Source organism: Streptomyces sp. KL116D (genome assembly GCF_030766975.1).
GTDB classification, from domain to species: Bacteria; Actinomycetota; Actinomycetes; order Streptomycetales; family Streptomycetaceae; genus Streptomyces; species Streptomyces longispororuber_A.
The window spans coordinates 1-114,473 of sequence record NZ_JASERH010000068.1 but is presented as its reverse complement, the minus strand read 5'-3'; the positions used below and the strand labels follow the sequence as shown (position 1 = coordinate 114,473).

Sequence of the window (114,473 nt, the reverse complement as noted above, 5' to 3'; positions counted from 1 at the left end):
TCCGGCGTCGCAAGCTGCTCCTGGGGGCGGTCGCCCTGGTCTGCGTCGGCACGGGGGTCGCGGTGCCCGCCGCGCTGCGGGGCGGGGAGCCGGGGTCGCCGGGGCCCGCGCCGTCCGTGCGGCCCGTGGACCAGCCGACGTTCCGGATCGCGGTCGTCGGCCCGCCCCGCGGCCAGGACGGCCGGGGCAGCAAGGGCGACAAGAGTGGCCGCGTCGACACCGGCGCCGTACGGCGGGCCCTGGAGGACTACGCGGGACTGCTGCCGCTGGAGGTGGTCGGCGTGCCCGGCGACGAGCAGCTGACCAGCGGCCAGTTCGCCGCGCGGTACCCGAACGTCGTCGCCGTCGTCGGCCCCGCACCGGACCCGGTGGACCTGCCCGCCGGCATGCCCGTCCTGTCCACCTGCCAGTCGGGCCGGCCGGGGGCCGACGACGGCGCGTCCGGTGACGCGGACGGCGGCCACGCCGACCAGTTCGGCTCCTACCTGGAGAAGGAGCTGGGGACACGGAGCCTGCTTGCCATGGGGGTGCCCGTGCGGACCCCCGACGCGGTGAGCCCCTCCCCGGCCGCCGCCGACCAGCTGCGGCTCGCCGACCGGTTCGACACGGCGCGGCGCGGCTCCCCGTACGCGTACGACGTCCGGGAGGACTCCCCAGCACTGCTGCCCGCCGGGCAACTGCGGACGCTCATCGGCGAGACCCGCCCCGACACCGTGTACCTGGGCGACGAGGGCCACCCGCAGGACAGCGTCCGGGCCCTGCGCGCGGCCGGGTTCCGCGGGAAGGTCGTGCTCGCGCCCGACCGGTTCTACGACTGCGCGATCGCGGGCGGGGCGCTGCGCGAGGAGCCCGTGGACGACGGCGTGTACCGGTTCCGGGTCGTGTCGAAGGGGCCGGTGGCCGGGTCCGAGTGCCTCCAGGACGCGGAGTGGTGCGACCGGGTGCGGCCGCTGATGACGCGGGCCGGGGCCCTGGAGGAGTACGAGGCGGCGCAGGCGGTCGTCACGGCGTTCCGGGCCCGGGCGGTCAACGACGTGACGGCGGCCACCGCCCGCAAGCACGTCGGGGCGGTGGTGAACCGGGTCCGGATCAACGGGCTCCAGGGCGACTACACCCTCGGCTCCCGCGACGACACCGGTACCGGCGCCGGCGCCGCCCGGCCCGTCTGGGTCGAGCACCGGGAGGCGGGCGCCTGGAAAATGCTCGGCACGGTGGCGGCCCTGACCCGCGACTGAGCACGGTCTGCCACGACAATCACGGTATGAGCCCCACCGACGAGCCCGACCTCCTCGCCCTCCTGAAGTCCCTGCGCGTGTGGGACACGGAGCTGCCCGCCTTCGACCCCGGCTCCGCGCCCGCCGAACCCCTCCCCCTGTTCGTGGAGTGGTTCGCGGCGGCGGTGGCCGCCGGGCAGCCCGAGCCGCACACGCCCTCGCTCGCCACCACGGACGAGGCGGGGCGGCCCGACGTCCGGACGGTGATGCTGCACGGCGCCGACGCCGCGGGATTCCACTTCGCCTCGCACGCGGGCAGCGCCAAGGGCCGGCAGCTCGCCGCGCGCCCGTACGCCGCGCTCGGCTTCTACTGGCCCGTGCAAGGTCGCCAGGTGCGGGTGCGTGGGGCTGTCCGGACGGCCTCCGCGGAGGTCGCGTACGCCGATCTGCACGCTCGGTCGACCGGGGCGCTGGCCTCCGCCCTGGTCGGGCACCAGAGCGAACCCCTGTCCTCCGTGGAGGAGTTGGTGCGGGCGTCGGATGCTGCCTGGGAGCGGGCCCAGCGTGAACCTGGCGCCGACGCGCCGACCTGGACCGCCTACGAACTCGTCCCGGACGAGGTCGAGTTCTTCCAGGGCGACGCCCACCGCCGCCACATCCGCCTGAGCTACCACCTCACGCCCCCCACCTGGACCAAACAACTCCTGTGGCCCTGACGGTCCTCCACCGCAACTCTCGTCGAACAGCCGGCTACGCGCCGCGGCCACGACTGCTTGTTCGCCGGGTGCGGCTCTCGCCGTGGCTTCTCGCGCAGTTCCCCGCGCCCCTGAACAGCCGGCTACGCGCCGCGACCACCACTGCTTGTTCGCCGGGTGCGGGTGCGCCGTGGTTGCTCGCGCAGTTCCCCGCGCCCCTGAACAGCCGGCTACGCGCCGCGGCCACGACTGCTTGTTCGCCGGGTGCGGGTGCGCCGTGGTTGCTCGCGCAGTTCCCCGCGCCCCTGAACAGCCGGCTACGCGCCGCGGCCACCACTGCTTGTTCGCCGGGTGCGGGTGCGCCGTGGTTGCTCGCGCTGTTCCCCGCGCCCCTGAGATGCGCACTTCGTGCGCCATCTCAGGGGGCGCGCCTCTGGGGGCTGCGGCGAAGCCGCATGCCCTCCAGGGGCGCGGGGAACTGCGCGAGAAGCCCCACCGGGCCGCAGGCGAAGTCGGCTTTCAGGGGCGCGGGGAACTGCGCGAGGAGCCCCACCGGGCCGCAGGCGAAGTCGGCTTTCAGGGGCGCGGGGAACTGCGCGAGGAGCCCCGCCGGGTCGCAGGCGCAGTCGTGTTCACGCCCCGCCGGGGGCGTACTCGTGCGGTGCCGGGCGGAACACCGGTACCGACGAGCCGGGCCCGCCGGGGCGGAAGGTGACCGTTACCTCCATGCCCACCCGTAGGCGGGCCTCCTCACACTCCACGACCTCCGTCATCATCCGCGGCCCCTCCGCAAGATCGACGACCGCGGCGACGTACGGAACCCGCTCCCCGAACGGCGGAAGGTCGTTGCGGTGCACGACGGACCACGTGTAGAGCGAGGCCCGCCCACTCGCCACCCGCCACTGCCCCGCATCACTCCAGCAGTACGGACAGAACTCCCGCGGATAGTGGTGGAACCGCTCGCACGCCGCACAGTGCCGCAGCAACAACCGCCCCTCCGCGGCCGCGTCCCAGTAGGGCCGGGTGAAGACGTCCGGCTCGGGCACGTCGAAGCGGACGTCGGGGCTCGCGGGCATCAGAACAGTCCGATCGCGTGGTCGAGGGACCAGGTCTGCCAGGACATGGCGAACAGGGCGACGAGCGAGACGAGGCCCATCATCGCGTTCTGCCCCTGCTCGGCCCAGTCGTGGATCATGAGGGTGAAGTAGAGGAGGTTCAGGAGCAGCCCGCCGACGAGCGCGACGGGCGTCAGGAATCCGACCACCAGGCCGAGTCCCAGGGCGAGTTCGGCGTACACGACGACGTACGCCATGGTCTTCGGGCGTGGCTTGACGACGACGTCGAATCCGCTGCGCACCGCGTTCCACCGGTGCTTCCCGGCGACGTCGGCGGCCCACGCGATGCCGGTGCCGCGCTCGAACCAGCCCTTCTTGTCCTTGTGCCGCCAGCTCTCCAGCCACCACAGACCGAGCCCGATCCGCAGCACGGCGAGCCACTCGGCACCACTGAGCCCTATCGCGTCCATGTCGCCCCATCCATGCGCCGCAGCCGCCCTCCCGCTCGGTTTCTGACGGTACGTCAGTTCAGCGCATCGGGCGCCGACTCCGCAAGGGTCCCGACAGCGGTCCCGGCACCCATCCGCCCCGTGATCAATTCGCAACCGATTTCGGTCTTGACCGAGACCCATCAAGAAAAGGCGGGATTACGCTCCCGCACATGACCGCCCCGAACCCTTCACCGACCACCCGTAGCCACGACCGCCCGCCCGTGTACGTCGTCGGCGGCGGACCGGGCGGTCTCGCCACGGCCGCGAGCCTGAAGGCACACGGTGTCCGGGCCGTCGTCCTGGAGCGGTCCGACCGCGTCGGGACCTCCTGGCGCGGCCACTACGACCGGCTCCACCTGCACACCACCCGTCGCCTCTCCGGCCTGCCGGGACTGCCGATCCCGCGCCGCTTCGGCCGCTGGGTCGCCCGCGACGACGTCATCCGCTACCTGGAGAAGTACGCCGAGTACCACGACCTGGAAGTGGTCACGGGTGTCGAGGTCACCCGCATCGACCGCGCCGCCGACGACCGGGGCTGGGTGCTGCGGGCCACCGGCGGCCGGGAGCTGACGGCCGCCGCCGTGGTGGTCGCCACCGGTTACAACCACACCCCGCGGCTGCCGGACTGGCCGGGCCGCGGCACGTTCACCGGCCGGCTGCTGCACGCGAGCGAGTACCGCAACCCCGCCCCGTACGCCGGGCAGGACGTCCTCGTCGTCGGCGTCGGCAACACCGGTGCGGAGATCGCCGTCGACCTGGTCGCGGGCGGCGCCGCCCGCGTCCGCCTCGCCGTCCGCACGCCCCCGCACATCGTGCGCCGCTCCACCATGGGCTGGCCCGCCCAGCTCACCGGCATCCTCTGCCGCCGCCTCCCGGTGTCCCTGGTGGACCGGCTGGCCGTCCCGCTCGGCAAGCTGAGCGTCCCCGACCTCGCGCCGCAGGGCCTGCCGCGTCCCGACACGGGCCTGTACTCCCGGGTCCGGGAGGGCTCGATCCCCGTCCAGGACGTGGGGCTCATCGACGCGGTGCGGACGGGCAAGGTCGAGCCGGTGGCGGCGGTCGCCTCCTTCGAGGACGACGCGGTGCTCCTCGCCGACGGCACCCGCATCACGCCGCGGACGGTCATCGCGGCGACGGGTTACCGCCAGGGCCTGGAGCACCTGGTGGGCCACCTCGACGTCCTGGACCCGGCCACGGGCCGCCCGCGCCCGCACGGCTCCCGCACCCTCCCGACGGCCCGGGGCCTCTACTTCACCGGCTACACCAACCCCATCAGCGGCATGCTCCGCGAACTGGCCAGGGACGCGGACCAGATCGCACGGACGCTGTCCAAGCGCCCTTGAGGGGCGCGGGGAACCGCGCGCGCAACCACGACGCACCCGTACCCGACAGCACACAGCAGGGGCCCGGAGGCAGAGCCCCCGGTTCGGGACGGGAAGGGGCGGACGGGGCGATCCGAGAAGAAGCCCGGCCGCCCACCCACCACGAGCGAGACGGAGTACGACGCATGCCCAGCGAAAGACACCCGCTCAACCCGCTCACCCTCACCCGCCGCCGAGCCCTCCTCGGCGGCGGCGCCGCGGCCGCCACCACTCTCCTGGCCACGGCCGGGACGACCGGCACCGCCCAGGCCGCGGAAGCAGAACCACCAGCAGAAGCCGACGTCGACGTGGCGATCGTCGGCGGGGGCCTCGCGGGCCTCACCGCCGCCCGCGACCTCACGGCGGCCGGCAAGAAGGTCCTCGTCCTGGAGGCCAGGGACCGCGTCGGCGGCCGCGTCGTCAACCTCCCGCTCCCGGGCGGCGGCGCCACGGAGGGCGGCGGCGAGTTCATCGGCCCCACCCAGGACCGCATCAGGGCGCTCGCGGACTCCCTCGGGGTGGCGACCTTCGCGACGTACAACACGGGCAAGAACGTCCTGCACAAGGACGGCAGGCGCAGCACGTACGCCACCGACGGCCTGCTCGGCTCCGTCCCGCCCATCGACCCGGCGGGCCTCGCCAACGCCGCCGCCGTCCAGGCCCTCCTCGACGACATGGCGAAGAAGGTGCCCGTCGACGCGCCGTGGACCGCCGCGAAGGCCGAGGAGTGGGACCGCCAGACCTTCGAGACGTGGCTGCGCGCCAACGCCGTGATCCCCTCGGCCCGCTTCCTCTTCGACGTCGCGTGCACCTCGGTCTTCTCGGCCGAGCCGCGCGAACTCTCCCTGCTCTACGTGCTGTTCTACATCGCCTCGGCCGGGAACGAGTCGACGCCCGGCACCTTCGAACGCCTCACGGAGACGGCGGACGGCGCGCAGGCGACCCGGTTCGTCGGCGGCTCGGCGCAGGTCCCGCTGAAGCTCGCCGCGAGCCTCGGGGACCGCGTCAGGCTCGGCGCGCCGGTGCGGCGGATCGCCCGCGACGCCGGCACCGGCCGCTACACCGTCACCGCCGACGGCGTCACGGTCACCGCGACCCGGGTGGTCATCGCCGTACCGCCGCCGCTGGCCGCCCGGATCGACGTCGACCCGCTGCTGCCGGCCGCCCGCGACCAGCTGGCCCAGCGGCTCCCGATGGGGTCGATCGGCAAGGCGATCGCCGTGTACGCCACCCCGTTCTGGCGGGCCGACGGGCTCAACGGCCAGGTGGTCAGCGACTCCGGCACGGTCCGCTCGACCTTCGACAACTCGCCGCCCGACGCGTCGTACGGCGCGCTGATGGGCTTCATCGAGGCGGACGAGATGCGGGCGCACGACGCCGCGTCCGAGGCCGACGTGCGGGCGGCGGTGCTGAAGGACTACGTCAGGTACTTCGGCGAGCAGGCCGCGAGCCCCACCGCGTTCGTCCTCCAGCGCTGGGACAACGAGGGCTTCACGCGCGGCGGGCCCGTCGCGTACGCGCCGCCCGGCGTCCTCACGCAGTACGGCGCCGCGCTGCGCGAGCCGGTGGGCGGGATCCACTGGGCGGGCACGGAGACCTCGTCGTACTGGTGCGGCTACATGGACGGGGCCGTGCGCTCCGGGGAGCGGGTGGCGCGGGAGGTGGCGGCGGCCCTGTAGCGCGCGGCGGGGAGCCGGTCCGAGTATTTGTCTGCAGCCCTGTAGCTGACGGAGCGTCAGTTCAGTAATCTGACTGTGCGTCAGCTATTGCACAGGCACGAGTTGTTGCTGTCACACAGGAGCGGGCGGACCGATGCTTGGATCGACTTACGGCACCCTGACCACCGACTCCCGCCGGGCCCGCGTGATCGCCTGCGGCGAGCAGCCCGGTCCTGCCGTGCACGGCAGGACCGGGGCCGACGAACTGGACGTGAGCGGACGCCCGTTGCACTCCGACGTGCCCGACCTGGACCGGTTCTTCCGGCCGGAGTCCGTCGCCGTCGTGGGCGCGTCCGACGCCGAGGGCCGCCCCAACACCGGCATCACCCGCCAGCTGATGGGCTGGGCGGAGCGGGTCGGCGCCCGCCTGTACCCGGTGCACCCCACCCGCGAGACGGTCTTCGGGCTGACCTGCTCCCCCACCGTGGCCGACCTCCCCGAACAGGTCGACCTGGCCGTGCTCCTGGTCGCCGACCCGCTCCCCGTCATCGAGCAGCTCGCGGACACGAAGGTGAAGTTCGCGGTCGCCTTCGCCTCCGGCTTCGCCGAGACCGGCGACGCGGGCGCCGCCGCCCAGGAGCGGCTCGCGGCGGCCGTGGACCGCTCGGGCCTGCGCCTGCTCGGCCCGAACACCAACCTGAACGCCTTCGAGCGGTTCCGCGACGACCTCGAAGGCCCGGCGATCGCCCTGATCACCCAGTCGGGCCACCAGGGCCGCCCGGTCTTCGCCCTCCAGGAACTCGGCATCCGGCTCTCCCACTGGGCCCCGACCGGCAACGAGGCCGACCTGGAGACGTCCGACTTCATCTCGTACTTCTCCCAGCAGCCCGACGTCGGCGCCATCGCCGCTTACGTGGAGGGCCTCAAGGACGGCCGCGCCTTCCTGCTCGCCGCGGACCGGGCCGCGCAGGCCGGTGTCCCGGTCGTCGCCGTGAAGGTCGGCCGCACCGAGACCGGCGCCCGTACCGCCGCCTCGCACACCGGGAAGCTCACCGGCGCCGACACCGTCGTCGACGCGGCGATGCGCCAGTTCGGCGTCATCCGCGTCGACGGACTCGACGAACTCCAGGACACCGCGGCCCTGTTGGCGCGGGCGAAGCGCCCGCAGGCGGACGGGGTCGTCGTCTACTCGATCTCCGGCGGCACCGGCGCCCACTTCTCCGACCTGGCGACGGACGCGGGCCTGACGCTGCCCACCCTCTCCGACGCCAAGCAGACCGAACTCCACCAGTGGATACCGGAGTACCTGAACGTGGCGAACCCCGTCGACAACGGCGGGCACCCGGTCGGCGACTGGCGCGGCCGGAAGATCATCGACGCGATCCTCGCCGACCCGTCCGTGGGCGTGCTGATCTGTCCCATCACCGGACCGTTCCCGCCGATGAGCGACAAGCTGGCGCAGGACCTGGTGGACGCGGCCGAACAGACGGACAAGCTGGTCTGCGTCGTGTGGGGCTCGCCCGTCGGGACGGAGGAGGCGTACCGCACGACGCTGCTCGGCTCGTCCAAGGTCGCCACCTTCCGCACCTTCTCCAACTGCATCACGGCGGTCCGCGCCTACCTCGGCCACCACCGCTTCACCACCGGCTACCGCTCGCCCTTCGAGGAGGCGCCGCGCACCCCGTCGCCGTCCTTCCGCAAGGCACAGGCCCTGATGCGCCCCGGCAAGCAGCTCAGCGAGCACGCGGCGAAGCAGCTGCTGCGCGCGTACGGCATCCGCGTGCCGCGCGAACAGCTCGTGACCAGCGCGGCCGCCGCCGTGCGGGCCGCGTCGCAGGTCGGCTACCCGGTCGTCATGAAGGCCTCGGCGCCGCAGCTCGCCCACAAGTCCGAACTCGGCCTGGTGAAGGTCGGACTGACCTCCGCGAGCCAGGTGCGGGACGCCTACCGCGACCTCACCGACATCGCCCGCTACGAGGGCATCGACCTCGACGGCGTCCTGGTCTGCCAGATGGTGGAGCGCGGCGTCGAGATGGTCGTCGGCATCACCCAGGACGAGCTGTTCGGCCCCACCGTGACGGTCGGGCTCGGCGGCGTCCTGGTCGAGGTGCTGCGCGACACGGCGGTCGGCGTGCCGCCCTTCACCGAGGACCAGGCCCGCGCCCTGCTGGACGAGCTGCGCGGCCGGGCCCTCCTCGACGGGGTGCGGGGCGCACCGCCCGCGGACCTCGACGCGCTCGTCGAGGTGGTGCTGCGCGTCCAGCGCATGGCGCTCGAACTCCACGACGAACTGGCCGAGCTGGACATCAATCCGCTGATGGTGCTGCCGCGCGGGCAGGGGGCCGTGGCCCTGGACGCGCTCGCCGTCTGCCGCTGACACCCGATCGACCGATCGCCGGATCGACAGACCGCCGGACCGCCGGACCGACGAATACGGAGCCGCTCATGGAACCCCTCGACCAGCAGGTGCTGCACTCGACCGAGAACGGCGTCTCCTGGATCACGCTGAACCGTCCGGAGGCGATGAACGCCGTCACCTGGGACCAGCGCGAACGCGTCATGGCGCTGCTCGCGGCGGCCTCCGCCGACCCGGACGTCCGCGCCGTCGTCCTCACCGCCACCGGCAAGGGCTTCTGCGCGGGCGCCGACCTCAGGGGCGCCCCCACCGGCGGGGAGCGGGTCGCCGGGGACGTCTCGCGCACCATCCGGCTCGGCGCCCAGCGGCTGATCGCGGCGGTCCTGGACTGCGAGAAGCCGGTGATCGCGGCGGTCAACGGGACGGCGGCCGGCATCGGCGCGCACCTCGCGTTCGCCTGCGACCTGGTCCTGGCGGCGGAGTCGGCCCGGTTCATCGAGGTCTTCGTCCGCCGCGGCCTCGTCCCCGACGGCGGCGGCGCGTACCTCCTGCCCCGGCTGATCGGCCCGCAGCGCGCGAAGGAGCTGATGTTCTTCGGCGACGCGCTCCCGGCCGCCGACGCGGAACGGCTCGGACTCGTCAACAGGGTCGTACCGGAGGGTGAGTTGGCGAAGACGGCACGCGAGTGGTCGGAACGCCTGGCCACCGGCCCCACCCGCGCCCTCGCCCTCACCAAGCAGCTGGTGAACGCGTCCCTGGAGAGCGACCGGTCGACGGCGTTCGCGGCGGAGGCCACGGCCCAGGAACTCAACATGACCACGCACGACGCGAACGAGGGCGTCACCAGCTTCGTCGAACGCCGACAGCCGCGATACCGGGGCCGCTGACCCTGCGTCTGTTTGTGCGCCGCGTGCGGGCCGGTGGGGGCTGGTCGCGCAGTTCCCCGCGCCCCTGAGATGCGCACCTGCGGTGCGACATCTCCCCACCGGGGGAAGGCTGCGCGAAGCGCATGCCTTCCAGGGGCGCGGGGCTGTGTCGATCAGCGGCTCCGCCGCGGGGCGCGAGAAGCCCCGCCGGCCCGCGCCCGGCACACAAACAGACGCGACCACGGCGCGAAGCCGTCCCTCAAGGGGCGCGGGGCTGTGTCGATCAGCGGCTCCGCCGCGGGGCGCGATCAGCCCCCACCGGCCCGCACCCGGCAGCCGTACCCCTTCCAATCTGACGCACCGTCAACTTCAATGGGAGCCATGATGGGACACGCAGGAATGGCCGCCACGGCCGTCCGCTACCTCAGGTCGGTCGGCGCCCCGACAGCCGCACTCCCCGCGGTCGAACCACTCCCCCGCCCCGACCTCCGCGCCGTCGGCGACGACGAGCGCCTCCCCGTCGACCCCGCCGAGTTCCGCCGCGTACTCGGCACCTTCGCCTCCGGCGTCACCGTCATCACGGCCCCACCCACAGACCCCGGCGAGGGCCCCGCAGGGTTCGCCTGCCAGTCCTTCGCCTCGCTCTCCCTCGACCCGCCCCTGATCGCCTTCATGGTGGCCCGCACCTCCACGACCTGGCCCCGGATCGCCCGCGCCGGCGTCTTCTGCGTGAACGTGCTCGCCGCCGACCAGGGCGACCTGTGCCGCGGCTTCGCGGTGAGCGGGGCGGACAAGTTCGCGGGCGTGCGCCACGACGCGGCCCCCGTCTCCGGCTCGCCCCGGCTGGCCGGCTCCGCCGCGTGGATCGACTGCGCCGTCCACGCCGTCCACACGGGCGGCGACCACCTCATCGTGGTGGGCCAGGTGACGGCCCTGGGCGCCGACGACGGCGACCGGGGGCCGCTGCTCTTCCACCGGGGTCAGTTCGCGAGCCTCGGCTCCTGACCCGCCCCGGCGCCGCTGCGCCGGATCACCAGCGCCATCAGCGCCGCCACCGCGCACAGCGCGCCCGACGCGATCCAGACCATGTCGTACGAGCCGAACGCGTCCCGCGCCACCCCGCCGAGGAACGCCACGACCGCCGCGCCCACCTGGTGCGAGGCGAGGACCCAGCCGAAGACGATCGCGCTGTCCTCGCCGTAGTGCTCCCGGCACAGGGCGATCGTCGGCGGCACCGTCGCCACCCAGTCGAGACCGTAGAAGACGATGAAGAACAGCATCGGCGGGCGGACCGACGGCGCGAGCAGGAGCGGCAGGAAGAGCAGCGAGATGCCGCGCAGCGCGTAGTAGACGGCCAGCAGGCGGCGCGCCTCGAAGCGGTCCGTGAACCAGCCCGACGCGATCGTCCCGACCACGTCGAAGACACCGATGACCGCGAGGAGCGAGGCCGCCGCCGTCACCGGCATGTGGTGATCGTGCGCGGCCGGTACGAAGTGCGTCTTGACCAGGCCGTTCGTGGACGCGCCACAGATCGCGAAGGTGCCCGCGAGCAGCCAGAACGGCCCCGTCCGCGCCGCCTTGCCCAGCACCGTGACGGCCCGCCGCGCGGCCCCCGGCAGGGGCGCCGGCTTGGGCACGAACTCCGTCGCCCCGTACGGCTTCTCGCCGATGTCGGCCGGGTGGTCGCGCAGCAGCAGCCAGACGAACGGGACGACGGCGAACGCGGCGAGGGCGACCGTCACCGCGGCCGGCCGCCAGTCGTGCCGGTCCACGATCCACGACAGCAGCGGCAGGAACACCAGCTGCCCCGAGGCCCCGGCCGCGGTGAGGATGCCGGTGACGAGTCCGCGCCTGGCCACGAACCACCGGTTCGTGACGGTCGCCGCGAACGCGAGCGCCATCGAACCGCTGCCCAGGCCGACCAGCACGCCCCAGTAGAGGATGAGCTGCCAGGCCGCCGTCATCCACACGGTGAGCAGCGAGCCCACCCCGATGATCGTGAGCGCGACCGCGACGACCCGGCGGATCCCGAACCGGTCCATCAGGGCGGCCGCGAACGGCGCGGTGATCCCGTACAGCGCCAGGTTCACCGACACCGCGAAGCCGATGGTGCCGCGCGACCAGCCGAACCCGGTGTCGGGGTCGTGCAGCGGCTCGATGAGCAGGCCGGGCAGCGAGGCGAAAGCGGCCGCGCCGATGATCGTCACGAAGGTGACCGCGGCCACGGACCAGGCGCGGTGCGGGCGTCTGCGGCGGGCGGCGGGGCCGGGCGCGGTGGCGGAGGGTGTCTGCGTCGTCGTCACGTCCTAGAGCTTCGGGGAAGCCGCCACCCCGAACGAGTGGCCCGAATGCCATCCTTCGTTAGGATCGGGCCATACGATGGACTCATGGCCGCTCCGACCCCCGCTTCCGCCCCCGCCTCCCCCCGTCCGCACCGCGTCGCCGTGCTCGTCCTCGACGGCGTCATCCCGTTCGAGCTGGGCATCCCGCAGCGGATCTTCGGGCGGGCCAGGGACGCGGCGGGGCTCCCCCTGTACGAGGTGGTGACCTGCGCCGTCCGCGAGCCCGGGCCGGTCCGCAGCGACGCCGACTTCTCGATCCTCGTCGAACGCGGCCCGGAGACGCTGGCCACCGCCGACACGGTGATCGTCCCGGCCTCGTACGAACTCGGACCCGTCTACGAGGAGGGCCGGCTGACGGACGAGCTCGCCGCGGCCCTCTCCCACGTCGCGCCCGGCACCCGCATGGTCTCGATCTGCACCGGCAGCTGGGTGCTCGCCGCCGCGGGGTACCTGGACGGGCGGCCCGCGACGACGCACTGGGCGGACGCCGCGACGTTCCAGGCGATGTTCCCCTCGGTCCGGGTCGACGCCGACGTCCTCTTCATCGACGACGGCGACGTCCTCACGTCGGCCGGGGTCGCCGCCGGCATCGACCTGTGCCTGCACATCGTGCGGCGTGACCACGGGGCGGCCGTCGCCAACGACGTGGCGCGGCGCACGGTCGTGCCGCCGCACCGGGACGGCGGGCAGGCCCAGTTCATCCAACGCCCGGTTCCTGAACCGCAGGTGGCGACGACGACGTCGGCGCGGGCCTGGGCCCTGGCCCACCTGCACGAGCCGATCCAGCTCCGCGACATGGCCGAGCAGGAGTCCATGTCCGTCCGCACGTTCACGCGCCGCTTCCGGGAGGAGGTCGGGGTGAGTCCCGGCCAGTGGCTCACCCAGCAGCGGGTCGAGCGCGCCCGGCACCTCCTGGAGTCCTCGGCCCTCTCCATGGACCAGGTCGCCCACGACGCGGGCTTCGGTACGGCCCAGTCCCTCCGCCAACACGTCACCGCTGCGCTCGGCGTTCCCCCGACCACGTATCGCCGGATGTTCCGCGCGGCAGGCTGAACGGCTCCGCCGGGGCGCGGGGGCGTACGCGCAGCCGGCACCGCCGCCAAGCCCACGGGGCTCCGCCCCGGACCCCGCTGCTCAATCGCCGCAGGGGCTTGATCTGCCCAGCCGACCGCAGGAAGCAACCCCGCGCCCCTGAACTGCCGACCGAAGGCCGCATTTCAGGGGCGCGAGGAACCGCGCGACAAGCCCCACCGACCCCCAGTCGAAAACCCACCGCCACCCGACACACGCTCAGAGGCCCGAGGAACCGCGCGACCAGCCCCCACCGACCCCCAGTCGAAAACCCACCGCCACCCGGCACACGCTCAGGGGCGCGGGGAACTGCGCGAGAAGCCCCCACTCACCCGCACCCGGCCGTCCACCCCAACCGGCCGAGCCGCCCTCCGCTCGCCCGTCCACCCCACCACCGCCAACACCACCGTCACCCCCACCCCACACACCACGGCCCCCTGCGCGGACATCACCCCCAGCAACACCCCCGCCAAGGACCCGCACACCGCGTACCCGGCCCCCACCGCCGCGTACAGCACGGAGTACCCCGCCGCCAACGCCCCGTCCGGCAGGACTTCCCGCAGCGTCAGGTTCCGCGTGAGCATCGCACCGGCCTGAAGGACCCCCGCCGCCACCAGGCCCACCGCCATCGCCCACGCCCACGGCACCGACGCCACCCCGACCACGCACACCGAGACGCCCAGCACCAGCACGAAGCTCTGCAACGGCAGTCGTCCGGGCCACGACCGCAGCCCGTACACGAACGCCCCGGCCGCCGAGCCGACCGAGAAACCGGCGAGCAGCGGGCCCGCGAGGCCGACGCCGAAGCCGCGCTGCTCCAGGAGTGCGGGGAGGATCAGTTCGGCCATCGCGAGCAGCGACAGACTCGCGGCCCCGGTGACGTAGACCGGCCAGGCCCGCATCAACACCCGTAGGCCGACGCCGACTTCACCCCGGCCGGCGGACGCCGCACCCGCGCTCCGTTCCGGCGACAGCCAGCCCACCGGCAGCAGCCACAGCCCCGCCACCGACGCCGCCATCAGCCCGCCCGCGACCACCAGCGGCACCCAGGGCGCCACCGACAGCGCGAGCCCCGCCGTCGCCGCGGGCGCCACCGCCCACACCCCGAACGTCAGCATCGACTCGAACGACAGCGCCTGCGCCACCGCCCGCTCCGGCACCAGACTCGTCAGCAGCGCCCGCAGCGCACCGGGCGCCGCCCCGGGCGCGGCCCCCGCCACGAACGCGCACACCGCTAGCCCCCAGGACGGCACGTCCGGCCACGCCCCGAGGCCGCCGAGCCCGGTGAACCCGGCCGCCCCGACGGCGAGCCCCACGGCCAGCTGCGGACGTGCCCGCTCGCCGCGCATCCGCATGCCGAGCACCGGCGCCCCGACGATCTCGCCGAGCACGTACACGGCGGCGAGCACCGCGCCCAGCGTGTAGCCGCCGGGGCGTTCCCGTACGAGGAAGACGGCCGCGAGCGGCGCCATGGCCACCGGCAGCCGGGCTCCTACGGCCACAACTGCCCACGACAGTACGGATGTACGGGCGAGTGCGCGGTAGCTCATGCCCCGACGGTAGGCGACGTCGCCGCGCGGGCGGCAGGCCGTCAGAACGTGAGCACGCCCCGGGCCACCCGGCCCGCCTCCGCGTCCGCCACGGCCTTCCCGAACTCCTCGACCGGGTACGTCCGCGTCACCAGCTCGTCGAGCAGCAGCCGGCCCTGCCCGTACAGGTCGGCGTACAGACGCAGATCGCGCTGCGGCCGCGAGGACCCGTAGCGGCAGCCGAGGACGGACTTGTCGAGGAACAGCTGGGCGGGCACGAACGACGCCTCCGCGTCGGCGGCGGGCATCCCGAGGAGCACGGCCTGGCCGTGCCGGTCGAGGAGGTCGATCGCGGCGCGGATCAGCTCCACCCGGCCCACGCACTCGAAGACGTGGTCGGCGCCGTCCGGCAGCACCTCGCGCACCGCTGCCACGTCGGCCAGGAACTCGGTCGCGCCGAACTGCCGGGCCACCGCCTCCTTCGCCGGGTTGTTGTCGACGGCGACGATCCGCGAGGCTCCGGCGATCCGGGCGCCCTGGAGGACGTTGAGACCGACGCCGCCGGTGCCGATCACGACGACGGACTCGCCCCGGTCGACCCGGGCCCGGTTCAGTACGGCGCCGACGCCCGTGAGCACGCCGCAGCCCATCAGCGCGGCCGACGTCAGCGGGATCTCCTTCGGGATCTTCACGGCCTGCACGGCCTTCACCACGGTCCGCTCGGCGAACGCCGAGTTCGAGGCGAACTGGTACAGCGGCTCTCCCTTGCGGCTGAACGGCTGCCCCGGCATCCCGATCGCCTTGCGGCACATGGTCGGCCGGCCCCGGTCGCACTCGGCGCACGCCCCACAGTTGGCGAGCGTGGACAGGGCGACGTGGTCGCCGGGCGCGACGTGGCCGACGCCCGCGCCCACCGCCTCCACCACCCCGGCGCCCTCGTGGCCGAGCACCACCGGGCGCGGGAACGGGATGGTGCCGTCGATCACGGACAGGTCGCTGTGGCACAGTCCGGCGGCGGCCACCCCGACGAGCACCTCCCCGGGGCCCGGGTCACGTATCTCCAAGTCGTCCACCACAGCGGCCTGTTGGCCGTCGAACACGACACCCCTCACGACAACGCCTCCTTGGGCAGCCCGAGCACGCGCTCGGCGATGATGGTGCGCTGGATCTCGTCCGAGCCGCCGTAGACGGTGTCGGCCCGGCTGAACAGGAACAGCCGCTGCTGTTCGTCGAGTTCGTACGGCGCGTCGGGCGTCCAGTCGGCCGGTCCGACCGCCGCCCCGGCCCCCCGCACCCGCAGCGCCAGCGCCCCGAGCCGCTGGTGCCAGCCGCCCCACAGCAGCTTGGCGACGCTCGGCGCCCCGGCGGCCCCGTCCCCGGCGGCGCCGCCGAGGGTGCGCAGCGCGTTCCACCGCATGGTCCGCAGCTCGGCCCAGAGGCGGACGACCTGGTCGGCGACGACCGGGTCGCGCAGCGCGCCGGTGGCGTCGGCGGTCCGCACGACGGCCCGCAGCTCCTCCTGGAACCCGATCTGCTGGGTGAGGGTGGAGACTCCGCGCTCGAAGGCGAGCAGGCCCATGGCGACCCGCCAGCCGTTGCCCTCGCCGCCGACGACGTCCTCGGCGACCGCGCCGTCGAAGAACACCTCGTTGAACTCGCTGGTGCCGGTCAGCTGGCGGATCGGCCGGACCTCGACGCGGCCCGGCTGGTCCATCGGCACCAGCAGGAACGACAGGCCGTGGTGCCGCCGCGACCCGGCCTGCGTGCGCGCGAGGACGAAGCACCAGTCCGCCTCGTGGGCGAGCGACGTCCACACCTTCTGCCCGGTGACCCGCCACCGCCCGTCGCCGTCCCGGGCGGCCGCCGTGCGCAGGGAGGCCAGGTCGGAGCCGGCGCCGGGCTCGCTGTAGCCCTGGCACCACAGTTCCTCGCCGCGGGCGACCGGCGGCAGGAAGCGGCCGCGCTGCTCGTCGCTGCCGTACGCGAGGAGGGTGGGGGCGAGCAGGTTCTCGCCGATGTGGCCGTAGCGGCCCGGCGCCCGGACCCGCGCGTACTCCTCGGCCCAGACGACCTGCTGGGTGAGCGTGGCGACGCGGTTGCCGTACCCGTCCCGGTCCCAGCCCAGGCCGATCCAGCCGCCAAACCCCAACTCCCGCTCCCACGCGCGCCGTTCAGGCGCGCCCTCGTGCTCGCTGCCGGGGCCGCCGCGTCCCGCCGCGGCGGCGAACCGGCCGACGAGGTGCTCCTCCAGCCACTGCCGTGCCTCCCGCCGGAACGCCTCGTCCGCGTCCCCGAAGCCGAACTCCACGTCACACCACCCGCCGTCGCCGGTCCGTCGTCACTGGTTGGGGCGCTCCTTGGCGGCGGCCGCCCGCGCCATCTCCTCCAGCTTCGCCAGCATCGGCATCGGATCGGTGCCGACCGTGCCCGGCAGGAAGTCGGCGATCCGCTCGGGCGTCCACGGCCCGTCCGCGTACCCGGCGCGCAGCTCGCGCGGCTGCGCCCACACGGCGATCTTCGGCCCGGCCACCGTGTACACCTGCCCGGTGATCTTCTCCTCGCGGGCCCGGTCGCTCAGCAGGTAGACCACGAGCGCGGCGACGTCCTCCGGCTCGCCGATCTCCTTGAGCTCCATGGGCACGTTGGCCGACATCCGGGTGCGGGCCACGGGCGCCACGGCGTTGGCGGTCACGCCGTACTTGTGCAGTCCGAGCGCGGCGCTGCGCACCAGGGAGATGATGCCGCCCTTGGCCGCGCTGTAGTTGGCCTGGGCGACGGAGCCCTGGTGGTTGCCGCTGGTGAATCCGATGAGCGTGCCCGTCCCCTGCTTGCGCATCACGGCGGACGCGGCGCGGAAGACGGTGAAGGTGCCCTTGAGGTGGGTGGCGACGACGGGGTCCCACTCCTCCTCGGACATGTTGAAGAGCATCCGCTCGCGCAGGATCCCGGCGACGCACACCACCCCGTCGATCCGGCCGAACTCCCGCACGGCGGTGTCCACGATGCGCTGTCCGCCGGCCATGGTCGACACGTCGTCGGCGACGGCGACGGCGGAGCCGCCCGCCGCCTCGATCTCCTTCACGACGCCGAGCGCGACGTCCGAGGCGGGTTCGCCGCCCTCGATGGACACCCCGTAGTCGTTGACGACGACCTTGGCGCCCTCGGCGGCGCACGCGAGGGCCACCGCCCGTCCGATGCCCCGTCCCGCCCCCGTCACGGCGACGACCTTGCCAGCCAAGAAGTTCCCCACGCCCGGCCCCTTCCCGCGGTTTCTGACGACCCGTTAGATTTCCCTCGAGTCGGATTCTACGACCCGTCAGATACCGGAACACAAGACCCGGGAGGACCCGATGCCCCTGCCCGCCGAGTTCCACGACATCGCCAAACGCGTGAACAACTGGGGGCGTTGGGGGGAGGCCGACGAGATCGGCACCCTGAACCTGATCACCGACGAGGTGGTCCGCGCCGCCGCAGGCGAGATCCGCACCGGCCGCCGCGTCCCGCTCGCGCTGCCCCTCAAGGAGGACGGCGTCCAGTCGGGCATGATCCCGGGCCGGATCAACCCACTGCACACCATGGTCCAGATCAACCAGCAGATCTTCGGCCCGGACACGGTGGCCTGCAGCGACGACGCCGTGACGATGGGCCTGCAGGCCGCCACCCACTGGGACGCCCTCACCCACGTCTCGCACTCGGGCCGGCTCTACAACGGCCGTCCGGCGGACACCGTCACCGCGCACGGCGGCGCCGAGTTCAGCGGCATCGACAAGGTCCCGTACCTCGTCTCGCGCGGCGTCCTGCTGGACGTGGCGGCGGCCAAGGGCGTGGACCGTCTCCCCGGCGACCACGCGGTGACGCCCCAAGACCTCGACGAGGCAGCCGAGTTCGGCCGGGTGGAGGTCAGGGCCGGCGACATCGTGCTGGTCCGCACGGGCCAGATCCAGGTGTACCTGGCGGGCGACAAGCACGCGTACGGGTATCCGTCACCCGGCCTGTCGGTCCACACGCCCGAGTGGTTCCACGCGCACGACGTGGCGGCCGTCGCCAACGACACCCTGACCTTCGAGATCTTCCCGCCGGAGATCGAGGACCTGTGGCTGCCGGTGCACGCGCTCGACCTCGTCGAGATGGGCATGCTCCAGGGCCAGAACTGGAATCTGGAATCCCTGTCCACAGCCTGTGGAGAAGAACGCCGGCACAGCTTCCTGCTGTCGGCGATGCCGGAACCCTTCAGGGGCGCGACGGGCACACCGGTGGCACCGGTCGCGATCTTGTGACGCCACGTCGCCGAGGGCCCCCGTCACAAGGGCCCTCGACGTCCCCTCGCGGTCCATCTCCACCCACAAGCGTGACCAAACGGACACTCCACGTCAACACCCATACGGCTATTTGCCGTTAATGCGTAGAACGCCCCGAAGACTCACACGCCCCGGGCGACCCGGCCCGCGCGGGTGCCTCAGACGGCCTCGAAGGCCACACCGTCGTACGCGGCGACCCCGTCCGTGGCGGCGGCCGCGCAGCGGTCGATCTCGCACCAGATCGCCTTGCCCGCCCCTTCGGGACGCCAGCCCCAGCGGTCGGCGAGGCCGTCGACGAGTTCGAGCCCGCGGCCGTTCGTCTCCTCGCCGGCCGCGTGCCGGGGCGCCGGGGGCCGGGCGCAGGAGTCGGCGACCTCCACGCGCACGGTGCCGGGACACGCCTCCTGGACGCCGGGCAGCACCATCCGCAGCACGGCCGGGCGCCCGGTGTGGACCACGGCGTTGGTGACCAGTTCGGAGACGAGGAGGATCAGCGTCTCGGCCATGGGTTCGTCGGGCTCTATCCCCGAACCGGCAAGACGCGAGCGCGCCCACCTCCGGGCCCGCCCCACCTCCGCGGGGTCGGCCCCGACCTCCAGCTGAACCTGAAGCACCTGCACCGCTCACACCATCCGAACCGGCGGACACGTCGCCTCGCGCCACTGACCACACTGGCCACTGAGGAGGATCACGGAACGTGATCCCCTTGCAGCACAGCATGGTTGACGTACAGTCACCCCAACAAGCGCTTCGGGCATATTCCAGCGCGAAGGAGTACGCGTACGGCATACTGTGCGACGCGTCTCGCGGGGGGTCGAACAGGCGGGCGTGACGCCCCGCCCTGCGCTGCGAACGGCGCCCGCGCGGCGGAGCCGCAGGTCGATACAGCCCGGGTTCCGGAGCCGCCTCGGAGGCGACACCGCGACCGTCGCACGGGTTCTCACTCGCATCTGCCACAAGGTACCGGAGCCCGGCGCCGACTCCGCGCCGTGACGAGCCCCGGGAAGGACACAACCCGATAACCACGCACGGTGACTGTCCGTGCATCCTTCCTCAGAGCACCCGGAGCGTCCGCGGGCGCCGCGCTACAGCGAAGCCGCCAGCGTCTCCTCCGCGTCCCGTGCGCTGCCGCCCAACTCGGCCCGCACCCACGCCCTCTTCAGATGCAGATGGACATCGGCCTCCCAGGTGAAGCCCATGCCACCGTGCACCTGGAGGCAGTCCCGCGCGCCCTGCACGGCGGCCTCGTCGGCGAGGAGTTCGGCCGCCGCGACCTCGACCGGGTCCCCGGTGACGGCGGCGGCGTACACGGCGGCGCGGGCCACCTCGACCCGTACGAGCATCTCCGCGCACAGGTGCTTGACGGCCTGGAAGCCGCCGACGGGCTGTCCGAACTGCTCGCGGTCCCGGGCGTGTTGGACGGCCGTCTCCAGGGTGCGGCCGGCCGAGCCGAGCTGTTCGGCCGCGTACAGGAGGGTCGCCCGCCAGGGCGTGGGTGCGGCGCCGGGGAGCCGGTGCAGGGGGGTGAGCGGGTCGACGGAGGCGAGCGGCTCGGCGCCGGACACGTCGCCGCGCACCACGTCCGCCGCGTCCCGCCAGGGCAGCAGCCCGCCGTACGGCGCGGTCACCACCGCGTCGCCCGACGCGGCGCCCGGCACCTCGCCCGCCGCGAGGAACGTCGCCACCAGCGGCCCCGGCACCAGCGCCCGCCCCACCTCCTCGAACACCACCACCGCTTCCGGCAGCCCGAGCCCGACCCCGCCCGCCGCCTCCGGCAGACACAGCGAGAACAGCCCGGCCGAACCGAGCTCGCGCCACAGCGCCCGGTCGAGCCGCGGCGCGTCCACGGCGGCGCGCAGCGCGTCCCGCCCGAACCGGCCGGCCAGCAGCTCCCGGGTGCCGTCGCGCAACGCCCGCTGTTCCTCGGTCAGTTGGAAGTGCACGCCTACTTGCCCCCCTTGGGCAGTCCGAGGATGCGCTCGGCGACGATGTTGCGCTGGATCTGCGACGTACCGGCGGCGATCGTGTACGACAGCGAGGAGAGCCGGTCGAGCGTCCACTCCTGGCCGGTGTCGAGGGCGCCCGCGCCGCCGAGGACCCGGGCCGCCACGTCGTACAGCCGCTGCCGGGCGTGCGAGTAGCGCAGCTTGAAGACCGAGCCGCCCACGCCGGGCACCCCGCCGCTCGCCTGCGCCTCGCTCACGTTCCACTGCGTGAGCCGCCACAGGGCGCTGAACTCGGCTGTCAGCAGGGCGAGTTCGCGGCGCAGTACGGCGTCGTCCCAGCGGCCGCTCTTGCGGGCGTGGGCGGCGAGTTCGCCGAGCACCCGGCGGCAGGCGACGACCTCGCCGACGAAGGCGGTGCCGCGCTCGAACGACAGGGTCACCATGGTCACGCGCCAGCCGTCGTTCTCGGCCCCGACCCGGTTGCCGACCGGGACCCGCACCTCGTCGAGGAACATCTCGGCGAACTCGGTCGACCCGGCGAGCGTGCGCAGCGGCCGCACCGTGATGCCGGGCGCGTCCATCGGCATGGCGAGCCAGGAGATGCCGCGGTGCTTGGGGGCGGCGTCGCTGACGGGGGTGGTGCGCACCAGCAGTTCGCACCAGTCGGCGACCTCGGCGTGCGAGGTCCAGATCTTCGAGCCGCTGATCACGTACGCGTCGCCGTCGCGCCGGGCCCGCGTGCGCAGGGCGGCCAGGTCGGACCCGGCCTCCGGCTCGCTGAACCCCTGGCACCACACCTCGTCCCCGCTGAGGATCGGCGTCAGCCAGCGCGCGCGCTGCTCCGCCGTGCCCTCGGCGGCGATGGTGGGCCCCGCGTGCAGCAGTCCGACGAAGTTCGCGCCGACGTAGGGGGCGCCCGCCTTCTCGGTCTCCTCCAGGAAGATCAGCCGGGTGGTCGGCGAGGCGCCCCAGTGCACGTCCCCGTACCCGGCGTCGTACAGCCTGCGCTGCCACCCGGTGTCGTAGGCGCGCCGCCCCGGCCAGTCGCCGGGTGACGGCTTCGGCCCCAGCGCGGGCAGCACGCCCCCGAGCCACTCGCGCAGCCGCGCCCGGAACTCCTCTTCCTCGTCCGTGTACGTGAGGTCCACCGGCTCCGCCTACCTGCCGTGCCGGTCGAGGTCCAGGCCGAGCATGCGGATCGCGTTGCCGCGCATCAGCTTGTAGACCGTCTCGTCGTCGAGGCCCTTGACGTGGTCGAGGGCGACCTCCTTGGTGTTCGGGAAGGTCGAGTCGACGTGCGGGTAGTCGGTCTCGAAGGTCGCGTTGTCGCGTCCGACGACGTCGAGCGAGGCGACGCCGTGCTTGTCGCGGAAGAAGCAGCAGAACATCTGCCGGTAGTAGTACGTGGACGGCGGCTCGGGGATCAGGTCCCGCACCCCGCCCCACGCGCGGTGCTCCTCCCAGACGTCGTCGGCGCGCTCCAGGGCGTACGGGATCCAGCCCATCTGGCCCTCGCTGTACGCGAGTTTGAGCGTCGGGAACTTCACCAGGACGCCGCTGAAGAGGAAGTCCATCATCGAGGCCATCGCGTTGTTGAAGCTGAGCGAGGCCTGCACGGCGGGCGGCGCGTCGGGGGACGCGGCGGGCATCTGCGAGGACGACCCGATGTGCATGTTGACCACCGTGCCGGTCTCCTGGCACACCGCGAAGAACGGGTCCCAGTAGCCGGAGTGGATGGACGGGAGCCCGAGGTAGGTCGGGATCTCGGAGAAGGTGACGGCGCGCACGCCCCGCGCCGCGTTCCGCCGGATCTCGGCGACGGCCAGTTCGACGTCCCACAGCGGGATGATGCACAGCGGGATGAGCCGGCCGCCGCTGTCGCCGCACCACTCGTCGACCATCCAGTCGTTGTAGGCGCGCACGCAGGCGAGCGCGACCTCCTTGTCGTGGGCCTCGGCGAACGTCTGGCCGCAGAAGCGCGGGAAGGTCGGGAAGCAGAGCGACGCCTCGACGTGGTTGAGGTCCATGTCCGCGAGCCGGGCCTTGGGGTCCCAGCAGCCGCGCCGCATCTCCTCCCTGGTGATGCCCTCCAGGGTCATGTCGTCGCGGTCGAAGCCGACGGCGGCGATGTTGCGCTTGTACGGGAACTTCAGGTCCTCGTAGATCCACCAGTCCGTGGGCGGCCCGTCCGGGTCCATGGTGATCTGGTACTTCCCGGCGACGTAGGCGAGTTCGCCGATCCCGGCGGTGAGCGGCTTGGGCCCCTTGTCCCGGTACTTCGCCGGCAGCCAGGTCTCGAAGAGATGGGCCGGTTCGATCACATGGTCGTCGACGCTGACGATGCGCGGCAGTTCCGTCATGATGCTGAGCCCCTCCGCCGTACTGCGAGTATCTGATGACCCGTCAGATGCAGGCTAGCCCCGCACCCCTGGACCGACAAGAAGCACGGACTTACGCTCTCATCTGATTCTGACGATCCGTCAGGTACGGCGGACGCGCGGACGGAACTCTTGGGGGTCACGGCAATGACGCAGAGCACCGCACACGCCCTGGGCGCGTCCCGCACGCTCTGGGAACTGGTCGAGCGCCGGGCCGCGCTCACCCCCGGACAGCCCGTCCTGCTGCAGGGCGAACGGTCCCTGACCTTCGGCGAGTTGCGCGACCGCGCCGAACGGGTCGCGGCCGGCCTGCACGAACGCGGGGTGCGCCCCGGCACGGTCGTCGCCTGGCAGCTGCCCACCCGGATCGAGACGGCCCTGCTCACCTTCGCGCTCGCCCGCATCGGCGCCGTCCAGACGCCGGTCATCCCGTTCTACCGGGACCGCGAGGTCGGCTTCGCGCTCCGGGAGTCCAAGGCCGAGTTCTTCGCGACGCCCGGCGTGTGGCGCGGCTTCGACCACGGCGACATGGCGCGGCGGCTCGGCGCGCGCGGCGTCTTCGAGGCGTACGAGGACCTGCCGGAGGGCGATCCGGCCGTCCTGCCGCCCCCGCCCTCCGACGGCACGTCGGTCCGCTGGATCTACTGGACGTCCGGCACGACCTCCGACCCCAAGGGCGTCCTGCACACCGACCGCTCCCTCATCGCGGGCGGCTCGTGCCTGGCCCACGCCCTGCACCTGTCCTCCTCCGACGTCGGCTCGATGGCCTTCCCGTACGCGCACATCGCAGGACCCGACTACACCGTGATGCTGCTCCTGTACGGGTTCCCGGCCGTGCTGCTGGAGCACTTCGCGCTGCCCGACTCGCTGGACGAGTACCGGCGCCACGGCGTGACGGTGGCCGGCGGCTCGACGGCCTTCTACTCGATGTTCCTCAAGGAACAGCGCAAGGACCCGGCACAGAAGCTGATCCCCACGCTGCGCCTCCTCGCGGGCGGCGGCGCGCCGAAGCCGCCGGAGGTCTACCACTCCGTGGTCCGCGAGATGGGCGTCCAGCTCACCCACGGCTACGGCATGTCGGAGGTCCCGATGATCACCATGGGGGCGCCGGACGACACGGCGGAGATGCTCGCGACGACGGAGGGGCGGCCGCCCGAGGGCATGGAGATCAGGATCGTCGACGGGGACGGCAAGCAGGTCCCGGCCGGGGTCGACGGCGAGGTGCGGCTGCGCGGGGAGGCGGTCTGCCAGGGCTATCTGGACCCGCGGCAGTCGGCGGAGGCCTTCGACGAGGACGGCTTCCTGATCACCGGCGACCTCGGCCACGTCCTGCCCAGCGGCCATCTGGTCCTCACCGGCCGCGCGAAGGACATCATCATCCGCAAGGGCGAGAACATCTCAGCGAAGGAGATCGAGGACCTGCTGCACGCCCACCCCTGCGTCCAGGAGGCGGCGGTCGTCGGACTGCCGGACGCGGAGCGCGGCGAGCGGGTCTGCGCGGTCCTCGAACTCCGGTCGGGGGCATCCGGGTTGACGCTCCCCGACCTCACGTCCTATCTGCGCGCCGAGGGCCTGTCGACCTTCAAACTGCCGGAACAGCTGGAGATCCTCGACGCGCTCCCCCGCAACGAGACGCTGCGCAAGGTACTCAAGTACAAGCTGCGGGACCGCTTCTCGGAATGACCCGCGGGCTCGGACGCGCCCCGCTCACTCCGCCCCACTCACTCCGCCCCACTCACTCCGGCACGGTGAAGTACAGCGCGAACGCCCGGACGACCTCGTCCTCCGAGATCCGCCCGTCGCCGTCCGCGTCCAGCGCGGCGGCGGCCGTCGCGGCGACCTCGGGCTCGACCCCCACGACGCGCATGATCCGCTCCGCCGCGGCCGTGCTGAGTCCCGCGCCCTCCGGGTCGGCGACGGCGATCGCGCCGCGCAGGAACGGCCGGGCGATCTCCGCGAACCGGTCGGGGCTGTCCCGCAGCCGCTTCACGGCCCCGGTCACGAACTCCCCCCGGGTCACCCGCTGGTCCCCGTCCACGTCCGCGATCCCGGCCATCCCCTGCCAGAACGCCTCGGCCCCCGCGTACAGCGCCTGCCCCCGGTCGCAGCGGGCCGTGGTGCCGAACTCGGCGAGCAGGGCCTTGGCCGCGACGTAGAAGTCCTCGCGGTCGATGTAACCGTTCCCGTCCTGGTCGAATCCGGCGAACCGGGCCGCGATCCTCCGCTCGTCCATGGTCATGGGCCGCCTCTCGGGTAGTGGGGGTGTGCCGCGTTCGGAGCGTACGTCGAACGGGGGCGCGCAAGGCCGTGAGTTCGGCCGTTGTATCAAGACCGGTGGAATTCTGGGACAACTGTGCGGCTCTGTGACGGGTCCTGCCCCGGCCCGCACTTCCCGCGATCCGGCCGATCCCGTTCAGGGCCCGGCGAGCGCACTCGGGTCGAGCAGGCTCGACAGAGCGCCGTCGACCGGGAAGCCGTCCGGCGCCGATGTCATCCGTGCACTCCTCGACGCGCGGCGCGCTACGCCGACATCGGTGCCGCGTCGTCGTCCACGGCAGCCGCCACGTCCGGGTACACGTCGAAGAGGCGGCGGACGCCCAGGGCGCCGAGGACGCGGTTCACGTGGGAGCCGTCGACCGCTCCCTGGGCGGGGAGGATCAGGCGGAGGCGGCCCTGGCAGGAGCGCATCAGGCGGCGGGACGCGATGAGGACGCCGACGCCGCTGGAGTCGCAGAACAGCACGTCGGAGAGGTCGAGGACGACGCTGCGCCGGCCGTCGGCGACCGCTTCGTGCACCTGCTGGCGCAGCGCGGGCGACGTCACGAGGTCCATCTCGCCCGACGCGCGCACGACGGCCCAGTCGCCCCGCCCTGACTCGGTCACCTTGAGCGCCACGCGCCACGCCTCTCGCTCGCCGTCACTTCGATCCGGAACCTGTGCCTACGTTTCGCTTCCACAGCGCGGCTGCCCGGACGCGTTGCGATGAAACACCACCGCAGACCTATCACATATGGCCTGCTTAAGACCCAGACGGTCCCAGGTGGTCGGTTACGGACCCAACCGGTCATACACCAGCTGCACGGGCCACCGGTTCTTTACCACCCGCTACCGCCGCGGAGCGCTCAATGCGGCAAAGGTGCGTGCGTTGTCGGCACCTCGGACTACATTCGGGTAAGAGGCAAGCAGTTCATGAGTACGGGCAGTCGGTGAGGGGGCCTCATGCCCAAGGACACTCCGTCTCGCTGGGACCGGAGGATGCAGCAGCGGCTCGCGCACGGCGAGGCCGCGGCGCTCGGCGAGCTGTACGACCGCTTCGCGTCCCTGGTGCACGGACTCGCCCACCGCGTCCTGGACGACGAGGACGCCGCCGACCAGATCACCCGCGAGGTCTTCACGCAGATCTGGGAGAACCCGGAGGCGTACGACGCCAAGCAGGGCCCTCTGCGGTCGTTCATCGCCACGCTCGCCCACCGCCAGGCCGTCCACCGGCTGCGCCAGACCGAGTCCGCCGCCCTCGTGCGCACCGGCCTCGGCACCACCGAGGACCTGGAGCGCAAGGTGCGCCGCGCCTCCGCCGCGGCCCGCGCCGACTACATCGTGACGTCCATGCCCGCCCCACTGCGCGCCGCCCTGGAGCTCGCCTACTTCCAGCGCCGTGACTACCGCCAGACCGCTGCCGACCTCGGCGTCACCGAGGACGAGGCGCGCCGCCGCCTCCGCCTCGGCCTGCAACTCCTGTCCACGGCCCACGACAGCGGCACACCTCCTGGTGGATACGGGAGGCCGGCGTGAGCGGGGCCAACGGGCCGGACCGGTTCGATCCGCACGATCCCCACGACCCGCACGACCCGTACGGGGAGGAGCACGGGCAGCCGCAGGACCCCGGCGGCACCACGGACGCACCGCGCATACCGCCACCGCGCGCCTCCATAGAGGACACCGGCCGCCCGCTGCCCGACCTCGCGGCCCCCGCCCCGCTCGTCCTCGAGCACCGCGTCCTCAAGTCGCTCCTCGGCGCCTGGGCCCTCGCGGCCTGCTCACCCGAGGAGACCGTCGCCGTCGAGGACCACCTGGGCGACTGCGGCTCCTGCGCCGAGGAGGCGCTGCGGCTGCGCGACGCCGTCGGCCTGCTGCACGCCGAGGAGTCCCTCGACCTCGACCCGCTGCTGCGCTCCCGCGTCCTGGAGGGCTGCCTCACCCGCCGCCCCGCCCGCGTCCCGGTCCCCGTCTGGGCCTCCCCGTACGACGCGGAGACCGCGCGGCTCGACGCGCTGCTCAAGGACATCGGCGACGGCGAGTGGCACGCGCCGGTCAGGCTCCGCTGGTACGAGGGCGGCGACCAGGTCAGCCGCAAGACCACCGTCGCCGGTGTGATCGCCCACCTCACCAGCGTCGACGGCCTGGTCGCCCGCGCCATCGGCCTCGACGACCCGCTCGGCTCACCGGCCCGCGAAGGGCTCGGCCCGGCCGCGCGCACGGAGGCGTACTGGAAGGCGTCGTACTTCCCGCCGACCCGCGCCGTCCGCGTCCCCTGGCGCGACCAGTCGCACGCGCTGATCCGCACGGTGTCGTTCGCCGGCGCGGACGCGACCGGTACCGGTGGCTCCGGTCAACTCCCCATCTCGTACGGGGACTTCGAGCTGTCGCTGCGGGACGCCATGACCGACAGGGCCTTCGAGTGCTGGGTGCACGCCGGTGACATCGCGGACGCGGTGGACTATCCGTACGAGGCCCCGGCCCCGCGCCATCTGAACCGGATGATCGACCTGGCCGCCCGGATGCTGCCCGGTTCCCTCGCGCTGCGCCGCCGCCAGGGGCTGGCCGCCCCGGCCCGGGAGCTGGTCGCGGCCGGTGCCGCCGGCCGCAGTCTGCGGCTCGAGGTCGAAGGGGCGGGGGGCGGCGAGTGGCTGATCTCCCTCGACTCGCCCGGGGCGGTGGGTTCCGCCGAGCGGGAGGTGGCGCACGTCGCTCTGGACGGCGTGGAGTTCTGCCGCCTCGCCGCGGGGCACGTCTCGCCTGACGAGGCTGCCGCCGGGCAGGTCGGTGACCGTGAGGCGATCCGCGACGTATTGACCGCAACCGCCGCACTGAGCCGGATGTAACCGCCCCCGTCTGCCGGGCCCGTGTTCGTCGCGGTCTGCGGCCCGGTGGGGCTTCTCGCGCAGTTCCCCGCGCCCCCGAGAGGCGCACTTCGTGCGCCATCTCATAGGGCGCCCCTGGAGGCGCACGGAGTGTGCCTCTCAGGGGCGCGGGGAACTGCGCGACCAGCCCCCACTCAGCCGCACCCGGCGACGCAGCAGAAACCCGGCAGCCCGGTGGCCGCCTCCGGCTACGCGAAGACGACCGTGCGGCGGCCGTTCAGGAGGATTCGGCGCTCCGCATGCCACTTGACGGCCCGCGCCAGCGCCTGGCACTCCACGTCCCGGCCGATCGCCACGAGCTGATCGGGCGTGACGTCGTGCCCGACCCGCTCGACCTCCTGCTCGATGATCGGCCCCTCGTCGAGATCGGCGGTCACGTAGTGCGCGGTCGCACCGATCAGCTTCACACCCCGCGCATGCGCCTGGTGATACGGCTTCGCGCCCTTGAAGCTCGGCAGGAACGAGTGGTGGATGTTGATGATCCGCCCGCTCAGCTGCTTGCACAGGTCGTCCGAGAGCACCTGCATGTAGCGGGCGAGCACGACGAGCTCGACGCCCTCCGCCCGCACCAGGTCGAGCACCTGCTGCTCGGCCGCGGCCTTGGTGTCCTTGGTCACGGGGATGTGGTGGAACGGGATGTCGTACGACGACACCAGTTCGGCGAAGTCCGTGTGGTTGGAGACGACCGCGGCGATGTCGACGGGCAGCGCGCCGATCCGCGCGCGGAAGAGCAGGTCGTTCAGGCAGTGGCCGAACTTGCTGACCATCAGCACGACCTTCATCCGGTCCGACGCCCGGTGGATCTGCCAGTCCATCCGGAACGAGTCCCCGATCGCGGCGAAGCTGGCCCGCAGCTTCTCCACGGTGACCGGGGCGTCCGCGCTGAAGTGGACGCGCATGAAGAACAGACCGGTGTCGTGGTCGCCGAACTGCTGGCTGTCCTCGATGTTGCAGCCGGTCATGAAGAGATAGCTCGACACGGCGTGCACGATGCCCTGCTTGTCGGGGCAGGAGAGGGTCAGGACGTACTGCTCGGGACCGGTGACGGGTGCGGACTGCGCGTTCATAAGGGCAAGGTTCGCACACCCGTGGATCCGGCGGAGCGGCGTTCCGGGGTGCGGACCGCGGCCGGGAGCTAGGCGGCCCTGGTCATGATCCGCAGCACTTCGAGGGTGCGCGGCGCCGCGTCGGGATCCTCACCGTCGCTCGTGGCGAGCCGCACGTGCGCGTCGCGCGCGGCCCGCACCGCCTCCGGCCATCCCTCGTGGTCCAGATAGGCGGAGACGGGGGCGTCAGGACCCACCTGGTGCATGATCCGCAGGACCCGCAGCACGGCGGAGTCGACGAGCGCCGCCTCCTGCGAGTCCCGGAATATCGTCCCGACGTACTTCTCGGCGGACCAGTTGTCGAGCCAGGTGTCCTCGACGAGGCGGTACACCGCGTCGGTCACGTCCCCGTACCCGTCCACGCCCGCGAGCCACACGTTCCGTTGGAACGCGGGGTCCGAGAGCATGTGCAGCGCGGAGCGCACATTGGTGCGCCAGCGCCACCACGGCATGTCGTTGAGTGGCATGCCGTCCATGTTCGTGGAGCGACGGCCGCGGCGGGAAGACTTCTCCGAGCTTTGCACGGTCATCGATCGTACGTCCCTTCCCCCGGCGCCCCGACCGACCCCCGTAATTCACCTCCGCGTCACCAGGCGTTGACCGCCGGTCACTCCCCGGTTCGGGATGCGGCGGAATCGTGCAGGTCCATGACCGGCTGGCGCCACACCAAGCGCACCATCAAGCACTCCTTCCGCTACGCGGCCGTCGTCACGGGCGCCGCCCTGGTCACCGGATGCGGGCTGGTCCCTGGAGCCACGGGGGGCTCCGGGGACCAGCCGGTGAAAGTGATGACCTGGGCCCCCGAGAAGACCGGGGCGACGAACATGCCGGGCATGCCGGCGATGGCCAAGGCGTACGCGCGCTGGGTCAACGCCCACGGCGGCATCGGCGGCCGCAAGCTGGAAGTCCTCACCTGCAACGACCACAACGACAGCGTGGACGCCGCGAAGTGCGCCCGCTCCGCCGTCGAGCAGGACGTCGTCGCCGTCGTCGGCTCCTACAGCCAGCACGGCCGCGCGTTCCTCTCGCCCCTCGAATCCGCCGGCATCCCCTACATAGGCGGCTACGGGGCGACCGACGCCGAGTTCACCAGCCCGCTGTCGTACCCGGTCAACGGCGGGCAGGCGGCGCTCCTCGCCGGAAACGGCCAGCAGCTCGCCGAGCACTGCGACCGCACCGTCCTGGTCCGGCCCGACACCATCGCGGGCGACGAGCTCGGCCCGCTCCTCGACACCGGTCTGGCGCTGCGCGACCGCCGCGCGGCCACCGACCTGCGCGCCGCGGAGGACGCCACCGACTACGGCGGCCAGGCCCGCCAGGCCCTGAGTACGGCCAGTTCCGACCCGCTCGGCGACGGCTGTGTCGCCGCCGTGCTCGGGGACCGCACGGACACCTTCTTCGACTCGTTCCGGCGGCTGCGCGACGCCTATCCGTCGGTGCGGACCGCGACCGTCCTCGGCAGCGTCGACCAGTCCGTCATCGACCGCAGCGGCGGCGCGAAGAGCCCGTACGAGGGCGCGTACGTCACCGGCTGGTACCCGGCGGCGGACGACGCCCGGTGGAACCCGATGCGCAAGGCGATCAACGAGCAGGCCTTCGACGACAACCGGATCGACCCGGCCGACGCGGGCGTGCAGACGACCTGGATCGCGTACAGCGTCCTGAAGCAGGTCGTCGAGTCGCTCGGGGACGGCGAGGTGACGTCCCGCACCGTGCGCAAGGCCCTCGACGGGGGCCTCAAGGTGACGACGGGCGGGCTCACGCCGGCGCTGCACTGGGGCTACGACCACATGTCGTCGGCCGGCGACTTCCCCCGCCTGGTGAACGCGCGGGTCGCCTTCCAGAAGGTGGAAGGGGGCCGCCTGGTGGCGACCCGCCGGTCACTGGTGGACGTCACGGCGACCCTGGCGAAGGCGCCCTGAGTCCCGCTACAGCTGGACGGCCGACCGCTGGGTCAGGCCGTACGTGGTGGCGATCCGGTTCCACAGCGACGAGGCCTTCGCCTTCTGGGTGGAGGCCGTCCCGCTGGCCGCGTCGCCCGCCCTGCGCTGCGGCGTCGCCTTCGCGTGCCCCTTCTGGCAGCCCTTCTTGCCGGCGACCTGGTCGCCCCACGCCGCGTAGTGGCTGTCCGCCGACGCGGACGCCTGCCAGGCGCGGGTGAGCGCGTCCTTGAGCGCCGCGTTGTCGGGCAGCTTGTCGACCGCGAGGCCGTTCAGCCGGGTCACCAGGTTCGTCCGCTGCGTCGCCGCGTCCCGCAGCGCCTTGGAGGACTGCGGGAGCTCCTTGCAGCCGCCGATGTTCGCGACGGCCCGCACCACGGCGGCGCGGCTGTTGTTGGAGTCGGCGAGCAGCTGGTCCAGCGCGACGGCCTGCGCCCTGACCGGGTCGGCGGCGGACGGCGACGGGCTCTGCGACGCCGAGGAGGCGTCCGAGACCGTCTTGGTCGTGTCGCTCTTCTTGTCGTCGTCCCCGCCCGCGTTCAGCAGCGCGCCCGCGCCGATGCCCACGGCGAGGATGCCCACGCCGAGCGCGGCGATCAGCGGCACCCGGGAACCGGTGCCGGTGCGGCCCTTGCGGCGCGAGGACGGCGGCTCCGGCTCGTACGCCTGCTGCTGCACCGGCGGGATCAGCGGGCCGTTCGGTGCGGCCTGCTGGGCGTGCGGGTCGAAGCGCGGCATCTGCTGCGTCGACGCGGCCGGCGCCTCCGGCTCCGTGCGGAACAGGGCGTCGAACTCGGCCGGCGGCTGCCGGTCGCCCGGCGCACCGGGACGGATGTCATAGGGGGTGGCGCCCGGCTGCGCGGGCACCGGCGGTATGTACTGCGTGGCCTCGCTGTCGCCGCCACCGGGCACCGCGTCGGGCAGCGCGCCCGGCATCGGCTGCTGCACCGCGCGCCCCAGGTACTGGGTGGCGTCGGCGGCGGGCGCCTCGGGCGGCAGCGGGGCGGCGCCCTGCTGCGGGGCGTGGTCGGTGACGGGCGGGATGTACTGCGTGGCGGCCGCGGCACCGTCGTAGGAGGCGTCGTACCCGCCGTCGTAGCCGGCCGGGGCGGCGGGCGGCAGCGGTCCCGCGGGCGCGTGCTGCTGCGGCAGCGCGTGGGTCGGGGCCTGCGGCGGCAGCGCGCCGGGCACGCCCTGGGCCGGCGGGGCCGGCTGCTGCGGGCCGGGCTCGCCCCACTCGTACGTCGGCATCGGCCCGGCAGCCTGCGCCTGCTGGGACTCGGGCCCCCACGGCTGGCCCCACGGCGTCGCGCCGGTGGGTCCCGCCTGGTCGCCGAAGGTGCCCGGCAACAAGGGTTCCGAGCCGTCGGCGGGCAGCACGACACCTTCGTGCGCCTGCCGGGCCTGCGGAAGGTGCGGGCCTTCGCCCTGCCCGCTCTGTCCGCTCTGCTGCGTCACCGGGACTCCTACGTATGGGGGGCCGTATATCAACTGCGGAATCGTCGGCTCACGCTACCGGGTCCTCGCACGCCCTTGCTACGCACCTCAAATCCGGAGAGCCTCCCCAGTGACGGGAGTAACAAAACCGAAGCCGATGACGCTGTTTACGACACCACCCTCACCCGGCCCGGTCTCAGGCGGCCTGCAGGTCCACGCGCGCCCCGAACTCCCGCACCACGGGCTCCTCCCGGTACGGCTCCAGTCGCTCCTTGAAGTCCTCCAGGTACTCGGCCCCGCGGTTGGAGCGCAGCGTGCCGAGCAGCTCCACGGCCCGAAGTCCCGTGTGGCAGCCCTGTTCCACCTCGCGCTGCTGCACCTGCGCCGTCGCCAGCAGGACGAGACCGATGGCCCGGCGGCGGGCCCGCGACTCCGGATGCCCGTCGAGCGACTCCTGCGCGCACCGTGCCGCGTCCCTCGACTGCCCCAAGTCCCGGTGGCAGTGCGCGAGTTCGTCGGCGAGGTAGGCGTGGTCGAAGTGCGCGATCCAGACCGGGTCGTCGCCGGAGTCGGCGCGCCCCTCGGCCTGTTCCATCGCGGCGACCGCCCTGCTGCCGACGGCCTGTGCGGACCGCGCGTCCCCGAGGAGTGCGTGGCCGCGCGCTTCGGCGGCGTAGAACATCGCCTCCGCGCGCGGTGTCACGCGTCCGCGCGCCCCCTCCTGAGCCGCGCGGGCGAGCTGGGCGATCTCGCGCGGGTTGCCGAGCTGCGCCGCCAAGTGGCTCATGGACGCGGCCAGTACGTACCCGCCGTAACCGCGGTCCCCCGCTGCCTGGGCAAGCCTGAGTGCCTGGATGTAGTAGCGCTGCGCGAGCCCCGGCTGCCCGGTGTCGACGGCCATGTACCCGGCGAGCTCCGTCAACCGCGCGACGGCGGCGAACAGTTCGCGCCCCACCGCCTCCCGGTAGGAGCCCGCGAGCAGTCCGCTCACGACGCTGTTCAGGTAGTGCACGACCACCGGCCGCACGTGCCCGCTGCCGTACTGGTGGTCGAGGTCGGTCAGCGCCTGGGTCATCGCCCGCACCGCCGCCACGTCCGAGGCGCCGACCCGCGGCCCGGCCGCCCTGGCGACCTGCGAGTCGGGCACCGAGATCAGCCAGTCGCGGCTGGGCTCGACGAGCGCGGACGACGCGACCGAGGACCCCGACAGGAAGTCCCGGCGGCCCACGTCGCTGCGCCACAGCTCACAGACCTGCTCGATGGCGCCGAGCACGGTCGGCGAGAACTGCAGGCCGACGCCGGAGGCGAGGTTCTTCCCGTTCGCCATGCCGATCTCGTCGATCGTCACGGTCCTGCCGAGCTTGCGGCCGAGCGCCTCCGCGATGATGCCGGGCGCCCGGCCGCGCGGCTGCTGCCCGCGCAGCCAGCGGGCGACCGACGTCTTGTCGTAGCGCAGGTCGAGGCCGTGCTCCGCGCCACACATGTTGACGCGGCGGGCCAGGCCCGCGTTCGAACAGCCCGCTTCCTGGATGAGCGCCTGCAGCCGTTCGTTGGGCTGTCGCGCGACGAGAGGCCGTGCGGCCATGGCATACCCCCTGCTGTGCCCGTCGACGGTGATCGATGGATCAATGCCCTACGGACAAACGGAAGATGCACCACAAACGGGTACGGAATACATAACCCGCCCGGGCGCCTCCCCCTCGTCCACAGAGGTGGCTACCCGCGCCCCGCTGCCGCTGCCCGTGCGCGCCCCCGTCCATGCACCCATGCGCCCCACATGCGGGAAGAATGCTCCCGCCCCACCCGCGCGTGCGCCCGTAACCCCAGATGGCGGCGGGAGTTGAGAAGTCCGTGGAAGAGACCATCGCAGGCACCCCGGACGTCACCTCACCCGTCACCGCTGCCGGGCAGATCCCTCAGCAGCGCGGCGAATCCCTTCTCGACACGGCCGTGCGCTACGCGGAAGAGCGGCACTGGGACGTGTTCCCCGGCACCTGGCTGGATGTCGACGAAGGCGTCCAGCGCTGCTCGTGCGGCGACGTCCAGTGCGCCTCCCCGGGCGCCCACCCGGCGCGCCCCGACTGGGCGACACAGGCGACCGGCAGCGCCACGGTGGCCCGCCGGCTGTGGTCGAAGCAGCCCAAGGCGTCGATCCTCCTTCCCACCGGCCGCACCTTCGACGCGATCGACGTGCCGGAGACCGCCGGGTTCCTCGCCCTGGCCCGCATGGAGCGCATGGAGCTCACCCTCGGCCCGGTCACCTGCACCCCGGACCGGCGCATGCAGTTCTTCGTGCTCCCCGGCGCCACCCTCAAGGTCCCGGACCTGGTACGGAAGTTGGGCTGGCCCCCGGCCTCCCTCGACCTGGTCGCGCTCGGCGAGGGCGGCTACGTCGCCGCGCCGCCGACCCGCTTCGGCAGTCAGGGCGCCGTCCAGTGGGCCTGCCGCCCCACCGCCGCGAACCGCTGGCTGCCCGACGCCGAGGAACTGATCTCGCCGCTGGCGTACGCCTGTGGCCGGGAAGGACGCCGCTAGGGCCTGTCTCCGCCCGCCTCGCACCCCGCCGACGTATCGTGCCCGGATGACTGGGGACACCACCGCCGTACGCGTGCACGACCTCTGGAAGTCGTTCGGCGGGCAGACGGCCGTCGCAGGGATCGAACTCGCGCTCCCCGCGGGCCGGTTCATCGGCCTCGTCGGACCGAACGGCGCGGGCAAGACCACCACCCTCTCCATGATCACCGGGCTGCTCCGCCCCGACCGCGGCACGGTGCACGTCGCGGGCCGCGACGTCTGGTCGGACCCGGCCGGGGTCAAGGCCCGCATCGGCGTCCTGCCGGAGGGGCTGCGCCTCTTCGAGCGCCTCTCCGGGCAGGAACTCCTCACGTACACGGGCAGGTTGCGCGGCCTGCCCGGACCGGAGGTCGACAAACGGGCCGCGCAGCTCCTCGACGTCCTCGACCTGGCCGCCGCCCAGCACAAGCTCGTCGTCGACTACTCGACCGGCATGCGCAAGAAGATCGGCCTCGCCGCGGCCCTCCTCCACAACCCCGAAGTCCTCTTCCTCGACGAACCGTTCGAAGGCGTCGACCCGGTGTCGGCCCAGACGATCCGCGGCGTCCTGGAGCGGTACACCCGCTCGGGCGCGACGGTCGTCTTCTCCTCCCACGTCATGGAACTGGTGGAGTCGCTGTGCGACTGGGTGGCCGTCATGGCGGCGGGCCGGATCCGCGCGCAGGGGCCGCTGGCGGACGTCCGGGGCGACGCGGCGTCGCTGCAGGAGGCGTTCCTGGAACTGGTGGGGGCGCGCGGCCGGGACGCCGGGGGGTCGCTGGACTGGCTGGGCAATCCGGCCGGTCCGGCCGTCGACGAGCGGGGCCCGGGGGCGTCGGCGTGACGGGCGGCGGCACCTCCCTCACCGGCACCCTCGTCCGGCTCAAGCTGGCGCTGCTCCGCAACGGCCTGCGGCAGTCCGCCGGACGCCGCGCCGCGTACATCGCCTCCGCCGTCGTCACCCTGCTGATCGCGGCGCTCCAGCTCCTCGGCCTCGTGCTGCTGCACGGCAACGAGCACGCCGCCACCGTCGGCGTCCTGCTCACCGCGCTGCTCGCCCTCGGCTGGGCGGTGCTCCCGCTCTTCTTCCCCAGCGGCGACGAGACCCTCGACCCGACCCGGCTGGCGATGCTGCCCCTGCAACCCGACCCGCTGGTCAGGGGCCTGCTGGTGGCCTCGCTCGTCGGGATCGGACCACTGTTCACGCTGTCCCTGGCGGGCGGCGCCGCGTACGCGGTCGCGCACGGCGCCGCGGCCGCCGCCGTCGCCGTGCTCGCCGTCCCGCTCGCCCTGCTGACCTGCGTCGCCCTCGCCCGGGCCGTCGCCGCCGCCAACATCCGGCTGCTCACCAGCCGCAAGGGCCGCGACCTCGCCGTCCTCAGCGGACTCGTCATCGCGATCGGCGCCCAGCTCGTCAACTTCGGCGTGCAGCGCCTCGGTTCGTCCGGCGGTCTGTCGACGCTCGACCCCGTGCGGGACGTGCTGCTCTGGGTGCCGCCCGCGTCGGCGATCGGCGCGGTCGACGCGGCGAGCCACGGCTCGTACGGTCCGGCGGCGGCCCGGCTCGCGCTGTGCGCCGCCGGGCTCGCGGGCCTGCTGGTCCTCTGGCGGCGCGCCCTGACCCGGCTGATGACCTCGCCCGACGGCTCCACGATCCAGGCGGCCGAGCCCACCCGCCGCGCCCGCCGCACCGGCGGCCGCCGCCTGCTGCCGTCCGGCCGCACCGGCACCGTCATGGAACGCAGCCTCCGCTACGTCTGGCGCGACCCGAAGACCAAGGCCGCCTGGGTCACCTCGCTCGCCATCGGCCTGATCGTCCCGGTCTTCAACGCCCTCCAGGGCACCGGCTCCGTCTACTTCGCGTGCTTCGCCTCCGGCATGCTCGGCATCCAGATGTACAACCAGTTCGGGCAGGACACGTCCGCGTTCTGGATGGTCGCCATGACGATCGCCGACCGCCGCGACGCCTACGCCGAACTCCGCGCCCGCGCCCTCGCGCTGCTGCTGATCACCCTCCCGTACGCGGCCCTCGTCACGGTCGTCACGACGGCGCTGCTCGACGCGTGGCACGACCTGCCGGAGGTCCTCGGGCTCTCCTTCGCGCTGCTCGGCGCGATGCTCGCCACCGGCGCGTGGACCTCGGCCCGCTTCCCGTACTCGATCCCGCAGGAGGGCTACAAGAACGTCGCGCCGGGGCAGGCCGGACTGGCCTGGATCTCCATCTTCGGCGGGATGGTCGCCGCGGCCCTGCTCTGCGCCCCGGTCCTGGCGCTCACCGTCACCCTGCACGCGACGGGCGCCGACAGCTGGTCGTGGCTGCTCCTGCCGGTCGGCACGGCGTACGGGGCGGCGGTGGCGGTGCTCGGCCTGCGGCTGGCGGCGCCGCGCACGGCGGCCCGGCTGCCGGAGATCCTGGCGGCGGTGAGCAAGGGCTAGGACGACGGCGTACGGGCTGCGGGGGGCGTGGCTGGGGCCGGGGTCGTGGGCAGGCCGCGCAGGAGCGTCTCCAGGTAGAGGTCGAAGCGGGGTCCCGCGGCGTCCCCCGCCGGGTCCCCGTCCGCCGCGCCCAGCCAGCGCACGACGCCGAACCCGAACACGTACCAGCTCCGCTCGGCCTCCCGCGGGTCGGCGCCCGCGGCCCGGAACGCGGCGACGACCGCGTCCCGCAGCCGGCCGAAGGACTCGGGGTGGTGGCGGTGCGGGCGGGCGACGTGGGCCGCGTAGCCCGGCACCGCGAGGAACGCGTCGTGCATCGCCCACGCGAGCCGCGCCAGCCACTCCCGCCAGTCGTCGGCGCCCGGCTCCCCGGCCGGCAGCACCCGCTCGACCATGACCTCGCTGACCAGGTCGAGCACCCCGTCGCGGTCCGGCACCCAGCGGTACAGCGACGAGTGCGAGACGCCGAGCCTGGCCGCCAGCTCCCGCATGGTGAGCGTGTCGACGTCCCCTTGCAGCGCGGCCTCGACGATCCGCTCACGGCTCAGCCGCGGGGGCCGGCCCGGCCCGGTTCCGGTCTTCTTCATCCCGGCCAGCGTAGGCGCAGGGGCCGCCGCCCTCAATTAGCGACCATTGGTCACTAATACTGCTAGCCTCCCGCCATGACGGACGCGACGACGGCGGTTCGGGAGATGCGGGGGATGCGGGCGATGCGGGAGATAGACGCGACCGGGCTGCCGATGGCGCAGGCCCAGGACCTGGTGCTGCGGGAGCTGCGGGCGCTGACCGACCGCGCGGAGCCGTTCGCCGCGGTCCTGCTGATGCCGGCCCCGCCGGAGAGCCCGGCGCCCCCGGCGCCCGGCACGGCCACGGACCGGGTCCGCGCCCTGAAGGCGCTCCGCCCCGGCCTCACGGAGTACTGCCGCGGCCTGGCGTTCGTGGCGCCGGCGGACATCACCGCGGAACGCGCGGCGGCGATCCACAGCGGCGAGCAGCTCTGGGGCTGCCCGACGACGGCCGGCCAGGACGTGACGGCCGCCCGCGCGTGGGCGAGGGGGCGCGCCGCGGGGTCGTGAGACGCAGACGACCCGCGAGCCGTGGTTCCTCCCGTACGAGACGGTCGGAAGCCGGCCGGACGTACCGGCGGCTCGCGGGTCGGGTGACTGCTTGGGAATAGGGCCGGCTGCACGCACAACACACGTGCTGGTCCGGCGCCGAATTCGAGATGCGACGTCGGGCCGCTAGCCCGCAGTCACCTCACGCGTCCGGAATGCATACATCTGCCGAACCACCTCCCTTCTTGTGTACGTGCCACCCTAGGAAGCCGTCGGAGACCCTTCAACCGATTTTCCCGAGCTTTGCCTCGGGGGCGGCATGCTGGACGGATGCGCCCACCGGATTCCTCGAAGTTGACCGAACTCCGTGTGGGATGCGTCACGTTCGAGTTGAATGATCTGAGCAGTACGAGGAATGACGAGGACCGCACGGACGTCGTCGCGCCGACACAGCCTGCAGGGGGTGCCAGGTGAGTGCTTCCCGGCGTAGTGGGATCACCGATGAGCTGGGGCCGGACGGGCCCGACGAACCCGAGCGGGACGGACCCGACGGGGCGGATCTGCTGGCCGCGCTGCTGGACGGCATGGATGCCGCGCTGTGCGCCTTCGACGCCGACGGCGTCGTGACCCATTGGAACCGGGAGGCCGAGCGGATCCTGGGCTGGTCTGCGGCCGAAGCCGTGGGACGGCAGGGGTTCGCGGGGTGGGCCGTGCGGTCCGCCGACGCGGAGGAGGTGCAGGGCCGGCTGCTGTCGGCGATGCACGCGGCGGGCCGGCAGGTGCACGAGTTCGCGCTCGTCACCAAGGACGGCGGCCGGGTGCTCGTGAGGACCCAGTCCGCCGCCGTGCCCGGGCCCGACGGGAAGCCCGCCGGGGTCTACTGCGCGTTCAGCGAGGTGCACGCCCAGATCGACCTGGAGCGGTCGATCGCCCTGAGCGAGGCGCTCTTCGAGGACGCGTCGTGGGGCGTCGTCCTGGTCGACGCCGACCTGCGGCCCGCCGTCGTGAACGCGCACGCCGCGCGGGCCCTCGGCTCGGGGCGCACGGCGCTGCTCGGGCGGCCGCTGGGCGAACTGATCTCGCAGGGCGTGGAGGAGCTGGAGAGCGCGCTCGCGCACGTGCTCTCGGAAGGGGCGCCGCCGACGCCGACGGAGGTGTGGGTGACGCTGCGGCTGCCCGACGACGGGGGCGGGCGGCAGGAGCGGCGGTGCTGGCGCAGCGGGTTCGTGCGGCTCGCGTCGCCGCTCGCCGAGGAGCCGGTGCCGCTGGGCGTCGGCTGGCTGTTCCAGGACGTGACCGAGGCCAAGCAGACGGAGCAGGAGGCGGCGGGGCTCCGGTTCCGCGCGCACCAGCTGCACCGGGCGGCGCGGGCCGCCGCCGAGTGCGAGGACCCGGCCGAGGCGGCGACCGTGCACCTGGACTTCGCGCTGGCCGGGTTCGCCGACCACGCGGTGATCGACCTGGTGGCGGGCGAGGAGCCGATGCGGCTCGTGCGGGCCGCCGCGACCCCGTCGGGGGCACCGGGGCCGAGCCTGCTCGTGACGCGCGGGGCGCTGCCCGTGCGGTACGGGGAGGGGCATCCGGCGCTGCAGTGCGCGGAGCGGACCGGCTCGGTGCGGGCCTCGGCCCCCGGGGTGGGCGGCGCCGGGGCCGGCGGGTGGGCCGCGGCCCGGCAGTGGCCCGAGGGGACGCTGTACGCGCTGTGCGCGGTGCTGCGCAGCCGGGGGCGGACGCTCGGGGTGGTGACGTTCCTGCGGGGCGCCAGCCGGGCCCGGTTCGAGCGCGCCGACGCGATGTACGCGGAGAGCGTGGCCGTGCGGATAGCCGCCGCGGTGGACCTGGCCCGGGTGGCCGCGGGCGAGGCGTAGCGGCTCCCGCCCGCCGGGGGTCAGTGCTGGTAGAAGATGCGGTCGCGGTACTCGGCGAAGACGCGGGCGTTCCAGTCGTGGCCGCCGTCCACGTTGCCGGAGCGCAGCAGCGGGGGCTGGATGCCGCGGTCGGCGAGGACGGTGGCGCAGGTGGCCAGGGTGGCCTGCATCAGGGCGCTGGTGGTGACCGTGGAGGCGGAGGCGAAGGGGGCGTCGACGCCCTCGTGGCTGAGCTCCGCGTCGCCGACGGCGATCTTCGAGTCCAGGACGACGTCGCAGTGGTCGCGCAGGTAGGTGCCGGAGACGTGGCGGGACTTCGGGGCGTCCGGTCCTGTGGCGTAGGACAGCGAGGTCACGCCGATGACCTTGAGGCCCAGCGCGCGGGCGTTCATGGCCATCTCCACGGGGAGCGCGTTGCGCCCGGACAGGGAGATGATCACGAGGGCGTCGCCCGCCGTGGCGGGGCTGGAGTCCAGGACGGCGGCCGCGAGGCCGTCGACGCGCTCCAGGGCGGAGCCGAGGGTCGCGGGCATCACGTCGACGCCGACGGCGCCGGGGACGGCCAGCAGGTTCATCAGGGCGAGGCTGCCCGCGCGGTAGACGACGTCCTGGGCGGCGAGCGAGGAGTGGCCCGCGCCGAACGCGAAGAGGCGGCCGCCCGCGACGACGGTGTCGGCGAGGAGGGTACCGGCCGCGGTGATGTTCGCCAGCTCCTCGTCACGGACCCGCTGGAGCAGGCCGATCGTGGCGTCGAGGTACTGCGCGGCCAGTTTGCTCTCGCTCATCGGCGTAGCCCCTTGCGTCATAGCGTGCGTCGTAGCACTCCGTGTCGCGGATCACCGTGCGGTCTGGACCAGGGCCCTGTCAATACGGTCTCGGGCCCTGTAGGGCCGCTGTTTCCCTGGCGCTGCACGGTTGTCAGCGGTATGCGTCAGAATTGGGGGCAGGGCCAGCGCACGAGCGTCGCGGCGAGCCAGCGGAGCGGCCGCGGAGCCAGAGAGCTACACGAGGGGCACGTATGTCCGGACTGATCGACACCACGGAGATGTACCTCCGCACCATCCTCGAGCTGGAAGAGGAAGGTGTGGTCCCCATGCGCGCCCGGATCGCCGAGCGGCTCGACCAGAGCGGCCCGACGGTCAGCCAGACCGTGGCCCGCATGGAGCGGGACGGCCTGGTCGCCGTGGCCGCCGACCGGCACCTGGAGCTGACCGACGAGGGCCGGCGCCTCGCGACCCGGGTGATGCGCAAGCACCGGCTCGCCGAGTGCCTCCTGGTCGACGTGATCGGCCTGGAGTGGGAGCAGGTGCACGCGGAGGCCTGCCGCTGGGAGCACGTGATGAGCGAGGCCGTGGAGCGCCGCGTCCTGGAGCTGCTGCGACACCCGACGGAGTCGCCGTACGGGAACCCGATCCCGGGCCTGGAGGAGCTGGGCGAGAAGGACGGGGCCGACCCGTTCCTGGACGAGGGCATGGTCTCCCTCGCCGACCTGGACGCGGGCGGGGACGGCAAGACGGTCGTCGTGCGGCGCATCGGCGAGCCGATCCAAACGGACGCGCAGCTGATGTACACGCTGCGCCGGGCGGGCGTGCAGCCCGGTTCGGTGGTCAGCGTGACGCAGTCGCCCGGCGGCGTTCTGGTGGGCAGCAGCGGTGAGGCGGCGGAGCTGGAGGCGGACATCGCCTCGCACGTCTTCGTGGCCAAGCGCTGAGTCACCCCCCGAGTCACCGCTGAGTCACCGCGCCCCGGCGCACGCCCCCGCGTGGGCGTGCGTCAACTGCCGTGCCGTGCGGGAAAGTTGACTTGTTTCCGTACACGCAGCACATTCGCGCAGAAAGCAAGATTCACTGTGCGGAATCGCAGCGGTCGCACGCTTCGCGTGCCAGGCTGTCGCGTGAGGGGCATATGACCGGAAGGGGCCAGGCATGGACCGGCCGTTCGGCGAGCGGGACACGTGCGGGAACCGGGAGACAGAGGGCCCCGGCGCCTTGCGGCGCCGGGGCCTGTCCTCCCCTGATCTGACCCGGAGCCCCGAGCTCCCAGGGTCATTCCCTTCGGACCGTTTTCCCCGAGCGGTCCGCCCCCCGCTGAAGAGATCCCCTCGGCGGCGCCGGTCATTCCTTGAGGGATGTCACTCAAACGAGGGGTGTTACCGGAGAGCACCGCGCTTTCGAAAAAAGGTTCGATAGCGTGCGCGGGTACGCGACTGCAGGCGCGACCACAAGGGGGTGCCAGAGCCTATGGCGCGGCGCATCGACGTGACCGGAGCGGGCGGGGTCCGCCTGGCCGCCTGGGAGTTCGCCGACCCGCCCAAGACGGGCGAGGCCGGCAGCGGGCCCGGCGTCCTGTTACTGCACGGCCTGATGGGCCGGGCGTCCCATTGGGCCGGCACCACGCGCTGGCTCGCCGAGCGGCACCGGGCGGTCGCCCTGGACCAGCGCGGGCACGGCCAGAGCGACAAGCCGCCGGAGGGCCCCTTCGACCGCGAGGCGTACGTCCTCGACGCGGAGGCGGCCCTTGTGCAGCTGGGGCTGGAGCCCGCGGTGCTGATCGGGCACTCGATGGGCGCGCTCACGGCGTGGCAGCTGGCCGCGCGGCGGCCCGACCTCGTCCGGGGCCTGGTCATCTGCGACATGCGGGCCTCGGCGCTCGGCGCGGCCTCCCAGCGGGAGTGGGAGGACTGGTTCAAGGCCTGGCCCCTGCCGTTCGCGACGCTCGCGGACGTCCGGAAGTGGTTCGGCGAGGACGATCCCTGGGTGGAGCGGCCCAATCCGGCGCGCGGTGAGTTCTACGCCGAGGTGATGACGGAGTCCGCGGACGGCTGGCGTCCGGTGTTCTCGCGGCGGCAGATGCTCGCGGCGCGGTCGACGTGGGTGTACGACGCGCACTGGGAGGAGCTGGCGGCCGTGCAGTGCCCCACGCTGGTGCTGCGCGGGCTCGACGGGGAGTTGGGGCGGGCGGAGGCGCAGGAGATGGTGCGGGTCCTTCCCAGGGGGGTTTACGCGGAGGTGGCCGACGCCGGTCATCTCGTCCACTATGACCAGCCCGAGGCGTGGCGCGCGGCGATCGAGCCGTTCCTGGACGGGGTGTTGGCGGGGTTGTAGCGGTAGCGCTGGCCGTCGGTTCGGTGGGCGGGTGCGGGTCTCGTCGTGGCTGGTCGCGCAGTTCCCCGCGCCCCTGAGGGGCCGACTTCGGCTGCGGGCCGGTGGGGCTTCTCGCGCCGTTCCCCGCGCCCCTGGAAGGCATGCGCTTCGCGCAGGCTTCCCCCGGTGGGGAGATGCCGCACCGCAGGTGCGCATCTCAGGGGCGCGGGGAACTGCGCGAGCAACCCACCACAACCCGCAGCCCGCGACGAAGGACCGGCCCGGCAGACGCAGTCGGTGTTTCGAAAGTCGGAGCCCGCTACGGGCTGAGGCGGTCCACTCGCCAGGCGCCGGACCCGGTCGACTCATAGCGGAGGCGGTCGTGGAGGCGGTTCTCGCGGCCCTGCCAGAACTCGACCGTCCGCGGGGCCACCCGGAATCCACCCCAGTGCGGGGGCACCGGCACCTCGGACCCTGCCGGATAGCGGAGCGTCAACTCCCGGTAGGACACGTCGAGTTCGGCCCGCGAACCGAGCACGGACGACTGCGCGCTGGCCCACGCCCCGAGCTGGGACCCGTACGGCCGGGACCGGAAGTACGCGGCCGTCTCCTCCCGCGGCGTCCGGACGGCCGTACCGGAGACGATCACCTGACGGCTCATCGGGTGCCAGGGGAAGAGCAGTGCCACGTGCGGGTTGGCGGCGAGGTCGGTCGCCTTGCGGGAGCCGTAGTTGGTGTAGAAGACGAAGCCCGCCTCGTCGTAGGACTTGAGGAGGACCGTGCGGGAGCTCGGGCGGCCCTCGGCGTCGACGGTGGAGACGACCATGGCGTTCGGCTCGGTCAGCGGGGAGCCGGGCGCCGCCGCCTGTTTGAACCAGTGCGTGAACTGTTCCATGGGGTGCGCGGCGAGGTCGGACTCGAGCAGGCCGCCGTCGTGCGTGCGGTACTGCTCCCGCATGGCGGCGGGGTCGGGTGTGTCGTTCACGGCGTCATCCTGCCGGACGGCCCGGCACGGCCGCACTTGGAGTGAAACATGGCACTGAGTGCCGCGAAGTCTCGCCAACTGTGGCACCGAGGGCTATCTTCCAAGAGCCGGCACGGTTGAGCCACATCCCGTTCGGGGCATCACGGGTGTGACCGACCCGGAGCGCGAGTCGTGAGTGACCGCGCATCCGATCGCCCCGCCACCGCAGTCCACGCATCAAGAGGAGCCGCCTGATGTCCGACTTCGTACCTGGTCTCGAAGGAGTCGTCGCGTTCGAGACGGAGATCGCCGAACCGGACAAGGAGGGCGGCGCCCTCCGCTACCGGGGTGTCGACATCGAGGACCTCGTCGGCCACGTGTCGTTCGGGAACGTGTGGGGGCTGCTGGTCGACGGCGCCTTCAACCCCGGCCTGCCGCCCGCCGAACCGTTCCCGATCCCCGTCCACTCCGGCGACATCCGGGTCGACGTGCAGTCCGCGCTCGCCATGCTCGCCCCCGTGTGGGGCCTCAAACCGCTGCTCGACATCGACGAGAAGCGGGCCCGTGACGACCTGGCCCGCGCCGCCGTCATGGCCCTGTCGTACGTCGCGCAGTCCGCGCGCGGGCAGGGCCGTCCGATGGTGCCGCAGAGCGAGATCGACAAGGCCGAGTCCATCGTCGAGCGGTTCATGATCCGCTGGCGCGGCGAGCCGGACCCGAAGCACGTCGCGGCCGTCGACGCGTACTGGACGAGCGCCGCCGAGCACGGCATGAACGCCTCCACGTTCACGGCCCGGGTCATCGCCTCCACCGGCGCGGACGTCGCCGCGGCGCTGTCCGGTGCGGTCGGGGCCATGTCCGGGCCGCTGCACGGCGGTGCGCCGTCGCGGGTGCTCGGCATGATCGAGGAGATCGAGCGGACCGGGGACGCGGAGGCGTTCGTGAAGCGGGCGCTCGACAAGGGCGAGCGGCTGATGGGGTTCGGGCACCGGGTGTACCGGGCCGAGGACCCGCGGGCGCGGGTGCTGCGGCGTACCGCGCGGGAGCTGGGGGCTCCGCGGTTCGAGGTGGCCGAGGCGTTGGAGAAGGCCGCGCTCGCGGAGTTGCACGCGCGGCGGCCGGATCGGGTGCTCGCCACGAACGTGGAGTTCTGGGCGGCCATCGTGCTGGACTTCGCCGAGGTGCCGGCGCACATGTTCACGTCGATGTTCACGTGTGCGCGGACCGCTGGTTGGAGTGCGCACATTCTTGAGCAGAAGCGGACGGGGCGGTTGGTGCGGCCCTCCGCGCGGTACGTAGGGCCGGGGACTCGGCCCCCGCGGGACATCAACGGCTACGCGGACATCGCCCACTAGCTCGGTCCGATCCGGCGGTTCGCGGGGTGCGGCCCGGTGCGGGCTTCTCGCGCAGTTCCCCGCGCCCCTGGGCGTCTGCCGTGTGACGGCCGGTTCTCCGACCGCGGGTCTCGTCGTAGTTGCTCGCGCAGTTCCCCGCGCCCCTGGGCGTCTGCCGTGTGACGGCCGGCTCTACGACCGCGGGTCTCGTCGTAGTTGCTCGCGCAGTTCCCCGCGCCCCCGGGCGTCTGCCGTGTGACGGCCGGTGCTTCGACCGCGGCTCTCATCGTGGTTGCTCGCGCAGTTCCCCGCGCCCCTGGGGCATGCGGCTTCGCCGCAGGCCCATAGGCGCCCCATGAGATGGCGCACGCAGTGCGCATCTCAGGGGCGCGGGGAACTGCGCGAGAAGCCCCACGCGCCCGCAGTCCGCGACGAAAGACCCGCACGGCAGACGCCCCGCCGCGCCGGAGGCGCCACGCCTCGGCCTAGCCCAGCAACCGCTCCACGATCCCGCCCCACTCCGCCACGACCCGCTCCCGGCGGACGCCGTCGTCCGTGAGGAGGTTGGCGAGGCCCAGGCCGCGGGCCATGTCCAGCAGGCCCTGGACCACCTCCCGCACCCCCGGGACGGCCTCGTCCGCGCCGAGGAGTTCCACCGCGATGCGGTGCGTCTCACGGCCGACCCGGGCCTCCAGCTCGGAGACCCTGCCGCCGAGCTGGGGCTCGTGGGACGCCGCGACCCACAGGTGCAGCGCCGCCCGGAACAGCGGCCCCGTGTAGAGGTCGACGAGGGCCGCGACCGCCTCCGCGCGCCCCTGCGGCCGCAGCCCCCGCAGGGCCGTGGACCGTTCCTCGGCGACGTACTCGACGGCCGCCGTGAACAGGTCCTCGCGGGTCGGGAAGTGGTGCTGGGCCGCGCCCCGCGAGACCCCGGCGTGCTCGGCGACGACGGAGACCGTGGAGCCGGACCAGCCGTGCTCGGCCAGACAGGCCACCGCCGACTCCAGCAGCTTCTGTCGCGTCACGCGCGAGCGGTCCTGCTTGGGCAGGGTCACAGCACCCATGCGGGGTCCCGTCGTTCGAGGAAGGCCGTCATCCCTTCGCGGGCCGGATCGGAGGCGAACAGCCGCGCCGACAGCGCCGTCAGCGCCTCCGCGTCCCGGTCGAAGGCTTCCAGGACCTTAACCGTGAGCAGCCGTTTCGTCTCCGCCAGGGCCTGCGGGGAGGAGCGCCGCAGGCCGTCGACGACCGGGGCGAGGATCTCGTCCACGTCCTCCCCGGCCGCCGTCACGAGGCCGGTCCTGGCCGCCTCCACCGCGTCGAACTTCTCGCCCGTGAGGTAGTACCGGGCCACCGCCCTGGGGTCCGTGCGGGGCAGCAGCGGCAGCGAGATCACGGCGGGCGCGACGCCGATGCGCACCTCCGTGAAGGCGAACGTGGACCGGTTCGAGGCGGCCGAGACGTCGCAGGCGCCCAGCAGGCCGAGCCCGCCCGCCCGTACGTGCCCGTCCACCCGCGCCACCACCGGCTTGCGCAGCTCCACGACCTGCCGGAGCAGAGCGACCAGCGCGTCGGGGTGCGGCGGGCTGCGCAGGTCGGCGCCCGCGCAGAAGGTGCCGCCGGTGTGGGTGAGGAGGACGGCGCGGACGTCCCGGTCCTTCTCCGCGCGGGTCAGCCGCTCGGCGAGTTCGCCGACGAGCGCCGACGACAGGGCGTTGCGGTTGGCGGGCGAGTCGAGGGTGAGGGTGGTGACGCCGCGCGTGTGGGCGTAGTGGATCAGGTTGTCTACGGCCATGAAGTGCCCTCAGTTCTCCCTCAGTTGACGTCGCAGGATCTTCCCGCTGACGGCGCGCGGGACGCCGTCGATGAAGGCCACGCGGCGGATCTTCTTGTACGGGGCGACGCGTTCGGCGACGTACGCCATGACGTCGTCGGCGGTGAGCCGTTCGTCGGAGCGGACGACGAACGCCTTGGGGATCTCGTTGCCGTCGTCGTCGAGGACGCCGATGACGGCCGCGTCGGCGATCCCTTCGTGGGTGAGCAGCAGGGCCTCCAGGTCCGCGGGGGCTACCTGGAAGCCCTTGTACTTGATGAGTTCCTTCACCCGGTCGACGACGAACAGCCAGCCGTCGTCGTCGACCCGGCCGACGTCGCCGGTGTGCACCCAGCCGTCCCGGTCGATCATCTCGACGGTCGCCTGGGGGCGGCCGAGGTAGCCCTTCATGACCTGCGGGCCGCGGATGAGGACCTCGCCGGGTTCGCCGGGTGCCGCGTCCTTGCCCGGGTCGTCGAGCGAGAGGATCCGCATCTGCGTGGAGGCGATGAGTTTGCCGACGGTGCCCGGCGGCGGGTTCTCGGCGTTCAGGGGGACGACGTGGGTGCCGGGCGAGAGTTCCGTCATGCCGTACGCCTGGCCGACGGGCGGCAGGCCGAGACGGTCGGAGCAGGCCCGTGCGAGGTCGGCGTCGAGCGGTGCCGCCGCGCTGATCAGGTACTTCAGGGAGGACAGGTCGTAGCCCGCCACGGCCGGGTGCTTGGCGAGGGCGAGGACGATCGGCGGCGCCACGTACAGGGCGGTGATGCGGTGCTTCTCGATCGCCGCGAGGAAGGCGTCCAGTTCGAAGCGGGGCAGGACGACGACGGTAGCGCCGCGCCTGAGCGGGGCGTTCATGAGGGCGGTGAGGCCGTAGATGTGGAAGAACGGGAGGACGGCGAGGATGCGGTCGCCGGGGCCCGTCGGGATGAGGGGTTCGAGCTGGGCGAGGTTCGTGGCGATGTTGCGGTGGGTGAGCATGACGCCCTTGGGGACGCCGGTGGTGCCCGACGAGTACGGCAGGGCGGCCACGTCCTCGGCCGGGTCGAGGGCGATCCGGGGCTCGGGCGCGGTCGTGCCGAGCATGTCGAGGAGCGAGCGGTGACCGCTGTCCCCGGCCGGGTCGCAGACGAATATCTCCCGTACGCCGCCCGCGAGTTCGGCCGCGGCGCGGGCGGACTCGACGAGCGGGGTGACGGTGATGATCCAGCTCGCCGCGGAGTCGCGCAGCTGCTTCGCGAACTCCTCGGGCGTCGCGAGCGGATGCACCGTCGTCACGGCGGCGCCGGCCCGCGTGGCGCCGTAGAACGCGACCGGGTAGGCGACCGTGTTCGGGCTGTGCAGCGCCACCACGTCGCCCTTGCGGACGCCGGCCTCGGCGAGCCCGGCGGCCACCTTGCGGTGGAAGTGGTCGAGCTGGGCGTAGCTGACGGTCGTGCCGGACACGCCGTCGACGAGGGCGGGGGCGTCGCCGCGGGCGGCCGCGCCCCCGAGCACGGCGTCGTGGATGGGCTCGTCGACGACGCTCACGTCTTCGTACTCACTCAAGAACACCATGCTGAACTCCCCTGGCTGCGGCTGGAGTTGTGCTCAGTACGACTTGGGCAGTCCCAGGCTCTGGTGGGACACGTAGTTGAGGATCATCTCCCGGCTGACCGGGGCGATGCGCGCCACCCGTGAGCCGGCGATCAGGGAGGCGAGGCCGAACTCGCGGGTCAGGCCGTTGCCGCCGAGCGTGTGCACGGCCTGGTCGACGGCGCGCACGCACGCCTCGGCGGCCGCGTACTTGGCCATGTTGGCGGCCTCGCCCGCGCCGACGTCGTCGCCCGCGTCGTAGAGCCGGGCGGCCTTCTGCATCATCAGGCGGGCCAGTTCCAGCTCGATGTGGACCTGGGCGAGCGGGTGGGCGATGGCCTGGTGGGCGCCGATGGGGGCCTGCCACACGGTGCGGTCGCGGGCGTACTCGACGGCCCGGCCCAGTGCGTAGCGGCCCATGCCGATCGCGAACGCGGCCGTCATGATGCGCTCCGGGTTGAGCCCGGCGAACAGCTGCAGCAGGCCCGCGTCCTCGTCACCCACCAGAGCTTCTGCGGGCAGCCGTACGTCGTCAAGGGTCAGCTCGAACTGCTTCTCCGGAGCCTGGAGTTCCATGTCGATCTGGCGGCGCTCGAAGCCGGGGGTGTCGCGCTCCACGATGAAGAGGCACGGCTTGAGCCTGCCGGTGCGGGCGTCGGAGGTGCGGCCGACGATGAGGGTGGCGTCGGCGATGTCGACGCCGGAGATGAACACCTTGCGGCCGGTCAGCACCCAGGATCCGTCGTCGGCCCTGCGGGCGGTGGTGGTGATCCGGTGCGAGTTCGATCCGGCGTCGGGCTCGGTGATGCCGAACGCCATGGTGCGGCTGCCGTCGGCGAGGCCGGGCAGCCAGGCCCGCTTCTGCTCCTCGGTGCCGAACCGGGAGATCACGGTGCCGCAGATCGCGGGCGACACCACCATCATCAGCAGCGGCGACCCGGCGGCGCCCAACTCCTCCAGGACGATGGAGAGTTCGGAGATGCCGCCGCCTCCGCCCCCGTACTCCTCCGGCAGGTTGACCCCGAGGTAGCCGAGCTTCGCGGCCTCCGCCCACAGCTCCTCGGGGTGGCCGTCGGCGGCGGTGACCCGGGTCATGTAGTCGCGGCCGAACCGCTTGCCGAGCGCGGCGACGGCGGCGCGCAGGGCCTGGTGCTCCTCGGTCTCCAGGACGGTGCTGGTGCTCATGCGGGGGTTTCCTCCTGTACGACGGCCAGTAGGGCGCCCACCTCGACCTGGCGGCCGACGGTGGCGTGCAGTGCGGTGAGCGTTCCGGCGGCCGGGGCGGAGATCCGGTGTTCCATCTTCATCGCCTCCAGCCAGATCAGGGGCTGCCCGGCGGCGACCGCGGACCCCTCGGCGAGCCCGTCGGCGACGCGGACGACGGTGCCGGGCATCGGGGCGAGCAGGGACCCGGGCGCGCGCTGCTCGCTCGGGTCGGTGAACCGGGGCAGCGCGGTGAGCGCGACCCCGTCGACGTACACCCGGTCGCCGTACGCCGCGACCTTGAACTTCCTTCGGACGCCGCCGACTTCGAGCACGACGAGTTCGGCCGACGCGTGGACGACGCGCACCCCGTCGGCCTCGGGTCCGGTGCGGGTGTGCCGGTAGCGGACCTCGTGCTCGGCGCCGCCCGGTTCGGTGCGGTAGCGCCTGGTCCGCGGCTGGGAGGGGACGTTGCGGAAGCCGCCGAAGCGGTGCCGGCCGTGGGCGGCGGCGAGCGCGGCGGCGAGCGGCGCGTACGGGTCGTCGTCGGGGGCGGTGAGGTCGGCGAGGTGCCGGTCGTAGAACCCGGTGTCCATGCGGGCGCCGGTGAACTCGGGGTGGCGCAGGGAGCGGACGAGCAGGCCCCGGTTGGTGGCGGGGCCGTGCACCTCGGCCCGCTCCAGGGCTCCGGCGAGGGCGCGGACGGCGGCGGCGCGGGTGGGCGCGTGGGCGACGACCTTGGCGAGCATGGCGTCGTAGTGCACGCCGATCGTGTCGCCGTCGGTGTAGCCGGTGTCGAGCCGGACGCCCTGAGGTACGCGCAGCCGGTGCAGGGTGCCGGTCTGCGGGGCGAAGGCGGCGGCCGGATCCTCGGCGTACAGGCGGGCCTCGACGGCGTGGCCGTGCGGGGCCGGGGGCGCGGGGTCGAGCGGTTCGCCCTCGGCGACGCGCAGTTGCAGCGCCACGAGGTCGAGGCCGAACACGGCCTCGGTGACGGGGTGTTCGACCTGGAGGCGGGTGTTCATCTCCAGGAAGTGGGCGGTGCCGTCGGCGACCAGGAACTCGACGGTGCCGGCCCCGACGTACGCGGTGGCGCGCACGGCGCGCTCGGCCGACGCGTGCAGTTCCGCGACGAGTTCGGGGGCGAGGCCCGGCGCGGGCGCCTCCTCGACGACCTTCTGGTGGCGCCGTTGCAGCGAGCAGTCGCGGGTGCCGAGGACCCACACGGTGCCGTGCGCGTCGGCGAGCACCTGCACCTCGACGTGCCGCCCGCCCTCGACATAAGGCTCGACGAACACCTCGCCGTCCCCGAACGCCGACAGCGCCTCGGCCCGGGCCGCCGCCAACTCGCCTTCCAGATCGGCCAGTTCCCGTACGACCCGCATGCCGCGCCCGCCACCGCCCGCGGCGGCCTTCACCAGCACGGGCAGATCCGCCTCGGTCACCTCGCCCAGCGGCGCGATGCCCATCAGTTCCTTGGCGCGGGTCTTGGACGCCATCGCCTCGATGGCCCCGGGCGGCGGGCCGATCCACACGAGTCCTGCGTCGGTGACGGCGCGCGCGAACTCGGGGTTCTCGGACAGGAACCCGTACCCCGGGTGCACGGCGTCGGCGCCCGCGTCCAGGGCGGCCTTCACGACGAGGTCGGCGCGCAGATAGGTCTCGGCGGGGGTGGCGCCCGGCAGCCGGACGGCGAGGTCGGCCTCGCGGACGTGCAGGGCGTCGGCGTCCGGGTCCGAGTGCACGGCGACCGTACGGATGCCCAGCTCACGGCAGGTACGGAAGACGCGGCAGGCGATCTCGCCGCGGTTGGCGACGAGTACGGAGGTGATCATGGCAGTCATGGAGTGGGCCCTCACATGCGGAAGACGCCGAAGCCGCCGCGGGCGCCCTCGTACGGTGCGGTGTGGATGGCGGACAGGCAGATGCCGAGGACGGTGCGGGTGTCGCGCGGGTCGATGACGCCGTCGTCGTAGAGCCGCCCGGACAGGAACATCGGCAGCGACTCGGTCTCGATCTGCTGCTCGACCATGGCGCGCAGCCCGGCGTCGGCCTCCTCGTCGTAGGGCTGCCCCTTCGCGGCGGCGGACTGCCGGGCGACGATCGACAGGACGCCTGCGAGCTGCTGCGGTCCCATGACGGCCGACTTGGCGCTGGGCCAGGCGAACAGGAAGCGGGGGTCGTAGGCCCGCCCGCACATGCCGTAGTGCCCGGCCCCGTACGAGGCGCCCATCAGCACGGACAGGTGCGGCACCCGCGAGTTCGACACCGCGTTGATCATCATCGCGCCGTGCTTGATGATGCCGCCCTGCTCGTACTCCTTGCCGACCATGTAGCCGGTGGTGTTGTGCAGGAAGAGGAGCGGGATGTCGCGCTGGTTGGCGAGCTGGATGAACTGGGCGGCCTTCTGCGACTCCGCGCTGAACAGGACGCCCTGGGCGTTGGCGAGGATGCCGACCGGATAGCCGTGCAGCCGGGCCCATCCGGTGACCAGCGACGTCCCGTACAGGGGCTTGAACTCGTCGAAGTCGGAGCCGTCGACGACGCGGGCGACGACCTCGCGCGGGTCGAAGGGGACCTTGAGGTCGTCGGGCACGATGCCGAGCAGTTCCTCCGCGTCGTACTTGGGCGGCTCCACGACCCGCGGATCGGCGTACGCCTTGCGGTGGTTGAGGCGGGCGACGACGCGCCGTGCCTGCCGGATGGCGTCCTGCTCGTCGACGGCGAAGTGGTCGGCGAGCCCGGAGGTGCGGGCGTGCATCTCGGCGCCGCCCAGCGACTCGTCGTCGCTCTCCTCGCCGGTCGCCATCTTGACCAGCGGCGGCCCGCCGAGGAACACCTTGGCGCGGTCCTTGACCATGATGACGTGGTCGGACATGCCGGGGACGTACGCGCCGCCCGCGGTGGAGTTGCCGAAGACGACGGCGACGGTGGGGATGCCGGCGGCCGACAGCCGGGTGATGTCGCGGAAGATCCCGCCGCCGGGGATGAAGATCTCCTTCTGCGACGGCAGATCGGCGCCGCCGGACTCGACGAGGGAGACGCAGGGCAGCCGGTTGGCGTACGCGATCTCGTTCGCGCGCAGCGCCTTCTTCAGCGACCAGGGGTTGCTGGCGCCGCCGCGCACGGTCGGGTCGTTGGCGGTGACGAGGCACTCGACGCCCTCGACGACCCCGATGCCGGTGACGAGGGAGGCGCCGACGGCGTAGTCGCTGCCCCAGGCGGCGAGCGGCGACAGCTCCAGGAACGGGGTGTCGGGGTCGAGCAGCAGCTCGATCCGCTCCCGGGCGAGCAGCTTGCCGCGCCCCCGGTGCCGGTCGACGTACTTGGGGCCGCCGCCCGCGAGGGCCTTCGCGTGCTCGGCGTCGAGCGCGGTGAGCTTGTCGAGCAGGGCGGCGCGGTGGGCGCCGTACTCGTCGGACCGGGTGTCCAGGGCGCTGGCCAGGACGGTCACAGCAGTGCCTCCGGTATGTCGAGGTGGCGGGAGCGCAGCCATTCGCCCAGGCCCTTGGCCTGCGGGTCGAAGCGGGCCTGCGCGGCGACGCCCTCGCCGAGGATGCCCTCGACGGTGAAGTTCAGGGCGCGCAGGTCGGGCAGGACGTGGCGCGTGACGGTCAAGTCGGCTGTTTCGGGCAGGAGTTGACGGACCAGGTCGACGGTGAGGGTGTGGGCCAGCCACCGCCACGCGTGGTCGGACGCCGCCCACACCCCGATGTTGGCGTCACCGCCCTTGTCGCCGCTGCGGGCACCGGCGACCAGGCCGAGGGGGGCGCGGCGGGCGGGTCCCGGCGGCAGCGGCTCGGGCAGGCCGGGTTCCCCGGCGGGTTCGAGGGGCCGCGTGGGCCCGTCGTACGCGGACACGTCCCGCCGCTCGCCGTCGGGGAGCACGGCGACGTGCGGGACGTCGCGACGGTCGACGTACGCGGCCTCGAAGACCCCGTACGGAGCGCCCTTGCCCGGCGGCGCGGTCACGTGGAACCCGGGGTAGGAGCCGAGGGCCAGCTCGACCGCGGCCCCGCTGAGCGTCCGCCCGACGGCGTCCTGGTCCTGGTCCCGCACGACGAGGCGCAGCAGGGCGCTGGCGGTCTCCTCGGTGCCGGCGTCGGCGCGATCGGTCCTGGCGAGTTCCCAACGAATTGACGCGGGACGCGACTTGGCGCTGTCGAACGCCTCCTCCATCTGCCGTCGTACGAGGTCGGCCTTGGCGTCGACGTCGAGTCCGGTCAGGACGAACACGACCTCGTTGCGGAATCCGCCGAGCCGGTTGAGGCCGACCTTGAGGGTGGGCGGCGGCGCCTCGCCGCGTACGCCGTGGATCCGCACCCGGTCGGGGCCCTCCTGATGGAGCCGGACGGTGTCGAGGCGGGCGGTGACGTCGGGTCCCGCGTAGCGGGCGCCGCCGGTCTCGTAGAGGAGCTGCGCGGTGACGGTCCCGACGTCGACGAGGCCACCGGTGCCGGGGTGCTTGGTGATGACGGCGGACCCGTCCTCGTGGATCTCGGCGAGCGGGAACCCGGGCCGCGTCAACTGCTCCGCGTGGGCGGCGAAGTGTGCGTAGTTCCCGCCGGTCGCCTGCGTCCCGCACTCCAGGACGTGCCCGGCGACGACGGCCCCGGCGAGCCGGTCGTGGGCGTCGGGGGCCCAGCCGAAGTGCCAGGCCGCTGACCCGCTGACGAGGGCGGCGTCGGTGACGCGCCCGGTGACCACGACGTCGGCCCCGGCGTCCAGGCAGGCGGTGATGCCGGCGCCGCCCAGGTAGGCGTTGGCGGTGAGCGCGCCGGGGAAGCGTCCCGTGCCGAGCAGGTCGTCGCCCTCGACGTGGGCGACGCGCGCCGGGACGCCCAGCCGCGCCGCCAGCTCCCGGACGGCGTCGGCGAGTCCGGCCGGGTTCAGGCCGCCCGCGTTGGCCACGATCCGGGTGCCGCGCTCGACGGCGAGCCCGAGGCACTCCTCCAGCTGCCGCAGGAAGGTGCGGGCGTAGCCGCGGCCCGGGTCCTTGAGCCGGTCCCGGCCCAGGATCAGCATGGTCAGCTCGGCGAGGTAGTCCCCGGTGAGCACGTCCAGCTCACCGCCGTCGAGCATCTCCTTCATGGCGGCGAACCGGTCCCCGTAGAACCCGGAGGCGTTGCCGACGCGCAGCGGTTCCCGCCCGGTCACCGTGCCTGCCCCTGGGCGGTACGGCCCGGTCCCGGCGGCCCGGCGAAGGCCTGCGCGATGCCGAGCCAGCGGTCGGCGTCGGGGCCGTCGGCGCGTACGGCGAGGTCGTCGCGGTGGGCTCGCTGGGTGACGAGGAGACAGAAGTCGAGGGCTGGACCGGTCACGCGCTGCGGCGCGTCCTCCGGCCCGAACGTCCACACCTCACCGCTCGGTGAACGCAGTTCGACCCGGAACTCCTCGGCGGGCGCCTCGATCCCGTGCACGGCGAAGGCGAAGTTGCGGGCGCGGACGCCGATCCGGGCGACGTGCCACAGCCGGCCGGTGGGCGCCCGCACGACGCCCAGCGCGTCGGCGACGTCCTGGCCGTGCGCCCAGGTCTCCATCAGCCGGCCCGTGGCCATCGACGCGGCGGACATGGGCGGCCCGTACCAGGGGAACTTGGTGCGGCTGGTCGCGGCGTCCCGCAGCACCTTCTGCAGCTCCTCCCGCCCGGCCCGCCACCGGGCGAGCAGGACGTCGGGCTGCTGCGCGGCGCCCTCGTCGGCCCCGTCGTCGACGAACGACTCCGGCGCGGCGATCGCCTTCTCCACTTCCTTCGCGAACGCCTCGGCGTCGCCCATGGCGAGCAGCGCGGCGCGGTCGGTCCAGGCGAGATGGGCGATCTGGTGGGCGACGGTCCAGCGCGGCGCGGGGGTGGGCGCGGCCCACCGCTCCCGGTCCAGCCGGGCCACCAGGGCATCCAGCTCGTCGCTCTCCTCGCGCAAGTCATCGAAGACTGACGGCAGTTCGGACACGGTGCGCTCCTCTTGGGGCACGGCGGCGTGCGGCGTGGTTGGAGCATGGCAGCGCGGCAATAAACAATCAAGCGTGCTTGCATGAAAATCACCGGGGCCGGTCCGGGGCCCGGTCCGCCCGGTACGGGGCCCTGTACGGTGCTCCTCCTGGATCCGACGCACGGGGGTGGCGGTGGCCGAGGACAGACGGTGGCGGCAGGCACCGGAGCGCGGGACGTGTCCCGTGCACGAGCGGGACCGGGTCTGGATCGAGCGCCGGGCGGCGTGGTGCGCGGAGCAGTTCGGAGCGCCGCCGCAGACGCCGGCGCTCCCGGGGTTCGCGCCGCGCGACGCCGCCGGGCCGGCGCAGGAGCGGGCCGAGGACCTGGTGCGGCGGGTCGCCGCGGTGATGGGCGCCGACGTGCCGGCGCTCCGGGTCCGGCTGGTGGACCCCACCCCGGCCGCTCCCCCGCGCACCTGGCACCAGGTGGGCGAGTACCGCGCGGAGCCCGAGGGTCCGGTGATCGACCTGGACAGGACCGTGGCGGCCCGGCCGGACACCTTCGCGGCCCTGATCGCCCACGAACTGGCGCACGCCCGCCTGGACGGGGAGGGCCGCCTCGACGGGCTGGACCTGAGCGACACCGAGGAGGAGCGGCTCACCGACCTGGTGGCCGTGCACCTCGGCATGGGCGTCCTGACGGCCAACGCCGCCGACAACTACACGAGGACGGCCGGGTACTCGGTGACGCCGCTCGGCGGGCTCACCGACTGGATGCTGACCGGCCGCAGGGACGAACCGCCGCGCCGCCTGGGCTACTTGACCCCGGCCGAGCACGGCTACGCCCTCACGTGCTGGACCCTCCTGCGCGCGGAGCCCCACCCGCCCTGGGCCCACCACCTGGTGCCGAGCGTGCGCACGGCGCTGGCGCAGGGGCTGGCGTACCGGGCGGCGCGCGGGAACTGAGCGGGGGCCGCCCGTACGGAAGGCAGCGGAAGGAAGCCGAAGGCAGCCGGCTCAGTCCCGTGGGACCGTGCGGTCCCGGGGGCCCACCTGGGTGCGGACGGCGCCCATGCTCGCCGCGATGACCAGGGCGATCGCCAGGGCCTCCAGCCACGACAGGGCCTGGCTCAGGATGAGGAAGCCGGCCAGGGCCGCGATGGCCGGCTCCAGGCTCATCATCACGGCGAACGTCGAGGCGGGGAGACGGCGCAGGGCCATCAGTTCCAGGGTGTACGGCAGGACCGAGGAGAGGATCGCGATCGCCGCGCCGAGCCCGATCGTCACCGGGTCGAGGAGCCGGCTGCCCGACGACGCGATGCCCAGCGGCAGACAGAGCACCGCCGCCACCGCCATGGCGAGCGCGAGCCCGTCGGCCTGCGGGAAGCGGCGGCCGGTGCGCGCGCTGAAGACGATGTACGTCGCCCACATGACGCCCGCGCCGACGGCGAAGCCGACGCCGACGAGGTCGAGGCCGCCGAGCCCGTCGCCCGCGCCGCCCAGCAGGAAGACGCCGCACAGGGCCAGGCCCGCCCAGAGGAAGTTGATCGCGCGGCGCGAGGCCAGGACGGAGAGCGTGAGCGGGCCGAGGACCTCGAAGGTGACCGCGAGGCCGAGCGGGATGCGGGCCGCGGCCTGGTAGAAGAGCAGGTTCATGCCGCCCATGGCGATGCCGAAGGCGACGACCGTGCCCCAGTCCGTACGGGAGTGGCCGCGCAGCCGCGGGCGGCAGACGACGAGCAGTACGAGCGCCGCCACCACGAGCCGCAGCGTCACCACGCCGACCGCGCCCGCGCGCGGCATCAGGGTCACCGCGAGCGCGCCGCCGAACTGCACCGAGACACAGCCCGCGAGCACCAGGCCGACCGGTCCGAGCGCGGCCCGGCGGGAGGTGGCCGGTCCGGCCCCGTCGTGTCCCGCGAGGGCGGCGTCGGGCGCGGGCGCGGACGCCTGCGGCTGGTCGGTGCGCGAGCCGTTCACAAGGCCTCGTTCCTCTTCTGGTCCGTCACCCGTCGATCACCTGTGGATCACCCGCCGATGCGGTGACCGGTCGGCACCGGTACAGGGTGAGTGCAATATCTTGAACTTACCCGTCCACGGTACTGCACTGCGCGGCGGGGGTGAACCTCCACGCTAGAACTCCCGGGCACGGCGTGTGAAATGCCTTCTGCGCTCCGGTTATGCTCCGCAAGCATGAGCCGGGACCACGCCCACGCCGTCGAAGTCCGTCACCTGCGCTGCTTCCTCGCCATCGCCGACGAGGGCAGCGTCACCCGCGCCGCCGCCCGCCTGAACCTCACCCAGCCCGCCGTCTCCCGCACCCTCGCCGCCCTGGAGACCGCGCTCGGGGTGCGCCTCGTCGACCGCTCCACGCACCATCTGGCGCTCACCCCGGAGGGCCGCGCCTTCCGGGGCAAGGCCGCCGTGGCCGTCGCCGCGTTCGAGGACGCCCTCGCCGCGCCCCGCGCCCCGCACCGCCCCCTGCGCCTGGGCCACGCCTGGTCGGCGGCGGGCGCGTACACGACCCCGCTGCTGCGCCGCTGGCGCCAGGACCACCCGGACGTCCCGCTGGAGCTGCTGCGCATCGACGACCGGACGGCCGGGCTGACCCGCGGCACCGTCGACATCGCGCTGCTGCGCGGCCCGGTCGACGCGCCCGGCCTGGTCACCCGGCTCCTGCACCGGGAGGCGCGGGTCGCCGCACTCCCCTCCGACAGCCCGCTCGCCCGGCGCCCGCACCTCGCCCTGGCCGACCTCCAGGGCGAGGTCATCGCCCTGAACACGGTCTCCGGCACCACCGGCCTCGACCTGTGGCCGCCCGCCGCCCGGCCGGCCGCGACGCTGACGGTCGCCAACACCGACGACTGGCTCGCCGCGATCGCCGCGGACCGGGCGGTCGGGGTGACGTCCACCGCGACGGTCGACATGCACCCGCACCCCGGCGTCACCTACGTCCCGCTCACCGACGCCCCCGACCTGCCGGTGCTCCTGGCCCACCACCGGGTCCCCACCCACCCGTCGGTGCCGGACCTGATCACCCTGGCCCTCGACGTGACCGGGACGACGCGGGACGACAGCCCCTAGGGCCTGTCGGCGGCGTCGAGCCCCTCCGCCAGCACCTCCGCCAGATGCCTCCCCCGCACCCCGGCCAGCTGCCCCAGCTGGGTCCGGCAGGAGAATCCGTCCGCGAGCACCAGGGAACCCTCCCCCGCGGCGCGCACGCTCGGCAGCAGCTGCTCCTCCGCGCAGGCCACCGAGACCTCGTAATGCCCCTGCTCGAAGCCGAAGTTGCCCGCGAGCCCGCAGCATCCGCCGCTCAACTCGCCCTCCAGGCCCGCCCGTTCACGTAGCCGCCGGTCCGCCGTGTCGCCGAGCACCGCGTGCTGGTGGCAGTGCGTCTGCCCCACCACCGGGCGGCCGATCCGCGGCGGCTCCCAGTCGGGGGCGAGCCGCTCCAGCGCCTCGGCGAACGTGACCACCCGGTCGGCGAGGCGCCGCGCCCGCGGATCGTCCGGCAGCAGTTCCGGCAGGTCGGAGCGGAGCGCGGCGGCGCAGGACGGTTCCAGGACGACCACCGGCGGGCCGTCGTCGGCCGGCACCGGCTCCATCAGGTCGAGCGTGCGGCGCTGCACCGCGCGGGCCCGGTCGAGCTGCCCGGTCGAGACGTACGTGAGCCCGCAGCAGACCCGCCCCCGCACCCCGGGCCGCGGGAACGTCCGCGTCGGCGGGAGGACCACGCCCAGCCCCGCCGCCTCCAGGACCCGCCGGGCCGCCCCGGCCACCTCCGGCGCCAGATGGTCCGTGAACGTGTCCGGCCACAGCACCACCTCCGGCCCACCACGCCGCCCCGCCCCGCCAGGCCCGCCCGGCCGCTTGCGCCACCCGGCGCTGAACGTCTCCCGGGCCACCACCGGCAGCTCCCGCTCCGCGGCGACCCCCGCGAGCCGCTTGCCCACCGACGCCAGCACGCCCACCCGGCCCAGGGAGTTGACCAGCCGGGCCGACCGCGTCCGCTCCACCAGCCGCAGCCACCGCGGCAGCCACCCCATCGCGTAGTGGGCGGCGGGCCGCCGCCGGCCCTCGTAGTGGTGGTGGAGGAACTCCGCCTTGTACGTGGCCATGTCGACGCCGACCGGACAGTCGCTCCTGCACCCCTTGCAGGACAGGCAGAGATCGAGCGCGTCCCGCACCTCCTCCGAGCGCCATCCGTCCGTGACGACCTCGCCGGCGAGCATCTCGTGCAGCAGCCGGGCCCGGCCCCGCGTGGAGTGCGTCTCGTCGCCGCCGGTGGCCCGGAACGAAGGACACATCACGCCACTGCCCGACGTCATCGTCTCCGTACGGCACTTGGCGACCCCGACGCAGCGGCGCACGGCGGCGGAGAAGTCGCCGCCGTCGTGCGGATAGCCGAAGACGACGTCCACCGGCTCGCGCGGCAGCACCGCGAACCGCAGGTTCTCGTCGAGCCGTGCGGGCCGCACCAGCGTCCCGGGGTTGAGCACGTCCGCCGGGTCCCACACGCCCTTGACCCGCTCGAAGAGCCCGACCAGCTCCGCCCCGTACATCTTCGGCAGCAGCTCGGCCCGCGCCTGCCCGTCCCCGTGCTCCCCCGACAGCGATCCGCCGTGCGCGACGACGAGGGCCGCCAGCTCCTCGGAGAAGCGGCGGAACCGCCCGATCCCCTTCTCCGTCAGCAGGTCGAAGTCGATCCTGACGTGGATGCAGCCGTCGCCGAAGTGCCCGTACGGCGTGCCCCGCAGCCCGTGCTCGCCGAGGAGGCCCCGGAAGTCCCGCAGGTACGTGCCGAGCCGGGCGGGCGGCACCGCGCAGTCCTCCCAGCCGGGCCAGGCCTCGCTGCCGTCCGGCATCCGGGTCGCCGTGCCGCTCGCGTCCTCCCGGATCCGCCACAGCGCGCGCTGCCCGGCCGGGTCGTCGACGACGAGCGCGTCCAGGACGTCCGCGGCCCGCACGATCCGGTCGGCGGCGGACTTCGCCTCCGCGGGCGTCGCGCCCCCGGTCTCCACGAACAGCCAGGCGCCGCCCCGGGGCAGTCCCGAGTCCGGCGGTACGAGGTCGGCGGCCATGCCCTCGACCGTCAGCGGCCCGTACGGCAGCAGGTCGGCGGCCGCCTCCGCCGCCGCGCTCTCGTCGGTGTACGCCAGGACCGCGAGGGCCTTCGCGGTCGGCGCCCCGACCAGCTTCACGGTGGCCTCGGTGACCAGGCCGAGCGTGCCCTCGGTGCCGCAGAAGAAGCGGGCGAGGTCGGTGCCGTGCTCGGGCAGCAGCGCGTCCACGGCGTACCCGGAGATCCGCCGCGGCAGCCCGGCGTACGGCGCGAACCCGGTCCGCACCAGCCCCAACTCGCCCTCCACCAGCGCCCGCAGACCGGCCGGGGCGCCGTCCCAGCCCCGGCCGAGCCGGTACGTGCCCCCGTCCGCTCCCGCCACGGCGAGCGCCGCGACGTTGTCGGCGGTGGTGCCCCATGCCACGGAGTGCGAGCCGCACGAGTTGTTGCCGATCATGCCGCCGAGGGTGCAGCGGCCGTGCGTGGACGGGTCGGGGCCGAACCGCAGCCCGTGCGGGGCTGCCCGCTCCTGGAGCCGGTCCAGCACGACTCCCGGTTGTACGCGGGCGGTTCGGGTGGCCGGGTCGACGTCGAGGATCCGGTTCATGTGGCGGGTGAAGTCGACGACGACTCCGGTGCCGGTCGCCTGGCCGGCGATGGAGGTGCCGCCGCCGCGGCCCACGACGGGGACGCCGCGTTCGGCGCAGGCCGCGAGGACGGCTCTGACGTCGTCCGCGTCCTTCGGTGCGACGACGCCCAATGGGACCCTCCGGTAGTTGGAGGCGTCCATGGTGGTGAGCGCGCGTGCCGTGGTGGTGAACTCGACGTCGCCCCGGACGACGTCCCGTAGGGCCCTACCGATGTCGTCAGCCATGCGGTTCAGCATGCCCGGTGAGCGTCCACTCAATGGGGTGGTGCTGCGGGTGTGGCGGGTGCGGGCCCGGTGGGGGCAGATTGCGACTGCGTCTGCCGGGCCGGTCCTTCGTCGCGGGCTGGGGATTGTGGTGGGTTGCTCGCGCAGTTCCCCGCGCCCCTGGGAGGCATGCGCTGCGCGCAGCCTTCCTCCGTCGGGGAGATGCCGCACCGCAGGTGCGCATCTCAGGGGCGCGGGGAACTGCGCGAGAAGCCCCACCGGGCGGTCAGGCACCGTCAACCTTCGCGACCACGGCGCGAGGTCGACGCGAGAAGCCCCACCGGGCGGTCAGGCACCGTCAACCGTCGCGACCACGGCGAGCTTCGCACCCGGCATCACACAGCCCTCGGCAGACGAGATCCCGCATCTCACCGGGCGGACACGTCGCAGCCCGGTGAGACCCACCCGCTACCCTCCACCTCGTGGCTGAGATCCAGATTCCCGCTGACATCAAGCCCGCCGACGGACGTTTCGGCGCGGGCCCCTCCAAGGTGCGCACGGAGGCGCTGGACGCCCTGGCCGCCACCGGCACGTCCCTCCTGGGCACCTCCCACCGCCAGGCACCGGTCAAGAACCTGGTCGGCCGCGTCCGTGAGGGCGTGCGCGACCTGTTCTCCCTCCCCGAGGGCTACGAGGTGATCCTGGGCAACGGCGGCTCCACGGCCTTCTGGGACGTGGCGACGCACGGCCTGATCGAGAACAAGTCGCAGCACCTGAACTTCGGCGAGTTCTCGTCGAAGTTCGCGAAGGCGGCCAAGCTCGCTCCCTGGCTGGCCGAGCCGACCGTGATCAGCTCCGACCCGGGCACGCACCCGGAGGCGCAGGCCGAGGCCGGCGTCGACGTGTACGGCCTGACCCACAACGAGACGTCCACCGGTGTCGCCGCCCCGATCAAGCGTGTCGCCGGTGCCGACGAGGGCTCCCTCGTCCTGGTCGACGCCACGTCCGGCGCGGGTGGCCTGCCCGTCGACATCACCGAGACGGACGTCTACTACTTCGCCCCGCAGAAGTCCTTCGCCTCCGACGGCGGCCTGTGGATCGGCGTCTTCTCCCCGGCCGCGATCGAGCGCGCCGAGCGCGTCCACGCGTCCGGCCGGCACGTCCCGGAGTTCTTCTCGCTGCCGACGGCGATCGACAACTCCCGCAAGAACCAGACGTACAACACCCCGGCGCTCTCCACGCTCTTCCTGCTCGCCGAGCAGCTGGACTGGATCAACGGCCAGGGCGGGCTCGCCTGGTCGACGGGCCGTACGAAGGACAGCTCGTCGCGCCTGTACACGTGGGCCGAGGAGTCGAAGTACGCGACGCCGTTCGTGACGGACACGGCGAAGCGGTCGCAGGTCATCGGCACGATCGACTTCGCGGACGAGATCGACGCGGCCGCGGTGGCGAAGGTGCTGCGGGCGAACGGGATCGTCGACACGGAGCCGTACCGCAAGCTCGGCCGCAACCAGCTGCGCATCGCCATGTTCCCGGCGATCGACCCGGCGGACGTGCAGGCGCTCACCGCCTGCATCGACTACGTCATCGGCCAGCTCTGACACCTGCCTCTCCTCGCCGTAGGACTTCAGGCATCGCGGGGACCTGCACACCGGCTATGGCTGGTCGCGCAGTTCCCCGCGCCCCTGGAGGCCTGCGACCTCCTGGAGGCGCACGGAGTGCGCCTTTCAGGGGCGCGGGGAACTGCGCGACCAGCCCCCACCGGACCCGCACCCGCCCACGCAACAGGTCACGGCAGACGCGCAAGCGCCCCCGCTCCCCCTACCGCCCCAGCGCCGCGAACTTCCGTGCCGCCAGCGGGAAGAACACCAGCGTGAGCACCGCGGGCCACACCACCGCCATGAGCACCGCGTGCTGCTCCACCCACGAGTCGCCCGCCCCGACCGGCGTACCGAAGAGTTCGCGGGTCGCCGCGACCGTCGACGAGATCGGGTTCCACGCCGCCACCGCCCCCAGCCAGTCCGGCATCAGCTGCGGCGCGACGAAGATGCTGGAGATCATCGTCAGCGGGAAGGCCACCGCGAACAGGCTGCCCGCCGCCTCCGGGTTCGGCACCAGCAGGCCCAGCCACACGCCCAGCCAGATCAGCGCGAAGCGCAGCCACAGCAGCAGGGCGAACGCGGCCAGGCCGCCCACGATCCCGCCGTCCGGGCGCCAGCCGATCGCCAGCGCCGTCAGCATCAGGATCGCCAGCTCGGCGCAGGCGACCAGCAGATCGGTGACGCCGCGCCCCGACACCACCGCCGACGGCGCCATCGGCATCGAGCGGAACCGGTCGATGACCCCCTTCGTGGCGTCGTGGACGACGAGCGTCGCCGTGTTGATGAAGCCGAACGCCATCGTCATCGCGAACATGCCCGGCATCAGGAAGTCCCGGTAGTCGCCACCGCCCGGCACCACCATCGCGCTGCCGAACACGTACCCGTACAGGAGCACGGACAGGATCGGGAAGCCCAGCTGCCAGGCGATGTTGACCGGCTGGCGCTGGTAGTGGGTGAGGCCGCGGCGGACCACGTTCCAGCAGTCGGCGACCGCCCAGTACAGCGTCGTCCCCATCAGGCGGCCCTCCCCGTCAGGCGCAGGAACACGTCGTCGAGGCTCGGCCTGCGCAGTCCGATGTCCTCGACGGGGACGCCCTCGTCCTGGAGCGTGCGCGCGGCGTCCGTGAGCGCGGCGACCCGGTCGGCGACCGGCGCGTGCACCCGCAGGGCCTCCTCGTCGACGACCGGCTCGGCGCCGCCCCGCGCGACGATCTTCGCGGCGCGGGAGAGATCGGCGGCATCGGTGACGACGACCTCGATGCGGTCCCCGCCGACGGACCGCTTGAGGCCCTCGGGGGTGTCGTCGGCGATGGCCCGCCCCTGGTCGATCACGGTGATCCGGCCGGCCAGCTTGTCGGCCTCCTCCAGATACTGCGTGGTCAGCAGCACGGTCGTGCCCGCCGCCACCAACTCCCGGACGCTGTCCCAGACTTCGCCCCGGCCGCGCGGGTCGAGGCCGGTCGTCGGTTCGTCCAGGAACAGCACGTCCGGGGTGAGGATCATGGACGCCGCGAGGTCGAGGCGGCGCCGCATGCCGCCGCTGTACTCGCCCACGCCCTTGTCGCCCGCGTCCGTGAGCCCGAACTGGTCGAGGAGCTCGGCCGCCCGCTCCTTCGCCCGGCGCCCGCCGAGGTGGAAGAGACGGCCGAACATCTCCAGGTTCTGCCGGCCCGTGAGCACCTCGTCCAGCGCCGCGTACTGACCCGTGAGACCGATGCGGCGGCGCACCTGCCGCGGCCTGGACGCCACGTCCGCACCGCCGACCTCCGCCCGGCCCCCGTCGAACCGCAGCAGCGTGCTGAGCACCCGCACCGCGGTCGTCTTCCCCGCCCCGTTCGGCCCGAGCAGGCCGTGCACCGTGCCGCGCCGCACGGTCAGGTCGAACCCGTCCAGCGCGCGCTTGTCCCCGTACCTCTTCACGAGCCCCTCGGCCCGCACCGCGTGGTCCCCGTCGGCCACGGCCCCTCCTTCGTCGTCCACCAACTGAGTACACCGTACCCAGATGAGAGTACACCGTACCCAGTTTCCCGGCAGAGGTTTACGCTGAGCCCATGAGCAGCGGCACCAGGGGCACGAACGGCAGCACCGAGACCAGCGGCAGCGGCGACATCCGGCGCAGCCTGGAGCTGCTGTGGGGCACGGGGGCCCGGCCGAGCCGGGGCCCGAAGCCCGCGCTCTCCCTGGAGCGGATCGTCGCCACCGCGATCGAGGTCGCGGACGCCGAGGGGATCGCCGCCGTCTCGATGCGCCGCCTCGCCACCGACCTGGGCACCGGCACGATGTCGCTGTACCGGTACGTGCCGGGCAAGGCCGAGCTGCTCGACCTGATGCTGGACCGGGTGCAGACCCCGTACGAGGACCCGGCCGCGCTCGGCGACGGGAGCTGGCGGGACGCCGTGGCGACGATGGCCCGCGAGACGCTCGCCCTCTACCACCGCCACCCGTGGCTGCTCCAGGTCAACCAGGCCCGCCCGGTGCTCGGCCCCGGCGCGCTGGCCGGCATGGAGAAGATGATGGCCCGCATCAGACCCATGGGCCTGACCGACCCCGAGCTGCTCTCGGTCCTGGTCATGGTCGAGGGATACGTCTCCGGGGTCGCGCGCACCCGCGTCTACGAGGAGGAGGCGGAGAAGACCACGGGCCTGACGGACGCCGCGTTCTGGGGCGCGCAGCAGCCCACCCTGGAGGCGGCCATGGCCAGCGGCGACTATCCGGTGATGGCGTCCCTGTCGGAGGACACCTTCGGGCCCGGCTTCGACCACTTCGAGTTCGGTCTGCAGCGCATCCTGGACGGCCTCGACGTCCTCGTCGCGGCGCGCGGCACGGACCGCAGGAGGTGACAGCACGGCCCGCCGGTGCATCCATGGACGTATGACGAACCGACCGGAGAACCCTCAGGACCGGCCCGCGCCCAGCCCCGCCCTCGCGCCCCTCGTGAAGCAGTACGCGGTGCTGCTCACCACGCACAAGAAGGACGGCACCGGCGTCGGCACGCCCGTGAGCATCGCCGTCGAGGGCGACCACGCGTACATCCGCACCTACGGAAAGGCGTGGAAGGCCAAGCGCATGCGCAACAACCCGGAGGTGGAGATCGCCCCCTCCACGCTGCGCGGCGCCCCCACCGGCCCCGCCCTCAAGGCCCGGGTCCGGCTGCTCGACGAGGGCAGCGACGAGGCGCGGCACGCGGCGAAGCTCCTGCGCCACAAGCACCCGATCATGCACGGCGTCGGGGTGCCGCTCGCCCACCGGGTCAAGCGGGACAAGACGCTCCACTACGAAGTGCGTGTCCTCGGCGAGTAGCCTTCAGCGTTCCTTGGGCCGCCGCAGCAGCCGTCCGATCCCGATGGCGACGATGAGCACGACGGCGGCCCCGACGGCGCCGGCCTTCCCGGTGAATCCGCCGTCGTCGTTCCCCGAGCCGCCGCCGGACCCCGAACTCCCGGCGCCGTCGGAACCGCCGCCCGCGCCCTCGACCTCCACGGGCTCCACCGAACTGCCCTTCCCCTCGCTCCCGTAGAGGAGGGTCCTGCCGTCCAGGGTGTACGTGACGGACTCGCCCTGCGGCTGCATCGGCACGCTCAACTGGCCCTGGCGCTCCGGCTTCCCGTCGTTCCACCGGTACGCGATGCCGCCGAAGTAGCCGCGCAGGGCGAGCTGCTTGCCGTCGGGCGAGAACGCTCCGTCGGTCACCCACAGGTCGATGTCGGCGATCCGCTCGAACGTGTTCGTGGCGGACGGGTCCAGCGGGTCGGGGCCCTCGTAGAGGCCGCCGCCGTCCTCGCCCTTCTCCACGATGTAGACCCGGCCGGTCCTGGGGTGGACCATCATCGCCTCGGCGTTGCGCGGGCCGTCCGCGTACTTCACGACGTACTGCGTCGCGCGCACGGTCCGGTCGCGCAGGTCCTTCGGTTCGGGCAGCTGGTAGATCCACACGTGGTCCCACTTGCCGCCGAGGTTGTCGCCGATGTCGGCGACGTAGAGGTTCCCGTCGGGGCCGACCGAGATCGCCTCGACGTCGCGCGGGGCGCCGACGCCGGTCAGGGTGAGCGTGGCGACGGTCTTTCCCGTCCGGCCGTCGATCGCGTACAGGTAGGCGCCGTCGTCGCTGTCGTTGTGGGTCCAGTAGACGCCCGGGTGGGCGCGCGAGGCGGCCAGACCGCTGGACTCGGTGATCCGGGGGTCCTCGATGGTGAATCCGTCGGACCCCGGGGACGGCTCGCCGGCGGCCGCGGGCAGCGCGGTGGCGCCGAACAGCAGGGCGGCGGCCGCCGCGACCCCGGCCACGCGCGACGACACCCGGGACGGCCTCCGGGCAGACAACGCCTTGTACGAACGCATGCCCACAGCTTGCCAGGCGTGTTCGGTCTCACATGCACGCGGCCGGGGTGATCTCCCCGGCATCGACCATGATGAGCGGATGCTCAGGTTCATGTTCGTCGGCGACTCGATGACGATTGGCAGCGCGGGCGAGCACACCTGGCGCCTGCGCATGTGGCGGCACCTGCGCGCCACCGGCACCGACTGTGCCGTGGTCGGCCCGCGCACCGCCCTGTACGGCGGCGGCCACGACTACGCCGAACCGGACTTCCCGCAGCACCACCTGGCCGGCTGGGGCGAGGGCTGGCAGCACATGGCGCCGGTCATCGCGGACGCGGTCACCACCGCCCGCGCGGACGTCCTCCTCGTCTCCCTCGGCCTGATCGACCTCGGCTTCTACACGAACGCCGAGCAGACCGCGGAGAACATGCGCCGCTTCGTCACCGCCGCCCGCGCCGCGAACCCGGCCGTCCGGATCGCCCTGCTGCCGGTGATCCCGAACGTCAGGGCCGACACGGACGCGCCCTTCGCCGCGCAGGTCGCCCACTTCAACACGCTGCTCGCCAAGGCGGTCGCGGACCTGTCCGAGCCCCGCTCGCCGCTCCTGCTGGCGTCCGTCCCCGAGTCGTACGACATCCGGCACGACACGTACGACGGTACGCATCCGAACGCGTCCGGCGAACACAAGCTGGCGTCCGCCTTCGCCGACGCGCTGCACCAGGCGTGGGGCATCGGCGGCCCGTACGACATGTGCGTCACCCCCGCCACCGACTGACCGAGAACCCGCCCCCCTCCCGCCGGATCTCCGCCGCGCCGGGCCCGGGAAAGTGTGCCGGGATCACCAACTCGTTCTCGTCGGCCGCCCGTTGGAGCACGCGCACCCGGCTGGCCGCCGACTCCGTCGGGTCCACGCACATCGCGCTGCTGCACGTGGGGGCGACGAACTGGGCGGGGCTGTGCAGGAGGTCGCCGACGAAGACGGCCCGGTCCGTGCCGGCGGTGAGGCGCAGCACCGAGGAGCCGGGGGTGTGGCCGGGTGCCGGTTCGAGGGTGAGGTGGGCGTCGATGCGGTGGGAGTCCTCCCAGAGCACCGCCTGGCCGGTGGCGACGACCGGCGCGATGCTGTCGGCGAAGAGGAAGCGGTGGTTGTCGTGCGCGGTGCGGGCGGCGCCGTCGGGCCCGAAGTAGTCGTGGTCGGCCCGCGGGATCAGATAGGTGGCACGGGGGAAGGTGGGCACCCAACTGCCGTTCTCGTCGCGGGTGTTCCAGCCGACATGGTCGCCGTGGATGTGGGTGTTGACGACGACGTCGACGTCCTCGGGCCGCACGCCCGCCCGCGCCAGCCGGTCCAGGAAGTCCGTGTCGAAGCCGGAGAAGTGCGGGGTGCCGGGGCGCTCGCGGCCGTTGCCGACGCCCGGGTCGACGACGATCGTGCGGCCCTCGCTGCGCACCACCCAGGCCTGCACGGCGGCCAGCACCTGCCCGCTGTCGGGGTCCTGGAAGTCGGGGGCGAGCCACTTCTCGTGGGCCTGCCAGACGTCGTCGATGCCGGGGAACAGGTCGGCGGGCGGCCCGAAGGGTCCGCGCACCTCCACGACCTTGAGGATCTCGATGCCGCCCAGCGTGATGCGTTCGAAGTCGGTGTCCATGCCGACCACGGTAGGAAGGGGGTGGCGAGCGCCTCAATGCTCGACAGGCTCCCACCGATACGCGAGCGGCTCACCGATGTCGTTCACGCCGTCTACGCTGACCCCATGGACGTGGTGAGCGACGCGATTGCCGCCGTACGGACGGGCAGCCCGTCCGCCGACCGCCTCCGGGTCGGCGGGAGCTGGTGCGTGCGCCTCGCCCCGTACGAGGGCGCAGGCTTCCACGTGGCGCTGACCGGCAGCTGCTGGCTGCTGCCCGACAGCGGCCCGCCGCTCACCCTGCGCCCGGGCGACGCGGTGCTGCTGCCGCACGGCGCGGGCCACGTCCTGGCGGACTCCCCCGCGCCCGCCGCCGCGGTGGCCCGCGCGATCCCCTTCGAGGCGCTGCCCGCCACCCTGCCGCGCGTCGCGGGACCGGACGCCGTGGAGCTGCTCTGCGGCAAGTACCGCCTCGACCGCAGCCACACCCACCCGCTCCTGACCGAGCTGCCGGATGTCGTCCACCTCCCGCACGACGACGCCCGCCACCCCGAACTCCGGGCGGCGATCGGCCTGTTGAGCCGGGAGGTGGCGGCCGCCGGGCCCGGCTCGTGCGCGGCCGTGCCGAGCCTCCTCGACCTGCTGCTCGTCTACATGATCCGGGCCTGGACCACGGACCCGGCGGGCCGCGGCACCGCCCGCTGGCCCGCCGCGCTCGCCGACCCGGTGGTCACCGAGGCGCTCCGCCTGCTGCACACCGACCCGGCCCACACCTGGACCGCCGACCGCCTCGCGACCCGCGCGGGCGTCTCCCGCGCCACCCTCAACCGCCGCTTCACCGCCCTGGTGGGCCGCCCCCCGATGACGTACCTGACGTGGTGGCGGATGACCCGCGCGGCGACGCTCCTGCGCACGGCGGACGCGCCCCTGGAGTCGGTGGCCCGCCAGGTGGGCTACGCCTCGCCGTACGCCCTCTCGCACGCGTTCCGCCGGGAGTTCGGGGTGACACCGGGCCGCTATCGCACGAAGTCGCTTGCCTAGAGCGCACTCCACGTCCTTGGCTGTAGAGCCATGAAGTACACGCAGCTCGGACGCACAGGACTTAAGGTCAGCCGGCTCGTCCTCGGCACCATGAACTTCGGCCCGCAGACCGACGAGGCCGACAGCCACGCCATCATGGACGCGGCGCTGGCCAGCGGCATCAACTACTTCGACACCGCGAACGTGTACGGCTGGGGTGAGAACAAGGGCCGTACCGAGGAGATCATCGGCACCTGGTTCGCGAACGGCGGCGGACGCCGGGACAAGACCGTCCTCGCCACCAAGGTGTACGGGAACATGACGGGCGACGGGGACGTCTGGCCCAACCACGACCGGCTCTCCGCGGTGAACATCCGGCGCGCCGTCGAGGCCAGCCTGAAGCGGCTCCAGACCGACTACATCGACATCTACCAGTTCCACCACATCGACCGCCGCACCCCCTTCGAGGAGATCTGGCAGGCGATCGACGTCCTGATCCAGCAGGGCAAGATCCTCTACGCGGGCTCCTCGAACTTCCCCGGCTACAAGATCGCCCAGGCCAACGAGACGGCCGCCCGGCACGGCCGCGTCGGGCTCGTCAGCGAGCAGTGCCTCTACAACCTCGCCGAGCGCCGCGCCGAGATGGAGGTCATCCCGGCCGCCCAGGAGTACGGCCTCGGGGTCATCCCGTGGTCCCCGCTGCACGGCGGTCTGCTCGGCGGCGTGCTCAAGAAGGAGTCCGAGGGCAAGCGCCGCAAGGACGGCCGCAGCGCGAGCGCCCTGGAGAGCACCACGGTGCGCGAGCAGGTGCAGCGCTACGAGGACCTGCTGGACAAGCACGGCATCGCCCCCGGCGAGGCGGCCCTCGCCTGGCTGCTGACCCGGCCCGGCGTCACCGGTCCCATCGTCGGCCCGCGCACGCAGGAGCAGCTGGACTCGGCGCTGCGCGCGGTCGAGCTGGAGCTCGGTGAGGAGGTCCTGTCCGGCCTGGACGAGATCTTCCCGGGTCCGGGTCCTTCCCCCGAGGCGTTCGCCTGGTAGTCGCCGTCACCGGGTGCGGCGGCCGCCGGGCAGCGCTCACTGACCGACGGCCGCCGCCACCGCCACGACGACGAACATCAGCACGAGCACACCGGCCATGATCCGGTTACGGGTTTTCGGGTCCACGTCATCGAGACTAACGCGTGCCCGAGAGGGGCCAGCCTTCGACCTTCTCGTACCGGGGCCGCTCGCCCGGCACCCCGGACACCGGCAGGTTGCTGCGGACGAGCGCCAGTTCCCGCACGGTCCAGGCCTGGCCTGCGAACGCGTCGAGCTGCGCCACGTACGGCCCGAGGTCGGCCGTCTCCCGGCTGCGCGCCAGTGTCAGGTGCGGCCGGTAGCGCCGGTGCTCCCCCGGCAGCCCGCACCTGCGGCCCGCCGCCTCGGTCCGCTCGGCGAGCCGGCGCAGCGTCGCCACGTCCCCCTCGACGCCGGTCCACAGCGACCGGCCGCCGAACTGCCCGCCTCCGCGCAGCGCCAGCCCGAACTCCGGCGTGTGCCCGGCGGCCCGCGCGAGGCGCTGCGCCAGCTCGGGCACGGTCTCGTCCGGTACGTCGCCGTAGAAGGCGAGGGTGAGGTGCCAGCCGGGTCTGTCGGTCCAGCGCAGACCGTCCCGGTCGGGCAGGCGGTCTACGGTGCGCGCCAGTGCGGCGAGTACGTCCTCCGGAGGTAGCACGGCGGCGAAGAGTCTCATGGGGCTCAGTTTTCCGTGTGCCGTCGGAGGCTGACCCCCCGGTGGGGGCTTCTCGCGCCCCGCGGCGGAGCCGCTAGTGACACAGCCCCGCGCCCCTGAAAGGCCGACTGCGTCTGCCGGGTCGGGGTTTCGTCGCGGGGTGCGCGTGCGCGGGGCTTCTCGCGCCGTTCCCCGCGCCCCTGAAAAACCGACTTCGACTGCCGGGTCGGGCTTTCGTCGCGGGGCGCGGGCACGTGGGGCTTCTCGCGCCGTTCCCCGCGCCCCTGGAAAACCGACTTCGGCTGCTGGCGCGTGGGGCTTCTCGCGCAGTTCCTCGCGCCCCTGAAAGACCGGGCCGGTGGGGGGTCTCGCGTCGTTCGTCGCGCCCCTGAAAGACCGGGGGGCGGTGGGGGTTCTCTCGGCCCGTGGTGGAGTCGCTGATGGCGTAGGCGCGCGGCCCTGGAGGCGCACGGAGTGTGCCTTTCAGGGGCGCGGGGAACTGCGCGACCAGCCACGACGGCGCCGGGCCCCGCGGCGAACAGGGCCCGGCAGACGTGTCGCGGTCAGGCCGCCGCCGCCAGTGGCTGCGGTTCGCGCGGTACGAACTGCAGGTGCCGCTCGCCGCGCCGCAGGTCGACCTTGAGCCGCAGGTTCGCGGCCCGCGCCAGCATCAGCCCGACACCGGCCGCCGCCACGGCGCAGATCACACCGCCCAGCGTGAAGCTGACGCGCACCCCGTACTGGTCGGCGAGCCAGCCGAAGAGCGGCCCGCCCAGCGGGGTACCACCGGTGAACACCATCATGAACAGCGACATCACCCGGCCGCGCATCTCGGGGTCCGTGCCCATCTGGACCGTGGAGTTGGCGGTCACGTTGACCGTCAGGCCGAGGATGCCGAGCAGCACGATCAGCGGGGCGAACGCCCAGACGCCCGGCGCCCACGCCGCCAGGACCTCCAGGACGCCGAAGCCGATCGCGGCGCCGACCAGGACCCGCAGGCGGGTCGAGCGCCGCCGGGCCGCGAGCAGGGCGCCGGCCAGCGAGCCGATCGCCATGAGCGTGTTGAACAGGCCGTACTGGCCTACGCCGCCGTGGAAGACGTCGTCGGCGTAGGCGCTCAGCCAGATCGGGAAGTTGAACCCGAAGGTGCCGACGAAGCCGACGAGCACGATCGGCCAGATCAGCTCCGGGTGACCCGAGACGTAGCGCAGGCCCTCGCGCAGCTGGCCCTTGCCGCGCGGTGCGCGCGGGTTCTCGTGCAGCTCGGCGGTGCGCATCAGCGCGAGTCCGGTGAGCGGCGCGAGGAAGGACAGGCCGTTGGCGAGGAACGCCCAGCCGGGACCGACGGCGGCGGTCAGCGCGGACGCGACGGCCGGGCCGATGAGGCGGGCGGACTGGAAGTTCGCCGAGTTCAGCGAGACCGCGTTGCGGACCTGGTCGGGACCGACCATCTCGGACACGAAGGACTGCCGCGTCGGGTTGTCGACGACCGTGACGAGACCCGTGAAGAAGGCGGCGAGGTAGACGTGCCAGACCTGGACGTTGCCGGACAGGGTCAGCGCGGCGAGGAACAGACCGGACAGGCTCATCGCACCCTGGGTGCAGAAGAGCAGCTTGCGCTTGTCGAACCGGTCGGCGATCACTCCGCCGTACAGACCGAAGAGCAGCATCGGCAGGAACTGCATCGCCGTGGTGATGCCGACGGCGGCCGACGAGCCCGTGATGGACAGGACCAGCCAGTCCTGGGTGATGCGGGCCATCCAGGTGCCCGTGTTGGACACGACGGCACCGGTCGCGAACAGCCGGTAGTTGCGCACCTTGAGGCTGGCGAACATGGAGGTCTTGCGGGGGCGGGCGGGGGTGTCGTGGGCGGTTGGGACGGGGGCGGAGTCTGCTCCGGATCCCGTACTCAAAGTGGGTTCGCCTCCTCGGCGGTCGTCTGTCAGAGGTGGGCGAGCTTCTCGAGGACGGGTGCGGCCGCGCGCAGCTTGGCCCACTCGTCCTCGTCGAGACCGTCGGCGAGGCCGGCCAGCCATGCGTTCCGCTTGCGGCGGCTCTCCTTGAGCATGGCCTCGGCCTGCTCGGTGGAGGTGACGACCTTCTGCCGACGGTCCTCGGGGTGAGGCTCCAGCCTGACCAGTCCCTTGGCCTCAAGGAGCGCGACGATGCGGGTCATCGACGGCGGCTGCACGTGCTCCTTGCGGGCCAGCTCACCCGGTGTCGCGGAGCCGCATCCGGCGAGGGTGCCGAGCACCGACATCTCGGTGGGGCTCAGCGATTCGTCGACCCGCTGGTGCTTGAGTCGGCGCGACAGGCGCATCACTGCGGAGCGCAGGGAGTTCACGGCGGCGGCATCGTCGCCATGCAGGAGGTCCGGCATGTTTGTTAGCGTAACTCATTACTGTGTCTAACGACCACCGCAAAAGCCCCGCGTGACCAGTGATCCAGGCCACGGGAAACCTCACGTCACTCAAACGAGTGATCCGGATTCGGAAAGTGACGCAATCGGCCACGACACACCGGGACCCTGTTCCGCATGGGATCGACTGTGCTCAGCCTGCGGATAGACGGTGAGCTGCTCGACCGGCTCAAGACCCACGCCGCCAAAAGAGGAATGAGCGTCCAGGACTACGTGGTCCGGACGCTCATTCGGGACGACTTCGACGAACGCTTCAAGACGGCCGTCGAGGAGACGGAGAAGTTCTACGGGGCCGCCTGAGGTCCGCGCGGGCTATCGGCTCACGTGAGGCCGAGCGCCGGCATCAGGTAGTAGAAGGCGAACACCGCCGACACGGCGTACATCGCGACCGGCACCTCCTTGGCCCGGCCCGCGACCACGCGCAGCACGGTGAAGGTGATGAAGCCCATGCCGATGCCGTTCGTGATCGAGTACGTGAACGGCATCATCAGCATCGTCACGAAGGCCGGGATGGCGATCGTCCAGTCGTCCCAGTCGATGGCGCGGATGCCGCCGGACAGGATCAGGAAGCCGACCGCGAGCAGCGCGGGCGTGGCGGCCTGGGACGGGACCATCGTGGCGATCGGCGTGAGGAACAGCGCGACGGCGAAGAGACCGCCGGTGACGACGTTGGCCAGGCCGGTGCGCGCGCCCTCGCCGACACCGGCGGTGGACTCGACGAAGCAGGTGGTGGCCGAGGAGGACGAGGCGCCACCGGCGGCGACGGCGATGCCGTCGATGAAGAGGACCTTGTTCATGCCGGGCATCTGACCGTTCGCGTCGGTCAGCTTGGCCTCGTCGCTGATGCCCATGATCGTGCCCATCGCGTCGAAGAAGCACGACAGCAGCACGGTGAAGACGAAGAGCACGCCGGTCAGGATGCCGACCTTCTCGAAGCCGCCGAACAGGCTGACCTGTCCGACGAGCCCGAAGTCGGGCGTGGAGACCGGGTTGCCGGGCCACTTCGGGGTGGTCAGACCCCAGGACGGCACCGTGGCGACGGCGTTGATGATCACTGCGGCGACCGTCATCACGACGATCGAGATCAGGATCGCGCCCGGCACCTTGCGCACCATCAGCGCCAGGGTCAGCAGCACGCCGAGCACGAAGACGAGAACCGGCCAGCCGTTCAGGTGACCGTCGGCGCCGAGCTGCAGCGGCACCGTGGTGTGCGCGGCGTCCGGGATGCGCGAGACGAAGCCCGAGTCGACGAGGCCGATCAGCATGATGAACAGGCCGATACCGATGGCGATGCCCTTGCGCAGACCGAGCGGCACCGCGTTCATGACGCGCTCCCGCAGACCGGTGGCGACGAGCAGCATCACGACGAAGCCCGCGAGGACGACCATGCCCATCGCGTCCGGCCACGACATGCGCGGCGCGAGCTGCAGGGCGACCACGGTGTTCACGCCGAGGCCGGCGGCGAGCGCGATCGGCACGTTGCCGATGACACCCATGAGCAGCGTGGTGAACGCGGCGGTCAGCGCGGTGGCGGTGACCAGCTGGCCGTTGTCGAGCTGGTGCCCGTACATGTCCTTCGCGCTGCCCAGGATGATCGGGTTCAGCACGATGATGTAGGCCATCGCGAAGAAGGTGGCGAAGCCGCCACGGATCTCACGAGGGATCGTCGAACCGCGCTCGGAGATCTTGAAGTACCGGTCGAAGCCGTTCTTCGGACCCGACGGCGGCTGCGGGTTGACGTCGACCGGGGCGGTGGCCGAAGTGGACATGGATGACCTCAGCGGTATTCAGCAGTGAGCAGATCTACGGCGATCTACGGGCGGGAAGTGATCGAGCCTGGCTGTCGAGTGATCACCAGAGGGCTTCCCCGATGCATCCTCTGGTGTTTCATACGAACAGAAGTGGCCAGACTCAGGCCGTTTCAGTATGAACATATGAGGCGGAATTCGCTATCTCCGCGCGTAGACCCGCCTGGTACGGGGCCTGTGACACCCCCGGGGAGCTCCTCGTAAGCTGTGCGCATGGCGAAGTGGACCCCCAAGCACGAGGCACCGGAACCCCTGGAGGGTCCCGTGGTCGCCACCATCACCGGCGGCACGATCCTCTGGTTCGTCCTCTTCCTCGTACAGCTGCCGTTCTACGGCTGGTTCGACGACCACGGGCACACCTGGTGGGTGTGGACGTGCCTGGCCGGCGCGGGCCTCGGGCTCATCGGCATCTGGTACGTGCGGGGGCGGGACGCGGCGATCAAGCGGGCGGCCGCCGAGGGCCGTACCTGACGGGGCCCTGACGGGCCGTACGACCACGGGACCACAGGGGATCCTCCCCTGTCCTCCCCTGGTCGGATCTTTCGCCCGCTCAAGGGGTGAACCGGCACATCCCCCCGTAACGTCGAACTCATGACCCATATCGACGCGGGTGCCGAACTCGACCCGGTCCACCCGATACCCGTGCCGGAACGGGCCACGGGACTCACCGGCGCCGAGGTCGCGGAGCGCGTCTCCCGCGGCGAGGTCAACGACGTCCCGGTGCGCAGCTCGCGCTCCCTCACGGAGATCGTCCGGGCCAACGTCTTCACCCGCTTCAACGCGATCATCGGCGTCCTCTGGCTGATCATGCTGTTCGTCGCGCCGATCCAGGACAGCCTCTTCGGCTTCGTGATCATCGCGAACACCGGCATCGGCATCGTCCAGGAGTGGCGGGCCAAGCAGACCCTGGACTCGCTCGCGGTGATCGGCGAGGCGAAGCCGACGGTGCGCCGCGACGGGATCGCGGCCGAGGTGTCCACCTCCGAGATCGTGCTCGGCGACCTGATCGAGATCGGCCCCGGCGACAAGATCGTCGTGGACGGGCTGTGCGCGGAGGCGGACGGCCTGGAGATCGACGAGTCCCTGCTGACCGGTGAGGCGGACCCGGTCGTCAAGCGGCCCGGCGACGAGGTGATGTCCGGGTCGTTCGTGGTCGCGGGCGGCGGCGCGTTCACCGCGACGAAGGTGGGCCGCGAGGCGTACGCGGCGCAGCTCGCCGAGGAGGCGAGCCGGTTCACCCTCGTCCACTCCGAGCTCCGCTCCGGCATCTCCCAGATCCTCAAGTACGTGCAGTGGATGATGATCCCGACCGCGATCGGCCTGGTCATCAGCCAGCTCGTGGTCAAGGAGAACGACTTCAAGGAGTCCGTCGCGCGCACCGTCGGCGGCATCGTGCCGATGGTCCCCGAGGGCCTGGTCCTGCTGACCTCCGTGGCCTTCGCGATCGGTGTCATCCGGCTCGGCCGCCAGCAGTGCCTCGTCCAGGAACTCCCCGCCATCGAGGGCCTCGCCCGCATCGACACCGTCTGCCTCGACAAGACGGGCACGCTCACCGAGGGCGGCATGGACGTCTCCGAACTGCGCCCGCTCGGCGGCGCCGACGAGGGGTACGTGCGCAAGGTGCTCGGCGCGCTCGGCGAGTCCGACCCGCGGCCGAACGCCTCGCTCCAGGCGGTCATCGACGCCTACCCGGACAGCGACGACTGGCGCTGCACCGAGTCCCTGCCGTTCTCGTCCGCCCGCAAGTACAGCGGCGCCGCCTTCAGCGAGGGCGACGGGACGAACAGTGCCTGGCTGCTCGGGGCGCCCGACGTGCTGCTGCCCGCCGACGACCCCACGCTCGCCGAGGTCGAGGACCTCAACCACCAGGGCCTGCGCGTGCTGCTGCTCGCCCGCGTGGCCAGGGACCTGGAGGACCCGCGGGTCCTGGAGGGCGCCGAGCCGGCCGCGCTCGTCGTGCTGGAGCAGCGGCTGCGCCCGGACGCCGCCGACACCCTGCGCTACTTCGCCGAGCAGGACGTCAGGGCCAAGGTGATCTCCGGCGACAACGCGGTCTCCGTCGGCGCGGTCGCCGGCAAGCTGGGCCTGAACGGCGCCGAGGACACCGTCGACGCCCGGACGCTCCCCAAGGACCAGGCGCAGATGGCCGACGCGCTCGACGCGGGCACGGTGTTCGGCCGGGTGACGCCCCAGCAGAAGCGGGACATGGTCGGCGCGTTGCAGTCGCACGGCCACACGGTCGCGATGACGGGCGACGGCGTGAACGACGTGCTCGCGCTCAAGGACGCCGACATCGGGGTGTCCATGGGATCGGGCTCGGAGGCGACCCGGGCGGTCGCCCAGATCGTGCTCCTGAACAACTCGTTCGCGACGCTGCCCTCGGTCGTCGCGGAGGGCCGCCGGGTCATCGGCAACATCACGCGGGTCGCGACCCTGTTCCTGGTCAAGACCGTCTACTCGGTGATCCTCGCGCTGCTGGTGGTCTGCTTCCAGGTCGAGTACCCGTTCCTGCCGCGGCACCTGACGCTGCTGTCGACGCTGACGATCGGCGTCCCGGCGTTCTTCCTCGCGCTCGCCCCCAACAAGGAGCGCGCGAAACCGCACTTCGTGAAACGCGTGATGCGGTACGCGATCCCGGGCGGCGCCGTCGCGGGCATCGCCACCTTCGTGATGTACCTGGTCGCCCGGCACTACTACACGGGCTCGGGCGCGCTCGACGCGGAGACCAGTTCGGCGACGCTGACGCTGTTCCTGATCTCGATGTGGGTGCTCGCCATCGTGGCCCGCCCCTACACGTGGTGGCGGATCGTCCTGGTGGCGGCGATGGGCTTCGGCTTCCTGCTGGTCCTGGTCGTGCCGTGGCTGCAGGACTTCTTCGCGCTGAAGCTGGTCGGCGCCGCCATGCCGTGGACGGCGGTGGGCGTCGCGGTGGTGGCGGCGGTCGTCCTCGAATTCCTGTGGAAGTGGGTCGACCGCCGCTTCCCCGCCTAGCGGTTGTCGGCCCCGGTCAGCGGACGTCGACGAAGTCGCTGGTGGAGGTGACGGCCGGGGTGGTCGACGTGCCCGCGAACTTGTAGCGGAAGTAGCCGTCGGCCGACGCCTTGACCGTCGTCTTCAGCGAACCCGTCGAGGACGACGTGACCGTCTTGACGTTGGTGTACGTGCTGGAGGTCTTCTTGCGGTACTGCAGGGTCACCGACTGCTTGGTGTAGCCCATGTACTTGCCGGTGTCCCAGTTGGCGCGGGAGAGCAGGCCGGTGACCGTGATGGTCCCGCCCTTCTTGACCGGCTCGGGGGCGGCGTTGGTGGTGAGCTTCGCGTAGCGCTTGGTGCTGTACGACTTGGCCTTCTCGCGGACCGAGTAGTCCAGGTCGTTGGCCTGCGCGCCCGCCAGCACCTTCCAGGAGCCGGCGTCCACGTTCCACAGGTCCCGCGGGTCGACCGTGAAGCTCAGGGTGCAGGTCGACGTGGTGGCGTTGACCGTCTTGCAGGTGGTGGCGCCGTCCGCCTCGTTCTGCAGGGCGCCGTTGTCGGAGGAGTCCAGGTCCGTGCCGTGGTAGACGATCGCGAACGCGGAGGTGTTGTCGATGCCGGAGTCGTCGGTGGCGGTGAAGCTCACCTTGAAGTTGGCCTTGGCGGAGGTGCCGAGGACGACGTCCTTGCCGCCGTTCACGACGACGTTCGAGAGGGCGGTGTCGCCGAGCTGGTCGTCGTAGCCGGACGCGGCGGCGAACGTGGAGGCGCGTGAGGCGGCGTGCCCGCTGTGGAAGTCGGCGATCCGCTGGGCGGCGGCGGAGCCGAGCACGTCGTCACCGGCCTGCGCCGCCGGGACGGCGAACGCGGTGAGGGCCAGGGCGCCGGAAACCGTCACGGCAGCTGCGGTGGCACGAATGCGCATGTGTTCCCCAGTGGTGGAGAAGGGACCCGCGGTGCTGGTGCTGTCACGCGGGTCCAAGTGGTCTAGGGGTCTGTTGACCCGCCAGATAGACCCGTGACCCGCGTGACTGGTTGTACGTCAAGTGAAGATTTCGTGACCGATTCACGGAGAAGCCGTGCAGCCCCGCGCAAAGGCGCTCAGTCGAACCAGCGGTCCCGCGCCAGTTCCTCCGTGCGCGACGGGTCCTCCAGGAGCGCCGCCACCTCGAAGCGGCGCGGCCACTGCCCGGCCGCCCAGGCCAGACCGGCCGCGACACCCTCCACGGTCGCCGCGTGCACGGTGCCGTCCGGGGTGCGGCGCCAGTCGACCTCCGTACCGGCGACGAACAGCTCCTCGTGCTCGACGTACGAGGCCGGGGTCGCGGCCCCGAGCAGGACGCGCACGGAGTCGGGCACGGGGTGCGTCTCCCCCTCCTCGGTCACCTCGGCGTCGACGGCCTCGCTCAGCCGCCGCACCTGGAAGAGCTCGGCGAGGTGCGCGGCCTTCGCCGGGGCGACCGGCAGCAGCGCCCGGCCCGCGGCGAGCGGGATCAGGTCGGGGGCGTCGGCGACGACGGCGTCCGCGGCGTCGACGACCACGACCTCGCCGTCCCGCACGGCCCGCACCTCGTCGGGCAGGGTGACCTGTTCGGGGTCGAGGTCGGCCAGCCTGCCGTAGACGGCGTGGAGCTGGGCGGAGCCGACCGGGCGGTCCGGGTCGGCGAGGCGGTCCAGGAGTTCCGCGGCGCCGCCCGGCTCTTCGAGGAGCGCGGCGACGGACGTGCGCACCCCGAGGGCGCGCAGCACCTGCTCGTCCTCGAACCCGGAGGCGTCGGCGGGCTCGTAGAGACCGACGAGCAGCGGATCGCCGCCCTCGGCGCGCAGTCCGGCCGGCCGGCGCCCGTCGAGCACCGGGTTCCCGCGCAGCCACCACGCCGTGTACGGGCGGACGAGCTCGTGCGTGCCGTCGGGCAGCAGGACGCGGACGGGCTGGGTGAGGGCGTCGCGCAGCGGCGGCCTGGACAGCAGCGCGAGCGCCTGCGGCCAGCGGTCCTCGTCGACCAGGTCCAGGTCCCGTACGGCGACGAGCTCGGTGGCGACCGGGGGCACCGGCGAGTCCGGCAGCCGGTCGAGGACGTCCTCGCACCACACGTCGACCGCGTCGAGCAGCCCCGCGTCGTCGGGCTCGGGGAAGTCGCTGTCCCGCGGCTCGAGTTCGTCGGGATCGAGGACGACGTCGGCGGCCCGGACCAGCGCGAAGGTGGCGAGCACCCCGCAGGCGGCGAGGGGCTGCTCGCCCCACCGCTCGGCCAGCTCGTCGTCGACGTAGGGCAGTTCGCCCTCACGCAGCACCGAGGCGATCGGGCTGCCGGGCAGCACCAGCTCGGCGGCGGGCACCAGCTCACCCTCGTCGTCGGGCAGCGCGAGGGCGCCCAGCCACGGCTCGTCACCCACGTCGAGGTGCGCGTCCCGTACGAGGGTGAGGACGACGTCGGCCAACTCGTCGGCACCCAGGGCGCCTTCGTCGTCCCAGGCAGGCTCGTCGTCGAGCGACGCGGCGACCGCGGCCCGCACCTGAGGCGTCGTCAGGACGGCGCGGGCGGTGGCGGGCAGCGCGCCCAGCTTCTCCAGGAGCGGATGGGCGGCGTCGGCGTGGGCGACCTTCAGGCCGAGCCGGGCGAGCGCGTCGCCGGGCACGCCCGAGGCCTCGGCGGTGGGCAGCAGGACCTGCCGGGGGCCGATCGTGGTGCGGCCGCCGGCCAGCGGGACGGGCAGTCCGCTGAGCCGGTCGGGGTCGACTCCGGCGAGCGACTCGTACAGGCTGCGCCACCAGCCCGGTTCCTTCTCCAGGCCCGCGAGCCGGTCGACGGCCTCGGTCAGCGGGACCCGGGCGACGCCGAGCGTGCGCAGCTCGACGCGGCGTTCGAGCCCGGCGGGCAGCAGTCCGGTCAGCACGTCGGCGAGGACCCGCACGGTGTCGGCGCCCGCGCCCTCGACGACCTCGGCGTCGCGCGGCCGCAGGGCCTCGGGCCGGTCGTCGTCCTCGTCCCGCGGGCCGACGGCGGGCGGCAGGAAGGCGGTGCGCGGCAGCCGCTCCAGGACGGCGGCGCGCAGGGCGCCGTCGAGTTCACCGCGGCCGAGCGGGCCCGGCACCAGGTCGAGGACGCCGGGGCCCACCGGCCGCCAGGCGCCGAGCAGTTCGGCGTACGCGTCGGCGGCGCGCTCGACGAGGTGGTCGGTGAGCGGACCGGGCGCGACGTGCCGCCGGGCGGTGTCCAGCGGGAACGAGGCGATCAGCAGCGCGGGCACGCCGAGGGCCTCGTCGCTCGGGGTGGGCGCGTGCACGACGGGGGCGCTCGCCGGCTTCTGCGGGGCGCCGTCGGCGCTCACGGGCACGGCCCAGGTGACGGACCAGTGGGGCCGCAGCCGCTCCTCGACGGGCCGGTCGGCCAGCAGTGCGGGGGCGAGGGCGCCGCTGCGGGTGACGGTGCGCCAGCGCAGCTCGGCGGGTTCCCGGGCGTCGTCCGTGATGACGGTGTACACGTCGTCGGTGCGGCGGCGCAGCGTGCGGGTGCCGGCGTCCGTGGTGACGGTGACCTCGGACAGGCCCGGCAGGGCGAGCAGCAGCGTGTCGTCCACGGCGTCCAGGAGGCGGGCGGCGAGCGCCTCGGCGGCCTGGTCGCGCAGCGGCAGGATGACGACGGTGTCGTACGGCTCGGGGGCCGAGCCCTCCGCCGCGAACGGCAGCCGCAGCAGCGGGACGTGACCGTCGCGGCGGCGCAGCTCGGTGCCGAGGGAGGGGGCGTGCCGGGCGGTCTCCTCGGCGGCGAGCCGGGCCTCGCCGAGCGACCAGCGCACGCCGCCGGTCCTGCCGACCACGGCGGGCTCGTCGGAGACGGCGAGGACGGCGGCGAACCCGACGCCGAACCGGCCCACCGCGGTCTCGGTGTCCTCCCGCTTCGCGGACGCGCGCAGCGTGGACAGCGACTCGACGCCGGCCGCGTCCAGCGGGGCGCCGGTGTTCGCGGCGGCGAGGACGCCGTCCTTCAGGGTCAGGGCGAGGCGGCCCTCGGTTCCGGCGCGGGCGGCGGCGTCGGCGGCGTTCTGGGCGAGTTCGACGACGAGGCGGTCCCGGTAGCCGCCGAGTGCGAGGTCCTCCTCGGCGTTGGCGTCCTCCCGGAACCGGGCTGCGCTGCCGGTCCACGCGTCCAGCACGCCTCGGCGGAGCCTGGCGGTGCCGAACGGGTCGATGCCCTCCGGCGCCGGACGCGCGATCTTGCTCCCGCTCACGGGTGACTCCTCTGGGCGGCGTGGTCAGGTCCGGGGCCGAACGTTATCGCTCCGCGCAGCGGCCCCTGTCGCCGCGTCACCGGGCGCACCCCGCTGGACCCCGCTCGCACCGTTCCCCGCGCCCCTGAAACCCGACTTCGTCCGCGGCCCGGTGGGGGCTGATCGCACCGTTCCCCGCGCCCCTGAAACCCGACTTCGTCCGCGGCCCGGTGGGGGCTGATCGCGCAGTTCCCCGCGCCCCTGAAAACCCGACTTCGTCCGCGGGTCTCGTCGTGGTTGCTCGCGCAGTTCCCCGCGCCCCTGAAAGGCACACTCCGTGCGCCTCCAGGAGGCCGCAGGCCTCCAGGGGCGCGGGGAACTGCGCGAGAAGCCCCACACACCGACAGCCCGCGATGAATCCCCGCCCGGCAGACGCAGTCGTGCCTTTAGGGGCGCGGGGAACTGCGCGACCAGCCACGACGAGAGCCGCACCCGCCGCGAAAGAGGAACCCGGCAGGCGAGCAGGTGGCTACGAGTGGCCGAGGTCGTCCGCGGTGGTGGAGGACACCGCGCTGACCGACCCCGCATCCGGCTCCGCGCGGAGCGGAAACGCGTCGACGACGTTCTCGTCGATCACCGGCTCCGCCGGCCGAGGCGGCTTCGGCATGACCGCGGCCTCCGAATGCCCACCACACCCGTACGACAGCGAGACGACCCGCCCGTCCGCCGGCGAGAACTCGTTCGCGCAGACGCCGAAGGCCTGGCCGAGGGAGCCGCCGATCGGGGTGAGGAAGCCGCAGGAGACACAGGTCGCCGGGGCGGCCTGGGCCATCGGGGTCTTCGCGCCGAAGGAGTCCTCCCAGCGGTCGGCCGCGACGTGCAGCCCGTACCGCGACAGAACCCGCGCACGCCGCATGCCGAGCTCCTCGGCGACGGACGCGATCGAGCCGCGGGCCGGCGCGACGGGCAGGGCCGCCACGGGCCCCTCCGTCACCTCGACGTCCTCCGCCTCGACCAGCTCCGCCATGTCCTCGGACACCGGAGAGTTCGGCGGCGGCGCGTCCTCACCGGAGTAGCCGGGCTCCAGCCGCAGATCGTCGGCATCGGTGGGCAGGAGGTCACCGGGGCCCAGGTCACCGGGCCGGAGCCGCTCGCTCCACGGCACCCACTCGGGGGCCAGCAGCGCGTCGGGGCCGGGCAGCAGCACGACCTCGTCGAGCGTGACGTGCTTGGCGCGGGAGGCCCGGGCCACGGTCACGGCCCAGCGCCAGCCCCGGTAGCCGAACTCCTTGCACTCGAAGAGGTGCGTGACGACGCGGTCGCCCTCGACGACCGTCTCGACGTGCTCACCGACCACCCCCGGGGCGGCCGCCTCCTCGGCGGCGGCGCGGGCGATGTCGACCGCCTCGGCGCACAGACGGTCAGGGGTGCGGCTTCGCGTTGTCGCTGCGCTCACAGGTATCGCTTCTCTCCTACGCCGTCTCACGAGTGCGCCGTCCGGTGAGCGGGAGCGCGGACGGAGCGGACCAGGGGGCCGCGTCGACGTCCACGCCCGACGTTCCGGGCGCACCTACGCCATCCATTCTGCGGGATGGCCGAGAGGCGCGCGGCCGAGAACAACCGCCGCGGGCGCGCTACGCACGCTACCTCCTTCCACGCCCTGCGCCCACACCGACGTACGAGCCGCACCTGACGCGAAAGCCGACCCGCACTCCCATATCGGCACTAGTACGGGCGTTCAAGGGGCACTATGACTGGGTGACTGCCGCAAGGTCGTCGTCGTCCAGCTCGGCGAGTTCGTCGCGTTCGTCCGGTTCATCTGGTGCGACACGGTACGAATACAGCGGTGCGGGCCCGGTGCGCGGGGCCGTCCGCAAGATCGGGCGTGCCCTGCACCTGCCGTTCACCGGTACGGCGCGCGGCATCCGGAAAGCGACCCACGCGCACGGGGCGGGCGAGTCCGGTCTCGGAAAACTGATCGAACTGCACGCGGTGAACGGCGCGGGTGACGTCATGATCACCATCGCCCTCGCGTCCACGGTGTTCTTCTCCGTCCCCACGGACGAGGCCCGCGGCCGGGTCGCCCTCTACCTCGCCATCACCATGGCGCCCTTCACCCTCCTGGCGCCCGTCATCGGACCGCTGCTCGACCGGCTGCCGCACGGGCGGCGGGCCGCGATGGCCGGTTCGATGCTGGCGCGGGCGCTGCTCGCGCTCGTCCTGTCGAGCGCGGTGGTCAGCGGCAGCCTCCAGCTGTATCCGGCGGCGCTCGGCGTGCTCGTCGCGTCGAAGGCGTACGGCGTGGTGCGCTCGGCGGTGGTGCCACGGCTGCTGCCGGCCCGCTTCTCCCTGGTGAAGGCGAATTCGCGGGTCACGCTGGCCGGGCTGCTCGCCACGGCGGCGGCTGCCCCGGTCGGGGCGGGGCTGCAGACGATCGGGCCGCGCTGGCCGCTGTTCGGGGCGTTCGTGCTCTACGTGACCGGGATGTTCCTGTCGTTCTCGATGCCGCGCAAGGTCGACTCGGCGAAGGGCGAGAGCAAGGCGCTGCTGGCGGCGGACGAGGAGCACCTGCACGGGCCCGGCAAGCGGCAGCGCAGGCCCGGCCTGCGCACGGTCGGCCCCGCCGTCACCCACGCCCTCGGGGCGAACGCCTCGCTGAAGGCCCTCTCGGGCTTCCTGATCTTCTTCCTGGCGTTCCTGCTGCGCGAGCATCCGATGACCGGGCAGAGCGCGGCCGTGTCGCTCGGCATCGTCGGCGTGGCGGCGGGCGCGGGGAACGCGCTGGGCACGGCGGTCGGGGCGTGGCTGAAGTCGCGGGCGCCCGAGATCATCATCGTGACCGTGGTGGCGGTGGTGCTCGGTGTCGCGATCACGTCGGCGGTCTTCTTCGGGGCGCTGATGACGGCGTTCCTCGCGGCGGTCGCCGGGTTCGCGCAGGCCCTGTCCAAGCTGTCGCTGGACGCGACGATCCAGCGGGACGTGCCGGAGGCGGTGCGGACGTCGGCGTTCGCCAGGTCGGAGACGTTGTTGCAGGTGGCGTGGGTGCTGGGTGGGGCGATCGGGATCGCGCTGCCGTTGAACGGGGCGCTGGGGCTTTCGGTGGCGGCGGGGATCGTGGCGGTGGGGTGGCTGACGACGGTGCGAGGTCTTCTGGCCGCGGCACGGGGTGGGGCGGGGCGTTCGGCCCGGGTGGCCTAGCGTCTGCCGGGTTTCTGTCGCGTTGCCGAGTGCGGGTCCGGTGGGGGCTGGTCGCGCAGTTCCCCGCGCCCCTGAAGGCACGACTGCGTCTGCCGGGCGGGGATTCGTCGCGGGCTGCCGGTGCGTGGAGCTTCTCGCGCAGTTCCCCGCGCCCCTAAAGGCACGACTGCGTCTGCCGGGCGGGGATTCGTCGCGGGCTGCCGGTGCGCGGGGCTTCTCGCGCAGTTCCCCGCGCCCCTAAAGGCACGACTGCGTCTGCCGGGCGGGGATTCGTCGCGGGCTGCCGGTGCGCGGGGCTTCTCGCGCAGTTCCCCGCGCCCCTGAGATGCGCACCTGCGGTGCGGCATCTCCCCGTGGGGGGAGGCTGCGCGCAGCGCATGCCTTCAGGGGCGCGGGGAACTGCGCGACCGGCCGCAGATCACCCGCACACGCCGACGCGACAGGTCACGGCACACGCCGACGCGGGACCACGCAAACCCGGAGGGACGCGGCACGCCGTACCCGGCTCGCAACGGGGCCGATGCCTCCCGATAGCCTTCGGCCATGACCTCCCAGCGTTTCGCCGCGCGCCACCGCCGCGCCATGGCTGCCGTCGGTGCCGTCGGCGCCGGACTGCTCGCCCTCTCCGCCTGCGACAAGCCGACCCCGCTGGCCACCGTGACGGTGGACCGCAACACGGTGCACTCCGAGGCCTCCTGCTACAACGACGGCGACGCGCTCAAGCCGTCCTCCCTCCAGGACTGCCTGAAGGACAAGGACGCCAAGTCCATCTCGGTGGACCCCGACGCGACGGTCCGCTTCGGCGTCGACCCGGAGATCGCGGACAAGGGCTGGACGCTGCTGATGAACGGTCAGCCGCTGACCGACTCCAGCAAGAAGACCTACCGCACGGTTCCGGGCAGCGTGTTCTTCAACCAGCAGTACGGCGCCACCGGCTCCTCCACCACGGTGACGATCCTGGCGGGCGCCAACTCCAAGGCGTACGGCCTGTGGTCGTTCAAGCTCGAGAAGGACTCCTGACGTCCACCGGTAGCCCGGCAGCGGCACGCGTCCTCGTCGCCACCGCCGTCCCGGCCGAACGGGACGCGGTGGCACGGGGCCTGCTCGACACACATCCGGCGGTCGACGTGGTCGCCGTCGGGGTGGGCCCCGCGGCCGCCGCCGCGGGCACGGCCACCGCGCTCACCACGGCCGCACTGACCGGCCGCCCGTACGCCCTGGTCGTCTCGGCCGGCATCGGCGGCGGCTTCACCGCCCCGCCCGGCGCCCTCCTGGTGGCCGACGCGATCACCGTCGCCGATCTGGGCGCCGAGACCCCCGAGGGTTTCCTCCCGGTCACCGAACTCGGTTTCGGGACCGTCACCCACCGTCCGCCGGCGTCCCTCGTACGAGACCTCGCCGCGGCCCTGTCCCTGGATGCCGCCGCCGTCGGCACCGTGCTCACCGTCTCCACGGTGACCGGCACCGCCGACCGCGCCGCGCTGCTCGCCCAGCGCCACCCCGGCGCCGTCGCCGAGGCGATGGAGGGCTTCGGGGTCGCCGAGGCCGCCGCCGCGCACGGCGTACCGGTGGCCGAGATACGTGCCGTCTCCAACGCCGTCGGGCCCCGCGACCGCGCCGCCTGGCGGATCGGTGACGCGCTGGCCGCGCTCACCGACGCGTTCGGGAAGTCGGCGCCCGTCCTCACGAGTTGGAGCAGTTCATGACGACCGACAACGAAGCCGCGGCAGTACGCATCGCCTTCTCGCCGTGCCCGAACGACACCTTCGTCTTCGACGCCTGGGCCCACGGCCGCGTCCCGGGCGCCCCCGCGCTCGACGTGACGTTCGCCGACATCGACATCACCAACGGCGTCGCCGAGCGCCGCGAGGACGCGTACGACGTCCTGAAGGTCTCCTACGCGGTCCTGCCGTACGTCCTCGACGACTACGCCCTGCTGCCGTGCGGCGGCGCGCTCGGCCGGGGCTGCGGCCCGCTGGTGCTGACCCGCGAGCCGGGCGTCGACCTCTCCGACAAGCGCGTGGCCGTGCCGAGCGAGACCTCGACCGCCTACCTGCTGTTCCGGCTGTGGGCGGCCGACACGGTGCCCGGCGGCGGCGTCGGCGAGATCGTCGTCATGCCGTTCCACGAGATCATGCCGGCCGTGCGGGACGGGAAGATCGACGCCGGACTCGTCATCCACGAGGCCCGCTTCACGTACCAGAACTACGGTCTGCACAAGCTCGCCGACATGGGCGAGCACTGGGAGGCCACGACCGGGCTGCCGATCCCGCTCGGCGCGATCATCGCCCGGCGCGACCTGGGCGCCGAGAAGCTGCGCGGCTACGCGGACGCCGTCCGCACGTCGGTGCGCATGGCCTGGGACGACCCGGAGGCCTCGCGTCCGTACGTGATGGACCACGCGCAGGAGATGGACCCGGCGGTCGCCGACCAGCACATCGGCCTGTACGTCAACGAGTTCACCGCCGACCTCGGCGAGGACGGCTACGCGGCGATCCGGGGGCTGCTGACCCGGGCGGCGGCCGAGGGCCTGGTGCCCGCCCTGGCCCCCGACGCGCTCGCGTTCCCGTAGGACCCGTAGGACCCGTAGGACCCGTAGGACCCGTAGGACCCGTGAAAAGAGGCCCGGCTCAGACGTCCAGCTGGTCCGCCACCGCCCGCAGCAGGCCGGCGATCTTCTTGCCGGCGGCCTTGTCGGGGTAGCGGCCGCGCTCCAGCATCGGCGTGATGTTCTCGAGCAGCGTCGTCAAGTCCTGGACGATCGACGCCAGTTCGTCCGGCTTGCGGCGCTGCGCCGCGGCGACCGACGGGGTCGGGTCGAGGATCGTGACGGAGAGCGCCTGGTCACCACGCTGGCCGGCGACGACCCCGAACTCGACGCGCTGGCCGGGCTTGAGGGCGTCGACACCGTCGGGCAGTACGGAGGAGTGCACGAAGACGTCGCCGCCGTCGTCGCGGGAGAGGAAGCCGAAGCCCTTCTCGCTGTTGAACCACTTGACCTTGCCGGTAGGCACGTGAAGTCCTCGTCCTCGTACTAGAAAGAAAACGCTCTGGATAGCAGTACAGCGGGTCGTGTTCCGACCCGCCGCCACCAAGACTATGGGGAACGGGGCTGGTGACAAGACGTCGCCGAAGGGTTCCGTACTTGTCCTTATGCGCTGGGAACTACCCTGACCGGGTGCGCGACAAAACCCAAGCCAATTCCCGGGCGACCGATACTGGACCCGGCGACGGACTCGTGAAAGCGGGCGGCATCGTCTTCCTCGTGGGAGCGATCGCCACCCTGGTCACGATGGCCCCGCTGTTTTTGGACACCGACCCGTTCCCGCCCGTCGCTTATGCGGTGTGCATGCTGATGGGCGTCGGTTTTCTGCTGGCCGCGGCCGGCATACTGCGCGGCATCGCGGCCCAGCGCCGTCAGGCGCGTACGTAACGTCCCAGCCAGGCCGGGAATTCGGTCAGGTCGGCGAGAATCACGTCGGCGCCCGCGGCGCGCAGTTCCGTCGCGTCGCAGGGCCCGGTCGTCACGCCCACGGACAGCGCGTCCGCCGTGCGGGCGCCGCGCACGTCACCGACGTGATCACCGACGTAGATGCTCGCGCCGTGCTCGCGCAGCGCCTCGCCCTTGCCCTCGGCCCACAGGTTGCCGACGACGGCGTCCGCCGCGATGTCCAGATGCTGCAGGTGCAGTTTCGCGTTGGGCTCGTACTTGGCGGTGACGACGACGGCCCGGCCGCCCGCCGCGTGCACGGCGGCGATCGTCTCGTGGACGCCGGGCATCGGCAGCGTCCCCGTGATCGCGTGTGTGGGATACATCTCACGGTAGAGATCGGCCATGGCCGGGATCCGCTCGGCGGGGAACCAGTGGGCGAGCTCCGTCTCCAGCGGCGGCCCGAGCCGGGTGACGACCAGGTCCGCGTCCACGTACGTGCCCGTCCGCTCGGACAGGGCGAGCCACGTGGCGTGGATGCCGGGCCGGGAGTCGATCAGCGTCATGTCGAGGTCGAAGCCGACCGTGGGGCCGGTGGGGTGCGTGGGGTCCTGGAGGTCAGCCATGGATGCCATTCTGCCCGGGCATACGATGGGCTTTCCCAAGGAATACTTAGCTAAGCCTTACCAAGCCAAGACATTCCGGACCCTACTGCGGAGAGAACACGCCCATGCCCGTCAGACGCCGCGCCGTCGCGATCGTGGCGGCGGTGGTGGCGCTGGCCCTCGCGGTGCTGCTCAGCCTCGCGGTGGGAGCCCGAGCGATCGCGCCGTCCGCCGTGTTCGACGCCCTGCTGCACGGCGGCCACAGCGACGCCGCCGAGGTGGTCAGGGGCCTGCGGCTGCCGCGCACGCTCGTCGGCCTGATGGTCGGGGCGGGCCTCGCGCTCGCCGGCACCGTCCTCCAGGGCATCACGCGCAACCCCATCGCCGACCCGGGCATCCTCGGCATCAGCCAGGGCGCGTCCGTGGGCGTGGTCCTGGCCATCGCCTACCTCGGCATCCACACCCTGACCGGCTACGTGTGGATCGCGTTCGCCGGCGCGGGCCTCGCCTCCGTCGCCGTGTACGCCATCGCGTCCAGCGGCAGAGGCGGCGCGACCCCGGTGAAACTGGCGCTCGGCGGCGCCGCGATCAACGCGCTGCTGGTCTCCGTCACCACCGCGATCCTCACCACGAAGGCCTCCGCGCTCGACGAGTTCCGCTTCTGGCAGGTCGGCTCGCTCTCCGGCCGGGACGCGGAACTGGTCGGCCAGGTCTGGCCGTTCCTGCTCCTCGGCACCGTCCTCGTGCTGTCCGTCGCCCGCGGCCTGGACGCGCTCGCGCTCGGCGAGGACGTGGCGAAGGGCCTCGGGCAGCGGGTGGCGACCGTCCGGATCGTCGGCGGTCTCGGCGCGACGATCCTCACCGGTGTCGGGGTGGCGGCCGCCGGTCCGATCGCCTTCATCGGCCTGGCCGTCCCGCACATCGCCCGCGCCCTGGTCGGCTCCGACCACCGCTGGCTGCTGCCGATGGCGGCGCTGACCGGCCCCGTGATGCTGCTGGTCTCCGACACCGTGGGCCGGGTGGTCTTCCCGCCGAGCGAGGTGCCCGCCGGGGTGATGACGGCGCTGATCGGGGTGCCGTTCCTGGTCACCCTCGTGCGCAGGAAGGCGGTGCCCGCATGAGCACCCTCACCGGTGTCCGGCCGGCCGGCTACGCGGTCGTCCGCGCGGGCCGCGCCCGCTTCCTGCTGCACCGCCGGGCGACCGTGGTGGCCGGCGTCCTGGCCCTCGTCCTCGCCGTGAGCTGCCTCGCGTACCTCTGTGTCGGCGAGACGTTCACCAGCCCCGCCGAGGTCCTCAAGGTCCTCACCGGACAGCCGTCGCCGGACGAACTGGTCGTCGGGACGCTGCGCGAGCCCCGCATGGTCGTCGGGCTGCTGGTCGGCCTGGCCTTCGGCATCGCGGGCGCGCTGATCCAGACCGTCGCCCGCAACCCCCTCGCCAGCCCCGACATCATCGGCATCAGCCAGGGCGCGAGCGCGGTCACGGTCGCCGCGATGACCTTCGGCCTGACCTCGTACACCGTCCTGCCGTACGTCTCCGTGGCCGGCGGCGTCGTCGCGGCCGCCCTGGTCTACCTCTTCGCCTGGCGGGGCGGACTGCACGCCACCCGCTTCGTCCTCATCGGCATCGGCTTCGCGATCGCCCTGCGCTCGGTCACCACGCTCTTCATGACCAAGGGCGACTACCTGGTCGCCCAGCAGGCGCAGATCTGGATGACCGGCTCGCTCAACGGGCGGGGCTGGCCCGAGGCCGAACCGCTCGGCTGGATCCTGCTGGTCCTCGTCCCGGCCGTCGCGTGGGCGGCCCGCGCCCAGCGCACCGTCTCCCTGGACGACGACACCGCCACCGCCCTCGGCGTGCGGCTCGGCCGGGTCCGGCTCGGCCTGGTCGCCCTCGGCGTGATCCTGGCCTCCGTCGCCACCGGCGCGGCCGGACCGGTCGACTTCGTGGCGCTGCTCGCCCCGCAGATCGCCCGCCGGCTGACCCGCACCGCCCAGATCCCGCTGGTCTCCTCCGCGCTCCTCGGCGCCGTGATCGTGGTGGTCGGCGATCTGCTCGCCCGCCGTCTCTTCTCCCCCACCGAACTGCCCGTGGGCGTCCTCACGGCGGCCGTGGGCGCGCCCTACCTGATCTGGCTGATCGTCCGCAGCCGCACCGTCCGCTCCAGCTCCGGAGGCACCGCATGAGCCGGCTCTCGGCCCGCGACCTGACGCTCGCCTACGAGGACCGCACCGTCGTGCACGACCTCGACCTCGCCGTGCCCGACGGGCAGGTCACGGTGATCGTCGGCCCCAACGCCTGCGGCAAGTCGACGACGCTGCGCGCGCTCGGCCGCCTGATGAAGCCCGCGGGCGGCTCCGTCCTGCTCGACGGCAGGGCGCTCGCCGAACTCCCCACCAAGAAGATCGCCCAGCAGATCGGCCTGCTGCCGCAGAGCCCCGTGGCCCCTGAGGCGATCACCGTCGCCGACCTGGTCTCGCGCGGCCGCCAGCCGCACCAGAGCTGGTGGCAGCAGTGGTCCGACGCGGACGAGAAGGCGGTGACCGAGGCCATGGAGCGCACCGACGTCGCCGCTCTCGCCGACCGCAACGTCGACGAGCTCTCCGGCGGCCAGCGCCAGCGCGTCTGGATCGCGATGGCCCTCGCCCAGGAGACCGACATCCTCCTCCTCGACGAGCCCACCACCTACCTCGACATCGCGCACCAGGTCGAGGTCCTGGACCTGGTGCGCCAGCTCAACCACGACAAGAAGCGCACCGTCGCGGTCGTCCTGCACGACCTCAACCAGGCGGCCCGCTACGCCGACCACCTCGTCGCCATGAAGGCGGGCCGCATCGTCGCCGAGGGCCCGCCGGCCGAGATCGTCACGGCCGGACTCGTCCACGACGTCTTCGGCCTGGACTGCGTGGTCGTCCCCGACCCGGTGACGGGATCCCCGCTGGTGGTCCCCGGCGCCCCGTGGCAAGGAACGTCAACCCGGTAGACGCGAACCCGAAAGGCACCCCATGCACACGCACCGCGGCACTGTCATCGGCACCCTCGCCCTCACCACGGCTCTGGCCCTGGCCCTGACGGCCTGCAGCGGCTCCGACGGATCCGGGAAGAAGACCGGCCGCACCGCCGCAGGCAACGGCACCCACACCGTGAAGACCGCCATGGGTGACGTCGAGGTCAAGAACAACCCGAAGCGCGTCGTCGTCCTCGACACCGCCGAACTCGACTCGGCGGTCACCCTGGGCGTGCGGCCGGTCGGCGCCACCCGGGCCGGCGCCGAAGAGGCCGTCCTGTCGTACCTGCCGAAGAGCAGCACGAAGGACATCACCGAGGTCGGTGAGATCGCCGCCCCCAACCTGGAGAAGATCGCGGGCCTCAAGCCCGACCTGATCCTCAGCAACAAGGTCCGCGACGGCCAGCGCTACCAGCAGCTCAGCGCCATCGCCCCCACCGTCCTCACCGAGACGACGGGCTACCCCTGGAAGCAGAACTTCCTCGTCCACGCCGACGCGCTCGGCCGCACCGCGCAGGCCAAGAAGGCGATCAGCGCGTACGAGGACCACGCCGAGGCGGTCACCAAGGCGCTCGGCGGCAAGGCGAAGGCCGCCGCCACGGACGTGAACGTCGTCCGCTTCGTCGAGGGCGCCGACATCCGGATCTACGGCAAGAAGAACTACATCGGCACGATCCTCGCCGACGTCGGCGTGGGCCGCCCCGCGATCACCGACAAGGCCGAGGACGGGTTCTCGTACGACGTCAGCCCCGAGCAGATCGACAAGGCCGACGCGGACGTCATCTTCACCTCCACCTACGGCAGCCCCGGCAAGGCGAAGGTCACCCGGACCACGACGAGCGGCCTGTGGAAGAACCTCAAGGCCGTCCGGGACGGCAAGGTCTTCCAGGTCGACGACGAACTGTGGCTCCAGGGCATCGGCTACACCGCGGCGAACCAGATCCTCGCGGAACTCCAGTCCGACCTGACCCGCTAGTCCGACCCGCCGGCCCGTCAGCCGCGGGGGCGCTGCGACCGCCACACCAGATACAGGGCGGAGGCGATCGCGGCGCCCCGCAGCACCCACGGCCAGGTCTCGTTCAGCGCGCCGCTCATGCGCCCGTCGTCGATCGGCTCGCCCCACCGGCCGTCGGTGCGGCCCCACAGCCAGACGATGCCGGCCGCCGCGGCGAGCCCGGGCAGCGCGAACACCGCCAGCTTCTTCTGTCCCAGGGTCAGCCGCCGGGACAGATAGACGACGCCCCAGCCGATGACCAGCGGGAGGATGTTGCCGAGGACCGCGCCGGCCACGAGGGCCGCGGCCGCGAGGAGCAGCAGGGGGTTCGTCCAGCCGCCGACGGGGCCGAGCCGGTGCCGGGCGGCGCGCCGGCCGCGCCGCCCGGCACCGGACGCGTCCGCCGCGGCGCCCTCGTCGTCGTCCTCGTCCGGTTCCGGCTCGTCGGCCACGGGCTCGGGCAACGGCTTCTTGCGCAGGTCGGGCCTGCCGCCCTGCTTGTCCGGCGCCCTGAGGATGTCCGGGATCTCCACCCCGCCCACGAACCCCGGCACGCTGTCCGTCTCGGTCAGCACCCCGCCAGGACCGTCACCGATCCGCCACCAGTCCGTCTCGCCCTCCGGCGAGCCCAGTTCGTCGGTGCCGGCGAGGTGCGGCGGGGCGGGTGCCTCGTCCCGTACGGGATCGGCGTCGCGGGCCTCGCGGCGCGGGCGCGGCACCCGGCGGCGCAGCCCGCCCCTGGCCGGGTTCCTGCCGGTGGGCTGCTCGGGCAGCGGCCTGGTCAGCGGCGCGGCGGGGTCGGCGCCCACCCCTCCCGGACCTTTTGCCCCTTTTTCTTGAGCGCCGCCCACGATCTGGTCCGGGCTGCCCAGCCGGTCGAGGATGCGGCGCACGGCGGCCGGGCTGTCGACGGTGACCTTGGCGCGGTGCCGGTCGATCTCGCCCCGCAGCTCCGTCACCAGGCGCATCCGCGTCGCGGACGGCAGCTGGCGCTGCTGGGCCAGGTCCCCGACCCGGCTCAGATAGTCGAAGACGAGTTGATCACTCTCGATCGACACGAAGTCCCCTCCGGGGTGGCGCAGTTGACCCCACGACGGTACAGCGCCCGGCCGGGGTGCGGGGCCGGGGCGGGCGGCGGCTCCGTCGCGGGCGCGACCAGCCACGACGGAAGCACACCCGGCCTTCGGCGGCGGTGGCCGGACCGTGGCCCGCTACCGTGGGTCAGATGAGCCCCAACGAGCAGACACCGGCGGCGCCGCCCCGCTCCCTCGCGGAAGCCCTGCGATCCCGGGACGACGCCTCCCTGGCCCGTCTCCTGCGGGCCCGCCCGGACCTGCTCGGCCCGGTTCCGAACGACCTCACCCAGCTGGCGACCCGCGCGGGGACCCGCGCCTCGGTGATCCGCGCACTGGACCGCCTCGACCGGTTCACCCAGCAGGTGGCGCAGGCGCTCGCGGTGACCCCCGAACCGACGACGTACGAGACGCTGCGCGGCCTGCTGCCCGGCGACGGCACCGAGGAGGCGCTGCCCCGCGCCGTGGCGCGGCTGCGCGAGCAGGCCCTGGCGTGGGGCGCCGACGACCAGCTCCGGCTCGTGCGCACCGCCCGCGAACTGCTCTCCCCCGCCCCGCAGCACCCCTCGCCCACCGGTCTCGGCCCGACCGTCGCGGAGGCCACGTCGGGCATGTCGCCCGGCCGGGTGCAGGAGATCGTCGCGGCGGCCGGGCTCGCGTCCACCCACGACCCGGTGTCGGCGGTGGCGGCGCTCACCGAGCTGTTCACGACGCCCGACCGGATGTCGGCGCTGCTCGACGAGGCACCGGCCGAGGCCGTGGACGTGCTGAACCGGCTGGTGTGGGGGCCGCCGTACGGGCAGGTCACCGCGCAGCCCGCGGCGCACCTGCGCTGGCTGCTCGACCGGGGCCTGCTGGTGCCGACCACGCCCGGCACCGTGGTGCTGCCCCGGGAGGTGGCGCTGCACCTGCGCGGCGGCCGCGCCCACCGCGAGCTGGAGCCGCTGGCGCCCGCCGTGCGGGAGAGGACGGCGCACCGTCCACAGGTTGTGGACGCGACGGCGGCGGCGCAGGCGTACACGGCGCTGGACACCGTCGAGGAGCTGCTGAAGGACTGGGACGAGGGCGGCCCGGCGGTGCTGCGCGCGGGCGGGCTGAGCGTACGGGACCTCAAGCGCACCGCGACGGCCCTCGACACGACCGAGCAGACGGCCGCCTTCTGGGTCGAACTCGCCTACGGTGCAGGGTTGCTGGCCTCGGACGGCGAGGCGGACGAACGGTACGCGGCGACCCCGGCGTACGACGAGTGGGTGGAGCTGCCCCCGGCCGAGCGGTGGACGCGGCTCGTGGTGCCGTGGCTGACGGCGACCCGCACGTCGGGTCTGGTCGGCGGGCGGGACGGCAAGGACCGGACGCTGTCGGCGCTCGGCCCGCACCTGGACCGTTCGGCGGCGCCCGAGGTGCGCCACCGGATCCTCGCCCTGCTGGCGGCTCTGCCGGAGGGCACCGAGCCCGAACCCGAGTCGCTGACCGCCCGCCTCACCTGGGAGCGGCCCTCACCGGCCGCCCTCGACCTGCGCACGCGCCTGGCCCGGTGGACGCTGGCGGAGGCCGAGCTGCTCGGGGTGACCGGGCGCGGGGCCCTCGCGGCGCACGGCCGGGCGCTGCTGCCCACGCCCGGGGAGACCGGGGAGGCCGGGGCGAGCGGGGTGACCGGGGAGACCGGGGCGGAGGCGTCCGTCGCCGCGGCCCGCGCCGAGAAGCTGCTGTCCCCGCTGCTGCCCGACCCCCTCGACCACGTCCTGCTGCAGGCGGACCTGACGGCGGTGGCGCCCGGCCCGCTGGAGCGGCCGCTCGCGGACGCCCTCGCCGTCCTGGCCGACGTCGAGTCGAAGGGCGGCGCGACCGTCTACCGGTTCACGCCGGGCTCGGTGCGCCGCGCCCTGGACGCCGGCCGCACCGCGTCCGACCTGCACACGTTCCTGACCGCGCACGCCCGCACCCCGGTCCCGCAGCCGCTCACCTACCTGATCGACGACGTGGCCCGCCGCCACGGCCATCTGCGCATCGGCGCCGCCTCGGCCTACGTCCGCTGCGACGACGACGCGGTGCTCGGCGAGATCATGGCGGACAAGCGGGCGGCACCCCTGCGCCTGCGCCGCCTGGCCCCCACGGTCCTCGCGGCCCAGGCGGACCCCGGCACGCTCCTGGAGGGCCTGCGCTCGATGGGCTTCGCGCCCGCCGCGGAGACCCCCGAGGGCGACGTCCTGATCACCCGCGCCCACGCCCACCGCACCCCGCCGCGCACGGCCCCCGAACCGGTCCCGGACGGCCCGCCGCTGCCCGACGGCACCCTCCTCGACGCCGCGATCCGCGCGATCAGAGCGGGCGACACGGCCGCGACGACCCCGCGCAAGCAGGCCCCGGCCGCGAACGGCGAACTCCCCCGCACCACCCCCGCCGACACCCTCGCCACGATGCAGGCGGCGGTCATGACGGGCGACACCCTGTGGATCGGCTACGTCAACGCCGAGGGCGCCGCGAGCCAGCGCGTCATCGCCCCGATCCGCGTCGAGGGCGGCTTCGTGACGGCGTACGACCACACGGCCGACGAGGTCCGCACGTATCCGCTGCACCGGGTGACGGGGGTGGCGGAGCTCTCCGACCAGTGAGGGAGCCGGAGGCGACCTGAGTCACGGCGCCCACCCCGCGGGATGCGGCACACTGGACGTTTGGCCACACCGAGCCATGCAGAAAGGGTGTCGCGTGAACGGTCCACTCATCGTCCAGTCGGACAAGACCCTGCTCCTCGAGGTCGACCACGAGCAGGCCGACGCGTGCCGTCGGGCGATCGCGCCGTTCGCCGAGCTGGAGCGGGCGCCGGAGCACATCCACACCTACCGGCTGACGCCGCTCGGGCTGTGGAACGCGCGGGCCGCCGGGCACGACGCCGAGCAGGTCGTGGACGCGCTCGTGGAGTTCAGCCGGTACCCGGTGCCGCACGCGCTGCTCGTCGACATCGCCGAGACCATGGACCGGTACGGGCGCCTCACGCTGAGCAAGCACCCCGCCCACGGCCTGGTCCTGACGACCACGGACCGCCCGGTCCTGGAGGAGATCCTGCGGTCCAAGCGGATCCAGCCGCTGGTCGGCGCCCGGATCGACGCCGACACCGTCGCCGTGCACCCCTCCGAGCGCGGCCAGATCAAGCAGACGCTGCTGAAGCTGGGCTGGCCCGCCGAGGACCTCGCCGGGTACGTGGACGGCGAGGCGCACGCCATCGACCTCGCCGAGGACGGCTGGTCGCTGCGCCCGTACCAGAAGCAGGCCGTCGAGGGGTTCTGGCACGGCGGCTCCGGTGTCGTCGTGCTGCCCTGCGGCGCCGGCAAGACGCTGGTCGGCGCCGGGGCGATGGCGGAGGCGAAGGCGACGACGCTGATCCTCGTCACGAACACCGTGTCCGCCCGCCAGTGGAAGCACGAGCTGGTCAAGCGGACGTCGCTCACCGAGGAGGAGATCGGCGAGTACAGCGGTACGAAGAAGGAGATCCGGCCGGTCACGATCGCCACGTACCAGGTGCTGACGACGAAGCGGAAGGGTGTGTACCCGCACCTGGAGCTCTTCGACTCCCGCGACTGGGGCCTGGTCATCTACGACGAGGTGCACCTGCTGCCCGCGCCCGTCTTCAAGTTCACCGCCGACCTCCAGGCCCGGCGCCGCCTCGGCCTCACCGCCACCCTCGTCCGGGAGGACGGCCGCGAGTCGGACGTCTTCTCGCTGATCGGGCCGAAGCGTTTCGACGCTCCGTGGAAGGAGATCGAGGCGCAGGGGTACATCGCCCCGGCCGACTGCGTGGAGGTCCGCGTCAATCTCACGGACTCCGAGCGGCTCGCGTACGCCACCGCCGAGGCCGAGGAGAAGTACCGCTTCTGCGCGACGACGGCGACGAAGCGCAAGGTCACCGAGGCCCTGGTGCGCAAGCACAAGGGCGAGCAGACGCTCGTCATCGGCCAGTACATCGACCAGCTCGACGAGTTGGGCGCCCACCTGGACGCCCCGGTCATCAAGGGCGAGACGACGAACGCGGTGCGCGAGAAGCTCTTCGACGCGTTCCGCGAGGGCGAGATCAGCGTGCTCGTCGTGTCCAAGGTCGCGAACTTCTCCATCGACCTGCCGGAGGCGACCGTCGCCATCCAGGTGTCGGGCACGTTCGGCTCACGCCAGGAGGAGGCACAGCGCCTCGGCCGGGTGCTGCGCCCGAAGGCGGACGGGCACGAGGCCCGGTTCTACTCGGTCGTCGCCCGCGACACCATCGACCAGGACTTCGCCGCCCACCGGCAGCGGTTCCTGGCCGAGCAGGGTTACGCGTACCGGATCGTCGACGCCGACGACCTGCTCGCCGAGAGCTGAGCCCCGGCCGCGAGGACGGCGAGCCCGAGCAGCGGGTAGGGGCACGCCAACGGCTGCTGCCACCAGGGGAATCGCAGGTCCAGGTCCCCCTGGTGCGGCAGCAGCCACATGCTGCGGGCGGTGAACAGGGCCGCGACCGCCCAGGCCGTACGCCGGTGGCCGCCCGCCCACAGCAGCGCGAGCAGCGGCACGCACCACACCCAGTGGTGCGACCAGCTGATCGGTGACACCAGCAGGGCGGTGAACGCCGTGAGCGTGATCCCGTGGGCCGGGGTGCGCGCGAGGCGGACCGCCGCGTAGAGCCCCGCCGTCGCCACGAGGGCGGCGGGGACGGCCCAGAGCAGGCCCGGTTCGGCGGTGTGCAGCGCGCGGGCGACGAGCCCCTGCAACGACTGGTTGTCCACGATCCACGCCTTGCCGACGCGGCCCGTCTCGTAGAGGCGCCGGGTCCAGAACTCCACGCTGGCGTACGGCAGGACGAGCGCGCCGAACGCCACGGTGCCGGTGAGTCCCGCGGTGGCGTACGCGGCTTCTCGGCGCCGTCCCGTCAGGAACAGGTAGGCGATGAAGACGGCCGGCGTCAGCTTGACCCCGGCCGCCACGCCGAGCGCGACGCCCTTGCCGCGGGCGTCCGGTCCCCTGCCGAGGTCCCACAGGACCAGGCAGGTCAGGGCGAGGTTGATCTGGCCGAACAGCACGGTCTGGAACACCGGTTCCAGCCACAGGGCGAGCGCCGTGGCCGCGCAGACCAGCGCCCTCGTGGACCGCAGGCCCGCCAGGCGGCAGGACAGGTGGACCAGGAGGGCGGTGAGGGCGATGTTGCCGAGGAGGAAGACGGCCTTGAGGGCGGGGACCGGGAGCCAGGCGGTGGGGACGAACAGGAGCGCGGCGAACGGGGGGTAGGTGGCGGGGAGTTGCCACTCCGTGACGGTGAATCCGTAGAGGTCCTGCCCGCCGGCGGCCGCGGCGGCGCCCTCCGCGCGGTAGACGAGGGCGTCGGCCATGGGGGTGGGGTGGGTGGTGGTGAGGGTGAGGAGGGTGGTGACGGAGGCGGCGAGGAGGAGGTACGGCGCGACGTACCGTGCACGTTGAGTCACGCGACGTCACTCTATGCGCCGCGGACCACCCCGGTCCGCCCTCGCCCGCGGCCCGGTGGGGCGTCTCGCGCAGTTCCCCGCGCCCCTGGAACGTCTGCCATCTCGCGGATCGATTTCTAGCGCGGGTCCGTCGTGGTTGCTCGCGCAGTTCCCCGCGCCCCTGGAGCGTCTGCCATGTCGCGGATCGACTTTTGGCGCGGGTCCCGTCGTGGTTGATCGCGCAGTTCCCCGCGCCCCTGGAGCGTCTGCCATCTCGCGGCTCGATTTCTAGCGCGGGTCGCGTCGTGGCTGGTCGCGCAGTTCCTCGCGCCCCTGGGATGCGCGCCTTCGGTGCGGCATCTGCCCGGTGGGGGAGGCTGCGCGGCAGCGCATGTCTTCAGGGGCGCGGGGAACTGCGCGACCAGCCAGGGCGACGGGTGCACCCGGCGGCGAAACCTCACCCGGCAGACGAGAAGCCGGGCTTGAAGCGCCGCAGTCGGAGACTGTTGCCGACCACGAAGACCGAGGAGAAGGCCATGGCCGCACCGGCGATCATGGGGTTCAGAAGACCCGCCGCGGCGAGCGGCAGCGCCGCCACGTTGTACGCGAAGGCCCAGAAGAGGTTGGAGCGGATCGTGCCGAGGGTCTTGCGGGAGAGCCGGATCGCATCGGCCGCGGAGCGCAGGTCACCCCGGACCAGCGTCAGGTCACCCGCCTCGATCGCCGCATCCGTACCCGTACCCATCGCAAGCCCCAGATCGGCCTGCGCCAGCGCCGCCGCGTCGTTGACGCCGTCGCCGACCATGGCCACCGAACGCCCCTCGCCCTGAAGGCGCTTGACGACGTCGACCTTGTCCTGCGGGAGGACCTCGGCGATGACGTCCGCCGGGTCCGTGATGCCGACCTCGGCGGCCACCGAACGGGCCACGGCCTCGTTGTCACCGGTCAACAGCACCGGCCGCAGCCCCAGTTCGCGGAACCGCCGGATGGCGTCGGCGCTGGTGTCCTTCACCGCGTCGGCGACCTCCAGGACCGCGCGGGCCGCACCGTCCCAGGCGACGGCGATGGCCGTACGTCCGGCGGCCTCGGCCGCCGCCTTGGCGCGGGCCAGGTCGACCGGGAGGTGGATCTCCCACTCGGCGAGCAGCTGCTCGCGGCCGACGAGGACCGCGTGGCCGTCGACGACGCCCTGGACGCCGAGTCCGGCGACGTTCGCGAAGTCCTCCGGGGCGGGCAGGGTGCCCACCTCGGCGGCCGCTCCGGCGGCCACGGCCTGGGCGATCGGGTGCTCGGAGGAGTGCTCAAGCGCGCCGGCCAGACGCAGGACCTCGGCCTGCTCGACGCCCTCGGCGGTGTGCGTGGCGAGCAGCGTCATGCGGCCTGTGGTCACCGTGCCGGTCTTGTCGAGGACGATCGTGTCGACCTTGCGGGTGGTCTCCAGGACCTCGGGGCCCTTGATGAGGATGCCGAGCTGGGCGCCGCGCCCGGTGCCGACCATGAGCGCGGTGGGCGTGGCCAGGCCGAGGGCGCAGGGGCAGGCGATGATCAGGACGGCGACCGCGGCGGTGAAGGCGGCGGTCCAGCCCGCGCCGTTGCCCAGCCAGAAGCCGAGGGTGGCGACGGCGAGCGCGATGACGACCGGGACGAAGACGGCGGAGATCTTGTCGGCGAGGCGCTGGGCCGCCGCCTTGCCGTTCTGCGCGTCCTCGACCAGCTTGGCCATCCGGGCGAGCTGGGTGTCGGCGCCGACCCGGGTGGCCTCGACGACCAGCCGGCCGCCGACGTTCAGCGTGGCGCCGGTGACCGGGTCGCCGGTGGCGACCTCGACGGGCACGGACTCGCCGGTGAGCATGGAGGCGTCGACGGCGGACGAGCCCTCGACGACGGTGCCGTCGGTGGCGATCTTCTCGCCGGGCCGGACCAGGAAGCGGTCGCCGACCTTCAACTCGCCGACAGGGATGGTCTCTTCACGGCCGCCGTCCCGGAGAACGGTGACGTCCTTGGCGCCCAGTTCGAGGAGGGCCTTGAGCGCGGCGCCCGCCTTCCGCTTCGAGCGGGCCTCGAAGTAGCGGCCCGCGAGGATGAAGGCGGTGACGCCGGCGGCGGCCTCCAGGTAGATGTTCCCGGCGCCGTCGCTGCGCGCGATGGTCAGCTCGAAGGGGTGCGTCATGCCGGGCTCGCCGGCCGTGCCGAAGAACAGCGCCCACAGGGACCAGAGGAACGCGGCCGACGTGCCGACCGAGATCAGCGTGTCCATCGTCGCGGCGCCGTGCCGCGCGTTCGTGAACGCCGCCTTGTGGAAGGGCCAGGCCGCGTACGTGACGACGGGCGCGGCGAGCGTCAGGGACAGCCACTGCCAGTACTCGAACTGGAGGGCCGGGACCATCGCCATCGCGATCACGGGGACCGCGAGGACCACGGCGGTGATCAGCCGCTCGCGCAGCGGCCGGAGTTCGTCGTCGGCCCCGGCGGGCGCGCCGCCCTCGGCCGCGGCGGCCGGGGGCGTGGGCTCCTGCGCCGTGTAGCCGGTGGCCTCGACGGTGGCGATCAGATCGGCGACCTCGATGCCGTCGTCGAAGGTGACCTTGGCCTTCTCGGTCGCGTAGTTGACGGTCGCCTCGACGCCGTCCATCCGGTTCAGCTTCTTCTCGATGCGGGCGGCGCACGACGCGCAGGTCATGCCGCCGATGGCGAGTTCCACCTGCGCGGGTGGGGCGACGGTGTGCGCCGACATGGTGCCTCCTCTGTTGAGCGGGTACCCGGGGCGGGTACCCCGTCACGAGATCCATTTATACCCCTAGGGGGTATCGAAAGCAAGGGCGGCTCCCGCTTGACTTAATACCCCCTAGGGGTATCTTCGTGACTATGACGCCGGGTCGACCGACCCACGAGCAGCCACGAACAGCCACGAACAGCCACAGGCAGCCACCAACAGCCGAGGAGCCGTCATGCACACCGGACTGAAGATCACCGCCTTCGCCGCGGCCGTCGCCGCCACGTTCGGCACCGCGTACGGGGTGGGCAGCGGGATCGGTGACGTCACCGCCGACGAGCGGCCGGCGGCGGCGCAGCACGGCCACGAGGAGAAGGAACCGACGGAGAACGCGGGAGGGAAGGAGGGCGCGGGCGGCGAGGGGCACGGCGGGCATGCCGAGGAGGCCGCGCCCGCCTCCGACGTGATCCCCGGCGGCCTCCAGGTCTCCGAGCGCGGCTACACGCTGGACCTGGACAAGGACCGGCTGGCCCGGAAGACCGGCGAGATCCGCTTCACCATCCGCAAGGACGCCACCGGCAAGCCGGTGACCTCGTACAAGACGGAGCACGGCAAGGAACTGCACCTGATCGTCGCCTCCCGGGACCTCACCGCCTACCGCCATCTGCACCCGGTGCGGGCCGCGGACGGCACCTGGTCCACCCCCGTCTCGCTGCCCGAGGCGGGCGACTACCGCGTCTTCGCGGACTTCACGCCGCGCGGCGAGGAGGAGGGCCTGACGCTGGGCGCGGGCCTCGGGGTCGCGGGGACGTACGCACCGGCGCCGCTGCCCGACCACGCGACGACGGCGCGGGTGGCCGACGGCTACGAGGTGCGGGTCGACGGGGAGCTGACGGCGGGCTCCGCGAGCGAGCTGACGCTCAGCGTCAGCAAGGACGGGAAGCCGGTCACCGACCTCCAGCCGTACCTCGGCGCGTACGGGCACCTGGTCGCGCTGCGCTCCGGCGACCTCGCGTACCTCCACGTTCACCCGCACGACGGCAAGCCCGGTCCCGGAGTTTCCTTCACCGCGACCGCGCCGAGCGCCGGGACGTACCGGCTCTTCCTGGACTTCAAGCACGACGGAGAAGTCAGGACGGCTGCGTTCACGGTGCACGCGGCGTAGGCTGGAGAGGACATTGGACTAGACCTATCGGTGCTGTGGCGCACCGGGTGGGTCGACGCGACAGGAGCCTCATGAGCAAGCGTGCAGTCCTGGAGGTGATCGCCCTCGACGCCGAGGACGCGGTCGCCGCCCAGGCGGGGGGCGCGGACCGGCTGGAGCTGGTCACCGACATGGCGGCGGACGGTCTGACGCCGTCGGTGGAGACGTTCGGGGCGATCCGTGCCGCCGTGGACATCCCGCTGCGCGTGATGCTGCGGCTGGCCGACGGATTCGCCGCGGGTGACGTGCCGGCGCTGGCCGGGGCGGCACGCGCGATGCGGGCCGCGGGGGCGGACGAGTTCGTGCTGGGTTTCCTGGACGAGCACGGCGGGCCCGACGTGGCCGCCGTGGAGCGGGTCGTGGCGGAGCTGGACGGGTGCCGGTGGACGTTCCACCGGGCCATCGACCGGGCCGCGGACCGGGACGCCCTGCGCAAGCAGCTGGCGGACCTGCCCGGGCTCGACACGTATCTGACCGCGGGCTCGGCGCAGGGCGTCGACGCGGGCCTCGACGCCCTGGTCGCGGAGGCGGGCCGGGCCGCCGCAGGGGAGCCCGGGTACGAGCAGCAGATCCTGGTGGGCGGCGGCCTCCGCCTCGAACACGTCCCGGGCCTGCGGGCCGCGGGCATCTCCGCGTTCCACATCGGCGGGGCCTCCCGCCCCGCGGGCTGGGACGCCCCGGTGTCGGCGGACGCGGTACGCGTCTGGCGCGAGGCGTTGGACGCCTGAGGGTGCCTCGCGGCGGCTTTGCGGGTACGTCGCGGCGGGTCGTGGTTTCGTCGGCGGGTGCGGGTACGTCGTGGCGGGTCGTGGTTTCGTCGGCGGGTGCGGGTACGTCGTGGCGGCTTTGCGGGTACGTCGCGGCGGGTCGTGGTTCGTCGGCGGGTGCGGGTACGTCGTGGCTGGTCGCGCAGTTCCCCGCGCCCCTGGGTGGTCCACAGCAGCCCCCACTTCAAGCCTCTCCGGCGATTGAGGAGCGGGGTCCGGGGCGGAGCCCCGTGGGCCGGGCGCGGCTCGCCTCAATCAAGCCTCTCCGGCGATTGAGGAGCGGGGTCCGGGGCGGAGACCCGGGGGCTGGGCGCGGGGGGCGTCGAGGAACGTCAGGTAGGAGTCCAGTTCCCCGGCAGCCCGCAGCATCAGGCGTGTCCGCGCCGTCAGAGCGAGATCACGCTCCCCGATGGCCAAGCGCAACGCGTCACTCCCACCGCTCGCCCGCAACTCGTCCAGAACCGGGGCGATCTGCGGGAACAGGTAGTGGCTCGCGCGCAGCGTCCGGACGATCCGGGCGTCGCGCACCTCGTCGGGGCCGAACACCCGGTACCCCGTGGCGCGTTCACGGCGCGGCATGATCAGCCCGGCCGCCTCCCACACCCGCAGCGCAGACGTCCGCACACCGACGAGCCGGGCCACCTCACCGATCCGCAGATCGTCCGGCGCACCGGCCGGCACCTCGGCGGCGGCCAGCGCCGTCAACGCCTCGCTGGTCGCCCGCAGCGCACGCCGCTGCTCGTGCGCCGCCGCGTGCGCCGCGTCGACCAGGGCGAGCGCCTCGGGCACGTCGCCGGCCCGGACCGCCCGCATCACGTCCTGGGCGACGAGGGCGCCACAGCCCGCCGCGAGCGCGCGATAGGTGAGCAGGGCCCTCCGGTGCACGTCGCCGAAGACGCGGTACCCCGACTCGGTGCGCGGCACGTCGGGCAGCAGGCCCGCGTCCTCGTAGTTGCGGATCTGCTGCGTGGACACACCGGCGAGCCGGGCCAGGTCGACGGTCCGCAGACGCTCTCGCTCGGTCACGGGTGCGAGAGTACGGCCCCCCGGCCCCGGTCACCGGCTCCCGGTCACGGACCCTGGACACCCAGCTGCTCCGGCAGCGGCGCGCCGTGCACGACCAGCAGTCCGGACACCGCGCGGGTCAGCGCCACGTACAGGCGCCGCAGCCCGGTCCGCTCGTCCGGCTCCCCGTCCACCACGGCGACCGGTTCGTCCAGGACCACGTAGTCGTACTCCAGGCCCTTCGCCAGCGACGCCGGCACCAGCGTCAGCCGCGACTCGGCCGTCGTCTCCTCACCGGGCGACAGGTACGGGAGCCCCGCCGCCGCCAGCGCCGCACCGAGCCCCGCGCACCGCGCGTCCGCGGCGATGAGGCCGATGGACCCCTCGTGCTCCAGCGCCTCGCGGCACGCGGCGACGACGTCCGCGTCACCGTCGACCGCACGCACCTCGAACTCCCCGGGGTTCTCCCGCACCGACGCCACCGGCGCCAGCCCCGGCGCGATGAACGGCAGCAGCCGCGACGCGTACGCGATGACGTCGGTCGGCACGCGGAAACCCGCCGTCAGCTCCTCCACCACGGCGTCCGCCTTGCCCAGATGGGCCAGCGCCTCGCCCCAGCTCCGCGTCGCCCAGGGCGTCGTGCCCTGCGCGAGGTCCCCGAGGACGGTCACCGAACCGGTCGTCGCGCGCCGCCCCACCGCCCGGTACTGCATCGGGGAGAGGTCCTGCGCCTCGTCGAGCACCACGTGGCCCAGCGAGTGCGTGCGCTCGACGAGATCGCCGACCTCGTCGATCAGCACGGCGTCCGCCGCGGACCACTTGACCGTGCGCACGCTGCGCGCCGGCTTCGCCCACAGCACCGTCTTCTGCTCGGCCTCGTCCAGCAGCCCGTCCGCGTGCGCGGCGAGGAACTCCGCGTCGGACAGCAGCCGCAGCACCAGCTTCGCCGGGTCGATCGCCGGCCAGACTTCCTTGACCACGGCCTTCACGGCGGCGTTGCGCGCGACCGCGTTCTGCACCCGGTCGTCCGGCGCCTCGCCCGCCCGCTCCATCTGGACCAGCACGGCGTGCGCGATCCGCTGCGGCAGGGCCTCGCGCGCGGCCCCGTACCGCATGTCGCGGGCCATCAACTCACGGACGATCTCCTCCAGTTCGTACGAGGCGACGCGCCAGCGCCGTGATCCGCGTACGACGACGACGCCCTCGGTCGGCAGGGTGATGTGCGAACGCACCGCCCGCCGCAGCACCTCGGCCATCCGCGCGTCGCCCTTCACCAGGGCCGCCGCCGGGTCGTCCGTGCCGCGCACCTCGACGTGTGCGACGAGGTCGTCGACCGTCGCCTGCTTGACCTCCAACTCGCCGAGTGCGGGCAGTACTTGCTCGATGTAGTGCAGGAAGGACCTGTTCGGCCCGATGACGAGCGTGCCGGTGCGGGCGAGCCGCTCGCGGTGCGCGTACAGCAGGTACGCCACCCGGTGCAGGCCGACGGCGGTCTTCCCGGTGCCGGGCCCGCCCTGTACGCACACCGAGCCGGCGAGCCCGCTGCGGACAATTTCGTCCTGCTCGGGCTGGATCGTGGCGACGATGTCCCGCATCGGTCCGACGCGCGGCCGCTCGATCTCCTGCTGGAGCAGCTTGCTGGTCTGGGCCGCCTCGGCCGGGTCGGACAGGTGCTCGTCCTCGTACGCGGTCAGGTCGCCGCCGGTGTAACCGAACCGGCGGCGCAGCGCGACGTCCATCGGGTCCTTCTTGGAGGCCCGGTAGAACGGCTGCGAGACGGGGGCGCGCCAGTCGATGACCATCGGGTCGCCGTCGGCGTCGTGCACGTGCCGCCGCCCGATGTAGAACTGCTCGCCGTCCGCGCCTTCCGCCTGGTCCGCGCCGGGGGCGTGCAGGTAGTCGAGGCGGCCGAAGAACAGCGGGGTGTGGCTGAGGTCGGCGAGCGCCTTGATCCGCTCGTCGATCTGGCGCTGCAGCACCTCGGCGTTCACCCAGTTCGCGGTGACGTCGCGGATGTCCAGGGCCTGTGCGTCCTCGCGCATGGCGCGCAGGGCGGCGCGGGACGAGACGAGGTGGCTGCGCTCGCGGTCGAGCGGGGTCGGGCTCACGGGGTTCTGCCTCCGGTACGCGTACGTGACGGGCCGCCCGGTTTCCGTCCGGCCGGCGGCGCTCCGACTTCTACGAAGGGAGGCGGGCAAGACCGGCGAGTGTACGGGACGGGTGGGTGCGTCTGCCAATGGTTTTCGGCGACGCCCCACTCTTCCGTCTGCGGCCCCGGTGGGGGCTGGCCGCGCAGTTCCCCGCGCCCCTGAAAATCCGGCTACGCGCCGTAGCTGCGACTGTCTGTTCGCCGAGTGCGGCTCTCGTCGTGGTTGCTCGCGCAGTTCCCCGCGCCCCTGGAGCATGCGGCTCCGCCGCAGCCCCATCGGCGCCCCATGAGACGGCGCACGAAGTGCGCCTCTCAGGGGCGCGGGGAACGGCGCGAGAAGCCCCACCGCCCCGCAGACGAAGTCGGCTTTTCAGGGGCGCGGGGAACTGCGCGAGAAGCCCCACGCACCCGCACCCCGCGACGAAACCCCGCCCGGCAGACGCAGTCGGCCTTTCAGGGGCGCGGGGAACGGCGCGAGAAGTCACGTCCGCCCGCAGCCCGCGACGAAACCCCGCCCCGCAGACGAAGTCGGCCTTTCAGGGGCGCGGGGAACTGCGCGACCAGGCGCCACTCACCCGCAGACAGCGACGCAACCGTCCGACCCGCTCAGCCGAAGAGGTTGAGGTCCGCCTCGCGTACGCCGGCCAGTTCGTAGTGGACCCCGATCACCGGTCGGCCCGCATAGAGCCGGACCAACGTCGCCGCAGCCCCGATGAACCGCCCCGGCGGACTCCCGGCCGAGCCGAGGACGAGGGGCTCGTCCACGTCGTCCACGTCCGCGTGGAGCGCCACGTGCCCCCGCTCCCGACTGATCCGCACCAGCAACCGCAACGCCACCGGCAACCCGGCCCCCGCATACGCCCCCGGCTCCCCGAAGGCCTCGCGTACGTCACCCGCGTGCACCCACTCCCCCAGCGCGACCCCGTCCAGCGCCCCGCCGGCCCGCGCGATGGCGGCGCCCGCCCCGGTCATGCCGCGCTCCAGCTCGTCGACGACCTCCTGGTTGCTCCAGGACGCCCGCTCGGCGATGTCCCGGTCGTTCGACTCGGGGCTGAACACCCCCTCCTCGAACCGCCCCTCCACCACCCGGGACAACGCCGCCGAACAGTGCGCGAGCACATCGCGCACGGTCCACCCGGGACACGCGGTCCGCAGCGCGAAGTCCGTGTCGGGGCGGGCCCGCAGCAGCGGGATCAGGACGTCCCGCTCGGTGGTCAGGAGCCGCCCGGGCAGTTCGGGGTCGCGCGGCGCGTCGTGGCGTACGGCGTCTGCAGTCATGCCCACACGGTAGGGCGCCCGCCGCCCCGGCGAGGGGGCAACGGGCGCCGGACACGGACCGGTTGGGCCGCTACGCACCGACCCGCTCCCCGGCCGCCGCCCCCTGCGCCGCCGGCTCGCCCCGCATCACGGTCAGCGTGAGCACTCCGGCCACGGCGGCGATGCCCGCCGCGCCGAGGAACGCGGCGCCGAACCCGTCCGTCAGGGCCGGCAGGTCACCGAGCTTCCCGGCGCCCTGCGAGGTGGCGAGCGCGGTGAGCGCGGCCAGGCCGAGCGCGGAACCGACCTGGTAGGTGGTGTTGACGATGCCGGAGGCCAGGCCCGCCTGCTCCTGCGGCGCCCCGGACATGGCGGCCATCATCGCGGGGATGTAGGCGAGCGACATGCCGAGCGCGGCGACCAGCGACGCGGGCAGCACGTCCACCACGAACGACCCGGTGGGCCCGACCGCCGACAGCCACACGAGGCCGAGCGCCAGCACGAGGAGCCCGGCGCCGATCAGCCGCTTGGCGCCGAACCGGCCGAGCAGCCGCCCGGTGACCGCGGTCATGAAGACCATCAGCAGGCCGGTCATGGGCAGCAGGGCGGCGCCGGACGCGAACGCCCCGTAGCCCATGACCTGCTGGAGGTAGAGGTTGAGGAAGTACCACATCGGGATCCAGGCCGCGCCGAGCAGCGCCATCGCCAGGTTCGCGGACCCGAGCCGCGGCACCCGCCACACGCCGAGCGGCATGAGCGGCTGCCCGACGACCTTCTGGACCACCAGGAACAGGCCCAGCAGGACGGCCGCGCCGATCAGTTGGAGGACGGTCGGGGCCGAGCCCCAGCCGGCCTCGGGCGCCCGCACCAGGGCGTACACGGCGAGCGCGAGCCCGGCGGTCACGAACACCGCGCCGAGCACGTCGACGGCGCCGCGGCGCGGCGCGACGGCGGGCAGCAGTCCGGTCGCGGCGAGGGTGGCCAGGCCGATCGGGACGTAGACGATGAACACCCAGGGCCAGCTCAGCCACTCGGTGAACACGCCGCCGAGGAACACCCCGGCGGTGCCGCCGGCCGGTGCCGCGGCCCCGTACAGCGCCATCGCCTTGCCGAGCTCCTTCGGGTCGTGCCCGAACAGCATCATCAGGAGCGTCATGGCGGCGGGTGCGATCAGTGCGCCGCCGACGCCCTGCACGGCGCGGCCCGCGACCTCGACCCAGGCGGTCTGCGCGGCTGCGGCGACGACCGAGCCGGCGATCAGCACGGTCCAGCCGCCGACGAACACCCGGCGGGCGCCGAGCAGGTCGGAGAGGCGTCCGCCGAGCAGCAGCAGTCCGCCGAAGGCGATGACGTACGCGTTGAACACCCACTGCAGCTCGCCCTGGGAGAAGCCCAGGTCCTTCTGCATCTCGGGGAGCGCGACCCCGATGATCGAGGTGTCCATGATGACCATGAACTGAGCGGTGGCGAGCACGAGAAGCGCCCACCAGCGCCGTGGGTTGACCCCGTCCATGACTGTTCCCTCCCTGACTCATGGATACCCCCCTGGGGTACCTGACGCCGAGGAACGTAACATACCCCTGGGGGGTAGGCAATCGCCAGGGGTTAAGGTCGTTCCATGACCGAGCCGACCGACGCGGGCCAGCTGCGCGAGCGCTGGGCCCGCACCCTGCGGGCCACCACGGGGAACCCGGACCTGGACCCGTACCCGTACGCCGACAACCTCCTCGGCCGCTGGGCCGAGCCGCAGCGCCGGTACCACACCACGGCCCACCTCACGGCGGTCCTCGACCACCTCGACGTCCTCGCGGACCACGCCGAGGACCCGGAGCTCGTACGGCTGGCGGCCTGGTTCCACGACGCGGTGTACCGCCCGGACCGCTCGGAGAACGAGGAACGGTCCGCGGCGCTGGCCGAACGGGCCCTGGCGGAGGCCGGACTGACGGACGATCAGGTCGTCGAGGTGGCCCGTCTGGTACGGCTCACCGTCGGCCACGACCCGGCCGACGGCGACACGAACGGCGAGGCGCTCTGCGACGCGGACCTGGCCGTCCTGGCCTCGGACCCGGAGACGTACGCCGCGTACACGAGGGCGGTCCGCGAGGAGTACGCGTTCGTCCCCGACGAGGCGTTCCGCGCGGGCCGGGCCGCGATCCTGCGCCAACTCCTCGACCTGCCGCGGCTGTTCAGGACGCCGCACGGCATCGCGCACTGGGCGTCCCCGGCACGCGAGAACCTCACGACGGAACTGGACCTGCTGGCACCGCGGTAGAGGTTCCTGTTCCGGGCCCGCTCCTCACCGCCGGGAGCGGGCCCGCAGCGCGGACCCGATCCGCCGCACCCCGTCGGCGAACACCCCGGCGCCGACGCAGAACAGCACCGCGGGCGCCGTCTCCCGGCCCACCGCCCACTGCCCGCCGGCCTGTCCCGCGGCCGTCCCCGCGAGCACCCCGACCGTGACGGCCGCACCCCGCACCGCCCGGACGGCACCCCGCAGCGCCCGCACGCAGCGGCCCACCGCCCGGCCGTCGACCGTCAGCCGCGCGCTGACCCTGACGGTGACCAGGGGCCCCGGCCGGGCGCTCACCGCCGGGCCCCCGGGTGCAGCGCGACGTACTGGACGGCGAGCCGCTTGAGCTTGCGCCGGACCCGCTCCCCGCGCCGTACCGGGTCGGGGGCGCCCGCGATCCGGGCCGCCTGGACCCAGCTGACACCGGGGTGCCGGGCGAAGGCGAGGGCCACGCGGACGTCCACCGGGTCCTTCGCGAGCCGGCGCAGCACCCAGTCGATGCGCGGGTCGGCGGACTCGCGCCGCATGACGACGTCCTCGGCGCTCGGCGAGGTGAGGGTGTCGGCGAGCGTGCCCAGGTCGGCGCGGCCCGGCACCAGCGGTTCGGACAGCAGCCGCACCCGCTTGCGGGACTGCACCCGTTCCCACAGCGGCTTCCACCGGGACGCCAGGCCCTGGGCGCGCAGCCTGAGCCACTGGGCGAAGGTCTGGCCCGGCTCCAGCGGGCCCCGGTCCCAGCCCTCGCTGAGCAGCGCGTCGAGCACGCCGTGCCGCCACGCCTCCGCGTCCTTCACGCCGAGCCACACCCGGGAGAACGAGTCGACCTCGGCGTGGTCGCCGCACAGCGCGGCGTCCCGGGCGCCGCGGGCGGCGGTGTAGGCGCAGCGGGCCCAGTCGGCCGCCGGGTCGGGTTCGTCGGGGCGGCCGGGGGCGTGCGCCTCCTGGCAGGCGTCGAGCAGGACGAACAGGGTGCGGGCGGCGCGGGTGGCGCGGGCGCTCATGTCCCAGGGGTGCGGGGTCCACGCCGGGTACGGCCGGTCGTCG

The 114,473-nt window shown here is 73.2% G+C and carries 97 protein-coding genes and 1 pseudogene; 46 read left to right on the top strand and 52 right to left on the bottom strand.

Annotated features, from left to right (window positions below):
* On the top strand, nt 1-1,235 hold a 1,235-nt coding region (locus RBJ77_RS28470), incomplete at its 5' end, for a hypothetical protein (protein ID WP_372347642.1).
* 26 nt (nt 1,236-1,261) lie between these two features.
* A complete protein-coding gene (locus RBJ77_RS28465; protein ID WP_372347641.1) occupies nt 1,262-1,930 on the top strand; it encodes a pyridoxal 5'-phosphate synthase in 669 nt (222 codons plus the stop codon).
* A gap of 611 nt (nt 1,931-2,541) precedes the next feature.
* Here RBJ77_RS28465 and RBJ77_RS28460 read toward each other — a convergent pair.
* Nucleotides 2,542-2,985 (bottom strand): Zn-ribbon domain-containing OB-fold protein, encoded by a 444-nt coding sequence (locus tag RBJ77_RS28460; RefSeq protein WP_372347640.1) that lies wholly within the window; start codon nt 2,983-2,985, stop codon nt 2,542-2,544.
* Complete coding sequence (locus RBJ77_RS28455; RefSeq protein WP_372347639.1) at nt 2,985-3,434, bottom strand: DoxX family protein; 450 nt, start codon at nt 3,432-3,434, stop codon at nt 2,985-2,987. Before RBJ77_RS28455 ends, RBJ77_RS28460 begins: the two co-directional genes overlap by 1 nt.
* Before the next feature lie 191 nt (nt 3,435-3,625).
* Between RBJ77_RS28455 and RBJ77_RS28450 the strand changes: the two genes are divergently transcribed.
* The 5 genes from RBJ77_RS28450 (at nt 3,626) to RBJ77_RS28430 (ending at nt 10,701) form a co-directional block, all read left to right on the top strand.
* Nucleotides 3,626-4,798 (top strand): flavin-containing monooxygenase, encoded by a 1,173-nt coding sequence (locus RBJ77_RS28450; RefSeq protein ID WP_372347638.1) that lies wholly within the window; start codon nt 3,626-3,628, stop codon nt 4,796-4,798.
* Between the two features lie 164 nt (nt 4,799-4,962).
* Complete coding sequence (locus RBJ77_RS28445) at nt 4,963-6,495, top strand: flavin monoamine oxidase family protein (RefSeq protein ID WP_372347637.1); 1,533 nt, start codon at nt 4,963-4,965, stop codon at nt 6,493-6,495.
* Between the two features lie 133 nt (nt 6,496-6,628).
* On the top strand, nt 6,629-8,851 hold the full coding sequence (locus RBJ77_RS28440; RefSeq protein ID WP_372347636.1) for an acetate--CoA ligase family protein: 2,223 nt from the start codon (nt 6,629-6,631) through the stop codon (nt 8,849-8,851).
* Between the two features lie 68 nt (nt 8,852-8,919).
* Nucleotides 8,920-9,717: an enoyl-CoA hydratase/isomerase family protein gene (locus tag RBJ77_RS28435; protein WP_372347635.1), complete on the top strand. Its 798-nt coding sequence runs from the start codon at nt 8,920-8,922 to the stop codon at nt 9,715-9,717.
* A 351-nt stretch (nt 9,718-10,068) separates the two neighbouring features.
* The gene (locus RBJ77_RS28430; RefSeq protein WP_372347634.1) at nt 10,069-10,701 is read left to right on the top strand and encodes a flavin reductase family protein; all 633 of its coding nucleotides are present in this window, start codon (nt 10,069-10,071) and stop codon (nt 10,699-10,701) included.
* Here the strand turns inward: RBJ77_RS28430 and RBJ77_RS28425 are convergent.
* A complete protein-coding gene (locus RBJ77_RS28425) occupies nt 10,677-11,999 on the bottom strand; it encodes an MFS transporter (protein WP_372347633.1) in 1,323 nt (440 codons plus the stop codon). The two genes, RBJ77_RS28430 and RBJ77_RS28425, sit on opposite strands and share 25 nt — an antisense overlap.
* An 84-nt stretch (nt 12,000-12,083) precedes the next feature.
* On the opposite strand from RBJ77_RS28425, the gene RBJ77_RS28420 reads away from it, so the two are divergent.
* Complete coding sequence (locus tag RBJ77_RS28420) at nt 12,084-13,091, top strand: GlxA family transcriptional regulator (RefSeq protein WP_372347632.1); 1,008 nt, start codon at nt 12,084-12,086, stop codon at nt 13,089-13,091.
* Nucleotides 13,092-13,402: 311 nt separating this feature from the next.
* On the opposite strand, the gene RBJ77_RS28415 is transcribed toward RBJ77_RS28420, so the two are convergent.
* The 4 genes from RBJ77_RS28415 to RBJ77_RS28400 are packed head-to-tail and all read right to left on the bottom strand — an operon-like array spanning nt 13,403 to nt 17,888.
* Nucleotides 13,403-14,659 carry an MFS transporter gene (locus RBJ77_RS28415; RefSeq protein ID WP_372347631.1) on the bottom strand — a complete coding sequence of 419 codons (1,257 nt, stop codon included), beginning with the start codon at nt 14,657-14,659 and terminating at the stop codon, nt 13,403-13,405.
* 41 nt (nt 14,660-14,700) lie between these two features.
* A complete protein-coding gene (locus RBJ77_RS28410; RefSeq protein ID WP_372347630.1) occupies nt 14,701-15,750 on the bottom strand; it encodes a Zn-dependent alcohol dehydrogenase in 1,050 nt (349 codons plus the stop codon).
* A complete protein-coding gene (locus RBJ77_RS28405) occupies nt 15,747-16,946 on the bottom strand; it encodes an acyl-CoA dehydrogenase family protein (protein ID WP_372347629.1) in 1,200 nt (399 codons plus the stop codon). Before RBJ77_RS28405 ends, RBJ77_RS28410 begins: the two co-directional genes overlap by 4 nt.
* Before the next feature lie 30 nt (nt 16,947-16,976).
* Entirely contained in the window at nt 16,977-17,888 is a 912-nt protein-coding gene (locus RBJ77_RS28400; protein WP_372347628.1) for an SDR family oxidoreductase, read from the bottom strand.
* 100 nt (nt 17,889-17,988) lie between these two features.
* Here RBJ77_RS28400 and RBJ77_RS28395 point away from each other — a divergent pair, with 100 nt between their 5' ends.
* Nucleotides 17,989-18,915 (top strand): cyclase family protein, encoded by a 927-nt coding sequence (locus RBJ77_RS28395; protein ID WP_372347627.1) that lies wholly within the window; start codon nt 17,989-17,991, stop codon nt 18,913-18,915.
* A gap of 179 nt (nt 18,916-19,094) precedes the next feature.
* Here RBJ77_RS28395 and RBJ77_RS28390 read toward each other — a convergent pair whose 3' ends face one another.
* The 4 genes from RBJ77_RS28390 to RBJ77_RS28375 form a co-directional block, all read right to left on the bottom strand.
* Nucleotides 19,095-19,556 carry an ATP-binding protein gene (locus tag RBJ77_RS28390; RefSeq protein ID WP_372347626.1) on the bottom strand — a complete coding sequence of 154 codons (462 nt, stop codon included), beginning with the start codon at nt 19,554-19,556 and terminating at the stop codon, nt 19,095-19,097.
* A gap of 465 nt (nt 19,557-20,021) precedes the next feature.
* The gene (locus tag RBJ77_RS28385) at nt 20,022-20,879 is read right to left on the bottom strand and encodes an acyl-CoA dehydrogenase family protein (protein WP_372347625.1); all 858 of its coding nucleotides are present in this window, start codon (nt 20,877-20,879) and stop codon (nt 20,022-20,024) included.
* Between the two features lie 2 nt (nt 20,880-20,881).
* On the bottom strand, nt 20,882-22,030 hold the full coding sequence (locus tag RBJ77_RS28380; protein ID WP_372347624.1) for an acyl-CoA dehydrogenase family protein: 1,149 nt from the start codon (nt 22,028-22,030) through the stop codon (nt 20,882-20,884).
* Nucleotides 22,031-22,039: 9 nt separating this feature from the next.
* The gene (locus tag RBJ77_RS28375) at nt 22,040-23,242 is read right to left on the bottom strand and encodes an amidohydrolase family protein (RefSeq protein ID WP_372347623.1); all 1,203 of its coding nucleotides are present in this window, start codon (nt 23,240-23,242) and stop codon (nt 22,040-22,042) included.
* Between the two features lie 165 nt (nt 23,243-23,407).
* Here RBJ77_RS28375 and RBJ77_RS28370 point away from each other — a divergent pair, with 165 nt between their 5' ends.
* Nucleotides 23,408-24,943: a class I adenylate-forming enzyme family protein gene (locus RBJ77_RS28370; RefSeq protein ID WP_372347622.1), complete on the top strand. Its 1,536-nt coding sequence runs from the start codon at nt 23,408-23,410 to the stop codon at nt 24,941-24,943.
* A gap of 52 nt (nt 24,944-24,995) precedes the next feature.
* On the opposite strand, the gene RBJ77_RS28365 is transcribed toward RBJ77_RS28370, so the two are convergent.
* Together RBJ77_RS28365 and RBJ77_RS28360 are read right to left on the bottom strand one after the other, a co-directional pair.
* Nucleotides 24,996-25,493 (bottom strand): EF-hand domain-containing protein, encoded by a 498-nt coding sequence (locus RBJ77_RS28365; protein WP_372347645.1) that lies wholly within the window; start codon nt 25,491-25,493, stop codon nt 24,996-24,998.
* Between the two features lie 287 nt (nt 25,494-25,780).
* Nucleotides 25,781-26,155 (bottom strand): STAS domain-containing protein, encoded by a 375-nt coding sequence (locus RBJ77_RS28360; protein ID WP_372347621.1) that lies wholly within the window; start codon nt 26,153-26,155, stop codon nt 25,781-25,783.
* Between the two features lie 324 nt (nt 26,156-26,479).
* On the opposite strand from RBJ77_RS28360, the gene RBJ77_RS28355 reads away from it, so the two are divergent.
* Together RBJ77_RS28355 and RBJ77_RS28350 are read left to right on the top strand one after the other, a co-directional pair.
* A complete protein-coding gene (locus tag RBJ77_RS28355) occupies nt 26,480-27,052 on the top strand; it encodes a sigma-70 family RNA polymerase sigma factor (protein ID WP_255968798.1) in 573 nt (190 codons plus the stop codon).
* Nucleotides 27,049-28,362, top strand: a complete 1,314-nt coding sequence (locus tag RBJ77_RS28350) for a zf-HC2 domain-containing protein (protein WP_372347620.1) — start codon at nt 27,049-27,051, stop codon at nt 28,360-28,362. Before RBJ77_RS28355 ends, RBJ77_RS28350 begins: the two co-directional genes overlap by 4 nt.
* Before the next feature lie 227 nt (nt 28,363-28,589).
* Here RBJ77_RS28350 and purU read toward each other — a convergent pair whose 3' ends face one another.
* Together purU and RBJ77_RS28340 are read right to left on the bottom strand one after the other, a co-directional pair.
* Nucleotides 28,590-29,468, bottom strand: coding sequence for a formyltetrahydrofolate deformylase (gene purU / locus RBJ77_RS28345; RefSeq protein ID WP_255968793.1), 879 nt, complete (start codon nt 29,466-29,468; stop codon nt 28,590-28,592).
* A 68-nt stretch (nt 29,469-29,536) separates the two neighbouring features.
* A complete protein-coding gene (locus tag RBJ77_RS28340; RefSeq protein ID WP_255968791.1) occupies nt 29,537-30,037 on the bottom strand; it encodes a hypothetical protein in 501 nt (166 codons plus the stop codon).
* 117 nt (nt 30,038-30,154) lie between these two features.
* Between RBJ77_RS28340 and RBJ77_RS28335 the strand changes: the two genes are divergently transcribed.
* Nucleotides 30,155-31,429 (top strand): ABC transporter substrate-binding protein, encoded by a 1,275-nt coding sequence (locus RBJ77_RS28335; RefSeq protein ID WP_372347619.1) that lies wholly within the window; start codon nt 30,155-30,157, stop codon nt 31,427-31,429.
* A gap of 6 nt (nt 31,430-31,435) precedes the next feature.
* Here the strand turns inward: RBJ77_RS28335 and RBJ77_RS28330 are convergent, their stop codons facing one another.
* Nucleotides 31,436-32,905, bottom strand: a complete 1,470-nt coding sequence (locus RBJ77_RS28330) for a hypothetical protein (RefSeq protein WP_372347618.1) — start codon at nt 32,903-32,905, stop codon at nt 31,436-31,438.
* A gap of 175 nt (nt 32,906-33,080) precedes the next feature.
* Entirely contained in the window at nt 33,081-34,469 is a 1,389-nt protein-coding gene (locus RBJ77_RS28325) for a transcriptional regulator (protein WP_372347617.1), read from the bottom strand.
* Between the two features lie 266 nt (nt 34,470-34,735).
* On the opposite strand from RBJ77_RS28325, the gene RBJ77_RS28320 reads away from it, so the two are divergent.
* From RBJ77_RS28320 to RBJ77_RS28310, 3 genes are read left to right on the top strand one after another with little or no spacing between them, the layout of a single operon-like run.
* Nucleotides 34,736-35,419: a bifunctional DNA primase/polymerase gene (locus RBJ77_RS28320; protein ID WP_372347616.1), complete on the top strand. Its 684-nt coding sequence runs from the start codon at nt 34,736-34,738 to the stop codon at nt 35,417-35,419.
* A 46-nt stretch (nt 35,420-35,465) separates the two neighbouring features.
* Nucleotides 35,466-36,281: an ABC transporter ATP-binding protein gene (locus tag RBJ77_RS28315; protein WP_372347615.1), complete on the top strand. Its 816-nt coding sequence runs from the start codon at nt 35,466-35,468 to the stop codon at nt 36,279-36,281.
* Nucleotides 36,278-37,873, top strand: a complete 1,596-nt coding sequence (locus RBJ77_RS28310; protein WP_372347614.1) for a transporter — start codon at nt 36,278-36,280, stop codon at nt 37,871-37,873. The genes RBJ77_RS28315 and RBJ77_RS28310 overlap by 4 nt, the downstream gene beginning before the upstream one ends.
* Here the strand turns inward: RBJ77_RS28310 and RBJ77_RS28305 are convergent.
* The gene (locus RBJ77_RS28305; RefSeq protein WP_372347613.1) at nt 37,870-38,460 is read right to left on the bottom strand and encodes a TetR/AcrR family transcriptional regulator; all 591 of its coding nucleotides are present in this window, start codon (nt 38,458-38,460) and stop codon (nt 37,870-37,872) included. The genes RBJ77_RS28310 and RBJ77_RS28305 overlap by 4 nt on opposite strands.
* Before the next feature lie 75 nt (nt 38,461-38,535).
* On the opposite strand from RBJ77_RS28305, the gene RBJ77_RS28300 reads away from it, so the two are divergent.
* Both RBJ77_RS28300 and RBJ77_RS28295 read left to right on the top strand, forming a co-directional pair.
* The gene (locus tag RBJ77_RS28300; protein WP_372347612.1) at nt 38,536-38,949 is read left to right on the top strand and encodes a hypothetical protein; all 414 of its coding nucleotides are present in this window, start codon (nt 38,536-38,538) and stop codon (nt 38,947-38,949) included.
* 449 nt (nt 38,950-39,398) lie between these two features.
* Entirely contained in the window at nt 39,399-40,796 is a 1,398-nt protein-coding gene (locus RBJ77_RS28295; RefSeq protein ID WP_372347611.1) for a PAS domain-containing protein, read from the top strand.
* A 20-nt stretch (nt 40,797-40,816) separates the two neighbouring features.
* On the opposite strand, the gene RBJ77_RS28290 is transcribed toward RBJ77_RS28295, so the two are convergent.
* A complete protein-coding gene (locus tag RBJ77_RS28290) occupies nt 40,817-41,581 on the bottom strand; it encodes an SIS domain-containing protein (protein ID WP_372347610.1) in 765 nt (254 codons plus the stop codon).
* Nucleotides 41,582-41,814: 233 nt separating this feature from the next.
* Between RBJ77_RS28290 and RBJ77_RS28285 the strand changes: the two genes are divergently transcribed.
* Entirely contained in the window at nt 41,815-42,507 is a 693-nt protein-coding gene (locus RBJ77_RS28285) for a metal-dependent transcriptional regulator (protein WP_255968769.1), read from the top strand.
* 529 nt (nt 42,508-43,036) lie between these two features.
* Nucleotides 43,037-43,900, top strand: a complete 864-nt coding sequence (locus RBJ77_RS28280) for an alpha/beta fold hydrolase (RefSeq protein WP_255968767.1) — start codon at nt 43,037-43,039, stop codon at nt 43,898-43,900.
* 298 nt (nt 43,901-44,198) lie between these two features.
* Here RBJ77_RS28280 and pdxH read toward each other — a convergent pair whose 3' ends face one another.
* A complete protein-coding gene (gene pdxH, locus RBJ77_RS28275) occupies nt 44,199-44,837 on the bottom strand; it encodes a pyridoxamine 5'-phosphate oxidase (protein WP_372347644.1) in 639 nt (212 codons plus the stop codon).
* Between the two features lie 260 nt (nt 44,838-45,097).
* Here pdxH and RBJ77_RS28270 point away from each other — a divergent pair, with 260 nt between their 5' ends.
* Entirely contained in the window at nt 45,098-46,198 is a 1,101-nt protein-coding gene (locus RBJ77_RS28270) for a citrate synthase 2 (protein ID WP_372347609.1), read from the top strand.
* A 464-nt stretch (nt 46,199-46,662) separates the two neighbouring features.
* Here the strand turns inward: RBJ77_RS28270 and RBJ77_RS28265 are convergent, their stop codons facing one another.
* Genes RBJ77_RS28265 through RBJ77_RS28230 form a run of 8 tightly spaced genes read right to left on the bottom strand, consistent with a single transcriptional unit; the run spans nt 46,663 to nt 56,719 of the window.
* A complete protein-coding gene (locus RBJ77_RS28265; protein WP_372347608.1) occupies nt 46,663-47,241 on the bottom strand; it encodes a TetR/AcrR family transcriptional regulator in 579 nt (192 codons plus the stop codon).
* Entirely contained in the window at nt 47,229-47,972 is a 744-nt protein-coding gene (locus tag RBJ77_RS28260; protein ID WP_372347607.1) for an enoyl-CoA hydratase family protein, read from the bottom strand. The genes RBJ77_RS28265 and RBJ77_RS28260 overlap by 13 nt, the downstream gene beginning before the upstream one ends.
* Before the next feature lie 9 nt (nt 47,973-47,981).
* Nucleotides 47,982-49,547, bottom strand: a complete 1,566-nt coding sequence (locus tag RBJ77_RS28255; RefSeq protein WP_372347606.1) for a 4-coumarate--CoA ligase family protein — start codon at nt 49,545-49,547, stop codon at nt 47,982-47,984.
* A gap of 33 nt (nt 49,548-49,580) precedes the next feature.
* Nucleotides 49,581-50,750 carry an acyl-CoA dehydrogenase family protein gene (locus RBJ77_RS28250; RefSeq protein ID WP_372347605.1) on the bottom strand — a complete coding sequence of 390 codons (1,170 nt, stop codon included), beginning with the start codon at nt 50,748-50,750 and terminating at the stop codon, nt 49,581-49,583.
* A complete protein-coding gene (locus tag RBJ77_RS28245; protein ID WP_372347604.1) occupies nt 50,747-52,603 on the bottom strand; it encodes a biotin carboxylase N-terminal domain-containing protein in 1,857 nt (618 codons plus the stop codon). The genes RBJ77_RS28250 and RBJ77_RS28245 overlap by 4 nt, the downstream gene beginning before the upstream one ends.
* Nucleotides 52,604-52,623: 20 nt before the next feature.
* The gene (locus RBJ77_RS28240; protein WP_372347603.1) at nt 52,624-54,222 is read right to left on the bottom strand and encodes an acyl-CoA carboxylase subunit beta; all 1,599 of its coding nucleotides are present in this window, start codon (nt 54,220-54,222) and stop codon (nt 52,624-52,626) included.
* Nucleotides 54,219-55,925 carry an acyclic terpene utilization AtuA family protein gene (locus RBJ77_RS28235; RefSeq protein ID WP_372347602.1) on the bottom strand — a complete coding sequence of 569 codons (1,707 nt, stop codon included), beginning with the start codon at nt 55,923-55,925 and terminating at the stop codon, nt 54,219-54,221. Before RBJ77_RS28235 ends, RBJ77_RS28240 begins: the two co-directional genes overlap by 4 nt.
* Complete coding sequence (locus RBJ77_RS28230) at nt 55,922-56,719, bottom strand: TIGR03084 family metal-binding protein (protein ID WP_372347601.1); 798 nt, start codon at nt 56,717-56,719, stop codon at nt 55,922-55,924. The genes RBJ77_RS28235 and RBJ77_RS28230 overlap by 4 nt, the downstream gene beginning before the upstream one ends.
* A gap of 223 nt (nt 56,720-56,942) precedes the next feature.
* On the opposite strand from RBJ77_RS28230, the gene RBJ77_RS28225 reads away from it, so the two are divergent.
* Nucleotides 56,943-57,665: a hypothetical protein gene (locus RBJ77_RS28225; protein ID WP_372347600.1), complete on the top strand. Its 723-nt coding sequence runs from the start codon at nt 56,943-56,945 to the stop codon at nt 57,663-57,665.
* 51 nt (nt 57,666-57,716) lie between these two features.
* Here the strand turns inward: RBJ77_RS28225 and RBJ77_RS28220 are convergent, their stop codons facing one another.
* Nucleotides 57,717-58,679 carry a DMT family transporter gene (locus RBJ77_RS28220; protein ID WP_255968743.1) on the bottom strand — a complete coding sequence of 321 codons (963 nt, stop codon included), beginning with the start codon at nt 58,677-58,679 and terminating at the stop codon, nt 57,717-57,719.
* Between the two features lie 213 nt (nt 58,680-58,892).
* Here RBJ77_RS28220 and RBJ77_RS28215 point away from each other — a divergent pair, with 213 nt between their 5' ends.
* Complete coding sequence (locus tag RBJ77_RS28215; RefSeq protein WP_372347599.1) at nt 58,893-59,783, top strand: LysR family transcriptional regulator; 891 nt, start codon at nt 58,893-58,895, stop codon at nt 59,781-59,783.
* Here RBJ77_RS28215 and RBJ77_RS28210 read toward each other — a convergent pair.
* The gene (locus tag RBJ77_RS28210) at nt 59,780-62,638 is read right to left on the bottom strand and encodes an FAD-binding and (Fe-S)-binding domain-containing protein (RefSeq protein ID WP_372347598.1); all 2,859 of its coding nucleotides are present in this window, start codon (nt 62,636-62,638) and stop codon (nt 59,780-59,782) included. The genes RBJ77_RS28215 and RBJ77_RS28210 overlap by 4 nt on opposite strands.
* A 461-nt stretch (nt 62,639-63,099) precedes the next feature.
* On the opposite strand from RBJ77_RS28210, the gene serC reads away from it, so the two are divergent.
* Nucleotides 63,100-64,218 carry a phosphoserine transaminase gene (serC, locus tag RBJ77_RS28205; protein ID WP_372347597.1) on the top strand — a complete coding sequence of 373 codons (1,119 nt, stop codon included), beginning with the start codon at nt 63,100-63,102 and terminating at the stop codon, nt 64,216-64,218.
* A gap of 220 nt (nt 64,219-64,438) precedes the next feature.
* Here the strand turns inward: serC and RBJ77_RS28200 are convergent, their stop codons facing one another.
* Together RBJ77_RS28200 and RBJ77_RS28195 are read right to left on the bottom strand one after the other, a co-directional pair.
* Nucleotides 64,439-65,233, bottom strand: a complete 795-nt coding sequence (locus RBJ77_RS28200; RefSeq protein WP_372347596.1) for an ABC transporter permease — start codon at nt 65,231-65,233, stop codon at nt 64,439-64,441.
* Entirely contained in the window at nt 65,233-66,177 is a 945-nt protein-coding gene (locus RBJ77_RS28195; protein WP_372347595.1) for an ATP-binding cassette domain-containing protein, read from the bottom strand. The genes RBJ77_RS28200 and RBJ77_RS28195 overlap by 1 nt, the downstream gene beginning before the upstream one ends.
* Before the next feature lie 92 nt (nt 66,178-66,269).
* On the opposite strand from RBJ77_RS28195, the gene RBJ77_RS28190 reads away from it, so the two are divergent.
* On the top strand, nt 66,270-67,058 hold the full coding sequence (locus tag RBJ77_RS28190; protein WP_372347594.1) for a TetR/AcrR family transcriptional regulator: 789 nt from the start codon (nt 66,270-66,272) through the stop codon (nt 67,056-67,058).
* Nucleotides 67,059-67,089: 31 nt separating this feature from the next.
* A complete protein-coding gene (locus RBJ77_RS28185; RefSeq protein ID WP_372347593.1) occupies nt 67,090-67,518 on the top strand; it encodes a PPOX class F420-dependent oxidoreductase in 429 nt (142 codons plus the stop codon).
* A 3-nt stretch (nt 67,519-67,521) separates the two neighbouring features.
* Here the strand turns inward: RBJ77_RS28185 and RBJ77_RS28180 are convergent, their stop codons facing one another.
* The gene (locus RBJ77_RS28180) at nt 67,522-68,556 is read right to left on the bottom strand and encodes a WD40 repeat domain-containing protein (protein WP_372347592.1); all 1,035 of its coding nucleotides are present in this window, start codon (nt 68,554-68,556) and stop codon (nt 67,522-67,524) included.
* 79 nt (nt 68,557-68,635) lie between these two features.
* On the opposite strand from RBJ77_RS28180, the gene RBJ77_RS28175 reads away from it, so the two are divergent.
* The gene (locus tag RBJ77_RS28175; protein ID WP_372347591.1) at nt 68,636-69,310 is read left to right on the top strand and encodes an SGNH/GDSL hydrolase family protein; all 675 of its coding nucleotides are present in this window, start codon (nt 68,636-68,638) and stop codon (nt 69,308-69,310) included.
* Here RBJ77_RS28175 and RBJ77_RS28170 read toward each other — a convergent pair.
* Nucleotides 69,291-70,184: an MBL fold metallo-hydrolase gene (locus RBJ77_RS28170; RefSeq protein ID WP_372347590.1), complete on the bottom strand. Its 894-nt coding sequence runs from the start codon at nt 70,182-70,184 to the stop codon at nt 69,291-69,293. The two genes, RBJ77_RS28175 and RBJ77_RS28170, sit on opposite strands and share 20 nt — an antisense overlap.
* Before the next feature lie 105 nt (nt 70,185-70,289).
* Here RBJ77_RS28170 and RBJ77_RS28165 point away from each other — a divergent pair, with 105 nt between their 5' ends.
* Nucleotides 70,290-71,204, top strand: a complete 915-nt coding sequence (locus RBJ77_RS28165; protein ID WP_372347589.1) for an AraC family transcriptional regulator — start codon at nt 70,290-70,292, stop codon at nt 71,202-71,204.
* Nucleotides 71,205-71,234: 30 nt separating this feature from the next.
* Nucleotides 71,235-72,224, top strand: a complete 990-nt coding sequence (locus tag RBJ77_RS28160) for an aldo/keto reductase (RefSeq protein WP_372347588.1) — start codon at nt 71,235-71,237, stop codon at nt 72,222-72,224.
* Nucleotides 72,225-72,360: 136 nt separating this feature from the next.
* On the opposite strand, the gene thpR is transcribed toward RBJ77_RS28160, so the two are convergent.
* From thpR to RBJ77_RS28145, 3 genes are all read right to left on the bottom strand, one after another.
* Nucleotides 72,361-72,918 carry an RNA 2',3'-cyclic phosphodiesterase gene (gene thpR / locus RBJ77_RS28155; RefSeq protein ID WP_372347587.1) on the bottom strand — a complete coding sequence of 186 codons (558 nt, stop codon included), beginning with the start codon at nt 72,916-72,918 and terminating at the stop codon, nt 72,361-72,363.
* Between the two features lie 542 nt (nt 72,919-73,460).
* Entirely contained in the window at nt 73,461-74,810 is a 1,350-nt protein-coding gene (locus tag RBJ77_RS28150) for an MFS transporter (RefSeq protein WP_372347586.1), read from the bottom strand.
* Between the two features lie 29 nt (nt 74,811-74,839).
* The gene (locus RBJ77_RS28145; protein ID WP_255974467.1) at nt 74,840-75,277 is read right to left on the bottom strand and encodes a MarR family winged helix-turn-helix transcriptional regulator; all 438 of its coding nucleotides are present in this window, start codon (nt 75,275-75,277) and stop codon (nt 74,840-74,842) included.
* Nucleotides 75,278-75,433: 156 nt separating this feature from the next.
* Here RBJ77_RS28145 and RBJ77_RS28140 point away from each other — a divergent pair, with 156 nt between their 5' ends.
* Nucleotides 75,434-75,616 (top strand): BrnA antitoxin family protein, encoded by a 183-nt coding sequence (locus tag RBJ77_RS28140; RefSeq protein WP_255974465.1) that lies wholly within the window; start codon nt 75,434-75,436, stop codon nt 75,614-75,616.
* A 20-nt stretch (nt 75,617-75,636) separates the two neighbouring features.
* Here RBJ77_RS28140 and RBJ77_RS28135 read toward each other — a convergent pair whose 3' ends face one another.
* Nucleotides 75,637-77,085 (bottom strand): NCS2 family permease, encoded by a 1,449-nt coding sequence (locus tag RBJ77_RS28135; RefSeq protein ID WP_372347585.1) that lies wholly within the window; start codon nt 77,083-77,085, stop codon nt 75,637-75,639.
* Nucleotides 77,086-77,337: 252 nt separating this feature from the next.
* Between RBJ77_RS28135 and RBJ77_RS28130 the strand changes: the two genes are divergently transcribed.
* Nucleotides 77,338-77,595: a DUF2530 domain-containing protein gene (locus tag RBJ77_RS28130; protein ID WP_255974462.1), complete on the top strand. Its 258-nt coding sequence runs from the start codon at nt 77,338-77,340 to the stop codon at nt 77,593-77,595.
* Nucleotides 77,596-77,715: 120 nt separating this feature from the next.
* On the top strand, nt 77,716-80,115 hold the full coding sequence (locus tag RBJ77_RS28125; protein WP_372347584.1) for an HAD-IC family P-type ATPase: 2,400 nt from the start codon (nt 77,716-77,718) through the stop codon (nt 80,113-80,115).
* Nucleotides 80,116-80,131: 16 nt separating this feature from the next.
* Here RBJ77_RS28125 and RBJ77_RS28120 read toward each other — a convergent pair whose 3' ends face one another.
* The 3 genes from RBJ77_RS28120 to RBJ77_RS28110 form a co-directional block, all read right to left on the bottom strand.
* Complete coding sequence (locus tag RBJ77_RS28120) at nt 80,132-81,022, bottom strand: DUF5707 domain-containing protein (protein WP_372347583.1); 891 nt, start codon at nt 81,020-81,022, stop codon at nt 80,132-80,134.
* 176 nt (nt 81,023-81,198) lie between these two features.
* Nucleotides 81,199-84,330 (bottom strand): sacsin N-terminal ATP-binding-like domain-containing protein, encoded by a 3,132-nt coding sequence (locus tag RBJ77_RS28115; protein WP_372347582.1) that lies wholly within the window; start codon nt 84,328-84,330, stop codon nt 81,199-81,201.
* 508 nt (nt 84,331-84,838) lie between these two features.
* Nucleotides 84,839-85,765, bottom strand: a complete 927-nt coding sequence (locus tag RBJ77_RS28110; protein WP_372347581.1) for a DUF3027 domain-containing protein — start codon at nt 85,763-85,765, stop codon at nt 84,839-84,841.
* A 401-nt stretch (nt 85,766-86,166) separates the two neighbouring features.
* Between RBJ77_RS28110 and RBJ77_RS28105 the strand changes: the two genes are divergently transcribed.
* The 4 genes from RBJ77_RS28105 (at nt 86,167) to RBJ77_RS28090 (ending at nt 90,079) form a co-directional block, all read left to right on the top strand.
* A complete protein-coding gene (locus RBJ77_RS28105) occupies nt 86,167-87,507 on the top strand; it encodes an MFS transporter (RefSeq protein ID WP_372347580.1) in 1,341 nt (446 codons plus the stop codon).
* Nucleotides 87,508-88,050: 543 nt separating this feature from the next.
* On the top strand, nt 88,051-88,527 hold the full coding sequence (locus tag RBJ77_RS28100; protein ID WP_372347579.1) for a DUF2771 domain-containing protein: 477 nt from the start codon (nt 88,051-88,053) through the stop codon (nt 88,525-88,527).
* Nucleotides 88,497-89,213, top strand: coding sequence for a futalosine hydrolase (locus RBJ77_RS28095; RefSeq protein WP_372347578.1), 717 nt, complete (start codon nt 88,497-88,499; stop codon nt 89,211-89,213). The genes RBJ77_RS28100 and RBJ77_RS28095 overlap by 31 nt, the downstream gene beginning before the upstream one ends.
* Entirely contained in the window at nt 89,210-90,079 is an 870-nt protein-coding gene (locus RBJ77_RS28090; protein ID WP_372347577.1) for a 1,4-dihydroxy-6-naphthoate synthase, read from the top strand. Before RBJ77_RS28095 ends, RBJ77_RS28090 begins: the two co-directional genes overlap by 4 nt.
* Nucleotides 90,080-90,137: 58 nt before the next feature.
* Here the strand turns inward: RBJ77_RS28090 and RBJ77_RS28085 are convergent, their stop codons facing one another.
* Nucleotides 90,138-90,521, bottom strand: coding sequence for a cold-shock protein (locus tag RBJ77_RS28085; RefSeq protein ID WP_043226786.1), 384 nt, complete (start codon nt 90,519-90,521; stop codon nt 90,138-90,140).
* Between the two features lie 164 nt (nt 90,522-90,685).
* On the opposite strand from RBJ77_RS28085, the gene RBJ77_RS28080 reads away from it, so the two are divergent.
* The gene (locus RBJ77_RS28080) at nt 90,686-90,940 is read left to right on the top strand and encodes a hypothetical protein (RefSeq protein ID WP_255974445.1); all 255 of its coding nucleotides are present in this window, start codon (nt 90,686-90,688) and stop codon (nt 90,938-90,940) included.
* Here the strand turns inward: RBJ77_RS28080 and RBJ77_RS28075 are convergent.
* Nucleotides 90,925-91,572, bottom strand: a complete 648-nt coding sequence (locus tag RBJ77_RS28075) for an HAD family hydrolase (RefSeq protein WP_372347576.1) — start codon at nt 91,570-91,572, stop codon at nt 90,925-90,927. The two genes, RBJ77_RS28080 and RBJ77_RS28075, sit on opposite strands and share 16 nt — an antisense overlap.
* Nucleotides 91,573-91,667: 95 nt before the next feature.
* On the opposite strand from RBJ77_RS28075, the gene RBJ77_RS28070 reads away from it, so the two are divergent.
* From RBJ77_RS28070 to RBJ77_RS28055, 4 genes are read left to right on the top strand one after another with little or no spacing between them, the layout of a single operon-like run.
* On the top strand, nt 91,668-92,663 hold the full coding sequence (locus tag RBJ77_RS28070) for a FecCD family ABC transporter permease (RefSeq protein ID WP_372347575.1): 996 nt from the start codon (nt 91,668-91,670) through the stop codon (nt 92,661-92,663).
* Nucleotides 92,660-93,730 carry a FecCD family ABC transporter permease gene (locus tag RBJ77_RS28065; protein ID WP_372347574.1) on the top strand — a complete coding sequence of 357 codons (1,071 nt, stop codon included), beginning with the start codon at nt 92,660-92,662 and terminating at the stop codon, nt 93,728-93,730. Before RBJ77_RS28070 ends, RBJ77_RS28065 begins: the two co-directional genes overlap by 4 nt.
* On the top strand, nt 93,727-94,527 hold the full coding sequence (locus tag RBJ77_RS28060) for an ABC transporter ATP-binding protein (protein WP_372347573.1): 801 nt from the start codon (nt 93,727-93,729) through the stop codon (nt 94,525-94,527). The genes RBJ77_RS28065 and RBJ77_RS28060 overlap by 4 nt, the downstream gene beginning before the upstream one ends.
* 22 nt (nt 94,528-94,549) lie before the next feature.
* Complete coding sequence (locus tag RBJ77_RS28055) at nt 94,550-95,527, top strand: ABC transporter substrate-binding protein (protein WP_372347572.1); 978 nt, start codon at nt 94,550-94,552, stop codon at nt 95,525-95,527.
* A 17-nt stretch (nt 95,528-95,544) separates the two neighbouring features.
* Here RBJ77_RS28055 and RBJ77_RS28050 read toward each other — a convergent pair whose 3' ends face one another.
* Nucleotides 95,545-96,603, bottom strand: a complete 1,059-nt coding sequence (locus RBJ77_RS28050; protein ID WP_372347571.1) for a hypothetical protein — start codon at nt 96,601-96,603, stop codon at nt 95,545-95,547.
* Between the two features lie 167 nt (nt 96,604-96,770).
* Between RBJ77_RS28050 and RBJ77_RS28045 the strand changes: the two genes are divergently transcribed.
* Both RBJ77_RS28045 and RBJ77_RS28040 read left to right on the top strand, forming a co-directional pair.
* On the top strand, nt 96,771-99,230 hold the full coding sequence (locus RBJ77_RS28045) for a helicase-associated domain-containing protein (protein WP_372347570.1): 2,460 nt from the start codon (nt 96,771-96,773) through the stop codon (nt 99,228-99,230).
* A gap of 94 nt (nt 99,231-99,324) precedes the next feature.
* On the top strand, nt 99,325-100,968 hold the full coding sequence (locus tag RBJ77_RS28040) for a DNA repair helicase XPB (RefSeq protein ID WP_372347569.1): 1,644 nt from the start codon (nt 99,325-99,327) through the stop codon (nt 100,966-100,968).
* Here the strand turns inward: RBJ77_RS28040 and RBJ77_RS28035 are convergent.
* Both RBJ77_RS28035 and RBJ77_RS28030 read right to left on the bottom strand, forming a co-directional pair.
* Nucleotides 100,920-102,065, bottom strand: a complete 1,146-nt coding sequence (locus RBJ77_RS28035) for a glycosyltransferase 87 family protein (RefSeq protein WP_372347568.1) — start codon at nt 102,063-102,065, stop codon at nt 100,920-100,922. The genes RBJ77_RS28040 and RBJ77_RS28035 overlap by 49 nt on opposite strands.
* 436 nt (nt 102,066-102,501) lie before the next feature.
* Nucleotides 102,502-104,778, bottom strand: a complete 2,277-nt coding sequence (locus RBJ77_RS28030; RefSeq protein ID WP_372347567.1) for a heavy metal translocating P-type ATPase — start codon at nt 104,776-104,778, stop codon at nt 102,502-102,504.
* Nucleotides 104,779-104,992: 214 nt separating this feature from the next.
* Between RBJ77_RS28030 and RBJ77_RS28025 the strand changes: the two genes are divergently transcribed.
* Entirely contained in the window at nt 104,993-105,922 is a 930-nt protein-coding gene (locus RBJ77_RS28025; protein WP_372347566.1) for a hypothetical protein, read from the top strand.
* A 71-nt stretch (nt 105,923-105,993) separates the two neighbouring features.
* The gene (locus tag RBJ77_RS28020; RefSeq protein WP_372347565.1) at nt 105,994-106,689 is read left to right on the top strand and encodes a copper homeostasis protein CutC; all 696 of its coding nucleotides are present in this window, start codon (nt 105,994-105,996) and stop codon (nt 106,687-106,689) included.
* Between the two features lie 294 nt (nt 106,690-106,983).
* Here the strand turns inward: RBJ77_RS28020 and RBJ77_RS28015 are convergent, their stop codons facing one another.
* The 4 genes from RBJ77_RS28015 to RBJ77_RS28000 form a co-directional block, all read right to left on the bottom strand.
* Complete coding sequence (locus RBJ77_RS28015) at nt 106,984-107,754, bottom strand: MerR family DNA-binding transcriptional regulator (protein ID WP_372347564.1); 771 nt, start codon at nt 107,752-107,754, stop codon at nt 106,984-106,986.
* Nucleotides 107,755-107,798: 44 nt separating this feature from the next.
* On the bottom strand, nt 107,799-109,775 hold the full coding sequence (locus tag RBJ77_RS28010; protein WP_372347643.1) for an ATP-binding domain-containing protein: 1,977 nt from the start codon (nt 109,773-109,775) through the stop codon (nt 107,799-107,801).
* A gap of 713 nt (nt 109,776-110,488) precedes the next feature.
* The gene (locus RBJ77_RS28005) at nt 110,489-111,160 is read right to left on the bottom strand and encodes a maleylpyruvate isomerase family mycothiol-dependent enzyme (RefSeq protein ID WP_372347563.1); all 672 of its coding nucleotides are present in this window, start codon (nt 111,158-111,160) and stop codon (nt 110,489-110,491) included.
* Nucleotides 111,161-111,230: 70 nt separating this feature from the next.
* Nucleotides 111,231-112,652 carry an MFS transporter gene (locus RBJ77_RS28000; RefSeq protein ID WP_372347562.1) on the bottom strand — a complete coding sequence of 474 codons (1,422 nt, stop codon included), beginning with the start codon at nt 112,650-112,652 and terminating at the stop codon, nt 111,231-111,233.
* Between the two features lie 105 nt (nt 112,653-112,757).
* Between RBJ77_RS28000 and RBJ77_RS27995 the strand changes: the two genes are divergently transcribed.
* A complete protein-coding gene (locus RBJ77_RS27995; RefSeq protein WP_372347561.1) occupies nt 112,758-113,411 on the top strand; it encodes a hypothetical protein in 654 nt (217 codons plus the stop codon).
* Nucleotides 113,412-113,435: 24 nt separating this feature from the next.
* Here RBJ77_RS27995 and RBJ77_RS27990 read toward each other — a convergent pair whose 3' ends face one another.
* Both RBJ77_RS27990 and RBJ77_RS27985 read right to left on the bottom strand, forming a co-directional pair.
* A complete protein-coding gene (locus RBJ77_RS27990; protein WP_372347560.1) occupies nt 113,436-113,726 on the bottom strand; it encodes a hypothetical protein in 291 nt (96 codons plus the stop codon).
* Nucleotides 113,723-114,473, bottom strand: a pseudogene (locus tag RBJ77_RS27985) (hypothetical protein); the annotation flags it as partial. The pseudogene RBJ77_RS27985 and the gene RBJ77_RS27990, both read right to left, overlap by 4 nt.

What these genes read in the sequence shown, in the direction of transcription:
- RBJ77_RS28465 (WP_372347641.1), top strand. Translation starts at nt 1,262, where the DNA reads ATGAGCCCCACCGACGAGCCCGACCTCCTCGCCCTCCTGAAGTCCCTG.
- RBJ77_RS28460 (WP_372347640.1), bottom strand. Translation starts at nt 2,985, where the DNA reads ATGCCCGCGAGCCCCGACGTCCGCTTCGACGTGCCCGAGCCGGACGTC.
- RBJ77_RS28455 (WP_372347639.1), bottom strand. Translation starts at nt 3,434, where the DNA reads ATGGACGCGATAGGGCTCAGTGGTGCCGAGTGGCTCGCCGTGCTGCGG.
- RBJ77_RS28450 (WP_372347638.1), top strand. Translation starts at nt 3,626, where the DNA reads ATGACCGCCCCGAACCCTTCACCGACCACCCGTAGCCACGACCGCCCG.
- RBJ77_RS28445 (WP_372347637.1), top strand. Translation starts at nt 4,963, where the DNA reads ATGCCCAGCGAAAGACACCCGCTCAACCCGCTCACCCTCACCCGCCGC.
- RBJ77_RS28440 (WP_372347636.1), top strand. Translation starts at nt 6,629, where the DNA reads ATGCTTGGATCGACTTACGGCACCCTGACCACCGACTCCCGCCGGGCC.
- RBJ77_RS28435 (WP_372347635.1), top strand. Translation starts at nt 8,920, where the DNA reads ATGGAACCCCTCGACCAGCAGGTGCTGCACTCGACCGAGAACGGCGTC.
- RBJ77_RS28430 (WP_372347634.1), top strand. Translation starts at nt 10,069, where the DNA reads ATGGGAGCCATGATGGGACACGCAGGAATGGCCGCCACGGCCGTCCGC.
- RBJ77_RS28420 (WP_372347632.1), top strand. Translation starts at nt 12,084, where the DNA reads ATGGCCGCTCCGACCCCCGCTTCCGCCCCCGCCTCCCCCCGTCCGCAC.
- RBJ77_RS28415 (WP_372347631.1), bottom strand. Translation starts at nt 14,659, where the DNA reads ATGAGCTACCGCGCACTCGCCCGTACATCCGTACTGTCGTGGGCAGTT.
- RBJ77_RS28395 (WP_372347627.1), top strand. Translation starts at nt 17,989, where the DNA reads ATGCCCCTGCCCGCCGAGTTCCACGACATCGCCAAACGCGTGAACAAC.
- RBJ77_RS28375 (WP_372347623.1), bottom strand. Translation starts at nt 23,242, where the DNA reads ATGACGGAACTGCCGCGCATCGTCAGCGTCGACGACCATGTGATCGAA.
- RBJ77_RS28370 (WP_372347622.1), top strand. Translation starts at nt 23,408, where the DNA reads ATGACGCAGAGCACCGCACACGCCCTGGGCGCGTCCCGCACGCTCTGG.
- RBJ77_RS28365 (WP_372347645.1), bottom strand. Translation starts at nt 25,493, where the DNA reads ATGGACGAGCGGAGGATCGCGGCCCGGTTCGCCGGATTCGACCAGGAC.
- RBJ77_RS28355 (WP_255968798.1), top strand. Translation starts at nt 26,480, where the DNA reads ATGCCCAAGGACACTCCGTCTCGCTGGGACCGGAGGATGCAGCAGCGG.
- purU (WP_255968793.1), bottom strand. Translation starts at nt 29,468, where the DNA reads ATGAACGCGCAGTCCGCACCCGTCACCGGTCCCGAGCAGTACGTCCTG.
- RBJ77_RS28340 (WP_255968791.1), bottom strand. Translation starts at nt 30,037, where the DNA reads ATGACCGTGCAAAGCTCGGAGAAGTCTTCCCGCCGCGGCCGTCGCTCC.
- RBJ77_RS28335 (WP_372347619.1), top strand. Translation starts at nt 30,155, where the DNA reads ATGACCGGCTGGCGCCACACCAAGCGCACCATCAAGCACTCCTTCCGC.
- RBJ77_RS28325 (WP_372347617.1), bottom strand. Translation starts at nt 34,469, where the DNA reads ATGGCCGCACGGCCTCTCGTCGCGCGACAGCCCAACGAACGGCTGCAG.
- RBJ77_RS28315 (WP_372347615.1), top strand. Translation starts at nt 35,466, where the DNA reads ATGACTGGGGACACCACCGCCGTACGCGTGCACGACCTCTGGAAGTCG.
- RBJ77_RS28305 (WP_372347613.1), bottom strand. Translation starts at nt 38,460, where the DNA reads ATGAAGAAGACCGGAACCGGGCCGGGCCGGCCCCCGCGGCTGAGCCGT.
- RBJ77_RS28300 (WP_372347612.1), top strand. Translation starts at nt 38,536, where the DNA reads ATGACGGACGCGACGACGGCGGTTCGGGAGATGCGGGGGATGCGGGCG.
- RBJ77_RS28290 (WP_372347610.1), bottom strand. Translation starts at nt 41,581, where the DNA reads ATGAGCGAGAGCAAACTGGCCGCGCAGTACCTCGACGCCACGATCGGC.
- RBJ77_RS28285 (WP_255968769.1), top strand. Translation starts at nt 41,815, where the DNA reads ATGTCCGGACTGATCGACACCACGGAGATGTACCTCCGCACCATCCTC.
- RBJ77_RS28280 (WP_255968767.1), top strand. Translation starts at nt 43,037, where the DNA reads ATGGCGCGGCGCATCGACGTGACCGGAGCGGGCGGGGTCCGCCTGGCC.
- pdxH (WP_372347644.1), bottom strand. Translation starts at nt 44,837, where the DNA reads ATGCGGGAGCAGTACCGCACGCACGACGGCGGCCTGCTCGAGTCCGAC.
- RBJ77_RS28270 (WP_372347609.1), top strand. Translation starts at nt 45,098, where the DNA reads ATGTCCGACTTCGTACCTGGTCTCGAAGGAGTCGTCGCGTTCGAGACG.
- RBJ77_RS28265 (WP_372347608.1), bottom strand. Translation starts at nt 47,241, where the DNA reads ATGGGTGCTGTGACCCTGCCCAAGCAGGACCGCTCGCGCGTGACGCGA.
- RBJ77_RS28260 (WP_372347607.1), bottom strand. Translation starts at nt 47,972, where the DNA reads ATGGCCGTAGACAACCTGATCCACTACGCCCACACGCGCGGCGTCACC.
- RBJ77_RS28255 (WP_372347606.1), bottom strand. Translation starts at nt 49,547, where the DNA reads ATGGTGTTCTTGAGTGAGTACGAAGACGTGAGCGTCGTCGACGAGCCC.
- RBJ77_RS28250 (WP_372347605.1), bottom strand. Translation starts at nt 50,750, where the DNA reads ATGAGCACCAGCACCGTCCTGGAGACCGAGGAGCACCAGGCCCTGCGC.
- RBJ77_RS28245 (WP_372347604.1), bottom strand. Translation starts at nt 52,603, where the DNA reads ATGATCACCTCCGTACTCGTCGCCAACCGCGGCGAGATCGCCTGCCGC.
- RBJ77_RS28215 (WP_372347599.1), top strand. Translation starts at nt 58,893, where the DNA reads ATGAGCCGGGACCACGCCCACGCCGTCGAAGTCCGTCACCTGCGCTGC.
- RBJ77_RS28210 (WP_372347598.1), bottom strand. Translation starts at nt 62,638, where the DNA reads ATGGCTGACGACATCGGTAGGGCCCTACGGGACGTCGTCCGGGGCGAC.
- RBJ77_RS28200 (WP_372347596.1), bottom strand. Translation starts at nt 65,233, where the DNA reads ATGGGGACGACGCTGTACTGGGCGGTCGCCGACTGCTGGAACGTGGTC.
- RBJ77_RS28190 (WP_372347594.1), top strand. Translation starts at nt 66,270, where the DNA reads ATGAGCAGCGGCACCAGGGGCACGAACGGCAGCACCGAGACCAGCGGC.
- RBJ77_RS28185 (WP_372347593.1), top strand. Translation starts at nt 67,090, where the DNA reads ATGACGAACCGACCGGAGAACCCTCAGGACCGGCCCGCGCCCAGCCCC.
- RBJ77_RS28180 (WP_372347592.1), bottom strand. Translation starts at nt 68,556, where the DNA reads ATGCGTTCGTACAAGGCGTTGTCTGCCCGGAGGCCGTCCCGGGTGTCG.
- RBJ77_RS28175 (WP_372347591.1), top strand. Translation starts at nt 68,636, where the DNA reads ATGCTCAGGTTCATGTTCGTCGGCGACTCGATGACGATTGGCAGCGCG.
- RBJ77_RS28170 (WP_372347590.1), bottom strand. Translation starts at nt 70,184, where the DNA reads ATGGACACCGACTTCGAACGCATCACGCTGGGCGGCATCGAGATCCTC.
- RBJ77_RS28165 (WP_372347589.1), top strand. Translation starts at nt 70,290, where the DNA reads ATGGACGTGGTGAGCGACGCGATTGCCGCCGTACGGACGGGCAGCCCG.
- RBJ77_RS28160 (WP_372347588.1), top strand. Translation starts at nt 71,235, where the DNA reads ATGAAGTACACGCAGCTCGGACGCACAGGACTTAAGGTCAGCCGGCTC.
- thpR (WP_372347587.1), bottom strand. Translation starts at nt 72,918, where the DNA reads ATGAGACTCTTCGCCGCCGTGCTACCTCCGGAGGACGTACTCGCCGCA.
- RBJ77_RS28145 (WP_255974467.1), bottom strand. Translation starts at nt 75,277, where the DNA reads ATGCCGGACCTCCTGCATGGCGACGATGCCGCCGCCGTGAACTCCCTG.
- RBJ77_RS28140 (WP_255974465.1), top strand. Translation starts at nt 75,434, where the DNA reads ATGGGATCGACTGTGCTCAGCCTGCGGATAGACGGTGAGCTGCTCGAC.
- RBJ77_RS28135 (WP_372347585.1), bottom strand. Translation starts at nt 77,085, where the DNA reads ATGTCCACTTCGGCCACCGCCCCGGTCGACGTCAACCCGCAGCCGCCG.
- RBJ77_RS28130 (WP_255974462.1), top strand. Translation starts at nt 77,338, where the DNA reads ATGGCGAAGTGGACCCCCAAGCACGAGGCACCGGAACCCCTGGAGGGT.
- RBJ77_RS28125 (WP_372347584.1), top strand. Translation starts at nt 77,716, where the DNA reads ATGACCCATATCGACGCGGGTGCCGAACTCGACCCGGTCCACCCGATA.
- RBJ77_RS28120 (WP_372347583.1), bottom strand. Translation starts at nt 81,022, where the DNA reads ATGCGCATTCGTGCCACCGCAGCTGCCGTGACGGTTTCCGGCGCCCTG.
- RBJ77_RS28100 (WP_372347579.1), top strand. Translation starts at nt 88,051, where the DNA reads ATGACCTCCCAGCGTTTCGCCGCGCGCCACCGCCGCGCCATGGCTGCC.
- RBJ77_RS28090 (WP_372347577.1), top strand. Translation starts at nt 89,210, where the DNA reads ATGACGACCGACAACGAAGCCGCGGCAGTACGCATCGCCTTCTCGCCG.
- RBJ77_RS28075 (WP_372347576.1), bottom strand. Translation starts at nt 91,572, where the DNA reads ATGGCATCCATGGCTGACCTCCAGGACCCCACGCACCCCACCGGCCCC.
- RBJ77_RS28070 (WP_372347575.1), top strand. Translation starts at nt 91,668, where the DNA reads ATGCCCGTCAGACGCCGCGCCGTCGCGATCGTGGCGGCGGTGGTGGCG.
- RBJ77_RS28065 (WP_372347574.1), top strand. Translation starts at nt 92,660, where the DNA reads ATGAGCACCCTCACCGGTGTCCGGCCGGCCGGCTACGCGGTCGTCCGC.
- RBJ77_RS28060 (WP_372347573.1), top strand. Translation starts at nt 93,727, where the DNA reads ATGAGCCGGCTCTCGGCCCGCGACCTGACGCTCGCCTACGAGGACCGC.
- RBJ77_RS28055 (WP_372347572.1), top strand. Translation starts at nt 94,550, where the DNA reads ATGCACACGCACCGCGGCACTGTCATCGGCACCCTCGCCCTCACCACG.
- RBJ77_RS28045 (WP_372347570.1), top strand. Translation starts at nt 96,771, where the DNA reads ATGAGCCCCAACGAGCAGACACCGGCGGCGCCGCCCCGCTCCCTCGCG.
- RBJ77_RS28030 (WP_372347567.1), bottom strand. Translation starts at nt 104,778, where the DNA reads ATGTCGGCGCACACCGTCGCCCCACCCGCGCAGGTGGAACTCGCCATC.
- RBJ77_RS28025 (WP_372347566.1), top strand. Translation starts at nt 104,993, where the DNA reads ATGCACACCGGACTGAAGATCACCGCCTTCGCCGCGGCCGTCGCCGCC.
- RBJ77_RS28020 (WP_372347565.1), top strand. Translation starts at nt 105,994, where the DNA reads ATGAGCAAGCGTGCAGTCCTGGAGGTGATCGCCCTCGACGCCGAGGAC.
- RBJ77_RS28010 (WP_372347643.1), bottom strand. Translation starts at nt 109,775, where the DNA reads ATGCGCGAGGACGCACAGGCCCTGGACATCCGCGACGTCACCGCGAAC.
- RBJ77_RS28005 (WP_372347563.1), bottom strand. Translation starts at nt 111,160, where the DNA reads ATGACTGCAGACGCCGTACGCCACGACGCGCCGCGCGACCCCGAACTG.
- RBJ77_RS28000 (WP_372347562.1), bottom strand. Translation starts at nt 112,652, where the DNA reads ATGGACGGGGTCAACCCACGGCGCTGGTGGGCGCTTCTCGTGCTCGCC.
- RBJ77_RS27995 (WP_372347561.1), top strand. Translation starts at nt 112,758, where the DNA reads ATGACCGAGCCGACCGACGCGGGCCAGCTGCGCGAGCGCTGGGCCCGC.